Source organism: Mesorhizobium sp. WSM4819 (assembly GCF_055811215.1).
The window spans coordinates 1-111493 of record NZ_JBVVQO010000018.1 but is presented as its reverse complement, the minus strand read 5'-3'; the positions used below and the strand labels follow the sequence as shown (position 1 = coordinate 111493).

General features: G+C 62.6%; 112 protein-coding genes, 2 tRNA genes and 2 pseudogenes (1 of these 116 cut by a window edge). 46 read left to right on the top strand and 70 right to left on the bottom strand.

Going from position 1 to position 111493, the window contains the following annotated elements; genetic code table 11:
- Window positions 1-175, top strand: the end of a protein-coding gene (locus AC0L18_RS18065; protein ID WP_473493590.1) for a cytochrome P450. 1079 nt of this gene lie to the left of the window's left edge; the window shows 175 of its 1254 coding nt (coding positions 1080-1254); its start codon lies off the left edge, out of view; it ends in the stop codon at window positions 173-175.
- Here the strand turns inward: AC0L18_RS18065 and AC0L18_RS18060 are convergent, their stop codons facing one another.
- The 5 genes from AC0L18_RS18060 to AC0L18_RS18040 form a co-directional block, all read right to left on the bottom strand.
- A complete protein-coding gene (locus AC0L18_RS18060) occupies window positions 176-526 on the bottom strand; it encodes a cupin domain-containing protein (protein ID WP_091591484.1) in 351 nt (116 codons plus the stop codon).
- A gap of 21 nt (window positions 527-547) precedes the next feature.
- Window positions 548-1828: an O-acetylhomoserine aminocarboxypropyltransferase gene (locus AC0L18_RS18055; RefSeq protein ID WP_473493589.1), complete on the bottom strand. Its 1281-nt coding sequence runs from the start codon at window positions 1826-1828 to the stop codon at window positions 548-550.
- Between the two features lie 221 nt (window positions 1829-2049).
- Window positions 2050-2571 (bottom strand): CoA-binding protein, encoded by a 522-nt coding sequence (locus AC0L18_RS18050; RefSeq protein ID WP_287120401.1) that lies wholly within the window; start codon window positions 2569-2571, stop codon window positions 2050-2052.
- A 107-nt stretch (window positions 2572-2678) separates the two neighbouring features.
- On the bottom strand, window positions 2679-3101 hold the full coding sequence (locus AC0L18_RS18045) for a VOC family protein (protein ID WP_473493603.1): 423 nt from the start codon (window positions 3099-3101) through the stop codon (window positions 2679-2681).
- Window positions 3102-3103: 2 nt separating this feature from the next.
- Window positions 3104-3925 carry an enoyl-CoA hydratase gene (locus tag AC0L18_RS18040; protein WP_473493588.1) on the bottom strand — a complete coding sequence of 274 codons (822 nt, stop codon included), beginning with the start codon at window positions 3923-3925 and terminating at the stop codon, window positions 3104-3106.
- Window positions 3926-4107: 182 nt separating this feature from the next.
- Between AC0L18_RS18040 and AC0L18_RS18035 the strand changes: the two genes are divergently transcribed.
- The 4 genes from AC0L18_RS18035 (at window position 4108) to rpsI (ending at window position 6525) form a co-directional block, all read left to right on the top strand.
- Window positions 4108-4572 (top strand): PaaI family thioesterase, encoded by a 465-nt coding sequence (locus tag AC0L18_RS18035; protein ID WP_473493587.1) that lies wholly within the window; start codon window positions 4108-4110, stop codon window positions 4570-4572.
- An 88-nt stretch (window positions 4573-4660) separates the two neighbouring features.
- Window positions 4661-5311 carry a LysE family translocator gene (locus AC0L18_RS18030; protein ID WP_473493586.1) on the top strand — a complete coding sequence of 217 codons (651 nt, stop codon included), beginning with the start codon at window positions 4661-4663 and terminating at the stop codon, window positions 5309-5311.
- Between the two features lie 265 nt (window positions 5312-5576).
- Complete coding sequence (gene rplM, locus AC0L18_RS18025) at window positions 5577-6041, top strand: 50S ribosomal protein L13 (RefSeq protein ID WP_287120404.1); 465 nt, start codon at window positions 5577-5579, stop codon at window positions 6039-6041.
- 1 nt (window position 6042) lies between these two features.
- Window positions 6043-6525, top strand: a complete 483-nt coding sequence (gene rpsI, locus AC0L18_RS18020) for a 30S ribosomal protein S9 (protein WP_027155304.1) — start codon at window positions 6043-6045, stop codon at window positions 6523-6525.
- A gap of 72 nt (window positions 6526-6597) precedes the next feature.
- Here rpsI and AC0L18_RS18015 read toward each other — a convergent pair whose 3' ends face one another.
- Window positions 6598-7506 carry a LysR family transcriptional regulator gene (locus AC0L18_RS18015; RefSeq protein WP_473493585.1) on the bottom strand — a complete coding sequence of 303 codons (909 nt, stop codon included), beginning with the start codon at window positions 7504-7506 and terminating at the stop codon, window positions 6598-6600.
- Between the two features lie 88 nt (window positions 7507-7594).
- On the opposite strand from AC0L18_RS18015, the gene AC0L18_RS18010 reads away from it, so the two are divergent.
- Entirely contained in the window at window positions 7595-8467 is an 873-nt protein-coding gene (locus AC0L18_RS18010) for an aldo/keto reductase family oxidoreductase (RefSeq protein ID WP_473493584.1), read from the top strand.
- A gap of 440 nt (window positions 8468-8907) precedes the next feature.
- On the opposite strand, the gene AC0L18_RS18005 is transcribed toward AC0L18_RS18010, so the two are convergent.
- Window positions 8908-9966, bottom strand: a complete 1059-nt coding sequence (locus AC0L18_RS18005) for a glycerophosphodiester phosphodiesterase family protein (RefSeq protein WP_473493583.1) — start codon at window positions 9964-9966, stop codon at window positions 8908-8910.
- Between the two features lie 405 nt (window positions 9967-10371).
- Between AC0L18_RS18005 and speB the strand changes: the two genes are divergently transcribed.
- Genes speB through AC0L18_RS17990 form a run of 3 tightly spaced genes read left to right on the top strand, consistent with a single transcriptional unit; the run spans window position 10372 to window position 13183 of the window.
- Window positions 10372-11379, top strand: coding sequence for an agmatinase (gene speB, locus AC0L18_RS18000; protein WP_473493582.1), 1008 nt, complete (start codon window positions 10372-10374; stop codon window positions 11377-11379).
- Between the two features lie 31 nt (window positions 11380-11410).
- Window positions 11411-12343, top strand: a complete 933-nt coding sequence (argC, locus tag AC0L18_RS17995; protein WP_473493581.1) for an N-acetyl-gamma-glutamyl-phosphate reductase — start codon at window positions 11411-11413, stop codon at window positions 12341-12343.
- Entirely contained in the window at window positions 12344-13183 is an 840-nt protein-coding gene (locus tag AC0L18_RS17990; protein WP_473493580.1) for an aminoglycoside phosphotransferase family protein, read from the top strand.
- On the opposite strand, the gene AC0L18_RS17985 is transcribed toward AC0L18_RS17990, so the two are convergent.
- Window positions 13173-14264, bottom strand: coding sequence for a COX15/CtaA family protein (locus tag AC0L18_RS17985; protein ID WP_473493579.1), 1092 nt, complete (start codon window positions 14262-14264; stop codon window positions 13173-13175). The genes AC0L18_RS17990 and AC0L18_RS17985 overlap by 11 nt on opposite strands.
- 152 nt (window positions 14265-14416) lie before the next feature.
- Here AC0L18_RS17985 and AC0L18_RS17980 point away from each other — a divergent pair, with 152 nt between their 5' ends.
- Window positions 14417-14635 carry a DUF2842 domain-containing protein gene (locus AC0L18_RS17980; RefSeq protein WP_023798362.1) on the top strand — a complete coding sequence of 73 codons (219 nt, stop codon included), beginning with the start codon at window positions 14417-14419 and terminating at the stop codon, window positions 14633-14635.
- Between the two features lie 210 nt (window positions 14636-14845).
- On the opposite strand, the gene AC0L18_RS17975 is transcribed toward AC0L18_RS17980, so the two are convergent.
- The 3 genes from AC0L18_RS17975 to AC0L18_RS17965 form a co-directional block, all read right to left on the bottom strand.
- On the bottom strand, window positions 14846-16495 hold the full coding sequence (locus tag AC0L18_RS17975; RefSeq protein ID WP_473493578.1) for an ABC transporter substrate-binding protein: 1650 nt from the start codon (window positions 16493-16495) through the stop codon (window positions 14846-14848).
- A 29-nt stretch (window positions 16496-16524) separates the two neighbouring features.
- Entirely contained in the window at window positions 16525-19905 is a 3381-nt protein-coding gene (locus AC0L18_RS17970; protein WP_473493577.1) for an adenylate/guanylate cyclase domain-containing protein, read from the bottom strand.
- Between the two features lie 401 nt (window positions 19906-20306).
- Window positions 20307-21362: a polysaccharide deacetylase family protein gene (locus tag AC0L18_RS17965; protein ID WP_473493576.1), complete on the bottom strand. Its 1056-nt coding sequence runs from the start codon at window positions 21360-21362 to the stop codon at window positions 20307-20309.
- 91 nt (window positions 21363-21453) lie between these two features.
- On the opposite strand from AC0L18_RS17965, the gene AC0L18_RS17960 reads away from it, so the two are divergent.
- Window positions 21454-22683, top strand: a complete 1230-nt coding sequence (locus AC0L18_RS17960; protein WP_473493575.1) for a GNAT family N-acetyltransferase — start codon at window positions 21454-21456, stop codon at window positions 22681-22683.
- A gap of 331 nt (window positions 22684-23014) precedes the next feature.
- Here AC0L18_RS17960 and AC0L18_RS17955 read toward each other — a convergent pair whose 3' ends face one another.
- A complete protein-coding gene (locus tag AC0L18_RS17955; protein WP_473493574.1) occupies window positions 23015-25249 on the bottom strand; it encodes a GumC family protein in 2235 nt (744 codons plus the stop codon).
- Between the two features lie 259 nt (window positions 25250-25508).
- Here AC0L18_RS17955 and AC0L18_RS17950 point away from each other — a divergent pair, with 259 nt between their 5' ends.
- From AC0L18_RS17950 to AC0L18_RS17935, 4 genes are all read left to right on the top strand, one after another.
- A complete protein-coding gene (locus tag AC0L18_RS17950; protein WP_091591533.1) occupies window positions 25509-26072 on the top strand; it encodes a polysaccharide biosynthesis/export family protein in 564 nt (187 codons plus the stop codon).
- A 5-nt stretch (window positions 26073-26077) separates the two neighbouring features.
- Window positions 26078-27208: a glycosyltransferase family 4 protein gene (locus AC0L18_RS17945; RefSeq protein WP_473493573.1), complete on the top strand. Its 1131-nt coding sequence runs from the start codon at window positions 26078-26080 to the stop codon at window positions 27206-27208.
- A gap of 124 nt (window positions 27209-27332) precedes the next feature.
- Entirely contained in the window at window positions 27333-28868 is a 1536-nt protein-coding gene (locus AC0L18_RS17940; RefSeq protein ID WP_473493572.1) for an undecaprenyl-phosphate glucose phosphotransferase, read from the top strand.
- A complete protein-coding gene (locus AC0L18_RS17935; RefSeq protein ID WP_473493571.1) occupies window positions 28865-30124 on the top strand; it encodes an O-antigen ligase family protein in 1260 nt (419 codons plus the stop codon). The genes AC0L18_RS17940 and AC0L18_RS17935 overlap by 4 nt, the downstream gene beginning before the upstream one ends.
- 508 nt (window positions 30125-30632) lie before the next feature.
- Here the strand turns inward: AC0L18_RS17935 and AC0L18_RS17930 are convergent.
- The 3 genes from AC0L18_RS17930 to AC0L18_RS17920 form a co-directional block, all read right to left on the bottom strand.
- Window positions 30633-30869, bottom strand: coding sequence for a hypothetical protein (locus AC0L18_RS17930; protein WP_473493570.1), 237 nt, complete (start codon window positions 30867-30869; stop codon window positions 30633-30635).
- A gap of 202 nt (window positions 30870-31071) precedes the next feature.
- Window positions 31072-31148, bottom strand: a tRNA-Pro gene (locus tag AC0L18_RS17925).
- A 175-nt stretch (window positions 31149-31323) separates the two neighbouring features.
- Window positions 31324-31611 carry a helix-turn-helix domain-containing protein gene (locus AC0L18_RS17920; RefSeq protein ID WP_023798383.1) on the bottom strand — a complete coding sequence of 96 codons (288 nt, stop codon included), beginning with the start codon at window positions 31609-31611 and terminating at the stop codon, window positions 31324-31326.
- A gap of 433 nt (window positions 31612-32044) precedes the next feature.
- On the opposite strand from AC0L18_RS17920, the gene AC0L18_RS17915 reads away from it, so the two are divergent.
- The gene (locus AC0L18_RS17915) at window positions 32045-32320 is read left to right on the top strand and encodes a hypothetical protein (RefSeq protein WP_023798384.1); all 276 of its coding nucleotides are present in this window, start codon (window positions 32045-32047) and stop codon (window positions 32318-32320) included.
- A gap of 53 nt (window positions 32321-32373) precedes the next feature.
- Here the strand turns inward: AC0L18_RS17915 and AC0L18_RS17910 are convergent, their stop codons facing one another.
- The 8 genes and pseudogenes from AC0L18_RS17910 to AC0L18_RS17875 all read right to left on the bottom strand — a co-directional run bounded on the left by AC0L18_RS17910 (window position 32374) and on the right by AC0L18_RS17875 (window position 38149).
- The gene (locus AC0L18_RS17910; protein WP_023798385.1) at window positions 32374-32712 is read right to left on the bottom strand and encodes a hypothetical protein; all 339 of its coding nucleotides are present in this window, start codon (window positions 32710-32712) and stop codon (window positions 32374-32376) included.
- 439 nt (window positions 32713-33151) lie between these two features.
- Window positions 33152-33440, bottom strand: a pseudogene (locus AC0L18_RS17905) (GIY-YIG nuclease family protein).
- Window positions 33441-33667: 227 nt separating this feature from the next.
- Window positions 33668-34210, bottom strand: a complete 543-nt coding sequence (locus tag AC0L18_RS17900; RefSeq protein WP_023798386.1) for a MerR family transcriptional regulator — start codon at window positions 34208-34210, stop codon at window positions 33668-33670.
- A 195-nt stretch (window positions 34211-34405) separates the two neighbouring features.
- Window positions 34406-34729, bottom strand: coding sequence for an integration host factor subunit alpha (locus AC0L18_RS17895; protein ID WP_023798387.1), 324 nt, complete (start codon window positions 34727-34729; stop codon window positions 34406-34408).
- A gap of 105 nt (window positions 34730-34834) precedes the next feature.
- Window positions 34835-35806, bottom strand: coding sequence for a beta-ketoacyl-ACP synthase III (locus tag AC0L18_RS17890; RefSeq protein ID WP_023798388.1), 972 nt, complete (start codon window positions 35804-35806; stop codon window positions 34835-34837).
- Between the two features lie 9 nt (window positions 35807-35815).
- On the bottom strand, window positions 35816-36886 hold the full coding sequence (gene plsX / locus AC0L18_RS17885) for a phosphate acyltransferase PlsX (RefSeq protein WP_473493569.1): 1071 nt from the start codon (window positions 36884-36886) through the stop codon (window positions 35816-35818).
- Between the two features lie 131 nt (window positions 36887-37017).
- Entirely contained in the window at window positions 37018-37581 is a 564-nt protein-coding gene (locus AC0L18_RS17880; RefSeq protein WP_473493568.1) for a YceD family protein, read from the bottom strand.
- Window positions 37582-37606: 25 nt separating this feature from the next.
- Complete coding sequence (locus AC0L18_RS17875) at window positions 37607-38149, bottom strand: ubiquinol-cytochrome C chaperone family protein (protein WP_027154625.1); 543 nt, start codon at window positions 38147-38149, stop codon at window positions 37607-37609.
- A gap of 114 nt (window positions 38150-38263) precedes the next feature.
- Here AC0L18_RS17875 and AC0L18_RS17870 point away from each other — a divergent pair, with 114 nt between their 5' ends.
- Complete coding sequence (locus tag AC0L18_RS17870; RefSeq protein WP_473493566.1) at window positions 38264-38806, top strand: outer membrane protein assembly factor BamE; 543 nt, start codon at window positions 38264-38266, stop codon at window positions 38804-38806.
- Between the two features lie 293 nt (window positions 38807-39099).
- Here AC0L18_RS17870 and AC0L18_RS17865 read toward each other — a convergent pair whose 3' ends face one another.
- A complete protein-coding gene (locus tag AC0L18_RS17865; RefSeq protein ID WP_473493564.1) occupies window positions 39100-41241 on the bottom strand; it encodes a sodium-translocating pyrophosphatase in 2142 nt (713 codons plus the stop codon).
- Window positions 41242-41373: 132 nt separating this feature from the next.
- Here AC0L18_RS17865 and AC0L18_RS17860 point away from each other — a divergent pair, with 132 nt between their 5' ends.
- The gene (locus AC0L18_RS17860) at window positions 41374-41682 is read left to right on the top strand and encodes a type II toxin-antitoxin system HicA family toxin (RefSeq protein ID WP_473493563.1); all 309 of its coding nucleotides are present in this window, start codon (window positions 41374-41376) and stop codon (window positions 41680-41682) included.
- A 10-nt stretch (window positions 41683-41692) separates the two neighbouring features.
- Here AC0L18_RS17860 and AC0L18_RS17855 read toward each other — a convergent pair whose 3' ends face one another.
- The 16 genes and pseudogenes from AC0L18_RS17855 to AC0L18_RS17780 form a co-directional block, all read right to left on the bottom strand.
- On the bottom strand, window positions 41693-42457 hold the full coding sequence (locus AC0L18_RS17855; RefSeq protein WP_473493562.1) for an ABC transporter permease: 765 nt from the start codon (window positions 42455-42457) through the stop codon (window positions 41693-41695).
- Window positions 42454-43391 (bottom strand): annotated as a pseudogene (locus AC0L18_RS17850) (ABC transporter ATP-binding protein). Before AC0L18_RS17850 ends, AC0L18_RS17855 begins: the two are co-directional and overlap by 4 nt.
- The gene (locus tag AC0L18_RS17845; protein ID WP_473493561.1) at window positions 43388-44551 is read right to left on the bottom strand and encodes an ABC transporter permease; all 1164 of its coding nucleotides are present in this window, start codon (window positions 44549-44551) and stop codon (window positions 43388-43390) included. The pseudogene AC0L18_RS17850 and the gene AC0L18_RS17845 overlap by 4 nt, the downstream one beginning before the upstream one ends.
- A gap of 38 nt (window positions 44552-44589) precedes the next feature.
- Window positions 44590-45501, bottom strand: a complete 912-nt coding sequence (gene osmF / locus AC0L18_RS17840) for a glycine betaine ABC transporter substrate-binding protein OsmF (protein WP_473493560.1) — start codon at window positions 45499-45501, stop codon at window positions 44590-44592.
- A gap of 251 nt (window positions 45502-45752) precedes the next feature.
- Window positions 45753-46970, bottom strand: a complete 1218-nt coding sequence (locus AC0L18_RS17835) for an MFS transporter (protein WP_473493559.1) — start codon at window positions 46968-46970, stop codon at window positions 45753-45755.
- Window positions 46967-47467 (bottom strand): transcription antitermination factor NusB, encoded by a 501-nt coding sequence (gene nusB / locus AC0L18_RS17830; protein ID WP_023798402.1) that lies wholly within the window; start codon window positions 47465-47467, stop codon window positions 46967-46969. Before nusB ends, AC0L18_RS17835 begins: the two co-directional genes overlap by 4 nt.
- A complete protein-coding gene (gene ribH / locus AC0L18_RS17825) occupies window positions 47464-47958 on the bottom strand; it encodes a 6,7-dimethyl-8-ribityllumazine synthase (protein ID WP_473493558.1) in 495 nt (164 codons plus the stop codon). The genes nusB and ribH overlap by 4 nt, the downstream gene beginning before the upstream one ends.
- A 380-nt stretch (window positions 47959-48338) precedes the next feature.
- Entirely contained in the window at window positions 48339-48956 is a 618-nt protein-coding gene (locus tag AC0L18_RS17820; protein ID WP_473493557.1) for a riboflavin synthase, read from the bottom strand.
- 61 nt (window positions 48957-49017) lie between these two features.
- Entirely contained in the window at window positions 49018-50139 is a 1122-nt protein-coding gene (ribD, locus tag AC0L18_RS17815) for a bifunctional diaminohydroxyphosphoribosylaminopyrimidine deaminase/5-amino-6-(5-phosphoribosylamino)uracil reductase RibD (RefSeq protein ID WP_473493556.1), read from the bottom strand.
- 2 nt (window positions 50140-50141) lie between these two features.
- Window positions 50142-50618 (bottom strand): transcriptional regulator NrdR, encoded by a 477-nt coding sequence (gene nrdR / locus AC0L18_RS17810; RefSeq protein ID WP_023798407.1) that lies wholly within the window; start codon window positions 50616-50618, stop codon window positions 50142-50144.
- Between the two features lie 134 nt (window positions 50619-50752).
- Window positions 50753-51340: an invasion associated locus B family protein gene (locus AC0L18_RS17805; RefSeq protein WP_473493555.1), complete on the bottom strand. Its 588-nt coding sequence runs from the start codon at window positions 51338-51340 to the stop codon at window positions 50753-50755.
- Between the two features lie 81 nt (window positions 51341-51421).
- Entirely contained in the window at window positions 51422-52735 is a 1314-nt protein-coding gene (gene glyA / locus AC0L18_RS17800) for a serine hydroxymethyltransferase (RefSeq protein WP_473493554.1), read from the bottom strand.
- 312 nt (window positions 52736-53047) lie between these two features.
- Window positions 53048-54301 (bottom strand): L,D-transpeptidase family protein, encoded by a 1254-nt coding sequence (locus AC0L18_RS17795; protein ID WP_287237385.1) that lies wholly within the window; start codon window positions 54299-54301, stop codon window positions 53048-53050.
- Between the two features lie 360 nt (window positions 54302-54661).
- Window positions 54662-55177 carry a transcriptional regulator LdtR gene (gene ldtR, locus AC0L18_RS17790; RefSeq protein WP_027154640.1) on the bottom strand — a complete coding sequence of 172 codons (516 nt, stop codon included), beginning with the start codon at window positions 55175-55177 and terminating at the stop codon, window positions 54662-54664.
- A gap of 255 nt (window positions 55178-55432) precedes the next feature.
- Window positions 55433-55855 carry a DUF6163 family protein gene (locus AC0L18_RS17785; protein ID WP_128175993.1) on the bottom strand — a complete coding sequence of 141 codons (423 nt, stop codon included), beginning with the start codon at window positions 55853-55855 and terminating at the stop codon, window positions 55433-55435.
- A complete protein-coding gene (locus tag AC0L18_RS17780) occupies window positions 55852-56895 on the bottom strand; it encodes an enoyl-CoA hydratase/isomerase family protein (protein ID WP_473493553.1) in 1044 nt (347 codons plus the stop codon). The genes AC0L18_RS17785 and AC0L18_RS17780 overlap by 4 nt, the downstream gene beginning before the upstream one ends.
- A 205-nt stretch (window positions 56896-57100) precedes the next feature.
- Here AC0L18_RS17780 and hemB point away from each other — a divergent pair, with 205 nt between their 5' ends.
- From hemB to AC0L18_RS17755, 5 genes are all read left to right on the top strand, one after another.
- Window positions 57101-58132 (top strand): porphobilinogen synthase, encoded by a 1032-nt coding sequence (hemB, locus tag AC0L18_RS17775; protein WP_287237380.1) that lies wholly within the window; start codon window positions 57101-57103, stop codon window positions 58130-58132.
- A 42-nt stretch (window positions 58133-58174) separates the two neighbouring features.
- Window positions 58175-58471 carry a nucleotidyltransferase family protein gene (locus AC0L18_RS17770; RefSeq protein WP_473493552.1) on the top strand — a complete coding sequence of 99 codons (297 nt, stop codon included), beginning with the start codon at window positions 58175-58177 and terminating at the stop codon, window positions 58469-58471.
- A complete protein-coding gene (locus AC0L18_RS17765) occupies window positions 58471-58821 on the top strand; it encodes a HepT-like ribonuclease domain-containing protein (protein ID WP_091591583.1) in 351 nt (116 codons plus the stop codon). The genes AC0L18_RS17770 and AC0L18_RS17765 overlap by 1 nt, the downstream gene beginning before the upstream one ends.
- Window positions 58822-58956: 135 nt before the next feature.
- The gene (locus AC0L18_RS17760) at window positions 58957-59601 is read left to right on the top strand and encodes a dihydrofolate reductase family protein (RefSeq protein ID WP_473493551.1); all 645 of its coding nucleotides are present in this window, start codon (window positions 58957-58959) and stop codon (window positions 59599-59601) included.
- A 318-nt stretch (window positions 59602-59919) separates the two neighbouring features.
- Window positions 59920-61179 (top strand): IS110 family RNA-guided transposase, encoded by a 1260-nt coding sequence (locus tag AC0L18_RS17755; protein ID WP_473493550.1) that lies wholly within the window; start codon window positions 59920-59922, stop codon window positions 61177-61179.
- A 187-nt stretch (window positions 61180-61366) separates the two neighbouring features.
- On the opposite strand, the gene ppk2 is transcribed toward AC0L18_RS17755, so the two are convergent.
- On the bottom strand, window positions 61367-62287 hold the full coding sequence (gene ppk2, locus AC0L18_RS17750) for a polyphosphate kinase 2 (protein WP_473493549.1): 921 nt from the start codon (window positions 62285-62287) through the stop codon (window positions 61367-61369).
- A gap of 256 nt (window positions 62288-62543) precedes the next feature.
- Between ppk2 and AC0L18_RS17745 the strand changes: the two genes are divergently transcribed.
- Window positions 62544-63587, top strand: a complete 1044-nt coding sequence (locus AC0L18_RS17745; RefSeq protein WP_473493548.1) for an aldo/keto reductase — start codon at window positions 62544-62546, stop codon at window positions 63585-63587.
- Between the two features lie 34 nt (window positions 63588-63621).
- Here the strand turns inward: AC0L18_RS17745 and AC0L18_RS17740 are convergent, their stop codons facing one another.
- Window positions 63622-64593: a glycosyl transferase family 90 gene (locus tag AC0L18_RS17740; RefSeq protein WP_473493547.1), complete on the bottom strand. Its 972-nt coding sequence runs from the start codon at window positions 64591-64593 to the stop codon at window positions 63622-63624.
- Window positions 64594-64795: 202 nt separating this feature from the next.
- Here AC0L18_RS17740 and AC0L18_RS17735 point away from each other — a divergent pair, with 202 nt between their 5' ends.
- Window positions 64796-64954, top strand: coding sequence for a hypothetical protein (locus AC0L18_RS17735; protein ID WP_023798419.1), 159 nt, complete (start codon window positions 64796-64798; stop codon window positions 64952-64954).
- Between the two features lie 258 nt (window positions 64955-65212).
- Here the strand turns inward: AC0L18_RS17735 and AC0L18_RS17730 are convergent, their stop codons facing one another.
- Complete coding sequence (locus tag AC0L18_RS17730; protein ID WP_023798420.1) at window positions 65213-65470, bottom strand: DUF982 domain-containing protein; 258 nt, start codon at window positions 65468-65470, stop codon at window positions 65213-65215.
- A gap of 148 nt (window positions 65471-65618) precedes the next feature.
- Between AC0L18_RS17730 and AC0L18_RS17725 the strand changes: the two genes are divergently transcribed.
- Both AC0L18_RS17725 and AC0L18_RS17720 read left to right on the top strand, forming a co-directional pair.
- Window positions 65619-66872 (top strand): multidrug efflux MFS transporter, encoded by a 1254-nt coding sequence (locus AC0L18_RS17725; protein ID WP_473493546.1) that lies wholly within the window; start codon window positions 65619-65621, stop codon window positions 66870-66872.
- Window positions 66873-66906: 34 nt separating this feature from the next.
- Window positions 66907-67281 carry a DUF423 domain-containing protein gene (locus tag AC0L18_RS17720; protein WP_473493545.1) on the top strand — a complete coding sequence of 125 codons (375 nt, stop codon included), beginning with the start codon at window positions 66907-66909 and terminating at the stop codon, window positions 67279-67281.
- Window positions 67282-67313: 32 nt separating this feature from the next.
- Here AC0L18_RS17720 and AC0L18_RS17715 read toward each other — a convergent pair whose 3' ends face one another.
- Window positions 67314-67478: a hypothetical protein gene (locus AC0L18_RS17715; RefSeq protein WP_473493544.1), complete on the bottom strand. Its 165-nt coding sequence runs from the start codon at window positions 67476-67478 to the stop codon at window positions 67314-67316.
- A 68-nt stretch (window positions 67479-67546) separates the two neighbouring features.
- Entirely contained in the window at window positions 67547-67690 is a 144-nt protein-coding gene (locus tag AC0L18_RS17710; RefSeq protein WP_473493543.1) for a hypothetical protein, read from the bottom strand.
- A 137-nt stretch (window positions 67691-67827) separates the two neighbouring features.
- Here AC0L18_RS17710 and AC0L18_RS17705 point away from each other — a divergent pair, with 137 nt between their 5' ends.
- Window positions 67828-68910 carry a LacI family DNA-binding transcriptional regulator gene (locus AC0L18_RS17705; protein WP_473493542.1) on the top strand — a complete coding sequence of 361 codons (1083 nt, stop codon included), beginning with the start codon at window positions 67828-67830 and terminating at the stop codon, window positions 68908-68910.
- Between the two features lie 319 nt (window positions 68911-69229).
- Here AC0L18_RS17705 and AC0L18_RS17700 read toward each other — a convergent pair whose 3' ends face one another.
- Window positions 69230-70423 carry an OpgC family protein gene (locus AC0L18_RS17700; RefSeq protein ID WP_473493541.1) on the bottom strand — a complete coding sequence of 398 codons (1194 nt, stop codon included), beginning with the start codon at window positions 70421-70423 and terminating at the stop codon, window positions 69230-69232.
- Window positions 70424-70626: 203 nt separating this feature from the next.
- Between AC0L18_RS17700 and AC0L18_RS17695 the strand changes: the two genes are divergently transcribed.
- Entirely contained in the window at window positions 70627-71298 is a 672-nt protein-coding gene (locus AC0L18_RS17695; protein ID WP_473493540.1) for an alpha/beta hydrolase, read from the top strand.
- Between the two features lie 13 nt (window positions 71299-71311).
- Here AC0L18_RS17695 and sthA read toward each other — a convergent pair whose 3' ends face one another.
- Window positions 71312-72700 (bottom strand): Si-specific NAD(P)(+) transhydrogenase, encoded by a 1389-nt coding sequence (gene sthA, locus AC0L18_RS17690; RefSeq protein ID WP_473493602.1) that lies wholly within the window; start codon window positions 72698-72700, stop codon window positions 71312-71314.
- A gap of 222 nt (window positions 72701-72922) precedes the next feature.
- On the opposite strand from sthA, the gene AC0L18_RS17685 reads away from it, so the two are divergent.
- The 3 genes from AC0L18_RS17685 to AC0L18_RS17675 all read left to right on the top strand — a co-directional run bounded on the left by AC0L18_RS17685 (window position 72923) and on the right by AC0L18_RS17675 (window position 75313).
- A complete protein-coding gene (locus tag AC0L18_RS17685; protein ID WP_473493539.1) occupies window positions 72923-73387 on the top strand; it encodes an RDD family protein in 465 nt (154 codons plus the stop codon).
- 137 nt (window positions 73388-73524) lie between these two features.
- Window positions 73525-74289 carry an arginyltransferase gene (locus AC0L18_RS17680; RefSeq protein WP_027154654.1) on the top strand — a complete coding sequence of 255 codons (765 nt, stop codon included), beginning with the start codon at window positions 73525-73527 and terminating at the stop codon, window positions 74287-74289.
- A 127-nt stretch (window positions 74290-74416) separates the two neighbouring features.
- Window positions 74417-75313, top strand: a complete 897-nt coding sequence (locus AC0L18_RS17675) for a DMT family transporter (RefSeq protein WP_473493538.1) — start codon at window positions 74417-74419, stop codon at window positions 75311-75313.
- Here AC0L18_RS17675 and AC0L18_RS17670 read toward each other — a convergent pair.
- Together AC0L18_RS17670 and parC are read right to left on the bottom strand one after the other, a co-directional pair.
- Complete coding sequence (locus tag AC0L18_RS17670) at window positions 75301-76509, bottom strand: AI-2E family transporter (protein WP_473493537.1); 1209 nt, start codon at window positions 76507-76509, stop codon at window positions 75301-75303. The two genes, AC0L18_RS17675 and AC0L18_RS17670, sit on opposite strands and share 13 nt — an antisense overlap.
- Window positions 76510-76758: 249 nt before the next feature.
- Entirely contained in the window at window positions 76759-79011 is a 2253-nt protein-coding gene (parC, locus tag AC0L18_RS17665; protein ID WP_473493536.1) for a DNA topoisomerase IV subunit A, read from the bottom strand.
- Window positions 79012-79263: 252 nt separating this feature from the next.
- Here parC and AC0L18_RS17660 point away from each other — a divergent pair, with 252 nt between their 5' ends.
- Entirely contained in the window at window positions 79264-80454 is a 1191-nt protein-coding gene (locus tag AC0L18_RS17660) for a hypothetical protein (protein WP_473493535.1), read from the top strand.
- A 233-nt stretch (window positions 80455-80687) separates the two neighbouring features.
- Here AC0L18_RS17660 and aspS read toward each other — a convergent pair whose 3' ends face one another.
- Window positions 80688-82478, bottom strand: a complete 1791-nt coding sequence (gene aspS, locus AC0L18_RS17655) for an aspartate--tRNA ligase (protein ID WP_473493601.1) — start codon at window positions 82476-82478, stop codon at window positions 80688-80690.
- 257 nt (window positions 82479-82735) lie between these two features.
- On the opposite strand from aspS, the gene AC0L18_RS17650 reads away from it, so the two are divergent.
- The 3 genes from AC0L18_RS17650 to rnd all read left to right on the top strand — a co-directional run bounded on the left by AC0L18_RS17650 (window position 82736) and on the right by rnd (window position 85894).
- On the top strand, window positions 82736-83239 hold the full coding sequence (locus AC0L18_RS17650; protein ID WP_473493534.1) for a DUF3280 domain-containing protein: 504 nt from the start codon (window positions 82736-82738) through the stop codon (window positions 83237-83239).
- 161 nt (window positions 83240-83400) lie between these two features.
- A complete protein-coding gene (locus tag AC0L18_RS17645; protein ID WP_023798438.1) occupies window positions 83401-84645 on the top strand; it encodes an MFS transporter in 1245 nt (414 codons plus the stop codon).
- A gap of 97 nt (window positions 84646-84742) precedes the next feature.
- The gene (gene rnd, locus AC0L18_RS17640) at window positions 84743-85894 is read left to right on the top strand and encodes a ribonuclease D (protein WP_023798439.1); all 1152 of its coding nucleotides are present in this window, start codon (window positions 84743-84745) and stop codon (window positions 85892-85894) included.
- 38 nt (window positions 85895-85932) lie between these two features.
- On the opposite strand, the gene AC0L18_RS17635 is transcribed toward rnd, so the two are convergent.
- Window positions 85933-86472 carry a hypothetical protein gene (locus AC0L18_RS17635; protein ID WP_473493533.1) on the bottom strand — a complete coding sequence of 180 codons (540 nt, stop codon included), beginning with the start codon at window positions 86470-86472 and terminating at the stop codon, window positions 85933-85935.
- Window positions 86473-86497: 25 nt separating this feature from the next.
- Window positions 86498-88000: an IMP dehydrogenase gene (gene guaB, locus AC0L18_RS17630; protein ID WP_027154663.1), complete on the bottom strand. Its 1503-nt coding sequence runs from the start codon at window positions 87998-88000 to the stop codon at window positions 86498-86500.
- Between the two features lie 637 nt (window positions 88001-88637).
- Between guaB and AC0L18_RS17625 the strand changes: the two genes are divergently transcribed.
- Complete coding sequence (locus AC0L18_RS17625) at window positions 88638-90059, top strand: MFS transporter (RefSeq protein WP_473493532.1); 1422 nt, start codon at window positions 88638-88640, stop codon at window positions 90057-90059.
- A 228-nt stretch (window positions 90060-90287) separates the two neighbouring features.
- Here the strand turns inward: AC0L18_RS17625 and AC0L18_RS17620 are convergent, their stop codons facing one another.
- Together AC0L18_RS17620 and AC0L18_RS17615 are read right to left on the bottom strand one after the other, a co-directional pair.
- The gene (locus AC0L18_RS17620; protein WP_236389620.1) at window positions 90288-90983 is read right to left on the bottom strand and encodes an RlmE family RNA methyltransferase; all 696 of its coding nucleotides are present in this window, start codon (window positions 90981-90983) and stop codon (window positions 90288-90290) included.
- Between the two features lie 136 nt (window positions 90984-91119).
- Window positions 91120-92490 (bottom strand): Ppx/GppA phosphatase family protein, encoded by a 1371-nt coding sequence (locus AC0L18_RS17615; protein ID WP_473493531.1) that lies wholly within the window; start codon window positions 92488-92490, stop codon window positions 91120-91122.
- Window positions 92491-93000: 510 nt separating this feature from the next.
- On the opposite strand from AC0L18_RS17615, the gene AC0L18_RS17610 reads away from it, so the two are divergent.
- The gene (locus AC0L18_RS17610; protein WP_473493530.1) at window positions 93001-93933 is read left to right on the top strand and encodes a lysylphosphatidylglycerol synthase domain-containing protein; all 933 of its coding nucleotides are present in this window, start codon (window positions 93001-93003) and stop codon (window positions 93931-93933) included.
- Between the two features lie 141 nt (window positions 93934-94074).
- Window positions 94075-94148: transfer RNA gene (locus AC0L18_RS17605), tRNA-Gln, on the top strand.
- Between the two features lie 630 nt (window positions 94149-94778).
- Here the strand turns inward: AC0L18_RS17605 and AC0L18_RS17600 are convergent.
- On the bottom strand, window positions 94779-95015 hold the full coding sequence (locus tag AC0L18_RS17600; protein WP_473493529.1) for a hypothetical protein: 237 nt from the start codon (window positions 95013-95015) through the stop codon (window positions 94779-94781).
- 424 nt (window positions 95016-95439) lie between these two features.
- Window positions 95440-95799 (bottom strand): hypothetical protein, encoded by a 360-nt coding sequence (locus AC0L18_RS17595; protein ID WP_473493528.1) that lies wholly within the window; start codon window positions 95797-95799, stop codon window positions 95440-95442.
- Between the two features lie 166 nt (window positions 95800-95965).
- On the opposite strand from AC0L18_RS17595, the gene AC0L18_RS17590 reads away from it, so the two are divergent.
- Window positions 95966-96340 carry a hypothetical protein gene (locus tag AC0L18_RS17590; protein WP_473493527.1) on the top strand — a complete coding sequence of 125 codons (375 nt, stop codon included), beginning with the start codon at window positions 95966-95968 and terminating at the stop codon, window positions 96338-96340.
- Between the two features lie 145 nt (window positions 96341-96485).
- Here AC0L18_RS17590 and AC0L18_RS17585 read toward each other — a convergent pair whose 3' ends face one another.
- From AC0L18_RS17585 to AC0L18_RS17560, 6 genes are all read right to left on the bottom strand, one after another.
- Window positions 96486-96680 (bottom strand): hypothetical protein, encoded by a 195-nt coding sequence (locus tag AC0L18_RS17585; RefSeq protein WP_236378816.1) that lies wholly within the window; start codon window positions 96678-96680, stop codon window positions 96486-96488.
- Window positions 96681-96888: 208 nt separating this feature from the next.
- Window positions 96889-97341: a KTSC domain-containing protein gene (locus AC0L18_RS17580; protein ID WP_473493526.1), complete on the bottom strand. Its 453-nt coding sequence runs from the start codon at window positions 97339-97341 to the stop codon at window positions 96889-96891.
- 231 nt (window positions 97342-97572) lie between these two features.
- Window positions 97573-97872, bottom strand: a complete 300-nt coding sequence (locus tag AC0L18_RS17575) for a DUF1236 domain-containing protein (RefSeq protein WP_473493525.1) — start codon at window positions 97870-97872, stop codon at window positions 97573-97575.
- 499 nt (window positions 97873-98371) lie between these two features.
- The gene (locus AC0L18_RS17570; protein ID WP_051505740.1) at window positions 98372-98656 is read right to left on the bottom strand and encodes a DUF982 domain-containing protein; all 285 of its coding nucleotides are present in this window, start codon (window positions 98654-98656) and stop codon (window positions 98372-98374) included.
- 9 nt (window positions 98657-98665) lie between these two features.
- The gene (locus AC0L18_RS17565; RefSeq protein ID WP_473493523.1) at window positions 98666-99355 is read right to left on the bottom strand and encodes a hypothetical protein; all 690 of its coding nucleotides are present in this window, start codon (window positions 99353-99355) and stop codon (window positions 98666-98668) included.
- Window positions 99356-99362: 7 nt separating this feature from the next.
- On the bottom strand, window positions 99363-99692 hold the full coding sequence (locus AC0L18_RS17560) for a hypothetical protein (protein WP_473493522.1): 330 nt from the start codon (window positions 99690-99692) through the stop codon (window positions 99363-99365).
- A gap of 28 nt (window positions 99693-99720) precedes the next feature.
- Between AC0L18_RS17560 and AC0L18_RS17555 the strand changes: the two genes are divergently transcribed.
- Entirely contained in the window at window positions 99721-99972 is a 252-nt protein-coding gene (locus AC0L18_RS17555) for a hypothetical protein (RefSeq protein WP_091591642.1), read from the top strand.
- A gap of 100 nt (window positions 99973-100072) precedes the next feature.
- Here AC0L18_RS17555 and AC0L18_RS17550 read toward each other — a convergent pair whose 3' ends face one another.
- The 4 genes from AC0L18_RS17550 to AC0L18_RS17535 form a co-directional block, all read right to left on the bottom strand.
- Window positions 100073-100336, bottom strand: a complete 264-nt coding sequence (locus AC0L18_RS17550; RefSeq protein WP_473493520.1) for a hypothetical protein — start codon at window positions 100334-100336, stop codon at window positions 100073-100075.
- A gap of 297 nt (window positions 100337-100633) precedes the next feature.
- Window positions 100634-100999 carry a low affinity iron permease family protein gene (locus AC0L18_RS17545; RefSeq protein WP_287066071.1) on the bottom strand — a complete coding sequence of 122 codons (366 nt, stop codon included), beginning with the start codon at window positions 100997-100999 and terminating at the stop codon, window positions 100634-100636.
- A complete protein-coding gene (locus AC0L18_RS17540; protein ID WP_473493518.1) occupies window positions 100996-101379 on the bottom strand; it encodes a hypothetical protein in 384 nt (127 codons plus the stop codon). The genes AC0L18_RS17545 and AC0L18_RS17540 overlap by 4 nt, the downstream gene beginning before the upstream one ends.
- Window positions 101380-101723: 344 nt before the next feature.
- On the bottom strand, window positions 101724-101963 hold the full coding sequence (locus tag AC0L18_RS17535; RefSeq protein WP_473493516.1) for a hypothetical protein: 240 nt from the start codon (window positions 101961-101963) through the stop codon (window positions 101724-101726).
- Window positions 101964-102836: 873 nt separating this feature from the next.
- Between AC0L18_RS17535 and katE the strand changes: the two genes are divergently transcribed.
- The 4 genes from katE (at window position 102837) to AC0L18_RS17515 (ending at window position 106865) form a co-directional block, all read left to right on the top strand.
- A complete protein-coding gene (gene katE / locus AC0L18_RS17530; RefSeq protein ID WP_473493514.1) occupies window positions 102837-104948 on the top strand; it encodes a catalase in 2112 nt (703 codons plus the stop codon).
- A 20-nt stretch (window positions 104949-104968) separates the two neighbouring features.
- The gene (locus AC0L18_RS17525; RefSeq protein WP_473493512.1) at window positions 104969-105478 is read left to right on the top strand and encodes a DUF6894 family protein; all 510 of its coding nucleotides are present in this window, start codon (window positions 104969-104971) and stop codon (window positions 105476-105478) included.
- Window positions 105479-105593: 115 nt separating this feature from the next.
- Window positions 105594-106202 (top strand): cysteine hydrolase family protein, encoded by a 609-nt coding sequence (locus tag AC0L18_RS17520; RefSeq protein ID WP_473493511.1) that lies wholly within the window; start codon window positions 105594-105596, stop codon window positions 106200-106202.
- A 24-nt stretch (window positions 106203-106226) separates the two neighbouring features.
- A complete protein-coding gene (locus AC0L18_RS17515; protein ID WP_473493510.1) occupies window positions 106227-106865 on the top strand; it encodes a DUF6766 family protein in 639 nt (212 codons plus the stop codon).
- 211 nt (window positions 106866-107076) lie between these two features.
- Here AC0L18_RS17515 and AC0L18_RS17510 read toward each other — a convergent pair whose 3' ends face one another.
- From AC0L18_RS17510 to AC0L18_RS17495, 4 genes are all read right to left on the bottom strand, one after another.
- Window positions 107077-107382 carry a hypothetical protein gene (locus tag AC0L18_RS17510; RefSeq protein ID WP_473493509.1) on the bottom strand — a complete coding sequence of 102 codons (306 nt, stop codon included), beginning with the start codon at window positions 107380-107382 and terminating at the stop codon, window positions 107077-107079.
- 120 nt (window positions 107383-107502) lie between these two features.
- Window positions 107503-108648: an extracellular catalytic domain type 1 short-chain-length polyhydroxyalkanoate depolymerase gene (locus tag AC0L18_RS17505; RefSeq protein WP_473493508.1), complete on the bottom strand. Its 1146-nt coding sequence runs from the start codon at window positions 108646-108648 to the stop codon at window positions 107503-107505.
- Between the two features lie 149 nt (window positions 108649-108797).
- Window positions 108798-109724 carry a hypothetical protein gene (locus tag AC0L18_RS17500; RefSeq protein WP_473493507.1) on the bottom strand — a complete coding sequence of 309 codons (927 nt, stop codon included), beginning with the start codon at window positions 109722-109724 and terminating at the stop codon, window positions 108798-108800.
- Window positions 109725-109886: 162 nt separating this feature from the next.
- Complete coding sequence (locus AC0L18_RS17495) at window positions 109887-110384, bottom strand: YciE/YciF ferroxidase family protein (RefSeq protein ID WP_473493506.1); 498 nt, start codon at window positions 110382-110384, stop codon at window positions 109887-109889.
- Between the two features lie 711 nt (window positions 110385-111095).
- On the opposite strand from AC0L18_RS17495, the gene AC0L18_RS17490 reads away from it, so the two are divergent.
- On the top strand, window positions 111096-111308 hold the full coding sequence (locus tag AC0L18_RS17490) for a hypothetical protein (protein WP_023803175.1): 213 nt from the start codon (window positions 111096-111098) through the stop codon (window positions 111306-111308).
- The last annotated feature ends 185 nt before the right edge of the window (window positions 111309-111493 follow it).

The following is a 111493-nucleotide window of genomic DNA, read 5'->3' as shown; positions in this document are numbered from 1 at the left end:
CGGCGCCGGCATTCATTTCTGCATCGGCGCGCCGCTCGCCCGGCTCGAATTGCAGGTATCGCTGAAAACCTTGTTCGACCGGCTGCCGCGGCTGCATCTGGCCGAACAGCAGCGTTTTCGCGACACCTATCATTTCCACGGGCTGGAAAGACTCGTCGTGCACACCGGGCAATGATCAAAGCTTGATTACATACTCCTTGCGTGTCGTTTCGAGCACTTCCCAGCTTCCCTTAAAGCCTGGCCTGAGCACGAAACTGTCGCCGGCCCTGACGGTGCGCGCCTCGCCGCCCTCCTCTGAAATCACCGAAACGCCCGACAGGATGTGGCAAAACTCCCACTCGTCGTATTCGATGCGCCATTTGCCCGGCGTCGCCTCCCAGATGCCGGCATAGAGGCCACCGTCGCGTTCCTCGACATTCCAGGTGCGGAACTTTGGATCGCCTGAAATCAGGCGATCCGGCGCCGGCGCGCCAGGTTCCGGCTCGACGCTTTCAATATCGACGGAGAGAAACTTCGGCGCGGTCATGGAAACTCCTTGCAGCAGGGGTCAGACCTTGGCGAGAGCCTGTTCCAGATCGGCGACGATGTCGTTGACATCCTCGATGCCGACCGACAGCCTGACCGTATCCGGCCCAGCGCCGGCCGCGACCTTCTGCTCGTCGGACAGTTGCCGATGCGTGGTCGATGCCGGATGGATGACCAGCGACTTGGTGTCGCCGACATTGGCGAGGTGCGAGAACAATTCGAGCGCCTCGACGAATTTGATGCCCGCCGCATAGCCGCCCTTCAGGCCGAAGGTGAACACGGCACCGGCGCCAAGCGGCGAGTACTTCTTCTGCAGCGCATTGTTGCTGTCGCTGGGCAGGCCGGGATAGGACACCCAGGCGATTTTTGGGTGGTTGGACAGCCACGCGGCGACGGTGACCGCATTGTCGCAATGGCGCTGCATCCTGAGCGGCAGGGTTTCCAGGCCGGTCAGGATCAAGAACGCATTGAAGGGCGAGATCGCCGGGCCCATGTCGCGCAGGCCGAGCACGCGCGCGGCAATGGCGAAAGCGAAATTGCCAAATGTTTCGTGCAGGACGAGGCCGCCATATTCGGGGCGCGGCTCAGACAGCATCGGATATTTGCCGGATTTCGACCAGTCGAAGGTGCCGCCGTCAACAATGGCGCCGCCGATGGAATTGCCGTGGCCGCCGATGAACTTGGTCAGCGAATGCACGACAATGTCGGCGCCATGCTCGATCGGCCGCACCAGATAGGGAGAGGCCAGCGTGTTGTCGACGATCAGCGGCAGGCCATGCTTGCGGGCGATGTCGCCGATCTTTTCGATGTCGACGAAGACACCGCCCGGATTGGCCAGGCTCTCGATGAAGATCGCCTTGGTCCTTTCGTCGATCTGGCTTTCGAAGGTCGAGATGTCGTTGGTGTCGGCCCAGCGCACCTGCCAGCCGAAATTCTTGAAGGCGTGGCCGAACTGGTTGATCGAGCCGCCGTAAAGCCTTGTCGCGGCAACAAAATTGTCGCCGGGTTGCATCAGGTTGTGGAACACGAGCACCTGCGCGGCATGGCCCGACGCGACGGCCAAACCCGCGGTGCCGCCTTCGAGTGCCGCGATACGCTCTTCCAGCACCGCCTGCGTCGGGTTCATGATCCGGGTGTAGATGTTGCCGAAGGCTTTTAGCCCGAACAGCGAAGCGGCATGGTCGGCATCATCGAAGACAAAGGAGGTCGTCTGGTAGATCGGCGTGGCACGCGCGCCGGTCGCCGGATCGGGCTTGGCGCCGGCATGGACGGCGAGCGTGTTGAAACCGGGCGTGCGGGTCATGGATTACCTCCCCTGAATGCTGGATGCTGAATGCTGAATGCTGAATGCTGAATGCTGAATGCTGAATGCTGAATGCTGAATGGTGAATGGTGAATGGTGAATGGTGAAGGCAAGGTCGGCCAGCCCCATCCTGATTGCAAGCGGCTCATATGCCGCTGTGGCCGCCTTCCGGAAAAGTCCTTCTATTCACCATTCACCATTCACTATTCACTATTCACCACCTACTTCCGGCGGACGCCAAAACTCTGGAATCCCGGCCGCATCAGCGGCTTCTTCGACGACAGCACGCCTGAGTTGACGCCGGTCCAGCCGATCTCGCCTGACAGCTTGCCATATTCGATCTTGGGGCAGCGGTTCATCACCACCTTGATGCCGGCGGCCTCGGCGCGTGCGGCTGCCTCGTCATGGCGCACGCCAAGCTGCATCCAGATGACGTTCGGCAACGGATCGAGCCGCAAGACCTCGTCGACAACGCCCGGCACCGCCGCCGAGCCGCGAAAGACGTCGACCATGTCGATCGGCTCGGGAACATCGGCGAGCCTGGCATAGGTCATCCGGCCAAGGATTTCCTTGCCGGCCTGGCCGGGGTTGATCGGGAACACGGAAAACCCCTTGCCCAGCAGGTATTTCAGCACGAAATAGCTCGGCCGCACATCGTTGGCGGACGCGCCGACCATGGCGATGGTCTTCACCGAATTGAGGATGCCGGCGATATAGGCATTGTCGTAGGCGTCATGGTTCATGCCTCGTCCTCATACAGAGCTTCGGCGAGAAAACCATCCGGATCGTTGCAGAAAACTGCGCATCATGCGGAAATGATCGGTATCGTCGGAAGCGGTGGGAAACGCGCTCAACCCGGCAGCGAGATGCTGCCGTCTTCCGCGATCGGAAAAGCCGGATTGTGCGCCACTTCCCAGACATGCCCTTCGGTGTCGGCGAAATAGCCATACCAGCCGCCCCAGAAGGCGCGGCCGGCCGGCTTGACGATGCTGCCGCCGGCCTTCTCGGCCATCGTCAGCACGTCATCGACCTCCGCGTCGGAGCGCGTGTTGTAGGCGAGGTAGATCGCCGACGGCGCCGTGCCGAAGGTGATGCCCGAATCCTCTTCGGCGCTTGCGCGCGGGAACAGGCCGAGAATGACGCCGCCCATCTGGAAGAAGGCGACGCCGTCGGTGATGCCGGCATGGCGGGTCAGGCCCATCGCCTCGTAGAAGCGTGTGGCGCGCTCGAGATCGTCGACGGCGATGGTGATGATGGAGATGCGGGCTTCCATATCTAGTCGTCCGTCCATTCGGGCTTGCGCTTGCCGATGAAGGCGCCGATGCCTTCTTCTGCGTCGCGCGCCAGCATGTTGTCGACCATGACGCGGCCGGTATAGGCGTAGGCCTCGGCCAGCCCCATCTCGGCCTGCGCGTAAAAGGCTTCCTTGCCGGTCTTGACCACCAAAGACGATTTGGCAGCAATGGTTTGCGCATATTTGGTGACAATCTGATTCAGATATTCGCGCGGCACCACGCGATTGATGAGACCGAATTCCTTGGCCGTCGCTGCATCGATGGTCTCGCCGGTCAACAGCATCTCCATCGCATGCTTGTGCGAGACGTTGCGTGACAGCGCCACCATCGGCGTCGAGCAGAACAGGCCGATATTGACGCCCGGCGTGCAGAAGGTCGCCTCGTGCGAGGCGATGGCGAGATCGCAGCTCGCCACCAGTTGCGCCCCGGCCGCCGTTGCCAGACCGTCGACCTCGGCGATGACCGGCCTCGGATGGCGCACGATCGCCTGCATCAGTGCCGCGCAAGCGGAAAACGTCTCCTCGAAGAATGCCTTGCCACGATCGGCGTCGGCGCGGCGCGCGGTCATTTCCTTGAGGTCGTGTCCGGCGCAAAACACCTTTCCGGCCGCAGCCAGAATGATGACGCGGACGGATCTGTCTGATTTCGCGCGGTCGAGTTCCGCCATCAGCGCCGCCATGACCGCCAGCGACAGCGCATTGGCCGGCGGATTGGCGAGCGTCAGGCGCAGGATGCCCTCGTCCAGTCTCGCGATAACAGGACCTTCGGCAGCAGCCGGCTTGATGGCGACGATTTCGGCCATGGTCTCCAACCTCTTCATCGGCCGGCGGCATCGGATTCGCCGGCCATGGAATACAAAAGAACTAGCACGCTGCCGATTGAAGAACAGCCTTAGGACGTGTTTTCTCGGCGGCGCAGCCTCGGCCAAGTGCCCTCGCCTTAAAAACCGCCGGCTATGCCGACGCCACAAACAGGAAACCGCTTATGCCTGCCCAAAACAATCTCAAGCCGGTGCTGACAGCAGAGCAAGTCAACGCGCTGATGGGGACCGTCTACCCGCAGCTCAACGACCAGTTCACCTTCTACGAGGCGATCGACGTGTTTCCCGGCGGCTGCACGGTTCGCCTGAATGCCGACGAGCGGCATTTGCGCCCTGGCGGAACCGTGTCGGGCCCGTCGCTGTTCACACTGGCCGATATCGGCGGCTATGTCTGCGTGCTTTCACATGCCGGGCCGGATGCGCTTTCGGTCACCACCAATCTCACCATCAATTTTGTCCGCAAGGCCGTGGCCGGACCGATCGACGGCCATTGCCGCATCCTGAAGCTTGGCAAGAGCCTGATGGTGTTCGAAATAGACATCGTCGCCGGACCGGACGGAAATACGGTAGCGCACGCGACGGGAACCTATTCGATCCCGCCGAAGAAGAGCTTTCAATCGCAGGCCTGATTTGCAGGACGGATACGTGTTTCCGCTCGTTCCAACGGAACGAAATGTCGGACAACACGTTCGCAGGTCCAATCAGGTCTGCAAAAACATGCCCGAACTTCCCACTTATTTGGCATTCCTGGTTGCTGTGCTCGGCTACCAACTGTCCGGTCCGGGGCCGGACATGCTTCTGGTGATCAGCCGCGGTATCGGACAGGGTTGGCGGGCAGCACTGGCAACGGCGACCGGCTGCGTTTTCGCGGGCGTGATCCAGATTCCGCTGTTGGCAATGGGACTTGCATCGCTGGTCACGTCCTCGCCTGTCGCGTATGGCCTGCTGCAACTGCTCGGAGCGGCGTACTTGATCGCAATCGGGACAAAGTTCTTGCTCACGCGCAAGGGAGCGGAAACAACCAACATCGTCGCAGCCAAGGAGGGAGGTTTGGCAGGTGCCTTTCGGCAAGGCATGATCTGCAACCTGACCAACCCTACCGCACTGGTTTTCATGCTCGCAGTACTGCCGCAGTTCGTTCATTCCTCCACAGGATCGCCGGCGATGCAATTTATCGTGCTCGGGGCCACCATGAAGGCTACGGGCCTTCTGGTCCTGGGAGCTGTAGCCTTGGCTTCAGGCGCGGTCGGCCACTGGCTGGCACGCTACGCCGGTTTTCTTGTCTGGCAAGAACGCCTGGCTGGTACGATCATGATCGCTGTCGGGATCAAACTGCTGCTGGCTGCGATTATTCCGGGACGGCGCTAGTCAAATTGTCGGAGTCAAACGCGGTATAATAATACCTCAAAGCTAACCTCTTGATTTAGCAAGGCAATCCTTCAGAGGTGGCCAGATATGCAACTTGACTGGCTAATTCCCCTCGCCTATAAGCCCTCACGGAACAGCGGCCCGCCAAAGGCCGCCGTTTTGTTATTGGCGGCGGGCGAGCGCCCGGCGTCAATTCAAGCAACAAGAAACGCCTTCCCTTTTCGTTCGTGAATGGGGGAAGGTCCGAACCGAAAGCAACAAATCCATGGTAACCTTTTCGCAGAAGCCTGCGGATGTGGTGAAGAAGTGGGTGCTGATCGACGCCGAGGGTCTCGTCGTCGGCCGTCTCGCCACTGTCATCGCCAACCATCTTCGCGGCAAACACAAGCCCACCTTCACCCCGCATGTCGACGACGGCGACAACGTCATCGTCATCAATGCCGACAAGGTGGTGTTCACCGGCAAGAAATTCACCGACAAGGTCTATTACTGGCACACCGGCCACCCCGGCGGCATCAAGGAGCGCACCGCGCGCCAGCTGCTCGAGGGCCGTTTCCCCGAGCGTGTCGTCGAGAAGGCCGTCGAACGCATGATCCCGCGTGGTCCGCTCGGCCGTCGCCAGATGAAGAATCTCCGCGTCTATGCAGGCACGGAACATCCGCATGTCGCCCAGCAGCCCGTCACGCTCGACGTGGCCAAGCTGAACGCCAAGAACAAGAAGGTTTCGTAAAATGGCTGAGCTTTCCTCGCTCGCAGAACTCGGAACTGCCACCGGTAACACCAACACGCAGCCGGCTGCACCCGTCCACGTCCAGAAGCTCGACAAGTCGGGCCGCGCCTATGCCACCGGCAAGCGCAAGAACGCCATCGCCCGTGTCTGGGTGAAGCCCGGCTCCGGCAAGATCGTCGTCAACGACAAGGTGTTCGCCGAATATTTCGCGCGCCCGGTCCTGCAGATGATCCTCAACCAGCCGATCATCGCCGCCAACCGCGCCGGCCAGTACGATATCGTCGCCACCGTCATCGGCGGCGGCCTTTCCGGCCAGGCCGGTGCCGTGCGCCACGGCATCTCCAAGGCGCTGACCTATTACGAGCCGGCGCTGCGCGGCGTGCTCAAGAAGGGCGGCTTCCTGACCCGCGACAGCCGCGTCGTCGAGCGCAAGAAGTACGGCAAGGCGAAGGCCCGCCGCTCGTTCCAGTTCTCGAAGCGCTAAGCACCGCGCAGCTTCAGACATTCGAAAAGGCCGCCTCCGGGCGGCCTTTTCTTTTGGTGACCTGGCCCAAATTTAGGAACGATCGGCCGGTACCTTGATGAAGTCGATAAACGCCCGCAACGGCGCCGGCACGAGACGCCGGCCGGGATAATAGAGGAACGGCCCGGGGAAGCTCTGCCACCAAGGTTCGAGGACGGGTTCGAGCGCACCGCTCTCAAAGTAAGGGCGAAGCCAATCCTCGAACAGGCTGACAATGCCGGTACCGGCGATGGCTGCATCGACGGCGAGATCGGCCGCTCCGCCCAGGGTCACGAGAAGCGGCCCCGTCGGATCGACCCGCACCACCTCGCCGTCGCGCTCGAATTCCCATGGCGGCATCGCCCCGCTGGCGAAGCGGCCGCGCAGGCAAGCGTGGCCGAGCAGATCGCGCGGGTGTTGCGGCCGGCCATGGCGATCAAGGTAGGCAGGGCTGGCGGCGGTGGCAAAGCACTGCAGGCGCGGTCCGATCGGCACCGCGATCATGTCCTGTTCCAGCCGCTCGTCGTAACGGATGCCGGCATCGCAGCCTGCCGCCAGGACGTCGACAAAGCTCTCCTCGGCGATCACCTCCAGCCGGATGCCGGGATAGGCAGCGAGAAAACCCGGGACGATGCTGGGCAGCACCAGCCGCGCCGCGCTGACCGGCACGTTGAGGCGCAACGTACCTGCAGGCCTGTCGCGGAAGCCATTCACAACGTCGAGGGCCGATTCCACCTCGGTCAAGGCAGGGCCGAGCCGAGCCAGCAAGCTCGCGCCCGCTTCGGTCAGGACGACGCTGCGGGTCGTCCGGTTGAGCAGCCTGACACCGAGCTGCGTCTCGAGGCGGCGCACCGCCTCGCTCAAGCCCGACGCACTGCCGCCGCTGGCGCGGGCGGCATCGCGAAAACCCTTGGCCCGCGCAACGGCGACGAAGGCGTTGAGGTCTCCGAGGTCGATCTTCATTGTTCGACATTCCGTACAGCCCGTGCGGAATGTACCCAATTATCGTGAGATCGGACAGCGCCTATCTCAACCTGAACGGAGATAGACCATGTCCAGCATTGACCTTTCCGGCACGTTCACTCTCGGCGACCGAACCGTGAAGCGGCTCGGCTACGGCGCCATGCAGCTCGCAGGACCCGGCGTCTTTGGTCCGCCCAAGGACCATGGCGCGGCATTGGCCGTGCTGCGCGAAGCTGTTGCGCGCGGGGTCAATCACATAGACACCAGCGATTTCTACGGCCCGCACGTTACCAATCTACTCATCCGTGAAGCGCTCGCGCCCTATTCCGACGACCTCGTCATTGTCACCAAGATCGGCGCCCGGCGCGGCGAAGACGGATCATGGCTGCCGGCCTTCTCGGCCGAAGAGCTGACCCGGGCGGTGCACGACAATCTGCGCAATCTCGGGCTCGACGTGCTCGACGTGGTCAATCTCAGGATCATGTTCGACGCGCATGGCCCGGCCGAAGGCTCGATCGAGGCGCCGCTCACTGTGCTGGCCGAGCTTCAGCGACAGGGCCTGGTGCGTCATATCGGGCTCAGCAATGTCACGTCTGCACAGATCGAAGAGGCGCGACGGATCGCCAGGATCGTCTGCGTGCAGAACCAATACAATCTGGCGCACCGGGGCGACGATGCCTTGATCGACCAACTCGCCCACGACGGTATCGCCTATGTGCCGTTCTTTCCGCTCGGCGGCTTCAACCCGCTGCAGTCGTTTACCCTGTCCGGCGTCGCTCAGCGCCTGGGCGCCACGCCGATGCAGGTCGCGCTCGCCTGGCTGCTCCGTCGCGCGCCAAACATCCTGCTCATCCCCGGCACGTCTTCCGTTGCGCATTTGCGGGAGAACCTCGCCGCGGCCGAACTCGATCTGCCGGAGGATGCCGTCAGGGAGCTGGACGGCGTGGCGATGGTTGCATGAGGATTGGCGAAAGCGGCAACGAGCCAATCTCGCCATGATCGACAGGCTGGCGGGACAGCGCCCCCCCTGTCCTGCCGGGCATCTCCCCCACAAGCGGGAGATTGGCAGCTTCGCGGACAGCGCCCTTTTTGCAAGGCTGGTAGTTGGCGAAATCAGTGATGAAGGCCAATCTCCCCCCAAGTGGGGGAGATGCCCGGCAGGGCAGAGGGAGGGCGCGAAGGATCGCTACAGAGCGCTTTTATTCTGAGCCGCTGCATTCTTCGGCGGATGTCACGGAATGGATCCCAGTGGTCTGCGGCGCGTCGCTTCGCTCCTCGCTCCGCCCTGGGATGACGAAGGCATGGTGGCCTGTGGCTAATCCCCAGCGTCAGAGATGGTGGCTGCAGGCCGGCCGGCAGCGCGACCGCCGGTCAAAGAACCAAATCCACGGTGCAGAGGAACTAGTTGATGCTCGCCGTATTCGCCGTATTCGCCGGGCGCGCCTCATCAGAATATGGCACGCGGTAGCCGTTTGCCGCCAGCCAGTCGATCGCCGCTTTCGGCTCGTCGGTCTGGATGATGGTGGCGCCGCGCTCGGCCCAGAAGCCGTAGGTCTCGCGCGGCAGGCTGGCGAACACCGCCAGTTCATCGCCGCGACCGCCGGCGAGGAAGCCGCCCGGCTTGTTGACGATGGCGTAGGTATTGGCCCAGATGTGCCAGTCGCCCCTTATCGCCGCGGCGCGCATGCGCGGGCTGAACAGCGGACCGCCGGTCTCGGTCAGCGTCTCGGCGCCGTCCCGCCAGTTGATCATCTCGACCGCGCGCGGCGAAAAGGCGCCGCTGACCTTCTCGGCAAAACCGGCGTCGCGAACCGCGTCGTCGGCAATGATCGGCATGAATTGGAAACCGCTGCCGATCGCGCCCATGGCTGCCTTGACAGTGGTGATCCTGGCCGGGTTCCACAGGTTCTCCTTGACGATCACCTGTTCGGCCATGCCAAGGTCACGCGCCACCGCGATCATGCCGGCCAGGCTGTCGACGTCGAGCTTGTTGTCGATGTTGACGAGGATTCTGTCCCTGGTCGCCATCAGCATCTCGCGCAGCGTAGAAACCGGCTCGTCGGTGACGGCGCCGGTGCCTTCGATCACCAGCCTGCAGGTTTTTAGTTCGGCCAGCCTGCGCTTGACCACCTCGCCCTTGCAGTTCGTCGTGCGGTCGAGCCAGCTGTCATGCATGACGACGAACTGGCCGTCCTTCGAGCGCCTGACATCGACCTCGACGATTTCGGCGCCAAGCGCGATCGATGCCTCGAGGGCGGCGATCGAGTTCTCCGCAAACAGCGTCTTGCGGGCCTGCAGGCTGCCGGCGCGGTGTGCCGCCACCATGACATGGTCGCGCCATTGGTTGGCGTGTTCGAAACGGTCAAGAATCTGCCTGGCGCGTGTTTCGCCAGCCAATGCCGAGCCAGTGAACAGCACCGAGGCGGCGGCAAGCACAAGTTTCAGCCAGGTCGTTCGCATGAGAATCGCTCCTACCGGATGCAAACCCGGATAAGCGACGCGCGTGACAGCCCAGTGAACGAAGCCGGCTTCGCAAATGCCGGAAAGTCAGGTCAATGCCGGCTGAAGCGGCTGTTCTTCAATCTCGACTTGCCGAGATCGATGCCGCCGTCCTGGCGGTCGGTGGCCGGCTTGGCGTGCTGAAATCTGCTGCGTTCCCCGGCTGACAACCATCCCGCGTAAGGACGGCTGGCTACCTTCGGTTGTATTCATGCATATCTACGCAAATTCCGGGTTGGCCATGCGGGCTCACCTGGCAAGCAAGAAGTTGTGACCGAGTTCGAACGGCCATGGCCCTCGGAAGGGGTCGCATTTGTTGGAATTATATCCAATAAGGTTGCGGCTCGACGCACAGGAGATCGCTTCATGCCGAACACCAACATCGACCACGCCTTCACCTCCCGGGCCAGGACGGGTGCGTCCTTCGAGCCGACCTATGCCGGCGCGCTGTCGTTCATGCGACGCAAATACACCAAGGACGTGAAGGGCGCGGACGCGGTGGTGTGGGGCATCCCCTTCGACGCCGCCGTCACCAACCGGCCGGGCGCGCGTTTCGGACCGCAGGCGATACGCCGCGCCTCGACCATTCTCGACAACGACCCGCAATACCCGTTCTCGCGCGATCTGTTCGAACATCTCGCCGTGGTCGACTATGGCGATTGCCTGCTCGATAGCGGAAACCACCAGAAGACGCCGGGGACGATCGAGCGCGAGGCGGCAAAGATCCTGAAATCCGGCGCCTTCCTGCTAACGCTCGGCGGCGACCATTTCGTCACCTGGCCGCTGCTCAAGGCGCATGCCGCCATCCACGGTCCGCTGGCCCTGGTGCAGTTCGACGCCCACCAGGACACCTGGCCGGACGACGGCAAGCGCATCGATCACGGCTCCTTCGTCGGCCGTGCGGTCAAGGAGGGGATTATCGATCCCGACCGTTCGATCCAGATCGGCATCCGCACCCATGCGCCCGACAGCTTCGGCATCAAGATCCTGTACGGCCACGAAATCGAGGACATGCGCGCGTCCGATATCGCCTATGCCATCGTCGACCGCACCGGCGGCAAGAAGGCCTACGTCACCTTCGACATCGATTGCCTCGACCCGGCCTTCGCGCCCGGCACCGGCACACCGGTCGCCGGCGGGCCGTCCTCGGCAAAGATCCTGTCGGTGCTGCGCCAGATCAATCAGCTCGATATCGTCGGCGCCGATGTCGTGGAGGTTGCGCCGGCCTATGATCACGCCGATATAACGGCAATTGCCGGGTCGACGGTGGCCATGCACTATCTCGGGCTGCTGGCGGAACGAAAGGCCCGGCTCGAAGAGATGAACAACGGCAATCACATTGTTGCCGGATTGAACCAGGCAAGTGGCATATAACTTCGAAGTATCAGGGGATTCAGGCAGGCAAATGAAACCGAAAATCTTCATCGACGGCGAGCACGGCACCACCGGTCTCCAGATCAGGGCGCTGCTTGCCGAGCGCGGCGACCTGGAGATCATCTCGATTCCGACCGAGCGCCGCAAGGAACCGGCAGCCAGGGCCGAGTTCCTCAACGCCGCCGATGTCGCGATCCTGTGCCTGCCGGACGCAGCCGCGAAAGAAAGCGTCTCGCTAATCAGCAACGACACGACAAGGGTTATCGACGCCTCGACCGCGCATCGCGTGGCAGAAGGTTGGGAATATGGTTTTGCCGAAATGGACAAGGCTCAGGCGCGCAAGATCGCTTCGGCGAAGCGCGTCACCAATCCGGGCTGCTGGCCGCAAGGGCCGATCGCGACACTGAGGCCGCTGGTGGCGGCCGGGCTGTTGCCGGCGGATTTTCCGGTCACCGTCAACGGCATTACGGGCTATTCGGGCGGCGGCCGGCCGATGATCGAGGACTATGTCGCCAAGGGCGAGGAAGCGTCGGAATTCCTGCCCTACGGGCTGACCCTGCAGCACAAGCATGTGCCGGAGCTCAGGACCTATGCCAAGCTGTCGCATGATCCGATCATGCAGCCGGCGGTCGGCAATTTCGCGCAAGGCATGATCACCGTGGTGCCGTTGCAGCTCGGCGGCCTCGACTATGTGCCGACCGGCGCCGAGCTTCATGCGGCGATCGCCGACCATTTCGCCGCCATCGATGGCGGCGTGGTCGAGGTGGCGCCCTATGCGCATCTGGAGCGCGTGCCGGAGATCGATCCCGAAGTCTACAACGGCACCAACCGGATGATGCTCCATGTCTTCGCCAACGACGACAGGGCCCAGGCGCTGCTGTTCGCCGTCTACGACAATCTCGGCAAGGGCGCCTCGGGTGCTGCCGTGCAGAACATGGATCTGATGCTCGGCCTCAAGCACTGAATGGACGCTCCGGCATTCCCAAGCCGCTGGAAGGTCAGCACGCCAGAACTGATTGCCGAGACGTTCAGCAGCCGCATCTGGAAGGTTGTTCGCGAGGACGGTTCGCCGGCGGTCGTCAAGGCCCTCAAGGCTTTCGACGACGTCGAAGACGAGTTGCGCGGCGAGCATTTCCTCGCCTGGCGGCGCGGCGAAGGCGCGGTACGGCTGCTCGGCCGCGACGGCCACTGCATGCTGCTCGAATATGCCGGTGAAACCTTGCTGTCACAGGTTCTCGCCGAGCAGGGCGACAATGCCGCTACAGCAATCGCGGCCGAAGTGATGGCAAGACTGTTCTCGCCATCCGACCACCCTGCCCCACCAGACCTTCAGCCGCTGCGGGTGCGGTTTTCCAGTCTGTTCAACAAGGCGAAGATCGATCGCGACGCCGGCGAAAAGAGCTTTTACGTCGAAGCGGCTGCGACCGCGGAACGGCTGTTGGCCAATCCTGTCGAGGTGCTGCCGCTCCATGGCGACCTGCATCACGACAACATTATGCTGGGAGCGCGCGGCTGGCTGGCGATCGACCCGAAGGGCGTTCTCGGCGATCCCGGCTTCGACGCGGCGAACATGTTCTACAATCCGCTCGACCGCGACGACCTTTGCCGTGATCCCCGGCGGATTGCCGACATGGCCGAGATTTTCGCCAGAACGCTCGGCCAGACGCCGCCAGCCATCCTGGATCACGCCATCGCCTATGGCTGCCTGTCGGCGTCATGGCATCATGAAGACGGCAATGTGATCGACGAAAGCCGCGAATTGTCCATTGCCACTGATATCAGGGCGGTGCGGCTCAGCCTCTGACGGCGATCTGGTTGGGCATGGGATAAGCGCCCTTGGTGCCGCGCCAATGCGCTGCGGCAAAACCCAGCAGGACAAGCGCGAATGCCTGATGCGTCAGCGCCATGTGCAGCGGCACCTGCATCAGCAGCGTGCCGATGCCGATCAGGGCCTGCAGCAGCACCAGCAGAAACAGCAGCGTCGCGCGGCGCGCATGGGTGGTGCCGGGCTGGCGGCGATGGGTCGCGATCATGTGCCAAAGTGCTGCGACTGACATCGCGTAGGCGCCGAGCCGGTGGATGAACTGGACCGTCTTCGGGCTCTCGAAGAAATTGCGCCACGCCGGCTCGAGGATCAACAGGTCGCCTGGGATGAGTTTGCCGTCCATCAGCGGCCAGGTGTTGTAGCTCAGGCCGGCATCGAGCCCGGCGACCAGCCCGCCGAGATAGATCTGGATCAGCGCCAGCAGCACCAGAAAGCCGGCCAGACGCTGCGTCGAACGGTCAGCGGCGGGCTCGGAATGCGGGGCCAACCCACGCGCGACCACCATGGTCGCGGTGAAGATCAGTGCGGCCAGCGTCAGATGCGTCGCCAGCCGGTACTGGCTGACGGAGACCCGGTCGACCAGCCCGGACGCCACCATCCACCAGCCGATCGCGCCCTGCAGGCCGCCGAGAAGAAGAATGCCCAATAATTTCGGACCAAGACCGCGTTCGATGCGGCGCGTCGCCCAGAAAAATACCAGCGGCACGGCAAAAACCAAGCCGACACCGCGCGCCAGGATCCTGTGCAGCCATTCCCACCAGAAGATCGACTTGAACGCTTCGATGCTCATGCCCTTGTTGAGCTCGGCATATTGCGGGATCTGCTGGTATCGCTGGAATTCCTCCTGCCATTCGGCGTCGTTGAGCGGCGGGATGACGCCGTGGATCGGCTTCCATTCGGTGATCGAAAGTCCGGATTCGGTGAGCCTGGTAGCGCCGCCGACCAGCACCAGCACAAACAGCACCAGGAGCACGACGTAGAGCCAGCCGCGCACCAGCGCCCGGTTGCGCAGGTCGCGGTCGCGGGCCACGAAAGGCGCGGCAGCTGATATGGCAGCCATGGTCTTGTCCCGGCAGGTTGCAGTCGCGGATTGGTGAACCATCGCAATCCAACTGGCAAGACCGGACAGCGCGGCACGCCGTCGCGCCGCTTCTTGGCTGTTGCGTGCCACTTCCGTTGGGCCTAAGCGATAGGGATCAACCGGATCGCGAAATGCCCATTCGCCTGAAAAAGCTGATCGGAACAATCCTGCTGGTGGCGCTGGTCATCGTCTATGCGCTGGTCGCATCGATCGTGGCGGTTGCGCAACTGGCGGAATCGGGACCGTGGGCGCATTTCCTGTTCTTCCTGCTCAGCGGCATGCTCTGGGTGCTGCCGGCCATGGGCATCATCAAATGGCTGATCCTGGAGCCGCCGCGGCCGAAGAACTGAGGCTCGCTCGCCGCCGCGGTGACAGCCTGACGCTTGCTACCCGACGTGTAGGGCAGCTCAGGGTGGTTTTCTGCCTTCCGTGTCGCCAATCGGAACGCGCCGGCGGCGCCAGAAGCTGCCATTTGAACATGTGATTTTAAGGACTGAGTATGGCCGGAAAGCAGCCGTTGCCTCGGAAATCCGGACGAGCGCCTCCCAGTTCCTCCGGGCTCAAGCATCAAGCCAGACCTTGCCGAAGTCGTGCTCGAAGGTCGGGTGCATGCCGTGGTTCTTCACGGAAGCGGCGGAGTGGTTGTAGAGCTTGCGCCAGTAAGGCTGGATGATGATGCCCGAATCCTGCAGGATCTTCTCGATGTCGGCCATGATCACCTTGCGCTTCTCCGCATCCGCGATCGAGAGCGCCTCGCCGATCTTGGCGTCGAGGTCCGGATTGGAATAGGCGGCCTCGTTCCACGCCTCGCCGCTGCGGTAGGCGATCGAGATGACCTGGATGCCGAGCGGCCGCATGTTCCAGTTGGTCATGGAATACGGATACTTGGTCCAGTCGTTCCAGAAGGTCGACCCCGGCAGAACCGTGCGTTTGACCTTGATGCCAGCCTCGCGGAGCTGGGCGGCGATCGCGTCGCCAGTGTTCTTGAGCCAGTCCTCGTCAACCGTGATCAGCTCGTGCTCGAAGTCGATCTGCCCGGCTTCCGTCATCTGCGCCTTGGCCTTCTCTATGTCTCGCGCGATCTTGGGCATCTCGGCATATTCGGGATGAATCGGGCAGACATGGTGGTTTTCAGCCACTTCGCCGGCATTGCCGTAGCCGAGCTGGAGAACCACAGCGTTGTTGACCGCGAGCTGAAGAGCCCGGCGGACCTTCTGGTCGTCATAGGGCTTGTTGGTCACGTTGGTGCGCGCCACAATCGTCGACGCGGTCATCACCTCCGACTTGACCAGATCGAGCGCATCGAGGATCGGCACGTAGTCGGCGGTCGTCTCGTCGTTTGTGTGGACCTCACCGGTCTCGAAGGCCGAAACCATCGCCGAGGGGTCCGCGCCGTAATCGATGAACTCCACGCCGTCGAGATAGGCCTCGCCGCCCCACCACTTGCCGTTCGCGCGGCGCTTGTAGACGACCTTCTGGCCGACATCGTAGGAGACGAGCTCGAACGGTCCGGTGCCGATCGGGTTCTGCACGAAGTTGGCACCGGCCTCGTCAAAGGAGCGGTGGACGATCAGGCCGGGATAATCGCAAAGGTTCGGAATCAGCGCGATGTCCGACTTGGTTAGGCTGAGCTTGACCGTCGTGTCGCCGACCTTGGCAATTGAGCCTTCGCGCAGGTTGCCGGTGGCTTCGTCAACCAGCGTGCCGAGGCGGCCGGGCATGGAATTCCCCTCGGCGCTCTTGTCGGCCCAGCGGGTGAAGTTGAAGATCACGTCGTCGGCATTGAAGGTGTCGCCATTGTTCCACGTTACGCCCGGACGGACATGCAGGATATATTCCGTGGCGTCGTCGTTCACTTCCCAGCTTTCGAGCAGATAGGGCTCGAAGGTGAATTCACGGGTATATTTGACCAGCGGCTCGAGCGTCTGGCGCTGCGCGGTGGCGATCTGAGACCAGTCTGCCGTGCGCGGATCCTTCGGATCCTTGATGCGCATAGCAACTTTGAGGACACCGCCCTTCACGGGTTCCTGCGCCATGGCCTTGGTGGGCACTGCAAGAGAAATCATTCCGTAGGCGTAAGCGGTCGATGCGCCGAATACGCTGGCGAGAGCCAGGAACTCGCGCCGGTCCATCTTGCCGGCCTTGGTGGCCTCCGCCAGTTGGCTAATGTGATGGGGAACCCGGTCGCCGTTGCTTCTGTAGAGGGTCATGACTTCCTCCATTGTAACGTTGGCCGCGATCACGACGATGCACAGCTGTCCAGAAGCGCCTTCGCATCGATCAAGTCGCGCGTGTTGAAGCCTTCCGTGAACCAGGCGTAGGTCGGCGCGAGCAGGTCGTAGGCTTCATGCCGATCGCCGCGGTCGACCCACAGGCGAGCGAGCGAGGTCGACGCGCGCAGATCCAGTGATCGCGCCTGCTGTTCGCGAGCGATCTCGATGGCGCGGCGATAATGCGCCTCGCTCTGTTCGGAGTCACGGGGTTTTGCCAGGAGCAGGAGATTTCCAGTGAGTCGACTAAATTCCGACTCCCATAGGCGCGCGCCAGTAGCCTCCGCCGCGGATATTGCTGGCTGCAGCATGCTTAGGCCCGCCTCGACCTCGCCCGCCAGTTCGCACACGCATCCGAAAAGACAGAGAACAAGGCCCTTTCCTTCGACGTCATTCAGGATTTCGTTTGGCAGCGCCGGCGGGGCGGCGGTGACCGGGGCTGGAACCTGCTGTGCGCTCTCGAGGGCCTGGATCATGGCCAACTGCAGACTGATATGGGGGACCCAGGCCGGAAATCCCTCGTGCGCCAATTGAAGCCTCGCTTCGGCTGCTTCCCGAGCCGCCGTGGCATCGCGGCGGAAGTAGTGCAGCACGGTGGCATGATAGAAAGCGTGGTGCAAACTGGGCGGATGAGGCAGTTGGCGGGCCCGGATAATGGATTCTCGCGCCCGGGCCAACGCCTGATCCGGAAAGCCAAGCATCCACAGACTGACGCCCTGCTTGGCAGCTGCGCACACGCCGGAGTCGTGGCCGCTATAGACGAAGGCGTGCGAGAAGTGTTCTGGCCGATAGAGAAAGAGACCCTGGTCGGTGTGCTCGCACACCGACCGCCACTTACCGAGCGCGTATTGCGTCGTCCAATTGACGTGGTGGGCCTCCAGCAGCAGGGACGGGTCGCCCGATTGTCGGGCGATGCCGATCAGTTTATCAGCGAGGGCAGTGGCCGTGTGCATCTGCCCCCGGGCCCGGTGGCCGGTGCACAAGCCGCGCAGCGCGGGGAAGGATTTGGACGTCTCGCTGCCCAGTTCGGCACATAGCTCACAGGCTCGCGTATAGGCGGCGACGGCCCCGGCAGATCCATAGCCCTTGAGGGACGCCAAGGGTATGCCAAGCGCAAGCTGCAGATCGATCTCGAGATCGTCGCGGGCCCGGCTCTCTGGGAGTTGCGTGAGAAGCTCCAGGCCTTTTGACAGGTGCGCAATCGCTTCGTCGTCCGCCGAGCGACGATTGGCGCGAAGGCCCGCCTTGTACCAGGACGACACTGCATCATCGAACAGTCCGCCCTCGGTAGCATGGTGGGCGAGCACCTCCGGTTCCGCCTCGGCTCGTTCGGAGAAGCGATCGCGGAGGAGGGTGGCGATCCGGCAATGGAGTTGCTGGCGTCGGCTCTTCAGTAGCGACTGGTAGGCGGCATCCCGCATCAGCGCATGCTTGAAGGTGTAAATCGCGTCCGGAGGCTTGCCGCGGCAAAATGCCAGTTCTGCGTGAACAAGTTCGTCCAGAGCGGTCCTGACCTTCGGCTCGTCCATCTGCGCGGTCGCGGCGAGCAATTCGTAACTGAACGCGCGGCCGATAGCAGCGCCGATTTGCGCCACTTCCTTAACCGGCGACAACCGATCAAGGCGAGCCAGGAGCGAGTCCTGCAACGTCGAGGGGATGGCGAGCGGTGGCAGTGGGCCGGCAAGCTCATAGCGCTCACCGGCTTCGCGCAGCAGACCGGATTCGAGCACGGTCTTTGTAAGTTCCTCGACAAAGAGCGGCACGCCTTCGGTCTTGCGGAGAATATGCGCCTGCACTTCGCCGGGAAGCGGCCGGCCGCCAGTGAGATGGTCAATGAGTGCTGCGCTTTCGTTCAGTTGGAGATGACTGAGCGTCAGCAGCGTCACATACGGTCGGCCGGTCCAGCGTGGCGCGAACTCGGGCCGGAAGGTAACAACCAGCAGTACCGGCAACCGCTCAATCCGATCGACAATGCGATCGAACAGCTCAAGGCTGGTGGGATCGAACCAGTGAGCATCCTCGGCCGTCATGAGCACCGGCTGCTTGGCCGCGAGGCCCTCAAGCTGGGCTAGCAGCGCCTGAAACGTCTTCGCCCTTTTCTGTTCCGGGGCGACTTCGGGCACCGGGTAGCGGTCGCCTGTCGGGATCGCCAAATACTCAGCGATCAACGGGATCGGCGATTTCGGGTGAGGCTCAGCCGCGGGAAGCAATGCCTCCAGCTTGGCCAATTTCACCTCTGGCGCATCCTCGCGCTCGAAGCCGGCAGCCCGACGCAGCTGGTCCAGCACCGGGAACAGAGCGCTGTTGATGTGATAGGGCGAGCCGTCATAGCGCAGCGACAGGCTTTTCTCGCGGCGGAGGTGGTCGCGCAGGGCGATTGCGATGCGGGACTTGCCAATGCCCGGCTCGCCCGACAGAAGCACCACCTGGCCCCTACCGTCCTTGGCCTGCCGCCAGCGGTCGAGGAGCAAGGCTATTTCCTCATCGCGGCCGACGAGCGACGTGAGGCGCATCCCGTGCAGCGCCTCGAAGCGGCCCTCGGCTCGGCTCTCGCCCATGACCAGCCATGCGCGCACCGGCTGGGCGAACCCCTTCAGATCGTGGGTGCCGAGATCAACCAGCTCGAAGAGCTCGCCAAGCAGCAGCCGGGTCGTTCCGGCCACGACCACATTGCCAACCTGGGCAAGTGCTTGCAGGCGTGCCGCCAGGTTCGGCGTCGCGCCGACCACCGCCTCCTCCTGCGCTGCACCTTCGCCGATCAAATCGCCTACCACCACCAGACCCGTGGCAATGCCCACTCGCGCACCCAGCGGCACTTTCGCGGGCGTCGCCAGCTCGGCGACTGCAGCGGCAATGGCAAGCCCGGCCCGCACCGCTCGCTCGGCCTCGTCCTCATGCGCACGCGGCCAGCCAAAATAGGCCAGCACCCCGTCGCCCATGTACTTCGCCACATGCCCATTCAGACGCCTGATCTCCCCGGTAACCGCGTGCTGGTACTTCCGGATCACCTCCCCCATCTCTTCGGGGTCCAATTGACCTGACAATGCGGTCGATCCAACTAGATCGACAAACATCACCGTCAACTGGCGACGTTCAGCTTCCGGGCGAGGCGGTGGACCACTTCCAGCGATCGGTTCAATTCGGGCCGCTGTGGCGGGATCCTCCAAACTGCGCTTGCCAAGTTCCGCGATCGCGGCCAACACGAGCTTCCTCGGCCCCATCGGCAGCCCCAGCGCCTTGAGGTCCGCATCCGAGAGATGCGGGAGCACTTCGGGCGTGATCTCGTTCTTGGCGAAGGTTCTGCTATATTTGCCGAGCCCAAGGCTCGAAAGCCACCCGGCAATGTCCATGACACCCTCCGTTTGGTCTAAGGCAGGTTAGCACCACGCGGGCGCACGGCGAAGCCCGGATGTGTTTGTCCGAGGCATCAATGTCATGCGGAGCCAGCGCATGCTGAGGAGTGAGATCGGGATCCGCAGGGGACGGAACCCTGCCGCGTCAATCGGCGCGGAGGATGAAAGCATTCTACACCCAATTGAACCCGAGAGGCGGCCTGAGAGGATTGCGCAGCACAGGTCAATAGCAGCTTACTCCACCCTAGGAATGGAATGGCTAAAGTTCGAGCTCTTTGCGACAATACTCGGGAAGGTCTGAACGGGTCACGACGTTCCTTTGACCTCCCATCAGGGATGTCTCCGGTCCAAACAGGATGGTGCGCAAAGGGTTTGCCGTCCACCGGAGTGTCAGACCACTAGATGGTGACGAGCATCTTGCCGGCGTTGGCCAGCGGCGTCGTCACGCCCGACAGCATCGTGCGGATATGGGCAACGCTCTGATAGCGACCGTTGACCGAAATACGCGGCAGCGCGTGCAGGAAGCCGGCATGTTCGGCGCGCAGCACGCCGTGGCGTGTCGTCACCGCCGAGACATAGCCGGCGTCGCGGGCAAAGCCGACTTCGCGGTCACCAACGGCGCTGGCATAGCCATAGGGATAGGCGAAATGGCGCGGCGCCTCGCCAAGCTCGGCCTGCAATATGCGCCTGACGTCGTCGACCTCGTGCCGAGCATCGGCTTCGGAAAGCCGCTTCAGATTGCGATGATTGACGGTGTGCGCGCCGATCGTCACCAGCGGATGCCCTGCCATGGCGCGGATCTCGTCCCAGTTCATCAACAGGCTCTGGCGCGCGCCCAACTCGATACCGTTCGAACGCGCCAATTCGCGCAGCACCGCGCGCTGGTCCTCCTCGCGGACCTCCAGCGTCAGATAGTCGTGCAGGCGCGCAAAGGCCTGGATTTTCTTGCCCGCGGTCGAGCAGTCGATCGTCACCGGACCGTTCGGTGTCGTCAAAACCAGCCGGTTGCGCGCGCTGACGATGTCCTCGACCACCTCCCACCATAGATCGGCGGCGCCGTTTATCAGCCCCGGCGCGACATAGATGGTGATCGGCGCGCCGTGCTTTTCCAGCACCGGCAGCGCCTCGGTCATGTTGTCGCGATAGGCGTCGTCGGCGGTGATCGCCGCGAACTGGCCACCCTTGCCGCCGGCCTTGATGCGCTCGATCGCCTCGTCCAGGGTGACGAATGCATAGCCGTGCGCCTTCATGTCGGCGATGACAGCGTCGAGGAACTCAGGCGCGATGTTGAGATGCCGGTTGACGCTATCAGGCTTTTCCGGCGTGGCGGTGACCCGGTGCAGCATCAAGATGGCGCCGATGCCGCCGACGAACGGCTTGGCCAGCGGGGCAAGACCGGTATAGCGCACGACGTTGAGCGCCAGTTTCCGGATTGCCTCGCCCCCGTCGATCATTCATTCACCTTTTGCGCCTAGGCTCATCCAAGCACGGAATGCGCCTATGCGGGCCCCCAATCGCGGTGAATACGCCCTAAAGGATTGAGGTATGGTTGACGCCACCGCGTCATTTGACGGCAATCGGCTCGAGGCCATGCAGGCGGCGCCGCGCGCGGTACCTGCGGATCATGGCGGCCTGTCGGTGTCGGTCGCCGACGGTGCGGCACTTGCGGCCTATGCCGAGTTCTGCGGTTCGGCGCTGTTCGCGCCGGCGCAGAGCCCGGCCTGGATCCTGAACTGGGCCAGACATGCCGAAGCGGACACCGTCTTGGCGACGCTGAGCGCTGACGGCCGGCCGGTTTTTTGGTTGGCGCTGGAAGTCACCAGCCGCGGTCCGTTACGCGTCGCCCGTTTCATGGGCGGCCGCCATGCCAACGGCAATTTCGCCGCCGCCGACCCGTCCTGGCTGACCAGGGCGGATGGCGCGGCGATCCGCTCAATGCTGGCGGCGATCGCCAGGGCGCGGCCGGACATCGACCTCGTCTCGCTGGAACGGCTGCTGCCCGATCTCGACCGCGTTGCCAATCCGCTTCTGTCCCTCCCGCATTTTCCCAGCCCCAACCTGTCGCTGGCCGTCGACCTGGCGGGAGGTTTTGATGCCCTGCTCTCCCGCGCCAGCGGCAAGCGCAGGCGAAAGAGGCACCGCTCGCAGGCGCGCAAGTTTGGGGCCGTCGGCAGCCACCGCCGCATCGAGGCCCGGACGGCGGACGAGGTGAACAGGCTGCTCGATGCGTTTTTCGAGATGAAGGAGTTCCGCTTCCGCAAGATGGGCATCGCCAACGTCTTCGGCGAGCCACAGGTTCGTGCTTTCTTCCGCGCTTTGTTCGTCGAAGCGCTCTCCGACGACACGCCGTCCTTCGTGCTGCACGGGCTCGAAGTCGCCGGCAAGCTTCGCGCCGTCACCGGATCGAGCCGCTCGGGAAAACGCCTGATCTGCGAGTTCGGAGCGATCGCCGACGACGACCTCGCCCATGCGAGCCCCGGCGACTTCCTGTTCTTCGACAATATCGAGGAAGCCTGCGAGAAGGGGATCGATGTCTATGATTTCTCGGTCGGCGACGAACCCTACAAGCGGCTGTGGTGCGATATCGAAACCCGGCATTTCGAGGTCCTGGTTCCGCTGACGACAAAGGGCCGCGCGCTGGTGTTTGTCCTGCGGCAAGGCGCACGCCTGAAAGCCTTCGTCAAGAACAGCCCGACGATCTGGAAGCTGACCAAGATGCTGCGCCGCAAGACGGCCGGGCAGGCAGCACCTGCGGCGAGCGAAGACGACAGCTGAACGCTGAGCCGGCGATGCAGCTGGCACCACTTGAGATTAACTGTCGATGTCGGCGCCGCCCCTCATCTGCCTGCCGGCATCTTCTCCCCGTGAACGGGGAGAAGGGGCTGGCCCCACCCTCGGCGCGTTTTTTGCAGCGCCGGATATTGGCGAAATCCTTTGCGCAGGCGCCCTTCTCCCCGTCCCTATACGGGGAGAAGATGCCGGCAGGCAGATGAGGGGCGGCGCCAACCTGCGCGAATGCCTCACAGGGGGAGAAGGCAAGAGCGCGCTATTGCCGCCGCTGCTGCAAACTCTGGTCGACAACGTTCAAGAGAATTATCGAACTGTCTCAGGCGGCGGAGCGCCGTCCGGGTAGCGGCGTCCCTGGCGTCTGATGGCCGACCGGCGTCACCAGCGTCAGGTCGGGATAGCCGCTCTCGATCAGCTCGACCGCGGCCTGCGCCACCTCGTCGTTCGGCTCCAGCAGCGACAGGAAGACTTCTGTGCCCTCGCCGACAAGGCGGCTGATGCCTTGCGCGTCGGTGGGTCCGCATTCGACCACGACCAGATCGTAGGCGGTGGTCAGCGACTGCATGATGATCGGCAGCCGGTCGGCGGCGCGCATGGCGCGAACCGGATCGGCGTTGCCGACGGGAATGACGTGGCAGTCCGAATAGAGATCGGCATGGATCACGTCGCTGAACTGCGCTTCGGAGGCGAGCAGATCGGTGATGCCCGGGAAAAGCCTGCTGTCCAGCGTCGGCCGCGAAGCGGCGCCCGAAGCGGTGAGATCGAGCAGGAGCACGCGCAGGCCGGTGTCGGAAACCTCACGCGCCACCAGCACCGCCGAGGCGGCCGCCTCGTCGCCTTCCGGCGATACGAATATGGCGCGTGCCGCGCCGCTTGTGATCAGTTTCTCCACCGCCTTGTCGATTTCGACCTCGCCAAGGCTGCGGCGCGCCGGCCCGACGTCGTCACCAGTTGCCGGGCCAGTTGCTGGCGCCGCGGCAGCCGCTTGCGGCTCTGCCTGGACTTCCGCCGTCCGATCCCCAAGGTCTTCGATATCGGCCGGTTCCTGATTGGGTGGCTCGTGATCGGGCGGTTCGTGATCGGACGGTTCGTGATTGGGCGGTTCGTGGGCAACCGGCATCGCGACCTGTTCGATCCGCTCGAAGCGGGCGCCGGCGGCCGGCCGCATGGCGCGACCCGAAAACAGCTCTTGCAGAAGCGTCACGATCGCCATGACCAGCAGCGAGCCGACGAAGGCCGCACCGATGATCGGCAGGATTTTTGGATAGTAGGGTTGGGACGGCGCCACCGCGCGGGAAAAGACACGGGCGTCGACCGGCGGATAGTTGCTGTCCTTGCGCGAGGACGCCTCACGATAACGGGTGAGATAGGTTTCGAGCAGCTGGCGCTGGGCGGTCGCTTCGCGCTGCAGCGCGTCCAGTTCGACCTGCTGGTCGCCGGCGCGCGCCGATGCGGCCTTCAGCGTGTTGACGTCGGCGACAAGCTGGTTTTCGCGGGCCTGGGCGGTCTGCGCCTGCGTCATCAGCCCTGTCATGATCTTTTCCGCCTCGTTGCGGATCTGGCGGTCGAGATCGGCAAGCTGCGACCTCAGCGCCCGGATTCGCGGATGATTGTCGAGCAAGGAGGTGGAAAGGTCGGCGATGTTGGTCTTGAGCTCGACCTGCCGTTCGCGCAGCCGCTGGATCAGTCCGGACGACAGCACCTCCGGCACCGCATCCAGCGAGCCGCCATTCTGCAGCGCCCTGCGCACGCTGTCGGCAGTCGCTGCCGCCGAGGCGCGATTGGCCCGCACCCGCGACAATTCGCTGGACAGTTCGGAAAGCTGTTGCGTGGCGAGCACTGAATTGTTGCCGCCCATCAGAAGATCGGACTGGGCGCGGTAGCTTGCCACCTTGGCCTCGGCATCCTTCACCCGCTTCGACAGGTCGGCGATCTCCGGCGCAAGCCAGTCGGTTGCGGCGGAATTCGATTCGATATTGGCATTGCCCTGGACGGAGATGTAGGCGTCGGCGATGGCGTTCGGGATTGCGGCGGCGAGCCGAGGATCTTCCGAGGAGAATTCGATGACGATAACGCGAGATTTTTCAATGCGATAGACGTTGAGCTTCTCACGCATCTTCGTCAGCACGCGTTCTTCCGGCGGAATCTCGTTGGGGTCGCTTTTCAGGCCGGCGACGACAAGCAGACGGCTCAACGCCGGCATATCCGCCGTCTCGTCGAACTCGGGCAGCCGCGACAAATCAAGCTTCTGCGCCACCTGCTTGAGGATGTCGGTCGAGGAAATGACCTCGACCTGGCTGGTCACGCCTTCCTCGTCGAGTATAGGCTTGTCGTTGTCATTGGTGCCGTCGGGGCGCGTGTAGACCGATTCGCGCGTTTCGATCAAAAGCCGGGTTTCGGCCCGGTAATGCGGCGTGGCGAGCCAGGTGAGCGCGAACGCCAGGCCGGTTACGACAAGCGCGACGACAAGAATGCGCAGCCAATTCCTCGCAAGGCTGGCGAAGAGCTGCCTGAGATCGATGTCGACATCTGCGGCCGCGGATTGAACGGACATGCATCCTGCTCCGGTATTTTAGTCAGTATACACCGTAAACAAATATGGTAACTCAGCCGTTAATATTGCGGTAAGCACCTGTCAGGTTTTACGCGCACGCGGGCAGCTAAAAGCACCGGAACCGGCCGCCTCCCGTCGGTTGCCGTCGCTTCGGCCGCCCGCCTTTACCGGCCATTAACCCTAACCGGATGATAACGGGCCTCGATCTCCAGAGTTTGCCGCGGTGCAGCGGCGGCCAGTCGAAGGTACATGTCCGGTCATGAAAAGCACTGCTCCCCTGTTCCGTGCGCTGCTCGCCGTGTCATTGCTTGCCGGTTGCTCCAGCTACCGGCCGGCGCCGGCCGCCTTTCATAAAATGCTCGATCAGCCTTATCGCCTCGGCGCCGGCGACCGGGTCCGCGTCACCGTGTTCGAGCAGGAAGGTTTGACCAACGTCTACAGTGTCGACCAATCCGGCTATCTGTCCATCCCGCTCGTCGGCGCCGTGCCGGCGCGCGGCCACACCGCACAGCAACTCGAAGGCGAGATCGCCGACAAACTACGCCAGGGTTATCTCCGTGATCCGGACGTTTCGGTCGAGATCGACCGCTACCGGCCGATCTTCATCATGGGCGAAGTCGGTGCTGCGGGCCAGTACTCCTATGTTCCCGGCCTGACCGTGCAAAAGGCGATTGCCATCGCCGGCGGTTTCAGCCCGCGCGCCAACCAGGGAAGCGTCGACATCACCCGCGACATCAACGGCAAGGTCATGACCGGCCGCGTTGCCACCTCCGACCCGCTTCTGCCCGGCGACACGGTCTATGTTCGCGAACGCCTGTTCTAGACCACGTGGCGGACACACTCAGGATCGTCCACTGCTTTCGCTCACCTGTCGGAGGGATTTTTCGTCACGTGCGCGACCTGACCGAGGCGCAGGTCGCCGCCGGGCATGCCGTCGGCATCGTCTGCGATTCGACGACGGGCGGCGACTTCGAGGAACATCTGTTCGAACAGATGAAGGGCATAATGGCGCTCGGCATCCATCGCACGCCGATGCAGCGGCATGTCGGACCGGGCGACCTCGCCTCGGCCTGGCGCACATTTGGGATCATCAAGGAATTGCGGCCGGACGTGCTCCACGGGCACGGCGCCAAGGGTGGCGCCTATGCCCGCCTGTTCGGCTCATTGTTGCGGGTATCAAGGTTTCGCGTAGCCCGGCTTTATTCGCCGCACGGCGGCTCTCTTCACTATGACGAGACCACCGCCACGGGGAAGCTGTTCTTCGCGCTCGAGCGGTTCATGGCGCGCTTCACCGACTATCTTCTGTTTGTCTCCGACTATGAAAGGCGGACCTATCGCAGGAAGGTCGGCGAACCGCCGATCCCGAACAACCTTGTCTACAATGGACTGAGCGCCGCCGAGTTCGAGCCGGTGCGAACCGAACCGAATGCGGCCGATGCCCTCTATATCGGCATGATGCGCGACCTCAAGGGACCGGACATCTTCATCGATGCGCTGGTTCTTGCCGGAACGCGGCTCGGCCGCCCGGTGAATGCGGTGATGGTCGGCGACGGCGACGACCTGCCGCGCTACCATGCGCAAGTGAAGCGGCTCGGGCTCGAAGGCCATATGCGTTTCCTGCCGCCGATGCCGGCGCGCAAGGCCTTCGAGTTGGCCGAACTGGTTGTCGTGCCCTCGCGCGCGGAAGCCATGCCCTACATCGTGCTGGAGACGCTCGCCGCCGGCAAATCGATGATCGCCACCGGCGTCGGCGGCATCCCGGAAATTCTTGGCGCCGGCTCCCCCGCCCTGATCCGGCCCGATCCGCGCGAGCTCGCCGACAAGATGAGCGCGGCGCTGGCCGACCCCGATGCCTATGGCAGGCTGATGCCCGATACCGCCGACCTCAAGGCGCGATTCGGCGCCGACGTGATGGCCACCGCGATCGAGACGGCCTATTTCGCGGCGCTCAAGCGCTAACCCGAAATGGGCGCTAACCCCAAAACGGCGCTGACCTCAAAGCTTCTCCAAAACCTATTTGTTGTTTCAAGGGTTTCTTAGCTCTATTTCGCTATTCACTTGCGTGAAGCTTTGCGGATGCATCATGAGCGACTTCGATCCCAAGCGCCGCTTTTCGAAAGACGCGGTGCGCAATTTCAACGGCCCGGCCGCTGACGATAGCCCCGGGGGCATGAACGACGTCGCCCGTCAGGTCGCGTCGCAATACCGGCGCGACACCATGTCGCCGATCATGGTCAGCGGCGTCTTGCGGATGGTCGAATTCGCACTGCTGTTCCTGTCGGGCCTGTGCATCTATTTTTACTATGTCGGCTTCTTCAACCATCTCGCCTGGCAATATCCGCTGGCGATCGCCGCCGCTTCGTCCCTCGCCGTGGTGCTGCTCGACCTCACCGACTGCTACCAGATCGTCTCGTTTATGCGGCCGCTCGCCAATTTCGGCCGTCTGCTGACGGCCTGGGCCGGCACCTTCGCCTTGATGGCGCTGACGGCATTCGCCATGAAGATGTCGCAGGACTATTCGCGCCTGGTTTTCGGCACCTGGTTCGTCGTCGGCTTCATGCTGATCTTCGGCCTGAGACTGCTGATGTCGAAGCTGATCCGGCGCTGGGCGCGCGACGGGCGCATGGAGCGCCGCGCCGTCATCGTCGGCGGCGGCACGGCGGCGGAAGTCCTGATCCGCTCCGTCGAAAAGCAGCCCTACAACGACATCCGCATCTGCGGAATCTTCGACGACCGCGGCGACAAGCGCTCGCCGCCCATCGTCGCCGGCTACCCAAAGCTCGGCACCGTTTCCGAGCTCATCGAGTTCGCCCGCATCGCCCGTATCGACATGCTGATCGTATCGCTGCCGCTGACCGCCGAAACGCGCGTCCTGCAGCTTTTGAAGAAGCTGTGGGTGCTGCCTGTCGACATCCGGCTCTCGGCGCATTCGAACGCGCTGCAATTTCGGCCGCGCGCCTATTCCTACATCGGCTCGGTGCCGATGCTCGATATTTTCGACAGGCCGATCAACGACTGGGATTCGGTCGCCAAGCGCGCCTTCGACATCGTCTTCTCGATCATCGGCATCATCGTGTTCTCGCCGGTCATGCTGGCGACCGCGATCGCCATCAAGCTCGACAGCCAGGGACCGGTGCTGTTCCACCAGAAGCGGCATGGCTTCAACAACGAGATCATCGAGGTCTACAAGTTCCGCTCGATGTATACCGACAAGGCCGACCCGACCGCCAAGCAGACGGTGACCAGGAACGACCCGCGCGTCACCCGCGTCGGCCGCTTCATCCGCAAGACCTCGATCGACGAGTTGCCGCAGTTCTTCAATTCGCTTTTCGGTTCGCTGTCGCTGGTCGGCCCGCGCCCGCACGCCATTGCCGCCCAGTCGCACAACCTTCTCTACAATGAGGTGGTCGACGGCTATTTCGCACGCCATAAGGTTAAGCCCGGCGTCACCGGCTGGGCGCAGATCAATGGCTGGCGCGGCGAGATGGATACCAACGAGAAGATCCGCATGCGGACGGAGTACGACCTCTATTATATCGAGAACTGGTCGCTGCTGTTCGATCTGAGGATCCTGTTCCTGACACCGATCCGGCTGCTCAATACGGAAAATGCCTATTGAGCGCAGTCGCGCATGAACTGTCGCCGGCCGCGGTCAACGCCAAGCTGATCGCGCTGATTGCGTCGGGCGCGGTTTTCCTCGGCGTCTTCCTGTCCGGCTTCGTCATCGCCGAGCCGGCGCCATACGACCTCTATATGGTCGCGCTGATGGCAGTGTGGGCCCTGTTCGGCCTGCGCATATCGCGCGCGGCGGCGCCGCTGCTGGTGCTGCTGGTGGTCATGAACATCGGCGGCATGATCGCGATGACCCAGATGTCGGATATCGCCGGCACCCCGCTCTATCTCGCCGTGTCGCTGTTCCTGGCGTTTACCGCGGTGTTCTTCGCCTCGGTGACATCGGTCCAGCCAAATCTCTACCGGGTGATCTTCCGGGCCTATGTGATGTCGGCGGTGCTGACCTCGCTGCTCGGGATATCAGGCTATTTCCATGCCTTCCCGGGGGCGGAGATCTTCACCAGATACGACCGTGCCACCGGCGCCTTCCAGGATCCGAACGTGTTCGGGCCGTTCCTGGTGCTGCCCGGCATCTACCTGCTCCATCTCCTGCTGACCGGCCCCGTCTCACGCATGCCGTTGCTGGCGATGCCGCTGCTGATCATCACCGCCGGGATTTTCTTCTCGTTCTCGCGCGGCGCCTGGGGCATGTTCGGCGTTTCGGCGATCCTGCTCACCTGCGCCCTGTTCCTGCAGAGCGCCAGCGGAAAATTGCGGCTGCGTGTCGTCGTCATGACCATCGCCGCCATGTCGCTGCTGGTCATCGCGATGCTCGTCATCCTGCAGCTGCCGGGCGTCTCGGAAATGTTCTCCAGCCGCGCCCAGCTGGAACAAAGCTACGATACCGCCCGCCTCGGCCGTTTCGCCCGCTATATCTTCGGTTTCCAGATGGCGCTGGAGCATCCGCTCGGCATCGGCCCGCTCGTCTTCGGCACGATTTTCGGCGAAGACACACACAACATCTGGCTGAAAATGCTGATGGACTATGGCTGGCTCGGCTTCGTCTCGTTCCTGACGCTGACCTGCTGGACGATGGCAGCCGGCTTCCGCATTCTCCTGCGTGACAGGCCGTGGCAGCCCTACCTTCTGTGCGCCTATGTCGCCTTCATTGGCAATATCGCGCTGGGCACCTTCATCGACATCGATCACTGGCGCCACGTCTATCTGCTGCTCGGGCTGATCTGGGGCGCGATCGCGCTGGAATACCGCCATCAGCGGCAATTTCGGCCGGCGGCGCTGCCGTCGCCGGCGGCTGGGGCATGATGGACTTTCTGGGCAAGTCTAAGTCTTGAAAATGGTCGGAGTCCAGCATGTGAGCGTAGCGAGTGGTGGTCTTAGCCATTGCCGTCGAATATGGCGGGAACTCGCTGCAGGGCTGGTGATGGGCATAGGCATAGCCGTCGGCATGGCGCTGCCGGATGAACTTAGGCGAGCGTTGCGCAATCTAACGTATAGGCGGCAACGCCATCACTACGACCGCGGCAACGGCGGTATCCGGGGGCGAAACGTTGATCGTCATCTAAGCAACCCACCAACGATGGCTGCACACAGCAAAAACACGAGCGCGGCACACGCGATGAACATACCTCTTCGCGTTCGCCACCTTGGCGGCTCAGCCGGCACAAGCCTGAACCGCTGGGCATGCTCCGTTGCGATTTTCAGTAGGGCTGCAGCCGTTTCGCGCGGCGTCCACCCCTTCGCTTCCGAGGTAGTCACCAAGGCTGCAAATGCGGCTTCCAAGGCGACTTCACAGTTGACGTCCCGATCTGGGCTACCCTTTGGCAATATGGGTGGTTGCACGGCTTGGGACATGCAAACAAAGCGGCTCGCGGATGAAAGGTTCCCGCGTTTCGAGCCCTTCACTTTCGAAGGTCCGCTTCCAGGTGCAGTTCCGCTCTCGCTGCTGGCTTTTGTCGTCGGGAATGAACGTGAAGAACACCGGGCGGCGGTCGCGGCCTTCGGCCTTGCATTTTGAGCAGCCAAACAGCCCGACCAAATCCTGATGCATCGATCCGCGATCTGATCCGAGCCTGTCGATCAGCGCTTGGCCGCCGATCGTCGGCCCGTTCACGGCGCGATTCGGGCGACATGGCCCCAGACTGGCACGGCCCAGAAAAGGAAAAGGCCCAGAAAGGCCCCAATTTCTCGTTTTCGCGGCTCAGCTAGTTTCCCCGGATTTCAAATAAGCCCTAGGGTTCTAAGGGCTTATTTGGTCGGAGTGGCCGGATTCGAACCGACGACCCCTTGACCCCCAGTCAAGTGCGCTACCGGGCTGCGCTACACTCCGGACCGGTCGCGATGTATCGTGATAACGCGGTTCGGGTCAACCGAATTCGGCGGCCATCACGCCGATGCCCGGCATGGTGGATTTGAAGTTCCTGCTCTGGTGGATGTCGTCAGCATTCAGGAACTTCAAATCCAGAACACGCCTCGCTTGTTGGCTTGATCCTCTGGCGTCGCTGCTATGAGACGGGTCTTGGATTTTCCACGGATTGTGTCAGCGCTGCCGTATCGATCAGCGCGCTTTCCGGAAGCCGGAGCGCAGAGGCTATTCGCCTGAGCTTCGACAAATCGGCATTCCTGCCGTTCTCGATGTCGGCGATCTCATCGACCGACAGTCCGCACGTCAGGGACAGCTCTTCCATGCTGTATCCCCTGGTTTCTCGGATGGCCTTAAGGGCGCTGTGGTCGGGCGCAGCTTCGGTCGCCGACAGTTCGGAAAAAGCTTCGCTTGTTGCTATTTGGGGCATTTGGCAACTCCGTGGATTTAAAGAGTTTGATCAAATCAAGAAGTTGCCTGAGACGGCGCAGAGAATGCCCTCTCGATGGTGATTTGCCAAGCGCCAAAAACGCCGTCACGGCATCGTGATTCCGATCGGCGCAGCCCGGCACAGGCCTCGGCGGCACCGGCACGGGACCGTCATCCCGATCGGGGTCTTTGACTGGCCGATCGCCGAATTGTTCGACGGTTCTGAGCCGCTCCCTTGTCAAGCGGCTGTAGGATCGAATCTCAGCAGCGGGAGCCGGAGCACGCAGAACGCGTCAGGGCTGCGAATTTTCTTGAACCGACGCGTGAACCTTTTCTCTCCGGGCCGCACCAACACGGCATGGACGCCACAAAGGCGGTCCCAACCGGAAGGACGCCCTGACGGCGATCCTCGATCAAGAGAAGGAAATGCTCAAATGACCAATATCTCGAACTTCAAGCGCCTGTCGCTCGCCGCTGCCATCGTCGTCTCGGCCTTCGGCTCGATTTCACTGCCGGGCTCGGCCTTCGCCAACGGCACGCATCCGAGCGGCGGCGGCGCGGTTTGCAAGGGCGCGGGTCACTGCCTGGTGCTGCAGCTCGACTGCAAGGGTACTTATACGGACGCCACCGACTCCAACGGCACCGTCTACGGCAAATGCAGCCAGACCGCGCAGGTCAGCCCGAAGAACAAGCTCAAGCTCGCGCGCTGATCGACCTTTTGGTCAACGAAAATGGCGGCCGTCCGCGCCGCCATTTTCTTGTCTCAACGTGCCGATCTCGATCTCGTCCGCGACGTTTTCTGCTGGCGGCTGAGGAACAGGCTGGCGACGAGTCCGACCACAACCAGACCGACTGCGGCGGCTGTCGCGGGATGATCGCGGGCTGTCTTCTCTATCACTCTGCCATGCCTCCTGATCGCAGGCAGAGCGTCACTGAAACGCTCGGCGAGGTCCGAGTAATAGTCCGACGCGGTGTCACGCCCGTCCTCGTAATAGGCGCTGCCGCGCCTGGAAACGGCTTTCCTCAACGCCGCCAGTTCCCTGGAGAGAGCCGCGACCTGTTTTTCAAGATCGATGTCGGAGAGGGTCGAAAATGATACCATGACAGGGTTCCTTCTTTTGCGAAGGAACGCACGATCCCAAAACCGGTTCCGGTTTTTGCCGCGACCGATCGGGCCCGGAGCGCGTCGCGTCAGAAGCGATTCATGCGACCCGCGTGAAGTTCTATGCAGTCGCTATCCCAACATGCACTACAGCGCGGCGCGTCCTATCGGAGGCGCAAGGGACCTTGCGATGATCCTCTCCGAAAATCGACCCCGATTTTGGGGTCATGCGCTAGTTCGTCGACAGAGTGATTTTGACGGATCGGTAATCGGCAGCGTCGACAATTCCCGTCAGTGGCGATTCTCAAACCTTGGAGTTTAGCCGAAACACCCCTCCACTTCGTCATCCCAGGGCAAGCAAGGAGCGAAGCGACGCGCGCAGACCCTGGGATTTATGCCGTTACCTCAGCCGAGGAATGCAGCGGCCGGGAACCGAACGCTACCACCCGGTTCCGCGAAAAAGCTCGAACCATTCTGGATTGGCCTTCTCGATCAGTTCGATCTTCCACTGGCGCGCGGCCAGCGCTTCAGCGACTTCTCGCGCTGGATGGCGTCACGAATGTCGAATGTTCTTCGTACCAGACCAGGCGCTGCACGCCGTAGCGGCTGGTGAAGCGCGAGCCTTCGCCAGATTTGTGCTCTGGCATGCGGCGGCCAAGATCATTGGTGACACCGACGTAGATCGTGCCGCGCTTCCGGCTTGCGGTCATATAGGCATAGCCGGTCATGGTGGAAGGGTAACTGCCACCGTTGCGGATGCAAGCGCCGTTCTGGGCCGTTGCATTCTTCGGCTGATGTCACGGAATGGATCCCAGGGTCTGCGCGACGTCGCTTCGCTCCTGCTCCGCCCTGGGATGACGAAGGCATGGTGGCCTGTGGCCAGCGTCAGAGATGATCGCTGCAGGCCGGCCGGCAGTGACCGTCAGTCAAAGACCAAATCCCCTGTGCAGAGGGACTAGCGCACCTGATCGAGCAGGCGCTTGCATTCCAGAAGGTCGAACAGCGCCTCCTGCAGCAAAGCGCGATTGTCGCGCGAGAGTTTCGACGTGCCCGGCTGCACCGGGCCTTCTTCCTCGGTCTTGCCCAGGCCGAAAAAGCGCCGGCTGGGTTTCACCTTGGGCTCGCCGACCAGCATCTCGTCATCGGCGCCGCGCGGCTGGGCCGCCGGCGTCAACGGCACCGCATCGGCCTGCCGGCGCTGCGAAATCGCCTCGACGGCCGCCATGTCGCCATTGCCGATGGCGACCAGGAAATGATTGCCGTTCTCGCGCAACAGCTTCTGCACACCCTTGATCGTGTATCCCTGATCGTAGAGCATGTGGCGGATGCCCTTGATCAGTTCGACATCCTGCGGCCGGTAGTAGCGGCGGCCACCGCCGCGCTTCATCGGCTTGATCTGGTTGAAGCGCGTTTCCCAAAAACGCAGCACATGCTGCGGCAGGTCGAGGTCTTCTGCGACCTCGCTGATGGTGCGGAAAGCGTCGGGGCTCTTGTCCATGGGCGAAATCCTCACGCTGGAGCATGGTCCCGAAAAGTGGGAAACGGTTTTCGGCCAGGATCATGCTCAACAAAGAGTCATTCCGATCCGGCTTGTCCTGCCGAATCGAGCCTTATTTCAGCGGTTTATGAAACAATATTCAAGCCCGGCGTCAAAGCAGGCGACCGTTTTCAACCGGGCTTTGAAGCGCAGGCGCTATTTGCTGCCCTTGGCCTTGCTGATCTGGTGCGCGCGCAGGATGCGGTTCTTCAGCACATTCGACGATTTGAAGGTCATCACGCGGCGCGGCAGGATCGGCACTTCCTCGCCGGTTTTGGGGTTGCGCCCGATGCGCTCGTTCTTGGAGCGGACATGGAAGGTTGCGAACGACGACAATTTCACCGTCTCGCCGCGAACGATCGCCTCGCAGATCTCGTCCAGAACCGCTTCGACGAGCTCGGCCGATTCAGTACGCGACAGGCCAACCTTGCGATAAACGGCTTCAGCAAGATCGGCGCGCGTAAGTGTCTTTCCCCCCATGCGAACCGTCCCCATCAGCTCAAAAAACATAACTCTATATAAGCAAAGATAGAGCCTAAGTAATTGATCCGGCAAGGTCAAGGACCGAACCGGTCCGTTCGGCACTTACCAGCGAACCAGGACCGCGCCCCAGGTGAAGCCGCCGCCCATCGCCTCGATCAGCACCAGATCACCCTTCTTGATGCGGCCGTCGGCGACCGCCACCGACAGCGCCAGCGGCACCGAGGCAGCCGAGGTGTTACCGTGCAAATCGACGGTAACCACCACCTTTTGTTCTGCTATCCCGAGCTTCCTGGCGGAAGCGTCGATAATCCGCTTATTGGCCTGATGCGGCACGAACCAGTCGAGATCTTCAGCGGTGATCCCGGCAGCTGAGAACGTCGCCTCGATGACGTCGGTGATCATGCCGACCGCGTGCTTGAACACTTCGCGGCCTTCCATCCTGAGATGGCCCACCGTTCCGGTGGTCGACGCTCCACCGTCGACGAACAGCTTGTCCTTGTGAGCCCCGTCGGAGCGCAGGCTGGCAGCCAGCACGCCGTGGTCGGCAATGCCGCCCGCCCCCTCGCCTGCTTCCAGCACCATCGCGCCGGCGCCGTCGCCAAACAGCACGCAGGTCGAGCGATCGCTCCAGTCGAGGATGCGCGAAAAGGTTTCGGAGCCGATCACCAGCACACGTTTGGCGAGGCCGCCGCGGATATAGAGGTCGGCCGTCGTCACCGCGTAGACGAAGCCCGAGCACACCGCCTGCATGTCGAAGGCGAAGCCGTGATGCATGCCGAGCCGGTTCTGGATGTCGACGGCGGTCGCCGGAAAGGTGTTGTTGGGAGTCGAGGTCGCCAGCACGATCAGGTCGATATCGGCCGGCGTCAGGCCGGCATTGTCGAGGGCTGCGCGCGCCGCCGCCTCGCCGAGCGAAGCCGTCGTCTCGTCGTCGGCCGCGATATGGCGCTGGCGGATGCCGGTGCGCTGGGCAATCCATGCGTCTGACGTCTCGACCATGCCTTCGAAATCGGCATTCTTCATGATGCGGCGGGGCAGCGCGGAGCCTGTGCCGCGCACGACTGATCTGATCAAGGCTCTTTCCTATTCCTCTGCGTCGGCAACGACGTCGGATTTCCTGGATGTCTGGGCATGCGGATTGCGCGCATGGAACAGATCAAGATCGGCTTCGATGCGATCGAGCAGATTGTTGCGCACCATGTCGTAGCCAAGCTCGATCGCCGCCGCGAAGCCGTCCGAATCGGCGCCGCCATGGCTTTTCACCACGACGCCGTTCAGACCCAGGAAAACCCCGCCGTTGGAGCGGCCGACATCCATCTTTTCGCGCAGGCGATCGAAGGCGCCCTTGGCGAAGATATAGCCGATCCTGGCCATCAGCGTGCGGTCCATCGCGGCGCGCAGGTAACCGGCGATCTGCCGTACCGTGCCTTCCGCCGTTTTCAGCGCGATGTTGCCGGCAAATCCTTCGGTGACGACCACGTCGACCGTGCCCTTGCCGATGTCGTCGCCCTCGACGAAACCATGGTAGTTCATCGAGGCCATGTTGGCCTCGCGCAACATGCGGCCCGCCTCCTTGACCTCTTCCTGGCCCTTGATCTCCTCGACGCCGACATTGAGCAGACCGACGCTCGGCCGTTCGATGCCGAAAACCGAGCGCGCCATGCCAGTGCCCAGAATGGCAAAATCAACCAGTTGATGCGCATCCGCGCCGATGGTGGCGCCGACGTCCAGCACCACGCTTTCGCCACGCAATGTCGGCCACAGCGCCGCGATCGCCGGACGGTCGATGGTCGCCATGGTGCGGAGGCAGAATCGCGACATCGCCATCAGCGCGCCGGTGTTGCCGGCCGAGATGCAGGCGTCGGCAGTGCCTGCCTTGACCGCCTCGACCGCTTTCCACATCGACGACTTCCAGCGGCCATGGCGCAGCGCCTGGCTCGGCTTGTCGTCCATCCGGACTGCTATCTCGCAGTGGATGAACTCGCTCACTTCCGCCAGCTTGGGCAGCTTTGCGAGTTCGGGGCGCACTGCCTCCTCGCGACCATAGATGACGAAGCGGATGTCGGGACGCCGGGTCGCGACCGTCATGAGCGCCGGGATGACCACGCTTGGTCCGTGATCGCCGCCCATGGCATCGATGGAAATCCTGATCACGCGGTGTTCATCTCACAGTTTGCTTGAGCGAGCGCCTGGCGCCGGCAACGGGTTTGGGGCTCGCGAAGGTTCGGCGAAAATAGCGTTTTTGGGCTGCCGCACAACCGGCTTTCTCCGATTGGGTCGGGTTTTCAGGATTTCCCCAGCAGGGAACGCAGCTTTTGCTGAAATTCGCTTTCCGCAGTCCCGGCATCGTCGGCAGCCTCCATCGAAACGCCTTGCTTGCGCGGATAGGGATCGATCGCCAGTCCAAAGAACTGTTCGGCGAGCGCCCCGACATCGATTGAATTGCCGGAAAATATTTCCGGGCTGTCCGGCCCTTCGGCATCGAGCATTATCTCGCCACCGCCCTCGAAACCCTGCCGCCCGAGCTTCGACCGCTCCGGCAGGAACAGTGCGTCGACCGCCTCGTCGATATGCGCCTCGATCGGGTCCAGGGTGACGATGCAGGCCTGGGTGATATCGGCCTCGACGCGGCCGCTGACCTTGACGCCGTTGCGCTTCCATGGCGCCACCAGCAGTTCGGCGCGATAGTTCTCGACCGACAGCAACTCGTGCTCGCCTGCCAGCGCGGCGCGCTGCGCGGCGTCGGCCTCGATCAGCACCGGCAGTCCCTTTTGCGGCAGCCGGGCGACGTTGGCCACGAAGGACACGGGGCTCTGGCGATCGGGGCTCTGGGAGTCGGCGTGTTTCATATTTTCCTTTAAATAGGCTGTTTTCTTAAATAGGTTTGGCCGCGGGGAATGCTACAGTGCCGGAAACAATCGATTCGGTCGGCTGTTCCGCGAGTCGCCTGGAGACATCGGCGACGTAGCCGGCCAGATGCGTCGCCTGCGGCCAGGTGCCGGCATCGGGCCTGACATTGCGGGCAAGCGCCGCGACGAGTGCGTCATGGTCGTTTCGTTCCAGCGCATCGTCATAGGCGGCGGTGCGGCCATAAAACATCTTCGCCAGTTTCTTCATGCGCTTCGGCACGCCAACGTCGCCGATGCCGAGTTCGCGCAGCGAATGCTCGACATCCATGAAGAACTCGTCGATCAGCACCTGCGCGACCTCCCCGGCAACACCACCCTCGCCGCGCAGCCGGTGCTGGAACAGGAACATGTGCAGGGACAGCATCTCGAAGCGGCCAAGCGGCGTGTCCGGGACATCCCAGTCGGAATAAAACACGGTTTGCCGCGCCGCTGCCACGATTTGTGCGTAAAGCGCCTCGGTGATAGCGCGGTTGGCGTGACGTTCGCGACCAAAAAGGCGCTGGAACATTGAGGGTGGTCTCCCGGGGACCGTTTGTTGAATTGGCCTTGTTGCATCGGCGAGCAAGCTGGTTTACCGGTTTTGCGGCCCAGCGCAAGTTGCGGCCAGCTAATGGAGTTGTAGTTGCGCGCGCTGAAAATCAAGTCGACTTTTCTGCCCAGGTCCGCTTTTCCGAGATCCGCCGGCGCGATCTCGCTGCTGGTGGCAGCTTCGGCGCTTTGCGGCTGCAACTCGTCGAAGATGATCGGTGATCTCAATCCGAGCGAGACGCTGACGCAGGGTTACGTGATCGACCAGCAGGCGATCGACCTGGTGCCGGTCGGCTCGAGCCGCGAACAGGTGCTTCTGGCGCTCGGCACCCCGTCGACCAAGGCGACTTTCGACAACGAGGCCTTCTACTACATCTCACAGACGCGCAAGCGTTACGTCGCCTTCGACAAGCCGAGGCTGGTCGACCAGAAGGTGCTGGCCGTCTATTTCGGCGAGGACGGGCGCGTTAGCCAGATCGCCAATTACGGCCTGAAGGACGGCAAGGTGTTCGACTTCATCTCGCGGACCACGCCGACCGGCGGCAAGGACCAGAACTTCCTCAGCCAGATCATGGGTGGCGCCAGCAAGCTGGCGCCCGGCCTCCCCGGCGGCGGCGGCGCCTCGCCCGGCACCTGATCAATCCCGGCAGAATCGGCTTCTCATCCCTTTTTTTGCTTCCCTTCTTTTAACTTCGAGGGGAAGCAGCAACATCTCAGGCGACCGAAAACCCGCGGGAGCGATCCTGCGGGTTTTTGTCTTGGGCTAGAAAGCCATTGTCGCAGGCTGCGGGCCGCAGACGACTTGAACGCGAGCTTTTGGAACTGTCACGGGCGTCAATTCCCTGATGCTGGACGTCCAAAATAGACGAACCCGCGGGATCGCTCCCGCGGGTTCGGTTGTGGATCTCGGCCTCGGAAGGCCAAGCCGCCTCAGCCGTGCGCGAGCACGGCCAGCAGCAGCAGGGCGACGATGTTGGTGATTTTGATCGCCGGGTTGACTGCCGGACCGGCGGTGTCCTTGTAGGGATCGCCGACCGTATCGCCGGTCACCGAGGCCTTGTGCGCCTCGGAGCCCTTGAGATGCTTGACGCCGTCCTTGTCGGTAAAGCCGTCCTCGAACGATTTTTTTGCATTATCCCAGGCGCCGCCGCCAGAGGTCATCGAGATGGCGACGAACAGGCCGTTGACGATGACGCCGAGCAGCGAGGCGCCAAGTGCTGCAAAGGCGGACGCCTTCGAGCCCGAGATCAGCAGCACGCCGAAATAGACGACCAGCGGCGCCAGCACCGGCAGCAGCGACGGAATGATCATTTCCCGGATCGCCGCCTTGGTCAGAAGATCGACCGCACGCGCATAGTTCGGCTTCGAGGTGCCGGCCATGATGCCCGGATCCTCGCGGAACTGCTTGCGCACCTCCTCGACGATGGCGCCCGCCGCACGGCCGACAGCCGTCATGGCGATGCCGCCGAACAGATACGGAATCAGGCCGCCGAAGATCAGACCGGCAACGACGTAAGGGTTGGAGAGGTCGAAAGAGACGTCGCCCATGCCCTGGAAGTAAGGGTATTTGTCGCCATTGGCGGCAAAGAACTTCAGGTCGTTGGAGTAAGCCGCAAACAGCACCAGCGCGCCGAGACCGGCCGAACCGATGGCGTAACCCTTGGTCACCGCCTTGGTGGTGTTGCCGACGGCATCAAGCGCATCGGTCGACTGGCGCACTTCCTTGGGCAAGCCGGCCATTTCGGCAATGCCGCCGGCATTGTCGGTGACCGGGCCGAAGGCGTCGAGCGCAACGATCATGCCGGCAAGACCGAGCATCGTGGTGACTGCGATCGCCGTGCCGTAGAGGCCGGCGAGCTGGTAGGTCGATATGATGCCGCCGACGATGATGATCGCAGGAAGTGCCGTCGATTCCAGCGAGACCGCAAGGCCCTGGATGACGTTGGTGCCGTGACCGGTGACCGAGGCCTGGGCGATGGAGTTCACCGGGCGCTTGTCGGTGCCGGTGTAGTATTCGGTGATCACCACGATGAGGCCGGTCACCAGAAGTCCGATCAGGCCGCAGATGAACAGGTTGGTGCCGGTGATGGCCATGCCGGCGACCGTGCCGATTTCGCCCCAGCCTAGGGTTGCCGAGGTGGCGATGCCGAGGCCGACGATCGACAGCAGGCCCGTGACGATCAGGCCCTTATAGAGCGCGCCCATGATCGAGCCGTTGGAGCCGAGCTTGACGAAGAAGGTGCCGACGATGGAGGTCAGGATGCAGGCGCCGCAGATGGCCAGCGGATAGAGCATCGTGGCGCTGAGAACGGCGGTGCCGCCGAAGAAGATGGCGGCGAGGACCATGGTGGCGACCACGGTCACCGCATAGGTCTCGAACAGGTCGGCGGCCATGCCGGCGCAGTCGCCGACATTGTCGCCGACATTATCGGCGATGGTGGCCGGGTTGCGCGGATCGTCTTCGGGAATGCCGGCTTCGACCTTGCCGACGAGATCGCCGCCGACGTCGGCGCCCTTGGTGAAGATGCCGCCGCCGAGACGGGCGAAGATCGAGATCAGCGAGGCGCCGAAGCCGAGCGAAACCAGCGAGTCGATAACGACGCGGTCGTTGGGCTGGAGGCCGATGAATTGGGTGAGGATCAGGTAATAGATCGAGACGCCGAGCAGGGCCAGGCCAGCGACCAGCATGCCGGTGATGGCGCCCGACTTGAAGGCGATCTCGAGGCCGGCTGCGAGGCTGTTGGAAGCCGCTTGCGCGGTGCGCACATTGGCGCGCACCGAGACGTGCATGCCGATGAAGCCGGCGGCGCCCGACAGAACGGCGCCGATCAGGAAGCCGATGGCGGCGGTGATTGAAAGCAGCCACCAGGCGAGCAGCAGGACCACGACGCCGACGATGGCGATTGTGGTGTACTGGCGCGCCAGATAGGCCTGCGCGCCTTCGCGGATGGCCGCGGAAATTTCCTGCATGCGTGCATTGCCCTGATCGGCCGCGAGGACCGATTTTGTCGCCCAAATGGCGTAAAGGACTGAAAGCAGACCGCAGGCGATGACAGCTAAAATTATGGTCATTGCCGTATTTTCCTCGATTGATGACCCAAAAGAACCCCTCCCTGGGCCGTTGAGACGGGGAGCGGATTCCGCGCGCCGAATCCGCTCCCCTCGCATCGGCTTATGCGAAACAGGGCTGCGAACGTCAAGATATTGTTCGGTTTTTGCCCGGCTTTCGCCCAAAAGCCCGGCCTTCGCCCAAAAGCAATGGGGCGGCAACACGCTCGCAAGTGCCGCCACCCGATCAGATCGATTGAAATCGGCTGGCGGTTGTCAGCCTTTGCGCAGGTCGCAGTCCAGCCTGACGGCGAAGATCAGCACCGCCAGCATGATCATCACATTTACGGCACGGAAGGCAGCATCGTGCGCCTTTCGATCCCGATTCACGGCAACAGGCCGCTCAAAACAGGACTCTTGCGACATCTCTTGGCGCTGGCCGAGATCAGCGAAGGCGATATCTGAGTTTTGCTAATTACGCCGTCTCCTGCCCCATGCGGCGTGCGGTGTAGCGCTCGATCGCCGACAGCCCGTCATAGATCAGCACGGCAAGCGCGGCGACGATCAGCCCGCCCTGCAGGACGAAGGCGAGATTGTTGGACAACAGACCGGCGATGATCACCTCGCCGAGCGTCCTGGCCGCCACGGTCGAGCCGATCGTCGCAGTGGCGAGGCTGATGACCACCGAAAGCCGGATACCGCCCAGAATGATCGGCGCGCTGAGCGGCAGCTCGACCTTGACCAACCTTTGCCAGCCGGTCATGCCGGCGCCGCGCGCCGCCTCGACCACATTGGCCGGCAGCGTCGTCAGCCCGGTCAGCGCGTTCTCGAAGATCGGCAGCAGGCCGTAGAGAAACAGCGCGATCAGTGTCGGCTTCTCGCCAAAGCCGACGGCCGGCACGGCCAGCGCCAGCACCGCCACCGGCGGAAAGGTCTGGCCGATATTGACCAGGCTGCGCGACAGCGGCAGGAATTCGACGCCGGCCGGCCGGGTGACCAGGATGGCGAGCGCCACGGCAACGATGATTGCCGCCGCCGTCGCGATCAGCACGGTCCTCAGGTGCAGCAGCATCAGCGTCAACAGGCTGCCCTGGTTGTAGATTGCCGGCGCGTTGCTCTCGGTCAGCGGCTTCAGCAGCGGCTCGAACCAACCCGGATTGGTCACGAACGCAATGAGCAGCACCACCAGGGCAAGCCTGAGCAGTGACGGAAGCCAGGCTTTTACACCGGCCTCTTTCATGCCGGCCTCGCCGCGCGTTTCACCAGCCCATCCACAGTCACGCGGCCGAGCGGCTTGCCATCCGCGCCTGTCACCGGCAACGCCGGGCGTCCCGACCACAACAGTTCGGCCAGCGCATCGCGCTGACTGGCGTCGGCGGGGATCGCCTCGCCTTCGGCTGTGCCCGTCTCCACGGCGTCGCGCACCCGGCCGAGCACAGCAGCCTGAACGGTTTTTCGCTGGCGCCGACCAGGGTCTCGACGAAGGCGCTGGCCGGCTTCGCCAGGATCTCGGCGGGCCTGGCATATTGCACCAGCTTGCCGGCATCCATCACCGCGATCTTGTCGCCCATACGCACCGCCTCCTCCATGTCATGGGTGACGAGGATGATCGTGGTGCCGAAGCGCTTCTGGATCGCCCGAAGGTCCTCCTGCGCCTTGTTGCGGATGATCGGGTCGAGCGCGCCGAACGGCTCGTCCATCAACAGCACGTTCGGCTCCGCGGCAAGTGCCCTGGCGACGCCGACGCGCTGCTGCTGGCCGCCGGAGAGCTCGTGCGGATAGCGTGGCCCGAACGCCTGGGGATCGAGCTGGTAGAGCGTCATCAACTCGTCGACACGGCGCTTGGTGCGGGCCGCGTCCCAGCCGAGCAGCACCGGCACGGTGGCGATGTTCTGCGCCACGGTGCGATGCGGAAACAGCCCATGGCCCTGGATGGCGTAGCCGATGCTGCGGCGCAGTTCGTAGCCGGGCAGCGAGCGGTTGTCGGCGCCGTCGAGCCTGATCACGCCGGCGGTCGGCTCGACCAGCCGGTTGATCATGCGCAGCAGCGTCGTCTTGCCGGAGCCGGAGGTGCCGACGATGACGGCGATGGTGCGCGGCTCGATCACCATCGACACGTCGTCGACGACGGTCGTCGCGTCATAGCGCTTGGTAATGCCTTCGATCTCGATCATGCCGGTTGTGCCTCGCGTCGCCTGGTGGAGGTCATTTCGATCAATGCGTCGAGGATGATGGCGGCAGCAAAGGCCATAGCCACCGTCGGAACGGCGCCGAGCAGCACCAGGTCCATCGCCGTCTGGCCAACGCCCTGGAACACGAACACGCCGAAGCCGCCGCCGCCGATCAGCGCGGCAATGGTAGCAAGGCCGATGTTCTGGACCAGCACGATGCGGATGCCGGTGAGGATCACCGGGAAGGCCAGTGGAAATTCGACGCCGAACAGGCGCTGGCGCTCGGTCATGCCCATGCCGCGTGCGGCATCGTTGGCGGCGCGCGGCACGCCGGCAAGACCGACCACGGTGTTGGCCACTACCGGCAGCAGCGAATAGAGGAACAGGGCGACGAAGGCGGGCGCGGTGCCGATGCCGCGAATGCCGAGGGAGGCCGCGCCGGGCACATGCGTGGCGACCCAGCCGAGCGGCGCGATCAACAGGCCGAACAGCGCGATCGAGGGAATGGTCTGGATGATGTTCAGCACGTTGAGCACGCCGGCCCGCAATTTTTCGACGCGGTGGCAGAGGATGCCAAGCGGCAAGCCTGCTATCACCGCCGCCGCCAGCGAGCCCAGCGCCAGCGTCACATGCTTGGAGCCTTCGGCCCAAAAACTGTCGGCACGGTTGGCGTATTCCTTGAGAATCGACAGACTGTTCCAGCTGCCCGAGACCAGCAGCAGGCCGATTGCCGCTGCCGCGACGACGAGCACGCCGATCCGCGCCGATGGCGACAGGTTCAGCCTCGTCAGCCCATCGGCGAGCAACAGCGTAAAGGCGAAAATGAGCAGCCAGAAACCCGAAGCCGGCGAGATGCGGGCAAAGCTGTTGCCCTCAGGCGTCAGGAAGCTGCCGGCGACGCCGATCAGCAGCGCCAGTGCGGCAAGCGCGACCACGCTGGCGGCCAGGCGCGGTACCAGCGGCGTTTTCAGCAAGGCGACGACCGCCGCAACGACGACGACTGCAAGCAGCAGCGGCCCCAGCGTCGGCGGCAGCGCTTCAAGAATCGAGCGCGCCTCGCCCGGCACGATGCGATTGGCGCGCAAGGTGGCAAAGGGCGCGGCGAAGGCGGCATAGGCAACGATCGCGGCGATGACCACGCCGAGCTTGTCGAAGCGGGTCATGGCGCGCCTCGCACCGGCGTCATTTTCAAACGGGCTGACTACTTCAAAAACCCGTTCTTCTTCAAAAAGTCTTCGGCGACGCCTTTGACCGGCTCGCCGCCGACCTGAACGCGGCCGTTCAGTTCCTGCAGGGTGACGAGGTCGAGGTTGGCGAAGACCGGCTTCAGCAGCGTCTCGATTTCGGGATGCTCCTTCAGCACCGCCTCGCGGATGATCGGCGCCGGCTGGTAGACCGGCTGCACGCCCTTGTCGTCTTCGAGCACGACCAGGCCGGACGGCGCGATGCCGCCGTCGGTGCCGTAGACCATGGCGGCGTTGGCGCCGTTGGTCTGGTTCGCCGCGGCGGCGATGGTCGCCGCCGTATCGCCGCCGGAGAGCGTGATCAGCTGGTCCGGCTTAAGCGTGAAGCCATAGGTGGTCTGGAAAGCCGGCAGCGCGGCAGCCGAATTGACGAATTCGGCCGAGGCCGCCAGCACCACCTGGCCGCCGCCGGAGACATATTTGCCGAAGTCGGACAGCGTCGCCAGCTTGTTGGTCTCGGCGACATCCTTGCGCAGCGCAATCGCCCAGGTGTTGTTGGCCGGCGACGGCGACAGCCAGACGATCTTGTTGGCGTCGTAGTCGAGCTTCTTGGCCGTTTCATAGCCCTTGGCGGCATCCTTCCACACCGGATCGTCGGCCTTTTCGAAGAAGAAGGCGGCATTGCCGGTGTATTCCGGATAGATGTCGATCTCGCCGGCGGTGATCGCCTTACGCACCACAGGGGTGCCGCCGAGCTGGATGCGGTCGGTGGTCTGGATGTTGTTGGCGTTCAGCACCAGCTGGATGATGTTGCCGAGCACGCCGCCTTCGGTGTCTATCTTCGACGACACGACTACCTGAGCGCTCGCCGAGGCTGCGGTGATGCCGAGCGCCAGTGCCGCGCCGGCCAGAACCTTGACTGAAAACATTTCACAAATCCCTTGCTGAGAACCGGACTGCGGCTGCCGCATATGAGCATGGCTTCAATGCCCCGTCGGGGCACACGGTTTCATAAGAAGGGGGATGGGGGCAATAATTTTGTTCGGATGCGGGTGAATCCGCTGCTGTCTGATCCCGACAGCGTCATGTCACTACAGCGCGTCGCGTCCGTTTGGACGCGCAAAGAACGCTGTAGCACTTTTGATTTGCGCATGATCCTTTCCGAACCTTTGGTTCGGGGTCATGAGCTGGTCGGCCGCGCGGTCATCTTCAGCACGCCCAGCGCCACGAAGCACAGCACCGTCACCGGGAAGATGATCCAGTTCAGCATCTCCCAGCCCCAGGCGTTGTAGACCGCGCCCGACATCAGCGAGGCGAAGGCGACGGAGCCGAACAGGACGAAGTCGTGAAAACCCTGGACCTTGGCCTTTTCCGATGGCCGGTAGCTGTCGGCGACCATGGCGGTGGCGCCGATGAAGCCGAAATTCCAGCCAAGGCCGAGCAGGATCAGCGCCGTCCAGAACTGCCACAGCGCCAGGCCCGACAGCGCCACCACGGCGCAGCCAATCAGCAGCACAAGGCCGGTTGCGACAATCCGTTCGGCGCCGAAGCGATAGATCAGCGAGCCGGTGAAGAAGCTCGGCGCGAACATCGCCATGACATGCCAGGAAATGCCGAGCGTGGCGTCGTCCGTCGACAGGCCGCAGCCGACCATGGCGAGCGGCGCGCCGGTCATGACGAAGCTCATCAGCGCATAGCTGCCGACAGCGCAAAACAGCGCCGCAACGAAACGCGGCCTGGTGACGATCTCGGCGAGCGGCCGCGCGTCGCTGTCGGCGATTTCCGCTTTGCCCGTCGCCTTGGCCGGGATGCGCAGCAACGACAGGATGGCGGCGCCGACCGCCGCCAGCACCAGGATGGAGGCAAACGAGCCGGCAAACATCACAGGAGCAAACAATTCGCGGGTGAAGATGACGATCTGCGGCCCAAGGATGGCGGTGACGATGCCGCCGGCCAGCACGAAGGAGATGGCGCGCGCCTTGAATTCAGCCGGCGCATTGTCGGCGGCGGCGAAGCGGAATTGCTGGACGAAGGCGCCGCCGATGCCGATCACCAGCAGGCCGAAGGCGAACAGCCAGAAGCTGGCCTGGAACAGCGCCAGCGTGGCGACCAGACCGCCGATCGCAGTGACGATCGTCCCGGTCATGAAGCCGTCGCGCTGGCCGAGCCGGCGGATGATGGCGGCGGCCGGCAATGCGCCGAGCGCCACGCCGACGTTGAAGCCGGTGATCGGCGCCGTCGCCAGTGACTTGTCGGTTCCGAGCAGATAGTGCCCGGCCAACCCACCCACGGAAATGGCGATGGGTGCAGCCGAACCGATGATCGCCTGCGAAGCGGCAAGGATGAGCGCCGTGCGGCGCGCTTCCCTGCCGGCCTCGGCGATAGCGACGGCGGTCATGAAGCGTCCTTGCCACGCCCTTCGCCGCGCACCCGGCGCGACACGCGATCGAGCACCGCGTTGACCAGCTTCGGCTCGTCTTCTTCGTAAAACGCCTTGGCGATATCGACATATTCCGAGACGATGACAGCCACCGGCACGTCCTCGCGCTTCATCAGCTCGTAGACGCCGGCGCGCAATATGGCGCGCAGCGTCGAATCGAGCCTGGACAACGGCCAGTCCTCGGTCAGCGCCTGGCGGATGATCGGATCGATGGTCTTCTGGTTCTCGACGACGCCGGCGAGGATGGCGCGAAACCATTGCGCGTCGGCCTCGCGATAGAGCGCGCCGTCGACTTCCTTGCCGAGCCTGAACGCCTCGTATTCGGCGGTGATCTCGAAGACGCCGCTGCCGGCCACATCCATCTGGTAGAGCGCCTGCACGGCGGCCAGACGGGCTGCACCGCGCTTGTTGGCGTGGCGCACCGCGGGCTGGCCGGGCGATGCGGGTTCGCTCACGACCGCTCTCCCAACTGTTGCTTGAGGGCAATCATGGTCAGCGCCGCACGCGCGGCAAAGCCACCCTTGTCGCCTTCCGAACGCCTGGCCCGCGTCCAGGCCTGCTCGTCATTTTCGGTGGTCAGGATGCCGTTGCCGATGCAGACCGATTCCTGGATGGACAGGTCCATCAGGGCACGACTCGATTCATTGGCGACGATGTCGAAATGATAGGTGTCGCCGCGCACGATGGTGCCGAGGGCGACAAAGCCGTCATAGCTCGGCCCGCCTTCGGCGGCGCCGTCGAGGGCGAAGGAAATCACCGCGGGAATTTCGAGGGAGCCCGGAACGGTGACGACGTCGTATGTCGCGCCCGCTTCCTCGAGCGCGCTTGTCGCGCCTTCGAGCAGCGCGTCGGCAAGGTCGTCATGGAAGCGTGCCTCGATGACAAGAAGGTGGGCCTTCTTCTTCGGGCGAATGAACGCTTTGCCGTGTTGGGATGTGCCAGCCATAGATGTCTCCGGGATCGCCGGTGACTTAGGCCGAAGCCGGTTTGATCGCAAGCAGAAGATTGGTGGAGATGCGGACGTGCCTGATTATTGGTTTCCTCCGAAGCCGGCGCTGCCCCTCGTTGCCCTGCCGGGCATTTCTCCCCGTAAACGGAGCGAAAGACCCTGGCCGCATCGCCGGCGCCCTTCTTGCAACGCTGGTGATTGGCGAAACAATCGATCACAGCGCCCCTCGCCCCGTTTACGGGCCGTTTACGGGGAGAGGTCGCCGGCAGGCGGGTGAGGGGCAGCGCCAACGGAACGGAACAAGGCGCCAATCAGATCCGAGGTGCTCGTCCTGTTCGGATAACCGTATGAATCCACGCCGCTCTCCGGCAGGACCATCAAAGCCCCTCTTTCGCGGCCTCCGCCAAACGCGCCGCGTAGCGGGCCATGGTGTCGATCTCCAGATTGACGCGGTCGCCGACCTGACGTTCGCCCCAGGTGGTCACGTTCAGCGAGTGATGGATCAAGAGCACGTCGAAGCGCGTGCCGTCGACCTTGTTGACGGTGAGCGAGGTGCCGTCGAGCGCGACGGAACCCTTGGGTGCGATGAATCTGGCCAGGTCGCGCGGCGCTTCCAGCGTAAAGCGCACGGCATCGCCCTCCTCCTTGCGCGCAACGATCTCGGCCATGCCGTCGACATGGCCTGAAACGATGTGGCCACCGAGTTCGTCGCCGATCTTCAGCGGCCGCTCCAGATTGATTCTGGTGCCGGATTTCCAGCCCATCGCCGTCGTCAGCTTGAGTGCCTCTTCCCAGGCCTCGACCTCGAACCAGCGCGCGTTGGCGCCGCTTTCCGGCAGCGCCGTCACCGTCAGGCAGACGCCGCCGCAGGAAATCGAAGCCCCAATGGCGATCGTCTGCGGGTCATAGGCGGTGTCGATGCGCAAGCCGACGCCCTCTCTCAGCGGCTTGACGGCAGCGACGGTGCCGACATCGGTGACAATCCCGGTAAACATCAGACTCTGGCTTCTTGGTTGGCCATGATCTTTTCCGAAAACCGGTTCCCACTTTTCGGGATCATGGTCTTATCCACTCGGCGTAGCTGTCTTCGCCGAAACGCATGTCGCGCAATTTGCGAAATCCTGCCGGGATATGGTCGGCGTCGATGGGCGATACAATGCCGCTCCTGCCGATCGGCTCCTGCCCCTGGAACAGCACGATGCGGTCGACCAGCCCTTCGGCGAGGAAGGCCTTGGCCACCTTGGCGCCGCCCTCGACCAGCACGCTCGCCATGCCGAGTGCGGCAAGATCCTCAAGCAGTTCCGGCAGCGCAATATCGCCTTCATACGTCTCGGTGCCGATGAAGCGCACGCCGGCTCGTTCGAGCGCGGCGCGCCGGTGCGGATCGGCTTCGGCACAGGCGGCGACATAGAGCGGAACCCGGTCGAGGCCGGCGACCAGTTTCGACGTCTCCGGCAGCCTGATCTGGCGGTCGAGCACGATGCGCGCCGGCGAGCGGTTCTCCAGCCCCGGCAACCGCACCGTCAGCGCGGGATCATCCTCCAGCGCCGTGCCGATGCCGATCAACACGCCGTCGGCTTCGGCGCGCATCAGATAGACTTCGCGCCGGGCGATGTCGCCGGTTATCGAGACCTGCCCCGCGCCTTCCATGCCGATCTTGCCATCGCTTGAAATCGCAAGTTTCAGGATCACTTCCGGACGTTTTTTCAGAGATCGAATGAGATAGCCGGCCATCTGCTCGGCGGCTTCTGCCACGAGCACCTTTTCGACCACTTCGACACCGGCGACACGCAGGATCGCATAGCCGTTGCCGGACACGCGTGGATCGGGGTCGCTCGCAGCTCCAACCACCCGCGCGACGCCGGCATTGACCAGTGCGCTGGCGCAAGGCGGGGTGCGGCCATGGTGGGCGCAGGGCTCCAGTGTGACATAGGCGGTGGCGCCGCGTGCGAGTTCGCCGGCCTCGGCCAGCGCCTCGGTCTCGGCATGCGGCCGACCGCCGACAGCGGTGACGCCGGTGCCGACGATCATCGGCCCGGCGCCGTCGTCGCGCACGATCAGCGTGCCGACGGAAGGGTTGGTCGAGGTCCGCCCGGCGTTTTTCCGCGACAGCCTCAGTGCCGCCGCCATGAAGCGGCGATCAAGAACCTCTTGCTCGGCTTGGCTGCGCCTTGCCATGCTCAGCCGGCGTCCTCTTCCTTGAGCTCGTCACCTTTAAGCTCACCCAGCACGTCGTGAAAATCCTTGGCCTCGCGGAAATTGCGATAGACCGAGGCAAAGCGCACATAGGCGACGTCGTCGAGCGACTTCAGCGCCTCCATGACCAGGCGGCCGACCTCGCCCGAGGCGACCTCGGTCTCGCCGGAGCTTTCGAGCTGGCGCACGATGCCGGTCACCGCGCGGTCGATGCGCTCCGGATCGACATTGCGCTTGCGCACCGCGATCTCGACCGAGCGCAGCAGCTTGTCGCGGTCGAACGGCACTTTGCGTCCGGACTTCTTCACCACAACGAGGTCGCGCAACTGCACCCGTTCGAAGGTGGTGAAGCGGCCGCCGCAATCGGGGCAGACGCGCCGCCTGCGGATCGCCGCGCCGTCTTCGGCGGGGCGCGAATCCTTCACCTGCGTATCTTCGGACTGGCAGTAGGGACAGCGCATGGGCAGCCTTGTGTTCGCGAATCTCGTGGAGCGAAAGGCTTAGAGGTTTTTGCCGCGATGGCAAAGTATCGGTCGCGCCTCAGAGATAGCGAGGCGCGAGGAAAATTGCCAGCATCAACGGCAATACCGGCCGATTACGGCGCGACGTCAGCAGTCGGGAACCCACATGACACGCCGAGGCTGCGATAGGCCTTGGTGAAGCCGTCCATCGATACGGTCGCGACCGGCGTGTCGGCGAATATGACGTCGAGCGCGCTGGCGCGGCGCATGACACGCAGCAGCGCCAGGCTGATCTCGGGCTTGTTGTTCAACATCCATTTTCCGCCGGCACCGGCCATGGCATCGACGGTCGCCTTGACCTTGCCGTTGCCATCGCCGAACACCGCCGGAATGTTCTCGCCAGTCGGCAAGTCCTTGTTCTTCATGGCGATGACGAGGGTCGGATAGCCATTGGGCGGCAGTGCATCACCATTCGAGATGGCAAGCGTGAGCGTGCCGCTGGTACCGCTCGCGTCGAGAAAGGCGGTCGAGGCGACGCAGGTTTTGCGCAGATCCTCACCGGTATCGATCTCGTCCACGGTGGTGGACCAGTTGCCGAAGGTTTCGGTCTTCGGTGCGGCCGGGGTGGGCGCAGACTGTGCCAGGGCGGCGGACGGCAAGCTGGTCAATGTGACCAGCACGCCAAGCGCGCCCAAGCCAGCGGCACTGAAAATCTGCATCATCGTCAACGCTCCTGTCCGGACTCCGTCCCCGCTGAAAAAGTGCTTCTCGTCCGCCGATAAAGGACGACACTTTGCGTGAGCTCAACCGAGATAGGGATAGAGCGGAAAACGATCCGTCAACGCGGCCACCTTCGCCTTCACCGCTGCTTCGACGGCTGCATTGCCCTCATCGGAATTCGCGGCCTTGAGCCCGTCCAGCACCTCGGCGATCAGCTTGCCGATCTCGCGGAACTCGGCCTGGCCGAAACCGCGCGTGGTGCCAGCCGGCGTGCCGAGGCGCACGCCCGAGGTGACGAACGGCTTTTCGGGATCGAAAGGAATGCCGTTCTTGTTGCAGGTGATGTTGGCACGGCCAAGCGCTGCCTCGGCACGCTTGCCGGTGGAGTTCTTCGGCCTGAGGTCAACGAGCATAAGATGGTTGTCGGTGCCGCCGGAGACGATGTCGAGGCCGGTTTCCTGCAGGCTGGAGGCCAGCGCCTTGGCGTTGGCGGCAACGCTCTCGGCATAGATCTTGAAGCTTGGCTTCAGCGCTTCGCCCAGGGCCACCGCCTTGGCGGCGATGACATGCATCAGCGGACCACCCTGCAGGCCTGGAAACACCGCCGAGTTCATCTTCTTGGCGATGTCCTCGTCATTGCACAGGATCATGCCGCCGCGCGGGCCACGCAGCGACTTGTGCGTGGTGGTGGTGACCACATGGGCGTATGGCAGCGGCGACGGATGCACGCCGCCGGCGACCAGGCCGGCGATGTGGGCCATGTCGACCATCAGATAGGCGCCGATCGAGTCGGCGATCTCGCGAAAACGCTTCCAGTCCCAGACGCGCGAATAGGCGGTGCCGCCGGCCAGGATCAGCTTCGGCCTGGTCTCGTGGGCGGTCTTCTCGATCGCGTCCATGTCGAGCAGGTGATCGTCCCTGCGAACGCCGTAGGAAACGACCTTGAACCATTTGCCACTCATGTTGACCGGCGAACCGTGCGTCAGGTGGCCACCAGAATTCAGGTCGAGCCCCATGAAGGTGTCGCCGGGCTGCAGCAGCGCCAAAAAGACCGCCTGGTTCATCTGGCTGCCGGAATTCGGCTGAACGTTGGCGAAGTTGCAGCCGAACAGTTTTTTGGCGCGCTCGATGGCCAGGTCCTCGGCCACGTCGACGAACTGGCACCCCCCATAGTAGCGCTTGCCTGGATAGCCCTCGGCGTATTTGTTGGTCATGACCGACCCCTGCGCTTCCAGAACGGCGCGGGAGACGATGTTTTCCGAAGCGATCAGCTCGATCTCGTGGCGCTGGCGGCCGAGTTCGTTGCGGATCGCGCCGAAAATCTCCGGATCGGCATCGGCAAGGGTGGTTTCGAAGAAGGATTCGAATTTGTTCGACACTGCCGCTGCTGTTGCCATGCTTGAGATCCTTGTCGTCCGGGGGGTCTGCCGCGCCATTAACACAGTTGCTTTCGCCCCGCCACGTTTGCGGCGCGAAATTTGCTGGTCGGATTGCGGCAGCGTGGCCAAAGAGCCACCTATTTCCTCGCCTGCCGGCCGTTCAGCAAGGCTTCGCGACGCCACCTGGGCCAGCAGAGGACTTTCACCTCCAAGTCATTGACCGGCTACCATCCCGGCCAAACGGTGCTTGCGCACCACGCGCGATGCCTGGCGCACATCAAAAAGGCCGCCTCGATGGCGGCCTTTCATCAATTCAATAACATCAATGGCTTAGAGCGCAGAGGTGATCTGCAGCTCGTTGGCTCCGTCGAGCCCGTAGATGTCGTCGCGGAACTGCACGACGCCAGTCCCCGTCGACCAGGCCGAGATGTAGAGGAAAAAGACCGGCACCGGATTGGTGACCTGCACCGGGATGTTCTCGCCGCTCTTGATCGACGCCTCGAAATGCTGGCGGCTCCAGCCCGGCGTGTCGCGCAGGATCCAGGTGACGAGGTCGCGCACGTTCTGGACGCGCACGCAGCCCGAGGAATCGAAGCGCATCATTTTGCCGAACAGGCTCTGCTGCGGCGTGTCGTGCATGTAGACGCCGTCCGGACTCGGGAAATTGATCTTGACCGAGGCCATCGCATTGCCGGCGCCCGGATCCTGGCGAAAGCGGTATTTCTCCGCGTCGTCGGTCGACCAGTCGACAGTCAGTGGATCGACCTCGCTGCCATCCGGTGCGAACAGCCGGATCTTGCTGTCCTTGAGATAGTTGGGGTCCTTCCGCATCAGCGGAATGATGTCCTTGCGCACGATCGAGACCGGCGCGTTCCAGTAAGGATTGACGATGATCTCGTTGATCTTGGAATCGACGATCGGCGTCTGGCGATCGATCTTGCCGACGACGGCGGTGTGGCGCAGCACGACGCGGTCGTTCTCGACCGCTTCGATCTGGGCGCCAGGGATATCGACCAATACATAGCGGTTGCCCAGCGTACCGGCGCGTTCGTTCAGCCGCTGCAGATTGGTCTGCAGTTGGCCAAGCCGGACCTGCGCCGAGACATTCATCGCCGCATAGCTATATTGGCCCAGGGTGCCGTCGGAAGGCAGTCCATGACGCGCCTGGAAGCGCTTGACCGCCGCATCGACATAGGAATCGAAGGCCTCTGAAAGGCCGGCGCTCTGCGCCAGGTCGCCCGAAACCATCAAGCGCCTGCGCAATGGCACCACGTCGGGATCGATGACGCCGAGTTGCAATTTCTTGGTGTCCGGGACCTGCTCCCAGCCTCCCTGCGCGACAATGTTCTGATACTGCGCGATAGCCTGCTCGGTGTACGCAACGGTCTGCAGGCTGACGATCGGCAGCGTCGAGGCCACCTTGCCGCCCTCGCTGGCGCGGGCGTCGAACTGGTCGTTCCAGTTGCCGCGGCCCGAGGATTTCAGGATGTCCGCGATCACGTCCTGCGCGCTGGCGCCACCGGCAACCATCGTTGCGGCCAACGCGGAGGCTCCGGAAAGGAAGAAACGGCGACTGGTTCTCATGTACGCTCCAGATAGTCCTGTAACAGTTTTTTCACCGGGCGATCCGCCCGCATGCTAGGCTTGGCCCACTCTAAGGTTGGCGCCCTTAACAATTAGCCAACCATGCCCCAATCGCTTCTGTGCGAGAACGCGCCGGGCGCGACGCGCCTTCACTGAGGCGGTTGGCGGGCAGACGAATTGGCTCGCGCCGCAACATCACCCGCATTCTCGCTTCCACCGGGAATATGGCGGCAACGTGACCCTGACCGCGATTTGGATCGGCTGGCCTCACGAAACGCAAAGACCGATGCTTTTCGGCACCGGTCTTTTGGATCGCTCCCCGACCGCGCCTGTGGCGCGGTTGCATGCGATGGACATGCTTTACATGCGATAGGCGATGGTGTCGTTCCAGAAGCGGTCGAGGCGCTGCAGGGCGCGGTTCATTTGCTTGAATTCTTCCGTGTTGATGCCGCCGACCTGCTCGATCGAGCCGACATGGCGCTCGTAGAGGCCGGCGACGACTTCCGCCACCTCACTGCCCTTCGGCGTCAGCGAGACCCGCACCGAACGGCGGTCGATGCGCGAGCGCTGGTGGTTGATGAAACCGAGATCGACCAGCTTCTTCAGATTGTAGGAGACGTTCGAGCCGAGATAATAGCCGCGCGAGCGCAACTCGCCGGCGGTCAGTTCCGAATTGCCGATATTGAAGAGCAGCAGCGCCTGGATGGCGTTGATATCGGAACGGCCGTTGCGGTCGAATTCGTCCTTGATCACGTCAAGCAGGCGGCGGTGCAGCCGTTCCACCAGCTGCAGCGATTCCATGTACAGCGAACGGATCGCCTCGCGGCGGTCATCGGATACGTTGGCGGTCTTCGCCGCCGGACGGGAATTGATCATTGTCTTTGCCTCTCGTTTGTCGCCTGGTGATTTTTTGTTTTTCACCTTGATCGCGACACTATCGAATACTCATAAAATTCGACTTAAACGCTAGGGCTAACAAGAGCTTACCGGTAATAGGTTTCGAAAGAGGCTTAACGAAGGGTCACCCGAACAAGGACGATTAACCTAAAGATTTAGCCAATGAATCCGGGCGGTAATTTGCCCGTCCAACCGGACGCGTAGGTTATTCTTGTTGAGCATCGATCCGATGCTCTATTGCCGGCTCCGGCGCTTCTGCATCCAGATCACCACGCGAAAGACGATGTAGAGCAGCGCCACCGCCGCATGCGAGGCGAGGATCAGCGGCCGGTGGCCGAAGAGCTCGGGAAAGCCGGCATGCATGACGGTCTCGGTCGCCGCGCAGATGAACCAGATCACCGGCCCCCAGGAGGCCAGCATCCACAGACCGGCTGCGGCGAAGGGAAAGAACACGGCGAGCGTCACCGCCGCCACCTGCCAATGCACCGGCATCAAGTCGAAGCGCCACAACGAGCCGGGATAGAAGCCGATCAGCCGGATCCAGTACAAAATCCCGAACAACAGACAGTAGGCTGAGATGACGCGCTGAAACCAGGCGAAGATGACCTCGACCGTCGAGGGCTGGAGCACGACGCGTCTCGACGTGACCTCGCTCACAGCTTGAGTTCCCGTTCGCCGAGCGGAGCGAAATAGGCATCGACGTCGGCAGCACCGACGTCGTCGATGCCTGCCGGCCGCCATTGCGGCGACGAGCCCTTGTCGATGATGGCGGCGCGGATGCCTTCGTAGAAATCGTGGCCGGCAAGCATGCGGTTGAGGATGCGGAACTCCATCCGCATGCACTCGTCCATCGACAGCGTCAGCCCGGCGCTGATCTCGCGCCAGGCAACATGCAGGCTGGTCGGCGAGCGGGTGCGGATCGTCGCCAGCGTCCTTGCCGCGAACGCGTCTGCGGGTGCGGCGCGCTCCAGGCTGCCGATGATGTCGCTCAGCGACGGCTGCGCGAAATGGCGAGCGATGGCTTCCAGTGTCGGACTGTCCGTTTCGCGCCGGGCCGGGACGGAAAAGCCGCGCAGCGCCGCTTCCGTGTCGCCTGTCGCAACCAGCCGGTCGAGAAAGCCGGCCTGGTCCTGCGCCTTGATCGCGTGCGTCGCCAGGCCCGACCACAAAGCGTCGCCATAGCGGATGCGGTTTCCGGTCAGGGCCAGATACATGCCGAAGCTGCCGCCGAGGCCCGGCAGCAGATGACTGGCGCCGACATCCGGGAAGAAGCCGATGCCGACTTCCGGCATGGCGAACTGGGCGTTCTCGGTCAGCAGCCGATACGAGCCATGGAAGGAGATGCCGACACCGCCGCCCATGACGATGCCATCGATCAGCGCGACATAGGGTTTTTCGAACCGCGCGATGCGGGCGTTCAGCCGGTATTCGTCGGCGAAGAAATCGACCGGCGGCTTTCCCGCCCGGCCGGCCTCGTAGATGTGGAGGATGTCGCCGCCGGCCGAAAACGCCCTGCCCTCGGCCTTGACGACGACAACATCGACGCCGTCGTCGCGCTCCCAGGCGCGCAGCGCCTTGTCGAGCGCCTTGACCATGCGATGGGTGACGGCATTGAGCGCCTGCGGCCGCGTCAGCGTGACGACGCCGGCGCTGCCCAGTCGTTCGAAGCGGATCTCGTTGCCGCCGCCAAAATCCATCGCCTGAAGAATCCCTCGCCCAATGCCGCCGGGACTGAAGTGCTAAAGCGTGGCGCATGGCTGCGTCAATGCCAAGGCGCAATCCTGTCGGGCAACAACGGTCGAGAACTCGTATACCGGTATCCAGCTTGTGCCTGGCACTATCGTGCCGCATTGGTCAGCGGCGGAGGCTCGTGTTAAAAGCCGCCAATCCGGAGTTTTGGCGATGAACAAATTCACCCCAGCAAAGCCTGCCGGCGCGCGCAGCGTCGACGAGATCACCGGCAGTCGCCGTTTGCGCCGCATGCGCAAGGCCGACTGGTCGCGCCGCCTCGTGCAGGAGAACCGGCTCTCCGTCGACGATCTGATCTGGCCGATCTTCGTCGTCGATGGGAACAATATCCGCGAACCGATCGCCGCCATGCCTGGTGTCTTCCGCCTGTCGCTCGACCTTGCCGTCAAGGAGGCCGAGCGCGCGGCAAAGCTCGGCATTCCGGCGATCGCCACCTTCCCCAATGTCGAGCTCGGCCTGCGCGACCAGACCGGCTCGCACATCCTCGATCCGGAAAACGTCATCAACCGCGCCACGCGCGCCATCAAGCGCGCAGTGCCCGAGATCGGCATCATCACCGATGCGGCGCTCGATCCCTTCACCTCGCACGGCCACGACGGCATCTTGCGTGACGGCATCATCGTCAACGACCAGACCGTGGAGCAGGTGACGGCGGCTGCCGTCATCCAGGCTTCTGCCGGCGCCGATATCATTGCCCCTTCCGACATGATGGACGGCCGCATCGGCGCGATCCGCGATGCGCTCGACGCCAATGGTTTTCAGGATGTGGCGATCATGTCCTACGCGACGAAATTCGCCTCCGCCTTCTACGGACCCTATCGCGAGGCGGTCGGCACCGCCGGCCTGCTCAAGGGCGATAAGAAGACCTACTATCTCGACCATGCCAATTCCGACGAGGCCGTGCGCGAGGCCGAGCAGGACCTCGCCGAGGGCGCCGACATGCTGATGGTCAAGCCCGGCCTGCCCTATCTCGACATCATCCGCAGGCTGAAGGACGAATTCCGGATGCCGACCTTCGCCTATCAGGTGTCGGGCGAATATTCGATGATCAAGGCGGCCGCCGCCAATGGCTGGATCGACGGCGACAAGGCGATGCTGGAATCGCTGCTCGCCTTCAAGCGCGCCGGCTGCGACGGCATTCTCACCTATTTCGCGCCTGAAGTGGCGGCGATGCTGAAGGGGTAAGCATCGTTTTGGGATTCTGCTGCAATCCGCTAGAATGGACCCATGAGCAGGGACGAGGTCATCGAACGGTTGCAGAGAAACGCAGATGCCATCAAAGGCATGGGCGCGACTTCGCTGTATCTGTTCGGGTCGGCAGCGCGGGACGATGCCCAGCCGGACAGCGATCTTGATCTGTTCATCGACTATGACCCGGCGCGGCGCTTTTCTCTGATGGACCTGGTCGGGATCAAGCAATTTCTGGAAGAGAAGATGTCAACGGAAATCGACATCACCACGCGTGACAGCCTTCATCCCATGTTGAAGGCCGAGATCGAACGATCGGCCGTGCGCGTATTCTGATGGCCGTCCGCCGGATCGAGCCTATCCTGGCCGAGATCATGGCGGCTTTGGATGGCATCAGCACTGCCACCGCCGGCAAGACTCTGGACGACTTTCGTGACGACTGGCTGCTTCGTCATGGCGTGGAGCGCGGCATCGAGATTATTTCCGAAGCCACCCGACACATCCCGGACGACTTGCTCGCTCTTGCTCCAGAAATTCCCTGGAAACAGATTCGTGGAATTGGCAACGTTTTGCGTCACGAATACCACAAGACTTCCGACGCCATCGTCTGGACCGTAGTGACAGACAGTCTGTCGCCGCTCCGCCTAGCTGTTGAGCGCATACTCGAGGCGTCGCGGCGCAAGTAGCTGCTGCAACTACCCCTTCTTTGCGAGCCAAACGAGCCGCTTTCTGCTCGGCAGCGAAATACTGCTTGCAAAACGCAATCGGTCTAGATAGAAACAACTGCTTGCATTTCACAACTGGATTAGAGGGAGGTCCTCATGTCAAAGCTTCGCGTCAACGCTTTCACCGTATCTATCGACGGCTTCGGCGCCGGTCCCGACCAGGACCTGAAAGAGCCGCTGGGCGTCGGCGGGGAAGCCCTGCACACATGGATGTTCGGCACCCGAAGCTTCCGCAACATGTCCGGCGAAGATGGCGGGACCACGGATACCGACGACGCGTTCGTAACGCGCAGCTTCGAAAACACCGGCGCGTGGATCATGGGCCGCAACATGTTCGGACCGATCCGCGGCGCTTGGCCCGATGACACCTGGAAGGGCTGGTGGGGAGACAATCCGCCCTACCATGTGCCGGTTTTCGTACTCACCCACCATCCGCAGGAACCTATCGTCATGGAGGGCGGCACGACTTTCCATTTCGTGACCAACGGCATTCACTCGGCGCTGGAAAAGGCAAAAGCCGCGGCTGACGGCAAGGATGTCCGGCTCGGCGGCGGCGTCGCCACGATCCGGCAATATCTGAGGGAAAAGCTCATCGACGACATGCATCTGGCGATATCGCCGATGCTGCTCGGCTCAGGCGAGAACCTTTTTGCCGGCATCGACATGGTCAAACTCGGCTACCGCTGCAGCGAGCAGGTGGGCACGCCGAATGCCATGCATGTCACCATCGAGCGGGCGTGAGCCTGGTTAAGTTCCCCCTTCTCCCCTTGTGGGAGAAGGGGGCCGAGCGAAGCTCGGTCGGATGAGACACATCGCCCGGCGCCGGGCGCCATCGTAGATGAAAGGTGCGCGGGCCGCTTCTCTGGTATATCGGCTTTGGACGCGCGAGCATCCGAGGCCGACACCCATTGTTGCTAGCGAGCACGCGATGAGACTGGCCCGCGCTGCTTTTAGGTATCATCGATTGTCGCCGCCGGGAACCCGGCGAGCACGTATGGCAGGCTCTGCTTTCCCGTCGCAGCGCAGCTCGCCCGTCCACCCGAACTGAGGAGAGGAAGCATGGTGGACGTTGTCATCGACTGTTGCGCGGGTCTTGATGTGCACCAGGGCACGATCGTGGCCTGCGTGTTGGGCGGCAAGAGCAACCGGGGGAGCAGAAGCCGCCCCGGCAAGACGATCAGGACCTTTGGCACGACGCGTGAGAAACTGCAGTCGCTTGTAGCATGGCTGAAGGCAGAAGAAGTCACCCATGCGTGCATGGAGGGGAGCGGGGTCTACTGGATGCCGGTCTTTGCCGCGCTGGAGGCGAGCGAGGCGGTCGCGCCGATCGTGGTGAACGCCAGCCACATTAAGAACGTGCCCGGCCGCAAGACCGACGTGAAGGATGCCGAGTGGCTTGCCCATCTGGTCCGCCTGGGCCTGGTGCGCAACAGCTTCGTGCCGGACAGGCCGTTCCGCGAGCTGCGCGAGCTCACGCGCTATCGGCGCAGCCTCGTCGAGACCCAGGCGTCGGAGCGGCAGCGGCTGATCAAGCTGCTGGAAGGCGCCGGCATCAAGCTGGCCGGCGTGCTCAGTGACGTGTTCGGTGTCAGCGGCCGGGCCATCGTGCGGGCGCTGATTGCCGGCACCCATACGCCGCAGCAAATGGCAGCGCTCGCCCGCGGCACAGCGCGCAAGAAGTATGCAGCCCTTGTTAAGGCCCTCGATGTGCGGCTCGAAGGTCATCAGCGCCTGATGCTGGAATGCCAGCTGCAGCGGGTCGAGAGGGCCGAGGCCGACATCGCCGCGCTTGACGTCGAGATCGATCGCCGCCTCGATCCCTATGCCGAGCACATGGCGGCCTTGCTGCGTGTGCCTGGCATCGACCGCGTGGTGGCCATCAGCGTGATCGCCGAGATCGGCATCGACGTCTCGATGTTCCCGACCGCTGCTCATCTTGCCGCCTGGGCCGGCGTCTGTCCGGGCAACCATCAGAGCGCCGGCAAGAGCAAGCCGACCAAAGCGCGCAAGGGCAATCGCCATCTCAAGACCGCCCTGTGCAATGCCGCCATCAGCGCCTCAAAGAAGACCGGCAGCTATTACAAGGCCAAATACCACAAGCTCAAGGCCCGCCGTGGCGGCGGCAAGGCCGCGCTTGCCCTCGCCCACAAGCTCCTGCTGGCCGTCTATCACGTGCTGCGCGGCTCACCCTTCCGCGATCTCGGCGAGACCTATCTCGACAAAATCAACGTCAAGCGATCCGCCGCCCGCCACGTCAAGTACCTCGAAAAGCTTGGTTTCTCCGTTAAAATCGAGCCCTTGGCCCAAGCCGCTATCTAATTGAAATGAAACAAAGTTTGAGGTTAGTTCATGGCAGGGTGTTCCAGCTTGGCGCACACCTACGTTCAAATCGGGCGCACAGCGCCAGGATCACCAGCGCCTCATTTCTTCCAACACCCCTCTTCCGTCTCGGCGCTGCGCGCCGATCCACCTTCTCCCACAAGGGGAGAAGGAAGAGGCGCGCTCCTCAATACTTCTCCGGAACATACAGCTCGCGCGGTAGCACCTGGCGCTCGTATTCTGGATTGAAGACGCGATCGGGCAGCGTGATCTCTTCGTGCGGCACTTCCTCATAAGGCATTTGCTTGAGGAGATGATCGATGCAGTTCAGCCGCGCCCGCTTCTTGTCGTTGCCCTCGACGATGAACCAGGGGGCTTCGGGAATGTTGGTGCGGGCGAAGGTCTCTTCCTTGGCCTTGGTATACTGTTCCCAGCGCACGCGCGACTGCAGGTCCATCGGCGACAGCTTCCACTGCTTCATCGGATCATGGATGCGCATCTGAAAGCGCATCTGCTGCTCCTCGTCGGTGATGGAGAACCAGTATTTGACCAGGGTGATGCCGGAGCGGACCAGCATGCGCTCGAACTCCGGCACGTCGCGAAAAAACTCCTCGACCTGGTCCGGCTCGGCGAAGCCCATCACACGTTCGACGCCGGAGCGGTTATACCAGGAGCGGTCGAACAGCACGATCTCGCCGCCTGCCGGCAGATGCGGCACGTAGCGCTGAAAATACCATTGCGATTTCTCGCGCTCGGTCGGCGCAGGAAGTGCGACGACGCGGCAGATGCGCGGATTGAGCCGCTGGGTGATGCGCTTGATGACGCCCCCCTTGCCGGCCGAATCGCGGCCCTCGAAAACCACCACCAGCTTCTTCCTGGTGTAAGCCACCCAGGACTGCAGCTTGATCAATTCGGATTGCAGCGTGATCAGGTCGCGAAAATATTGCGGGCGATCCATCGAGGGCGGATGCGCGTTCTTGTAGATCCTGGCGATTTCCAGCGACAGCGCCGGTTCCGACATCTCCAGCTCGTAGTCCTCGTCGAGCGTGTCGGCGAGTTCCGCTTCCAGCCAGTCCCTGGCGGGAGAATTCTGTTTTGCTTCGGTCATTTATGCTGCTCCGCGTGCACGCCCGCGTCGGCCTCGGCCTGCCGGCCGAGATCGGACACCTTGAGCCGACTTGCATATAGGCCGGCAATGACGGTTTTATTGCAGCCGGCCCGCACGCCGGTCGCCCAACTCCGCGAGATGTGATCGATCAGCCTGCCTGGCACGCACGACAAGCGGCTCGAATTGTCCTACAAATGCCAGGTTTCCCCGAGCAACCTTCAAAGCACCCTTTTCAACGCAATCGCGAGGATCTGACATGGAATACCGCACACTCGGCCGTTCCGGGCTGAAGGTTTCGACGCTGACCATGGGCACCATGACTTTTGGCGGCGCTGGCGCATTTTCGGCGGTCGGCAAGACCGATCTCGACGAGGCACGCCGGATGATCGACCTCTGCATCGATGCCGGCATCAATCTCATCGACACCGCCAATGTCTATTCGAACGGGCTTTCGGAAGAGATCATCGGCGAAGCGCTCGGCGGCAAACGCAAGGGCGATGTGCTGATCGCCTCCAAGGCGCGCATGCGGATCGGCGACGGTCCCAACGATGAGGGCCTGTCGCGCTATCATCTGATCCGCGAGTGCGAGAAGAGCCTGAAGCGCCTCAGGACCGACGTCATCGACATCTATTTCCTGCACGAATGGGACGGCACGACGCCGCTCGAAGAGACCATCGCCGCGCTCGACACGCTCGTCAGCCAGGGCAAGATCCGCTATGTCGGCTGCTCCAACTATTCCGGCTGGCAAGTGATGAAGGCGCTGGGGATCAGCGACCGCCAGCACCAGCCGCGCTTCGTCACCCAGCAAATCCACTACACGCTGGAAGCGCGCGAAGCCGAATATGAACTGCTGCCGATCTCGGTCGACCAGGGGCTTGGCGTGCTGGTATGGAGCCCGCTCGCCGGTGGACTGCTGTCCGGCAAATACCACCGCGACCAGGCCACCGCCCGCCAGATCAGCGGCTGGACCGAACCGCCGATCCGCGACGAGGACCGGCTGTGGCGGATCGTAGACGTGCTTTCCCATATTGGCGAGAACCATGGCGTTTCGGCGGCGCAGGTGGCGCTTGCCTGGCTGCTCGGCCGGCCCGCGGTCAGTTCGCTGGTGATCGGCGGACGGACCGAAGTGCAGTTCAAGGACAATATCGCCGCAGCCGGCCTGGTGCTGACCAGCGATGAGCGCGCACGCCTCGACGCTGTGAGCCGCCCGCCCGTTCTCTACCCCTATTGGCACCAGCAATTCACGGCAAAAGACCGGTTTGGTCCGGCCGATCTGGTTCTTGACCGGGAGGACATCTGACAACGATCCGGATCAGCTCGAAGTCGCCGCGGGCTTAGCCTGAAATAAAACGCCAGACCTCGGGATCAGGCTCGATCTGGCCGCTGAGCACGAAATATTTGTAGAGCACGAGCAAGCAGATCGCCTGCTCGGCCCGCTCGTCGGCGAACTTGCGGCAATAGGCGTTGGCGGCGGCAACGATGCGTTCGGCCTCAGTCGGATGCCGTTCGAGATATTGCACCCGCTCGGCAAGATCCGTGAAATCGGGTTCGAGCGGCACATAGTGAACACCAGCCACGAGTTCGCTTTCGGCGAACCATGTCTCATATGTCGGCGGTGGCATCAGGCACAGCGAATTCGAACTCATGACCCATTTCAAGTTGGTCGCCACATCGTTGCCTTCGAGCGAAATGATGTAGCGACAGCGCCGCTGCTGGTCGATGCTCAGATAAGACTTGCGATATTCCGGCGCTGCCGTCGGTTTGGGCGTTCCGACATCGCAAAAGGGCAGATCGCGCGCAACCTCCAGAAGCAAGGTCCTTATCGGGTTGTTGAGCTCGCCGCGCCACACCGCAACCGGAAGCTTGTCCGCGAAGGCTACATCGTCGGCGGGCATGTGAAAGTGGCGGAACTTGTTGAGCTTGAACAGCACCCCGTTGCTGTTGTCGCCGGCGATCGGCCGATCCTTGACGATCGACGGTATCGCAGGCACGTCGACGACGTCGCCGAATTCGAGATCGATGCGCAAATCGGGATCGAAGTAGCGGGTAAATTCCTTCAGATCGTAGTAATACATGCTCCGGCCTCTCGGTAGCCGGCTGACCGGCACGGCCCCGCCGCTCGGCGCGAAAGCGTCCTGCAATCTGTTGTAGCAGTTGAGACGCGCCCGGACCGATCCGTCCGAAAGCCTGGCCTGATCGAGCAACCCGGCGAGCCTGCGGCGGAACAGCGCCTGCGGTGCGATATCGCGCACGGCATTGCGCGCATAGTAGAATAGCTTCTGTGCGTTTCTTTGAAGGGTGGCCATCGGTCACTTGGTGAAAAATCGGCTTGTGATTTGCCCCCGGTCCCTCCTACACCATTGTGCCGGCTATCTTGCAAGCCACGGAACCGTGTTCAGCCGGCCTGCCTGGCTGTCCATGGAGCCGATCGCTCTTTGCGGTGTTGTGTTTGTAGCCCAATGCTCCTAGGCAGGGCTAAGAACCTTTGGGATTGTGAAAGGAAGAGATATGGCGCGAGCACCGAATTACGGCCAGGAACGCAAGGAACGCGACCGGCAGAAGGCTGCCAAGAAGGCGGAAAAGCAAGCGGCCAAGGTTGCAGCCAAGGAACGTTCGAAGCCGGAAGACGAGACCACGTCCGAGACCGAAACGGAAACCGCAGAGTAAACTGCAGGGCAATCGCTTCATAGTGACGGCGAGAAGGGAACTGGCCGCAACTTTGGCGCGCTTTCTGCAACGCCGGAGATTGGCGAAACCCTTGGTGCAGGCCGCTTTCTCCCGTCCGGTGAGAAATGCCCGGTCCACCCTCCGCAGCTGCTGCGGAGGACGGGCAGGGCAAGAGGGGCAGCGCAAGCTGAAGCGATTGCCCCTTAGTAAAAGCGCACCCGGCCCGCGAGGCGGATCAGATCAGATTTCGCTGCGTCTTCAGACCGGCGCCTTGTCGCTGACGAAAACGTTCACTTCGCGGGCGGCGGCGATGAAGGCACGCCTTGCGATCATTGCCGGTTTGTCGCCGGCCAGCGCATCATGGCAGGCCTGCAGCGCTTCGCGATGCTTTGGACTGCGCTTGCCGGGCCAGTTGTTGAGGAGGTAGTCGGAAGCCTCGCGGGCTGTGCGCAAGAGCTGAGTGGTTCCCGCCGCGCCCTTGACGGTCACGGGTGTTTCAAATCGGTTGTTTTCCATCGCCGCTCTTACGCCATCGCCGCTCGCGAAGCGAGCGCGAAAGTGGTTGCCACCGCAATCACGCCGCGAAGCTGCTAATCCCCTGGCAGGCAGGCCGCGCCAGTTCTTGTGCAATGATGCCGTCGAGAGGCTGCCGGACAGGACAGACATGCCGCAAGACCCTGCCACCCAAGGCGCCCACAATATCCATTGGCGCCGCAATCTCGCCGTGTGCTTTGCCGGCTCGTTCAGCACGCTTGTCGCCATGACTCTGCTGTTGCCCTTCCTGCCGCTTTACGTCGAGCAGCTGGGCGCCGAGGGCCACGCGGCTGTTGTGCAGTGGTCCGGCATCGCCTATGGCGCGACCTTCTTCGCCGCCGCGCTGGTCGCGCCGCTGTGGGGACGGCTTGGCGACCGCTACGGCCGCAAGCTGATGCTGGTGCGCGCCAGTTTCGGCATGGCCGTCTGCATGTCGCTGACCGGCATGGTGGAAACCGTCTGGCAATTGGTGCTGCTACGCCTGCTGATTGGTTTCGCCGGTGGCTATTCCTCGGGCTCGACCATTCTCGTCGCCATGCATACGCCGAAGGAACGGTCGGGCTGGGCGCTCGGCGTGCTGTCGGCCGGCATCACCGGCGGCGCTCTCGTCGGTCCCTTGCTCGGCGGCGCGCTGCCGCCCTTGATCGGCATCCGCGCCACCTTCCTGCTCGCCGGCGGCGTCATTTTCCTGGCGTTCCTGGCAACTACTTTTCTCATCAAGGAGGACCCTCGCCCGGCAGCCGACAAATCGGCATCGACTGAGAATCTGAAAGGCGGATGGTCGCAAATCCCGGACAAGCGCCCGGTCGTCGCGATGCTGGTGACCGGCATGCTGCTGAGCTTCGCCACCATGTCGATCGAGCCGATCATCGCGGTCTATGTGCAGCAGATCATCGAGGACCAAAGCCGGGTCACGCTGATGTCCGGCGTGGTCATGTCGGCGGCGGCACTTGGGGCCATCCTGTCGGCCTCGCGTCTCGGCAAGCTCGCCGACCGCGTTGGCCACTGGAACGTCATCGTTGCGGCGCTGGCCGTTTCGGCGCTGCTGCTGATCCCGCAGGCTTTCGTCACCCAGGGCTGGCAGCTCGTCGGCCTGCGTTTCCTGATGGGACTGGCGCTTGGCGGCCTCCTGCCATGCATCACCAGCGTCATCCGCCATAATGTTCCGGACGGCGTCGGCGGCAATGTGCTCGGTCTGTCGATCTCGGCGCAGTATGTCGGACAGGTTGCCGGGCCGCTGCTCGGCGGCTTCGTCGGCGGTCATTTCGGCATGCGCGCGGTGTTTCTCGGCACATCCGCGCTGATGGCGGGTGGAGCGGCGTATAATTGGCTGGTCCAGTCGCGCCGCGCACGCGACATGCTGGTGCAGGCGGGCAAATCCTGACACCGTTTGCGGGCCACTTCACGGAGTCCAAGAAATGAGCACAACCGACCACCCAGCAAGCGGCATCGGCCGCATCCTCGTTTTCGCCGGCGGCCTGTGCGGCGCGGCCGGTGTGGCGCTTTCTGCCGCGGCGGCACATCTGGGCGGCGCTTTCGTCGGCACGGTCGCGTCCTTCCTGCTCATGCATGCACCGGTCTTCCTTGCCGTCGGCCTCGTCGGCGCAAACCGGATCATGCGAACCGCAAGCCTTATTCTTCTCGTCGGGCTCGTCTTGTTCTGCGGCGATCTGCTTGCCCGCGACTTCCTCGGCTCGCGGCTTTTTTCGATGTCGGCGCCGATCGGCGGCACCTTGCTCATCGCCGGCTGGCTGGCGGTTGCGGCCTCGGCGCTGAAGCGCCCGCGCTCCTGAGGCGGCCGGATTCGGCTTCCGCCAAACGACGGTCAGTCAGACGATGGCCACTTTTGCCGGCGCTTTGGCCGGACCGGCAGGTCGCGATTGCGTGCCGCCGGCTTGGCCAGTCGCCGCCGCTCCGGCCTGTCGATGGCCGGCGAGATGCCCCAATAGTTGCGATAGATCTCTTCGAACAGATGATTGATCGGGTGCATGGCTTGGTTTCCTTTTCGATTTGAGATTTGAATCGATCCAATCGACAGGCATGAAAAAGTGCTGCCGATCAGTTCCGCCTGCGCTCCACAAGAAAGCGAAGATCGCGGATCCACGGGCCGGCGCTGCCGCGGCCTGTCCGGGTCGCCGGCTTCGAATTTATGCTCCAGTCGTTGCGATAGACGTCTTCGAACAGATAATTGACGGGGTGCATGGCTCGCTCCTTGCTGAATCGATCCAATGACGACACTCAATTGGATCGATTCAAAACTAGGCTTGGACCGCGCCGATGTCAAGCAAAATTTGAATCGATCCAACAAAGGTGCTAGATAGCAGGCTGGAGGCAGAAAAATGGCATCATCCAGCGAAAGCAATACCAGACCCATCCGGCTGGCCGACATCGCCAAGGCCGCCGGGGTGTCGCACGGCACCGCCTCCAACGTCTTCAGCCGTCCCGAGATCGTGCGCGAGGAAGTCCGCGAACGGGTCAAGGCGGCGGCCGAGGCGATGGGCTATGCCGGTCCCGACCCCAAGGGCCGGCTGCTGCGCGCCGGCAAGGTCAACGCGATCGGCGTCGCCACGACCGAGCCGCTGTCCTATTTCTTCGATGATCCCTTTGCCCGCGCGATGATGGCCGGCATTTCCGACGCCTGTGACGCCACCGGCGCGGGAATAGCGCTGGTATCGGCCGGCAACCAGGAAAAACTTGCCTGGAACATCCAGAGCGCGCTGGTCGACGGCTTCATCCTGTTCTGCATCGAGGGCGGCTCACGGCTTGTCGAACTGACGCGCGAACGCAAACTCCCCTTTGTCGCGCTTGAGCTCGGCTTCGACGACGACACCGTTTCGGCAATCGGCGTCGACAATGTCGCCGGCGCCCGCCTGGCGGCGCAGCATCTCGCCGAGCTTGGCCATCGGCGCTTTGCCGTGCTGGCGCTGCCCTTCGCCGACGGCAGCACCGGCCTTGTCTCGCCGGAGAAGGTCCGGACGGCCCTTTACACCGGCACGCGCGATCGCCTCGTCGGCTATTTCGAGGCGTTTTCCCGATATGGTGTCGATACCGCCGGGATACCGGTATACGAGACCGAAAACGACGAAGCCAGCACAAGGGCCGGCCTCGAAACGATCTTCGCCTCGGCAGCGCAGCCGACCGCCATCCTGGCGATGTCGGACCGGATCGCCATGGTCGCGATCGAATGGTTGGCCGCGCGTGGCATTGCGGTTCCCGGCGACGTCTCCGTAGTCGGCTTCGACGGCGTGCCTGACGCCGCACTTTGCGATCCTCCGCTGACCACGGTCGCGCAGCCAATCGCCGAGATCGGCCGCCGGGCAGCGCGAACGATCCTCGATTTCGACGGCACGGTGCGGCGCGAGACGCTTGGCGTCGAGCTTGTCGTCAGGGCATCTTCGGGACCGCCGCCCAAGGCAGCCTGAGCCCGGTCGTCAAATTAATTTAATACGTGGCGCGGTTTCCTGCGCCTGGCCAGTGTTCTTGCCCCGCCCGCAGGGAGCGCGAGGTGACCCCCCGCGTGTACAAGCCTCGGTCAGGGCCCGGACCTTTGGGCTCGTCACCCACAGCCAGCGCGACCGTAGCGCGACCGATCCGGCACCGCTGCCTCCCCGCCCTTTTTGTCCCGATTACTATCCGGACTAGGGCGGGATGCATTCGAATTGAACTTGGGATCCCGCTCTATCTATTTGTTTTAGCCGCATTTCTGAGACGCCAAGTGATTCCACTCGGCTGCAAAAATCTCTAGGGGTTGCTAGTTGCCATGCCGCCCACGCCGAAGGACGCATGGATCGGCGGCGCCTGGCTGCGGACCGGCTTGCTGTTGCCGCCAATAGAAGACAGCCATTCGAGATAATAGGCGAGCGCGAACTGCATGGCGATGCCGGCGGCGATCAGCAGGCTGTCATAGGCAAATCCGCCCGGGTTGATCAGCTTCATCACCTGCGCCGCCATGGCGATCAGCGTGCCGGCGATGAAAATCGGCAGCGATCGCTTGCCCAATATGGCGAGCGGATGATCGCGGCTGGTGCGGAAGAGGTTGGAGACAGAAGGAAACGCCACGATCAGATAGCTCACCGCCAGGATGTGCAGCAGCCTCGGCAGCGACAAGAAGGTCTTGTCGAAGCCGGTCAGCACTACGGGCAGGTTCAGCCACGACACGTGCCCCCATAGCGGGCTGTGCACCCAGACCAACGCCGTCGCGACATAGGCCGCCGACGCGCCGACCAGCCAGCGATTGACCGGAATGACGCCGCCGCGCCTGATGTGCAGCATGCTCGCCAGGCCGATGTTGAAGAGGAACTGCCACGACAGCGGATTGAGGAACCAGAAGCCGGGCTCCGGATAATTTGGCGGGGCGATTTGGTAAATCCCGGCAACCAGCCACAGAGTTCCGGACAGGGCGAGCGCCGTGAAAGGCCGGTAGCTGATGAACAGCAGGAAGGTTGGCGCCATCAGCAGCAGCACCGCATAGACCGGCAGGATATTGTTGTAGCCAAGCTGATGGCCAAGCATGACGATGCCGACCAGCACATGTTGCGGGTCCCTGATCAATGGCTCGATGTTGATCAGGGTCAGCATGTCCGGCCGCTTCGCGAACATCGCCGCCGCGCAGAAGATGGCCAGCACCGCCATCGTCGTGACGATGTGGGCGACATAGAGCACTCCGGCGCGGCGCCACAATTTCAGTGTCGCCAGGAGCCGGTCTCCGGACTGGAATTTTGCGCCGTAGGCGAGCGCGACGGACATGCCGGAGATCAGCACGAAGGCCTCGGCGGCATCCGAAAAACCGAAATTCTTGTAGGTCAGGGTTTCGAAAACCGTGCCCGGGACATGATCGACGAATATGATCAGCAGAGCGAGAGCGCGGAACACATCGATGCGCGTATCGCGCTCCGGGATACGCGGCCCGCGATCCGGTGAAATTGGCATGGTCATCGATAAAAGGCCTCAAAGCTGGTTGTTCATGCCGCGATCGATGCGACCGCCGGACGCACCGCTTCGATTCCTCCCGCAGGAGCGTATCGGCAAACAAACGGACTGAAATGCGCCCGGTTCAATCAACTTTGAAGGAGCTCGAAAATATTCCGTTTTGAAGCCGGCAAATGAATAAAAACCACACGAAATCAAAAGGATGCAATATGGCCGAAAAACCTCCGGAAGACGGCTTTTTGCGGCGCGAGCTGCCGTTTTTCTACCGACTTTACCGGCCCGTGGATGCAAGCGGCGAATGCCTTTTCCTGCTGCACGGATCCGGCGTCGACGAGACGACGCTGGTGGCGCTGGCGCGGCAAACCGCACCGCGCGCCGTGCTGGTGACGGTGCGTGGCCGTATCGCCCAGGAGGACGGTTTCCGCTGGTTCGCGCGGATCACGCCGACGCGCTTCGAACAGGACAGTATCCGCACCGAGGCCGACGCTTTCGCCGGCTTCATCACCGCGGCCGCGAAGCGCCATGGTCTCGATCTCGCTCGGACGAGTTTCCTCGGCTATTCAAACGGCGCCAATCTGGTTTCGAGCGTGATGCTTTTGCATTCCGGCCGCATCGAACGGGCAGCGTTGCTGCGCCCGATGGCGGTGCTCGACGACGTGCCCCCGGCCGATCTGTCCAAAGCGCGCGTGCTGATCATCGCCGGCGCAGATGACCTGACCTACGCGCCCTTCGCGCCGGCGTTGGTCGCATTGTTCGAATCGCATGGCGCCGCGGTCGAGGCCCACACCATCGGCTCCGGCCATGAAATCGGCGACCGGGATGCTGAAATCGTCAGGCAGTGGCTGGCGGGCCCGGCAGCCGCCATCGCGCAGGCGAATTGATGAGTCCGTCGCCCTATGCCCGCCCCATCCGGTTCCAGGCATCCAGCCCGGCGATCTTGTAGGCTTCGGCCAGCGTCGGATAGTTGAAGGTGTTGTTGACGAAGAAATCGACGGTGCCACCGAGATTGATCACCGCCTGGCCGATATGGATCAGTTCGGTTGCGCCCTCGCCGACGATATGCGCGCCGAGCAACCGGCGTGTTTCGATCGAGAACAGAAGCTTCAGGAAGCCGGTGTTGACGCCCATAATATGGCCGCGCGAGGTTTCGCGGAAGCGCGCCACGCCGACCTCATAGGCGCCGCCGCCCTCGCGCACCTGCTCCTCGGACTTGCCGACGGTCGAGATTTCCGGCACGGCGTAGATGCCGTAGGGAAAGGTTTCCGGCGGCGGTGGCAACGGCACGCCGAAGGCATGGCAGGCGGCCACCCTGCCCTGCTCCATCGAGGTCGAGGCGAGGCTCGGAAAGCCGATGACGTCACCGGCGGCATAGATGTTCGGCGCACTGGTCCGGAAGCTCTGCGGGTCGACCTTGATGCGGCCCCGGGAGTCGGCCTCGATGCCGACCACATCGAGGCCGAGCGCGCCGACATTGCCGGTGCGCCCCGCCGCATAAAGCACCATCTCCGAGCGTATGCTGCGGCCGTCGGCAAGCGTCACCTCGGCATAGTCGGGTTTCGAGGCGATCTCCTTGATCGCACTGCCGAGCCGGATCGTCATGCCGCGGTCGCGCATCTGATGGATGAAATCGTCGACGATCTCACGGTCGACGAAATCGAGGATGCTGTCGCGCGGCTCGACCAGCGTCACCGGCACGTCGAGCGCCGAAAAGATCGTCGCGTATTCGACGCCGATGACGCCGGCGCCGATCACCGTCAGCGTCCGCGGCAGGCGCTCGAGTTCCAGCATTTCGTCGCTGTCGAAGACACGGATCTTGTCGAAGGGCACGTCGCGCGGCCGGTGCGGGCGGGTGCCGACCGCGATCAGCGCATGCGCAAAACCGACCTCGCTGTAGTCGCCGGTGTCCGTCGTCAGGCTGGCTCTGTTGGGACCGAGAAACTTGACTGTGGCGCGCGCGCTCTTGACCGTGTTGCGCATGAACTGGTGCTGCAGCACCTCGACCTCGTGATCGAGCGTCTTGTGCAGGCGTTCGATCAGATCACCGACCGATATATCCTGCTTGACCCGGTAGCCGCGCCCGTAGAAGCCGCGCTCGCGCCAGCCCGAGAGGTTGAGCACGGTTTCCCGCAGGGTCTTCGACGGGATGGTGCCGGTATGCACGGACACGCCGCCAAGGCGCCGGCCCCTGTCGGCCACCAGCACGGATTTGCCGAGCTTGGCCGACTGCACCGCGGCGCGGCGCCCTGAGGGCCCGCTGCCGATGACCAGCATGTCGTAGTCCATATTGGCCCTGTCCCTCGCCCCTTGGGCGCATTTGCCGTATTTGTTGCGCTGCAGCAAACTAACGTCATCCGTGCTGCAAATTCAACCGATCCAGTCTACATTCGGCGTTGCCTCCGGTAGCAGGGACGAAAAAAGGCTCGATCTTGATTCCGCCGCAGGACTTCACCATTTCAACACCAGGCGGTCCGCACCCTATGCCGGGCCTGATTGCGAGGAAATGACATGAACGCGCGCGTTCTCGACGGCGAAATCAGCAGGCTCGATGATGTCAGGGCCTATGATGGCGTGCGCACGCGGCGTGTCCTCGCCTTCATCATCGATTATTGCATCGTCGCGCTGCTCACCATTCCGTTCGCGATCCTGGTGTTCTTCCTCGGGATTTTGACGCTTGGCCTTGGCTGGATGCTGTTTTCCATCCTCGTGCCGGTCGTCGCCATCCTCTACATCTGGAACACGCTCGGCAGCGCCGACCAGGCCACGACAGGCATGAAGATGATGGGGATCCGGCTCGACCGTCTGGACGGCACCCGCATCGACGGGCTGACGGCGGTGGTGCATTCGGTTCTGTTCTGGGCCGGCAACGTCATCCTGACGCCGCTGGTCCTTCTGGTGTCGCTGTTTGCCGACCGCAAGCGCACGCTGCACGACCTGCTGCTCGGCACGGTGGTCAGCCGCAGTGACCGCTGAAACAGCTTTTCACCAGTCCCAGCGAGCATTTATGTGCAAAGTGAAGGCGTCCGGTAGCCACACTTTCACAATCCTGTTGAATTTTTCGCCGTGCGCGCCAAAGGTATGATGATTCGCAGGAGTGTTTCCAAGGGTCGATGACGCAGCATCCAACCCAGTCGCCGCAGTTCTTCCTGACCGCGCCGTCGCCATGCCCGTATCTTGAGGGCCAGTTCGAGCGCAAGGTGTTCACGCATCTGGTCGGCGACAAGGCATCGGAGATGAACGACCTGTTGACGCAAGGCGGCTTCCGGCGATCGCAGAACATCGCTTACCGGCCGGCCTGCGAGACTTGCCGCGCCTGCGTTTCGGTGCGCATCCTGGCGCAGGAATTCACTGCCAGCCGCAATATGAAGCGGGTGATACAGCACAATTCAGACCTCATCGGCGCGATGCACGACGCGCAACCGTCGACCGAGCAGTATTCGCTGTTCCGCAGCTATCTCGATGCCCGCCATCGCCGCGGCGGCATGTCCGACATGACGGTGCTCGACTACGCCATGATGGTCGAGGACACGCATGTCGACACCAAGGTCATCGAATACCGGCGCCGCGGCCCCGACAGCTTTATCACCGGCAAGGGCCAGGGCGAGCTGATCGCAGTCGCACTCACCGACAAGATGGCCGATGGCCTGTCGATGGTCTATTCCTACTTCAACCCGGACTTCGAGGACCGCTCGCTCGGCACCTTCATGATCCTCGACCACATCGCTCGCGCCAGGGCGATGGGCTTGCCCCATGTCTATCTTGGCTACTGGGTCAACGGCTCGCGCAAGATGAACTATAAGATGCGCTTCATGCCGCAGGAGCATCTCGGCCCGAAGGGCTGGGAACGCTACGACCACGAAGCGGTTTCGCGCTGATCCGCTCTTTCGCCAACCATCCTTAAACTGCTTCAAGGAGGATGCTTCTGGTTTTCGGCTGCCTGGCTGAAACGCCAGACGCTGGGCCAATTTTGCGCCTGCCTCCAAATTCATTGCGGGAACTGCCATGTCGTCTCACAACGATCATCAAAAAGGCCTTCTCATCACCGCCATCGGCGGGCTGACGTTGACCATCGACATTCCATTGATCCGGCTCGCCGACGGCGGCGCATGGACGATCCTCCTGCTGCGCACCGGCACCACCCTGGTCGCGGCGCTGATCATCTGGGCTGTGTGGCGCTCGCTGAGCCGTAACGCGCCCCAGCTCATCCCCGGCTGGTCAGGGCTCGTCGTCGCCCTGTGCTACGGCCTGACCTCGGTTACCTTCGTCATCAGTATCTATCACACCACGACCGCCAATCTGGTCTTCATCCTGGCCTTCAACGCCGTGTTCGCGGCGCTGCTGTCCTGGCTGTTCCTGAAGGAGCAGCCGCGACTGGTCACCGTGATCGCGATGCTGGTCATGATCGTCGGCGTCGCGATCATCGTCGGCGATTCGATCGGCACCGGCCACCTGTTCGGTGATCTCATGGCGTTGTGCTCGGCTTTCTTCATTGCGCTGGCCATCACCATCTCGCGCGCCAGCGGCAAGGACATGGGGTTCACTTCGCTGATCGGCGTGATCCTGCCCCTGGCCGTCGCGGTGTTCATGGTTTCGGGCGAAGGGTTCCAGGTGAACGCGCCGTGGTGGATCATCTTCAACGGCGCCGTCATCATGCCGATCTCGTTCTTCTGCCTCGCCAACGGACCGAAATATATTTCGGGACCGGAAGTGGCGATGTTCTATCTGCTCGAAACCGTGCTGGCGCCGGTCTGGATGTGGATGATCTTTGCCGAGACGCCGTCGCGCAACAGCCTGATCGGCGGCGCGATCCTGATCGTCACGCTGGTTGTCCATTCGCTATGGCAGCTGCTTGAGGGGCGAAAACGCCGCGCCAGCCTTGCAGTCCGTCACCCGGCCTGAGACTTCTTCTCGGCAACGATTTCGATTTGCGGCGGCGCCCCTTCGAGTTCCGCCGGCGCTGCGGGGGCAAGCTCGTCCGCCAATTCCACCTCGCGCAGCCATTCGCGCCAGATCGCGACCAGCAACGCCATCAGCACCGGACCGATGAACAGGCCAAGAAAGCCCATCGTCTTGACGCCGCCGACCAGGCCGAAAAAGGTCGGCAGGAACGGCAGCTTTATCGGGCCGCCGACCAGCTTCGGCCGCAATGTCTTGTCGACGATGAACAGTTCGACGCTTCCCCAGATGAATAGCGCCAAACCGGCCATCGGCGAGCCGCTGGCGGCGAGATAGATCGAAACAAGCGTGAAGGACAGCGGTGCGCCGCCGGGGATCAGCGCCATGATGCCGGTCAGGGCGCCCAGCGTCACCGGCGACGGCACGCCGGCCAGCCAGTAGGCCACGCCCAGCACCACCCCCTCGCCGATGGCGATAATGGTCATGCCGGTCACCGTCGAGGAAATCGTCGCCGGCACGACGCGTGAAATCCGCTCCCACCTGGTCGGCAGGATGCGTTCGCCGAGACGGTCGACCTGGCCGGCGAAATGCTCGCCGTCGCGATAGGCAAAGAACAGCGCGATCATCATGAACAGCAGCGCCAGCAGAAGGCCGAAGGCGCTGCCGCCGGCGGCCAGCACGCCGCGGTAGATGCTGCCGATGTTGGCGCCGCTGATCAGCTGGATCAGTTCGCCGATGCCGCCGGGATGGCCGAGATTGCGCGTCCACTGCTCGTTCAGCCAGTCGCCGACCACCGGCAGCGTGGCGATCCAGTGCGGCGTCACCGCGCCATGGCGGTTGGTCTCGATCGCCCAGCCAACCCATTCGCGGACTTCGTTGCTGGCGTAGGCGCCGGCGAGCGCGATCGGAACCACCAGGAAGGTCAGGATGAACAGGATCGCCAATGTCGCGGCGACCGTGCGGTTGCCGCCGACGGCAGCAAGCAACCGCCGATAGAGCGGCCAGCTGGCAAAGGCGATGACCAGAGCAGCCAGCACCGGGACCAGGAAACCATGAAAGAAATAGACCCCGGCGGCAACGATCAGCACCAGCAGCCACCGCGCCGCCGACAGCGGCGGAATGACCGCGGATCTAACCGGCGTCGACAGGCCGAACAGGCGCTGCTGCCCTTCCGGCTTCCGAACCCTCGTTTCCTTCAAGTGCCCATTTCTCCCAAACGTGTCCGCGCTCTATGTAGCGATGCTTATGCACCATGATAGTGCAGCAATCGTGACGACATTCCAAATGCTGCTAATCTCCCCCCTCGAGGGGGAGACGTCGCCGAAGGCGACAGAGGGGGTCGGAACGTTCAGACGCGACCCCTTACCATGAACCGAGGAGGCTGGCGCTTCATGCGCGGGGCCCCCCTCTGGCCTGCCGGCCATCTCCCCCTCAAGGGGGGAGATTACCTACCCGAATTTCCCCGTCCTCGGGAATCCCTTCGGCACCATGCGTCCAGCCGAGGCTCGGGCGCCGATCCATTCGACTAGCTCTTCACGTGATTTGATGAAGGTGCGGTCGGCAGAATCCTGCCAGGAGAGACCGCTTGCGAGCGTGAAGGTCTTGAGGTCGAGGACGCCGCCATCCTTGTATTTCTGCAGGCGAACGCCCTTGCCGCGCCCCATCTCGGGGATTTCGGCGAGCGGGAAGACCAGCATCTTGCGGTTCTCGCCGACGATGGCGAGATGGTCGCCGCCGACCGGCATGCAGCGCTGGGCCTCGTCGGGCGCCTTGACGTTCATCACCTGCTTGCCCTTGCGGGTGTTGGCGACGACTTCCTCTTCCGGCACGATGAAGCCGTTACCGTCGTGCGACACCAGCAGCAGCTTGCGCCTGGGATCATGGACAAAGGCGGTGACGATGTCCTGGTCGTTGTCCATGTCGACGATGATGCGGATCGGTTCGCCATGGCCGCGCCCGCCCGGCAGCCGGTCGGCGCCGATCGTGTAGAACTTGCCGCCGGTGGTGAAGACCAGCACCTTGTCGGTGGTCTGGGCGTGGAAGGCGAGCTTGAGGCTGTCGCCCTCCTTGAAAGTCAGCAACGAATGGTCGGTCAGGTGACCTTTCATCGCCCTGAGCCAGCCCTTTTCCGAAACGACCACGGTGACCGGCTCGCGCTCGATCATGGCATGGGCGATGTCGGTCAGGTCATGTTCGGGGGCGTCGGCAAACTGGGTCCGGCGCTTGCCGAGCGCGGTCTCCGGTCCGAATTTCTCGCGGATGCTGGAGACTTCCCACTTGATCGTCGACCACTGCCTGGCATTGGACGCGAGTAGCGTCTCGATCTGCTTCTTCTCGGTGGTGAGACCGTCGAATTCCTTGCGGATCTCGAATTCCTCGAGCTTGCGCAGGGCGCGCAGCCGCATATTGAGGATGGCTTCGGCCTGGTTGTCGGTGAGCGACCAGCGCGCCATCATCACTTGCTTGGGCTCGTCCTCCTCGCGGATGATCCTGATCACCTCGTCGATGTTAAGATAGGCGATCAGATAGCCGGCGAGGATCTCCAGCCGCCTTTCGATCTCGCCCAGGCGGTGCCTGGAGCGGCGGATCAGCACCTCGCGGCGGTGCTCCAGCCATTCCTTGAGCACGCCTTTCAGCGACAGCACGTTGGGTATCTTGCCGCGCGACAGGACATTCATGTTGAGCGGAAAGCGGCTTTCGAGCTCGGTCAGCTTGAACAGCGATTCCATCAGGATGCCGGGATCGACCGAACGGCTCTTCGGCACCAGCACGACGCGGACGTCTTCGGCGCTCTCGTCGCGGATGTCCTCGAGCAGCGGCAATTTGCGCGCCATCAGCAGCTCGGCGATCTTTTCGATCAGCCGCGCCTTCTGGACGCCATAGGGGATTTCGGTGACGACGATGCTCCAGGTGCCCCTGCCCTGGTCCTCCTGGCTCCATTTCGCCCTGACGCGGAAACCACCGCGACCGGTCTCGTAGGCTTCGAGGATCGAAGCGCGGCTGTCGACGATGATGCCGCCGGTCGGGAAATCCGGGCCTTGGACGAAATCCATCAACGTCGTCACCGGCGCATCGGGGTGCTCGATCAGATGCAGGGCAGCGTCGCAGAGCTCGGCGGCATTGTGCGGCGGGATCGAGGTCGCCATGCCGACGGCAATGCCGGACGAGCCGTTGGCGAGCAGGTTGGGGAAGGCGCCGGGCAGCACGACCGGCTCCTCGTCCTCCTCATTGTAGGTTGGCCGGTAGTCGACCGCATCTTCGGTGATGCCGGACAGCAGCTCGGTCGCCACGTCGGTCATGCGCGCTTCGGTGTAGCGCATGGCGGCGGCGTTATCGCCGTCGATATTGCCGAAATTGCCCTGGCCGTCGACCAAGGGATAGCGCATCGAAAAATCCTGCGCCAGCCGCACCAGCGCGTCGTAGATCGACTGGTCGCCATGCGGATGGAACTTGCCCATCACCTCGCCGACGATGCGGGCGCATTTGGCGAAGCCCTGGTCGGGGTTGAGCCTGAGCAGCCGCATGGCATGCATGATGCGGCGATGGACCGGCTTCAGCCCGTCGCGCACATCCGGCAGCGCCCGGTGCATGATGGTCGACAGCGCATAGGCGAGATAGCGCTCTTCCAGCGCTTTCTTCAGATCGATCGGCTCGATATTGTCGCCACCGCCATCGCCAGGCGGCAAAAGCCTTTTTCCCATAGGCTGGGACTAGCCGAGCGGGTGATTCGCGGCAAGAGGCGCCTGAATGGGGCAGCCTCTTGCGCAATACGAACTGGACGCCAGCAACATCACTCGGTTACATCCCGCTTCTATGGCAATGGATCGGATTTGCCTTTCGCCGTGGTTTTCGACCATTGTGCGGCGGAAGCGCCTTTTTCCCGTCCAGTTCGTCACGGAAGGGTGACGGCGCAACAAATTGAAAAATCTTCAGCACACTCTCAGGGAACCGCGATGACGATCAGACGCTCGACACTCAACAAACTCGCTTTTTCGACCTTGCTGCTGACGCTGCCGCTGAATGCGGCCCTCGCGCAGGATGCGGCGGTCGCCGACCGGCTGAAGGCGGCTCTCGCCGCGCAGGGTGTCGACATCTCCTGGACCGGGGTGACGGGCGATGCCTCCAGCATGGTGCTGCAGGGCGTGGCCCTCAAACCGGCGGCCGAAAAGGAAGCGCTCAGGATCGGCGACATCAAGCTCGAAGGCGTGACCGAAGCCAATGGCGGTTATGAAATCGAAACCGTCTCGACTTCGGCATTCCAGCACAGCGAAAACGGCGTCACGCTCGACCTCAGCCCCTTCATCATCCACGACATGACGGTTCCGGCCGACGGCGCAACAGGCCCGCTCGGTTCAATGATGATGTATGAATCGGCCGAGCTCGACAACATGACGGTCAAGGTCGCCGACAAGACCGCCTTCTCGATGGACGGGCTCGCCATCGAAATCACCCCCCCAGCCGACGGCAAGGCGATGGCGTTTTCCGGCACCACGGAAAAGTTCAATGCCGACCTGACGCTGGTCGAGGACCCGAAGTCCAAGGACGTGATCAACGCGCTCGGCTACCAGAACATCACCGGAAACCTTGCCATGGAGGGCGCCTGGCAGCCTGCGGACGGCAAGATGGAGCTGTCGAAATACGACATCTCCGTCGACAATGCCGGAACGCTCGGCATGACCTTCGGTTTCGGCGGCTACACGCTCGACGTCATCAAGTCGCTGCAGGAGATGCAGAAGAAGATGGCGGCGCAGCCCGAAGGCGCCGACAATTCGGCGCAAGGCATGGCCATGCTTGGCGTTTTGCAGCAGCTTTCGTTCAACAGCGCTTCGATCCGCTTTGACGACGATTCTCTGACCAACAAGGTGCTGGACTATGTCGGCAAGCAGCAAGGCATGTCCGGCAAGGACGTCGCCAACCAGGCCAAGGCGGTCGTGCCTTTCGGCATGGCGCAGCTCAACAATCCGGAATTGACGGCGCAGGTGTCGGCTGCGGTCGGCAAATATCTCGACGATCCGCAGAGCATTGAGATCCTGGCCGAGCCACCGGCAGCGGTGCCGTTCGCGCTGATCATGGCAGGCGCCATGTCCAACCCGGCGGACCTGACGAAGACGCTTGGCGTGACGGTCAAGGCGAACGAAGACTGATTGGGGCGGGGCGTCAGCGCCGCCCCTCATCCGCCTGCCGGCACCTTCTCCCCGTATAGTGACGGGGAGAAGGGAGACGCCCGCGACGTTGGCGCCCATCTTGCAACGCTGGCAGTTGGCGAAATCATTCGTGACAGTGTCTTTCTCCCCGTCACTATACCGGGAGAAATGCCCTGCAAGGCAATGAGGGGCAGCGCAAAACGACAGCGTTTAGAGTCGGTTGCGGGAGGTTTTTAACCCTCTTTCTTGGTCACGGCGACGCGCAGCGACAATTCGCGAAGCTGTTGCGGGCTGGCTTCCGCCGGCGCGCTCATCAGCAGATCATAGGCCTGCTGGTTCATCGGGAACATCGTCACTTCACGCAGGTTCCTGGCGCCGACCAGCAGCATGACGACGCGGTCGATGCCGGCCGCCATGCCGCCATGCGGCGGTGCGCCGTACTGGAAGGCGCGGTAGAGGCCGCCGAAGCGCTCCTCGACCGTCTCGCGATTGAGCCCGACAGTCTCGAATGCCTTGACCATGGTTTCCGGCAGATGGTTGCGGATGCCTCCGCTAGCGATCTCGAAACCATTGCAGACCATGTCATACTGGAACGCTTTGATGCCGAGCAGATCCTCGCCGTTGAGCGCATCGATGCCGCCCTGCGGCATCGAGAACGGGTTGTGGGCGAAATCGATTTTTTTCTCGTCCTCGTTCCATTCGAAGAAGGGAAAGTCGACGATCCAGCATAGTTCGAAACGGTCGCGATCGACCAGGTTCAGCTCGTCGCCGGCGCGGGTGCGCGCCGCGCCCGCGAACGAGACGAACTTTTTCGGGTCGCCCGCGACGAAGAAGGCGGCGTCACCATCGGCAAGCCCGAGTTGGAGGCGGATTGCCTCGGTGCGCTCCTCGCCGATGTTCTTGGCGAGCGGACCGGCGCCTTCGAGCTTCTCGCCCTCCTTGCGCCAGAAGATATAGCCGAGGCCCGGCTGGCCCTCGCCTTGCGCCCAGGAATTCATGCGGTCGCAGAAAGCGCGGGAACCACCGGTCCTGGCCGGAATGGCCCAGACCTCGGCCTTCGGGTCGTTTGCAAGGATGTTGGCGAACACCTTGAAGCCGGACTCGCGGAAATGTTCGGAGACTGCCTGCATCTCGATCGGGTTGCGCAGGTCCGGCTTGTCAGTGCCGTATTTGCGCATGGCGACGTCATAGGCGATGCGCGGAAACTCCTGCGTCACCGGCTTGCCGGCGGCAAAGGTCTCGAACACGCCCCGCATCACCGGCTCCATGGTCGCCAGAATGTCGTCCTGCTCGACGAAGCTCATTTCCAGGTCGAGTTGGTAGAATTCGCCCGGCAGCCGGTCGGCGCGCGGGTCCTCGTCGCGGAAGCAAGGCGCTATCTGGAAGTAACGGTCGAAGCCCGACACCATGATCAATTGCTTGTATATCTGCGGCGCCTGCGGCAGCGCGTAAAAGGTGCCGGGATGGATACGTGACGGCACCAGGAAATCACGCGCGCCTTCGGGCGACGAAGCGGTCAGGATCGGCGTCGAGAATTCGGTGAAGCCGACCTCGCCCATGCGCTTGCGCATCTCGGCGATGATCTTCGTGCGCGCCACGATGTTCTTGTGCAGCGTGTCGCGGCGCAAATCGAGGAAGCGGTATTTGAGACGGATGTCCTCGGGATAGTCCGGCTCGCCGAACACCGGCAGCGGCAGTTCCTTGGCCGCCGACAGCACTTCGATCTCGCGCGCGAAAACCTCGATTTCGCCGGTCGGCAAATTGGCGTTCGCGGTCTCGGCCAGACGGGCCTTGACCTCGCCGTCGACGCGGACGACCCATTCGCCGCGCACGGTCTCGGCAATCTTGAAAGCCGGCGAATCCGGGTCGGCGACGATCTGCGTCAGGCCATAGTGGTCGCGCAAATCGATGAACAGCAGGCCGCCATGATCGCGTACGCGATGCACCCAGCCCGAAAGGCGAACGGAAGAGCCGACGTCGCTTTTCCTCAACTGGGCACAGGTATGGCTGCGGTAACGATGCATTGTCATGGGTAAGTCCGGATGTCTGATTGCGGCCAAGGCATGATGGCCCAGCCCGAAAATTTGCGCGAAAAGCACATGAGAGGCCGCCTTTGTCAAGGCAGGCGTCGCCCGGGCAGCATCTTGATTCGAACTTCGGCTTCGTCCGTGGCTGTGTGAAAACTCCGCACCACAGTCAAAGTGTAGAATTTCCTCCGCCTGATCGTGATCAGCGTGGCCGAGCCGTGTACAATGGCCGTCACATTGGCGGGAGGACTACCATGCGCATTCGCACATTGACTGTCCTGGTGATGCTGCTTGTCGGCACCTGCGCATTTGCACACGCACAGACAAAGCCGATGTCCATCGAGGTGTTTCCTTTCGAATTGGAAGACAAGAGCGCTGGCGCAGGCATAATTCCGCCGGATGAACATGATAGGCGCTATCTGTCCGAGTCGGCACAAATGGCGAAGGACATGCTCTCCCAGTCAGGGCGTTTTACAGTGCTTGATGTGCCAGCCGGGGATGAGCAGCCGGTGGCGCCGCACGGACTGCGCAATTGCGGCGGCTGTGAAAGCAAGATCGCCAAAGAGCACGGCGCGTCTCTTGCCTTGCTGGGCGTCGTAACGCGCGTCAGCCGAACAGAGCATACGATGTTCATTCGCATCCTCGACGCTGATACCGGGCAACCTGTTTCGCAGGGTTTTACCGATCTGCGGATGGGTGCGAATTATGCGTGGCCCCGCTCCGTCAAATGGCTGATGACAAACAGAATTCTTCGGTAGGGCGGCAAGCCACCCGAGTGCGCCATCGGCAGCGCGAAGGATTCCCAGCTAAAATCAAACTGATACGTTGATAGCCGGCGCTGGCCTGCTAACCGCCGGCAATTGCCGCTGGCATTGGCGTGGGCGATGGTTCAAGAAGGATCAACCACAGGCCCTCCTTCATGTCCTCCATGCGCCCGCTGATCCCGCTTCTTATTGCCGCCGGCATCCTGCTCGGCGGCAACGGCCTGCAGAGCACCTTGATCGCATTGCGCGGGGCGCAGGAGGGGTTTTCGGCCTCGACCATCGGCCTGATGGGGACGTTCTATTTCGCCGGCTTCCTGCTCGGCTGCCTCGCCGTCACCCACATCATGAAGGCCGTCGGCCATGTCCGCGCGTTTTCCGCGCTGGCGGCGATCGCTTCGGCCGGGACATTGCTTTTGGTGCTGGTCGTCGACCCGGTCATGTGGTGCGCGTTGCGTCTCGCCGGCGGCTTCTGCTTCGCCGGCCTGTTCACCATCATGGAAGCCTGGCTCAATTCCGGGGCCGCCAACAAGGACCGCGCGCGGGTGCTGGCCATCTACCGGATGGTCGACATCGGTTCGGTCACCGGCGCACAGTTCCTGATCCCGATCGTCGGCGCCGGCGGTTTCGCCATCTTCGCCGTCATGTCGATCATGATCACGCTCTCGCTGGTGCCGGTGTCGCTCGGCGATCGCTCCAATCCGACCCCGCCCGAAGACGTCAAGCTCGACCTCGCCCGCGTCTGGCGGATCTCGCCGCTCGGCTGCTTCGGCTGCATTGCCGTCGGCGTCACCAATAGCGCTTTTCGCACCTTGTCGCCGGTCTATGCCGAACAGATCGGCATGTCGGTCACCGACGTCGTCACCTTCGTCAGCGTCGGCATATTCGGCGGCGCCATCATCCAGTATCCGCTCGGCTATCTGTCCGACCGCTGGGACCGGCGTTCGGTGCTGCTGATAACGACGTGCTGCGCGCTGCTGGCGTCGCTGGCGCTGGTGTTCTGGGCGCGCAGCGATCCGTCCCTCAACTTCGTGATCGTCTTCATCTTCGGCTGCTTCGCCATGCCGCTCTATTCGCTGTCGGCGGCGCACTCCAACGACCGCGCCGACAAGGGCGAGTTCGTGCTGATCAACGCGGCGCTGATGCTGTTCTATTCCTTCGGCGCCATTGGCGGGCCGTTCGCCGCCTCGACGGCGATGCAGTATTTCGGGCCAAGCGCGCTGTTCGTGTTCACCGCCACCGTCTACGCCATCTTCGTCGTGGTCATCCTGTACCGGATGCAGGTGCGATCGGGCGTGCCGGCCGGCCATCGCAGCCGTTTCATCGGCCTTTTGCGCACATCGACGGTGTTCGCCCGGCTGGCCAAGCGCAACGATGATTCCGATGGGCCTGCCAGGCAATGATGACGGCCCGCCAGGTCTTGAAACCCGGACAGCGGCTTGACGAAAGCCCGCGCGGCTGAAATTGAAGGAGACCTTACACTTTGCCAAAAGCGATTTGATGCACGTCATCACTACCCAAAAAGAACTCGAGACCGCTCTCGCCGCGTTCGAAAAGTCGGATTTCGTCACCGTCGACACCGAATTCATTCGCGAGACGACCTTTTGGCCGATTCTCTGCCTGATCCAGATGGCAGCACCCGGGGTGACAGCGCTGATCGATCCGCTGTCACCCGATATCGACCTGAAGCCGTTCTTCAGGCTGATGGCCAACGAGGCGGTCGTCAAAGTCTTCCATGCGGCACGCCAGGACATCGAAATCATCGTTCATCTCGGCGATCTGGTGCCGCATCCGGTGTTCGACACCCAGGTGGCGGCGATGGTTTGCGGCTTCGGCGACAGCGTCTCCTATGACCAACTCGTCCAGAAGGTCACCGGCGCCCGGCTCGACAAGTCCTCACGTTTCACCGACTGGCGCCACCGGCCGCTTTCCGAAAAACAGCTCGACTACGCGCTTGCCGACGTCACCCATCTGATCGAGGTCTACCAGCACCTCAGCGCCGAGTTGGTGCGGGAAAACCGCGCCCACTGGCTGAACGAGGAGATGGACGTGCTGACCGCCCGCGAAACCTATGATCCGCATCCGGAGGACGCCTGGAAGCGGCTGAAGATGCGGCTGCGCAAGCCGCAGGAGCTGGCGATCGTGCAAGCGGTGGCGGCGTGGCGCGAGCGTGAGGCGCGCGAACGCGACGTGCCGCGCGGCCGGGTGCTCAAGGACGACGCCATCTACGAGGTGGCGCAGCAGGCGCCGCGCGATGCGGCAGCACTCGGCAAGCTGCGCACCACGCCGAAAGGCTGGGAACGCTCGGCGACGGCAACGGCGCTGCTTGGCGCGGTCAACAGCGCGCTTGCCTTGCCCAGGGAAGAGATGCCGAAGCTGCCGAAGAGTTTTCAGCCGCCCGAAGGCTCCAATGCCGCCGCTGAATTGCTGAAAGTGCTGTTGCGGATCGTCGCCGAAAAGGAGGGCGTCGCTTCGAAGGTGCTGGCCTCAAGCGACGACATCGACCGCATCGCCGCCGAGGGCGAGGACGCCGACGTGCCGGCCTTGCAAGGCTGGCGACGCGCCGTGTTCGGCGAGGCGGCGCTCAAACTGGTGCGCGGCGAGCTCGCCATCAAGTTCGACAAGCGCAAGATCGCGCTGTTCGATTTGTAGCATTCGCCAGACTTTCTCCCCTTGTGGGAGAAGGGCAGTCAGCGCTGTTTCTGAGCGGCCAGGTGGAAAACCGCGATGACGATCACCGGTATCGCCAGAAGCGCGAATTTGATGACGATCAGCGCCGAGGCGAAGGACAGCGAGTCCGGATTGGCCGACAGGAAATCGGAGAGCATGCGGGCCACCGCGATGTTCTGCGCATAATCGGCAAGCGTGTAGGGCAGCACCAGGACGAGCGCGAACAGCGACTGGAGCTGGGCGGACAGAGCCCGGAAGTTCTTCAGCCGTCGCCCGGCGGCAAGGATCAGGCTGACCAATGTCAGCGACAGCAGCGCCGGGAACAGCAGGTCGAAGGTCAGGTAGTGCCAGACCAGGATGATCTCGCTGCCGCGACGCCCGAGTGCCGTCAGCCAGGCCATGCCCTCGTCCGGGGTGAACCCGGCAAAGCGCAAATCGAGCGACGGCAGGCCGCCGCTCAGCTGGCGGAAATAGAGGAACTCCATCACCGTCATGGCGACGAAAACCCCCGCGCAGACAAAACAGAGCGCGGCAGCGTGGCGCGACAGCCGCAGCATCATTGCCGTCAGGCTTCGTGCGAACTGGTTAGGCTCCGCCGGGGTAATTCGGGCTTTCGCGGGTGATCGTGACGTCATGGGCGTGGCTTTCACGAAGTCCGGCGTTGGATATGCGTACAAAGGTGGCGCGGTCGCGGAAATCGGCAAGGTCGCGCCCGCCGACATAACCCATAGCGGCTTTCAGGCCGCCGGCAAGCTGGTGCAGCACGCCGGACACAGGTCCTTTGTAAGGCACCTGCCCTTCGATGCCTTCCGGCACCAGTTTCAGCGTGTCGCGAACCTCGGCCTGGAAATAGCGGTCGGCGGAGCCACGCGCCATGGCGCCGACCGAGCCCATGCCGCGATAGGCTTTGAACGAGCGGCCCTGGTGCAGATAGACTTCGCCCGGGCTCTCGTCGGTGCCGGCCAGCAGCGACCCGATCATGGCGGCACTGGCGCCGGCGGCGAGCGCCTTGGCGAGATCGCCGGAATATTTTATGCCGCCATCGGCGATGACCGAGACGCCCGATTTCTGCGCCGTCTCGACCGCCGACATGATCGCAGAAAGCTGCGGCATGCCGACGCCGGCGACGATGCGGGTGGTGCAGATGGAACCCGGCCCGATGCCGACCTTGACGGCATCGGCGCCGGCATCGATCAACGCCAGCGTGCCTTCTGAAGTGGCGACGTTGCCGGCCAGGATGCGGACCGAATTGGACAGTTTCTTGGCCCGCGTCACCGCATCGAGCACGCGTTGCGAGTGACCATGCGCGGTGTCGATCACCAAAAGGTCGACGCCGGCATCGATGAGCCGCTCGGCGCGCTCAAAACCGTCATCGCCGACGCTGGTGGCGGCCGCCGCGCGCAAGCGCCCCTGCACGTCCTTGGTGGCGTGCGGGTTGAGCTGCGACTTCTCGATGTCCTTGACGGTGATCAATCCGACGCAATTGCCGCCGCTATCGACCACGACCAGCTTCTCGATGCGATGCTGGTGCAGGAGCCGCTTGGCCTCGTCCTGATCGACGTTCTCCTTGACCGTGATCAGGTTCTCACGGGTCATCAGCTCGTAGACTTTCTGGGCCGGGTCGGAGGCGAAGCGCACGTCGCGATTGGTCAGGATGCCGACCAGCCGTCCGACCGTGTGCCCGCCAGCGCCGCCATTCTCGACCACCGGAATGCCCGAGATGCTATAGGTGCGCATCAGCCCCAGGGCGTCGGCGAGCGTCGCATCGGGGCCAATGGTGACGGGGTTCACCACCATGCCGGACTCGAATTTCTTGACTTGCCGCACCTGCTCGGCCTGTTCGGCCGGCGAGAAATTGCGGTGGATGACGCCAATGCCGCCGGCCTGGGCCATGGCGATGGCGAGACGCGCCTCGGTGACGGTATCCATGGCGGCGGACAGGATCGGCACGTTGAGGTCGATGTCGCCGGCAATGCGGGTGCGGATATCGGTTTCGCCGGGCATGACCTCGGAATGACCCGGCTGCAGCAGCACATCGTCAAAGGTCAGCGCCAATGCGCCCGTGGACGTTTCGATAATCTTTGCCATGGCCAGCCCTCGGAATGCATGAAAAGCGCTGGACCGGGTGGACAGCGCCGACTCGTCTTCTTCCCTTTCAGGATTGGCGCTGGCTCGTAACACGTCCCGTCGCCGTTGAAAAGCCGATTGCTTGTGCACGACCGGGCCGCGAACTCAGCTTAACGCCTTTCGCGGTGACGGATGGCGACCGGCATTCACCGCTGCTCTGCTCTGATTGACTGTTGCCTGGGCAGGCCGGCGGGCAATCGCTTCAGGTTTGCGCCGCCCCTCACCTGCCTGCCGGCATCCTCTCCCCGTATAGTGACGGGAAGAGGGACGCCTTCGCAAAGGATTTCGCCAATCTCCAGCGTCGCAGAAAGAACGCCGAGGTTCCGGACAGCCCCTTCTCCCCGTCACTATACGGGGAGAAGTGCCCGGCAGGGCGATGAGGGGCGGTGCCGACGTCGAGAATTGGCTGATTTGCGCCAGCGACCCGCCGCCGAGGCGGTTTTTTATTTGGGCGCCATTCTTTGCCGGCTTCGAGCATGCCCGCTGCGCGGTCGCACAAATGTGACAGCAAGTTAAGGCGACATCCAACGCAACCCGTGGTAACCGCCCTGCCTGTCGGCTTGCCCCGGTCGGCAACAATCGAATCCGGACGCGCTCCATGAACCGCACCATTCCGCTTATCCTGGCGGTCGCCCTTTTCATGGAAAACATGGATTCGACCGTTATCGCAACGTCGCTGCCGGCGATCGCCGTCGACCTCCAGACCAGCCCGGTGGCGCTCAAGCTGGCGCTGACCGCCTATCTGGTGTCGCTGGCGGTGTTCATTCCGATCAGCGGCTGGATGGCCGACCATTTTGGCGCCAAGGCCGTGTTTCGCGCCGCAATCGCCGTGTTCATCGTCGGTTCGGTCGCTTGCGCGGTGTCGAATTCGCTGCCGGCCTTCGTGGTCTCACGCTTCCTTCAAGGCATTGGCGGCGCCATGATGACGCCGGTGGGACGGCTGGTGCTGGTGCGCGCCACGCCGAAGAGCGAGCTCGTCGCCGCGATGTCGTGGCTGACCGTTCCGGCATTGCTCGGGCCGCTCGTCGGGCCGCCGGTCGGCGGTTTCATCACCACCTATTTCAGCTGGCACTGGATCTTCCTGATCAATGTGCCGATCGGGCTGATCGGCATCTGGCTGGCCACGCGCTTCCTGCCGGAGACCGAAGCGGCGCCGACGCCGCCGCTCGATTTCATCGGCTTCGTGCTCAGCGGGCTGGCAGCATCGGGCATCGTTTTCGGCCTGTCGGTGGTCAGCCTGCCGGCATTGCCGCCGATTGCCGGCTTCCTCACCGTGGCTGTCGGGCTGGTTTCAGCCGTGCTTTACCTCCTGCATGCGCGCCGCGCCAAAAATCCGCTGCTGGCGCTCGAACTGTTCCGCAACCAGGTGTTCCGCGCCTCGGTCCTCGGCGGCGGGCTGTTCCGCATCGGCATCGGCGCCGTACCCTTCCTTTTGCCGCTGATGTTCCAGATCGGCTTCGGGCTGACGCCGTTCCAGTCGGGAATGATCACCTTCGTGGCGGCGATCGGCGCCATCGGCATGAAATTCGTCACCGCGCTGATCTTCCGGGTCGCCGGCTTCCGCCGCGTGCTGATCTTCGGCTCGCTGATCGCGGCGGCGTCGATTGCCATCAACGGCCTGCTGACGCCCGAGACGCCCTATCTGCTGATCCTCGCCATCTTGCTCGCCGGCGGCTTCATCCGCTCGATGTTCTTCACCGGCATCAACGCGCTTGCCTATGCCGAGATTTCGACCGCCGACACCAGCAGGGCAACGCCGATCGCCGCAGTGTTCCAGCAGCTGTCGATCGCGCTCGGCGTGGCGCTGGCCGGCGGCGTCCTGGAAGTGTCGACGACAATCCATGGCGGGGCGCTGACGCTGAGCGACTTCCACGTCGCGTTCTTCATTGTCGCGGCGGTGTCGGCCGCTGCATCGCTGTCATTCATGCGGCTGGCGCCCGATGCCGGCAACGCCGTATCGGGACATGGCGGGCTGACGGCGCCGAAGACGCTGGGGGTGTCTGGTCCGCAGGGCGGTTGAGGGCGGGCGGTGCAGAACCTTTTGGTGCCGGCGGGACAGCGCCCCCCTCTGGCCTGCCGGCCATCTCCCCCTCAAGGAGGGAGATTGGCAGCTTCGCCGCTCCGCGTACTCTTGCACCGTTGAAGGTTTGCGAAGACCGCGATGACGTCCGATCTCCCCCTTGAGGGGGAGATGTCCGGCAGGACAGAGGGGGGTGCTGTCCCGCCAGCGTTAAAAAGCTGAGGCAGCTTAACCCTTGAAATCTTTCGCCAGCAGATAAAGCTCCACCGACTCATCGCGCGAGGCTGGCGGCTTGACGTGGTGGACCGAGCGGAAATTCTGCTTGAGCCTGGCGAGCAATTCGTTCTCGGCGCCGCCCTGGAAAGTCTTGGCGAGGAAATGGCCGCCCGGCTTCAGCACCGACAGGGCGAAATCGGCGGCCACCTCGCACAGATACATGGTGCGGATGTGATCGGTCCGGCGATGGCCGGTGGTGGGTGCGGCCATGTCGGACAAAACGATGTCCGGCTGGCCGCCAAGCGTTTCAGCGAGCTTTTCCGGCGCCTGCGGGTCGAGAAAATCCATCAACAGCACCGGCGCGCCGGGCACCGCGTCCATCTCCAGATAGTCGATGCCGACGACATGCGGGTGTTCGGCCGTCGATTTCGTGCGCGCGGCGGCGACCTGGCACCAGCCGCCGGGTGCCGCGCCAAGGTCGATGACTTTCATGCCGGGCTTGAGCAGATGGTGCTTGTCGTCGATCTCGATCAGCTTGTAGGCCGCGCGCGAGCGGTAGCCGTCGGCCTTGGAGCGCTGGACATAGGGGTCGTTGATGTGTCGCTGCAGCCAGCGGCGCGACGATTCCTTCAGGCCGCTTTTCTTCTTGATCCGCGTTTTCAGCACGCGAATGCCGGCAGAGCCTGGTTTTTCCGGTTTCCTGGTCATTGCCTGACTTCTTGTTTGAGCATGATATTTTCCGAAAACCGGCTGCCACTTTTCGCTGACGCGGTCCTGCGGTTCGGGATCATGCATTCTGGTCTGAGCATGATCTTTTCCGAAAACCGGCTGCCACTTTTCGGGATCATGCTCTGCCACGCCCATTGTTGCGCCAGACACCGTCGTCGGCCATCAATTCGCTCAATATGCCCTCGCGCAGGCCGCGGTCGGCGACGCGCAGCCGCTCCGACGGCCACACCGCTCGGATCGCTTCCAGGATGGCGCAGCCGGCCAGCACCAGATCGGCGCGATCGGCGCCGATGCAGGGATTGGCGACGCGCTGCTGAAAATCCCAGCCGACCAGTTTTTCGACCATGCGGTCGACGCTGTCGCGGTCCATCCACAGCCCGTCGACGCGGCGGCGGTCGTAGCGGTCCAGGTCGAGGTGGACGCCGGCCAGCGTCGTCACCGTGCCCGAGGTGCCGAGCAAGTGGAATTTCGGGCTGGCGAGCACATGGCTCAGCCGGTCGCGCCCGTCGAAGGCGTGCAGGCGCACAGCCACATCCTCGACCATGGCGGCAAAGATCTCACGGGTGACGGCGCGGCCGCCAAAACGCTCGGCCAGCGAGACCACGCCGACCGGCAGCGACGTCCAGGAGACGATGTGGTTGGCGAGCCTCGGCGAGCGGTGGCCGGTGAGATCGATCAGCGCGATTTCCGAGGAGCCGCCGCCGATATCGAACAGGACGACGCCTTGCGTGTCGCGGTCGACCAGCGAGCCGCAGCCCGACACCGCCAGCCGCGCCTCGGTCTGGCGGTCGATGATCTCGAGTTTCAACCCCGCCTCGCGCTCGACGCGGTCGAGGAACTCTGCGCCGTTGGCGGCCGTGCGGCAGGCTTCGGTGGCGATCAGCCGGGCCTTCCTGATCTTGCGGCCGCGCAATTTGTCACCGCAGATCTTCAGCGCCTCGACCGCACGGTCCATCGCCGGCTGCCCGAGCCGGCCATTGGCGGTGAGGCCCTCACCCAGCCTGACGATGCGCGAGAAAGCGTCGATGACGCGGAACTGGCCGTGGCGCGTCGGCACCGCCACCAGCAGCCGGCAATTGTTGGTGCCGAGATCGAGTGCCGCAAACACCGGCAGTTCCTGCAGCGGCGGGCGGCGAGCAGCCGGCTCCGGCCGGCCTGGCGCAACCAAAGGCAAGGGCGCGACGATCGCCGCGGGCGGGCGGCTGGCTGGAGCGCTGACAGCAGCCGCCACTCCGGCCGCAGCGAGGCGAGCGTCGTCGCGCGCGAAAACCTTGCGGCCGCGCCGGCGTTTGCGCCGCTTCCTGGTCTTGGCCTTCTGGCCATTCTGATGCTGGGACGCGTCGCCTGCCTGTCCGTGACCGGACCAAGGCTGCACCGGGCGGCCATTGTGCCGGCCGGCGGATGGGCTTGCCTGGCCCGAAGGCGGCGGCGAAGCCCTGGACACGCCCACTTCCGGCGCGCCGGCGCCGGTGTCGTGGTCTTCCACTTCAGTTCCTTCCGGCGCCGCGCGAACCGGAGACCGGACGCAGCAGGCGCTTTCATGTGTTCCAAGTTGCCACCAGACTAGCAGCGCCGGGCCGGATCACCAAGAGCGCAGGGGTCGAATTTGTCGGCGGCATTGCCTCGCCGCTCCGCTCGGCCCGATGATGGCGGGACAGCGCCCCCTCTGTCCTGCCCTCTTTGCCAAAACTTGGCATCTCCCCACTTGGGGGAGGTCGGCCGTCACCGCCGCTTTCGCCAATCCCTACCGTCGCAGAAACGGGCGGAGCGCCAAAGCTGCCAATCTCCCTCCTTGTGGGGGAGATGTCCGGCAGGACAGAGGGGGTCGCGAAGGATCGCCAGCCTTTCCTTCTCCCGCAGCAGCGCCTTGCCGGTTGAATAGCCGGCTTCGATAAGGCATTTCTGAAATGGCGGGTATGAAACATTCGAAATCGCGGGCAGTTTTCCTGACGCGAACCGAACGGGCAACGGGGCTGCAACGCATGATCGTCACGCCATGAACTGGAGGCGTTATTTCTGGCCGGTCGTCGGCGTTGCGGCGGTCGTCTTCTCGCTATGGCTGCTGCTGCACGAGCTGCGCGGCATCTCGCTCGACGACGTCTGGGACGGCATCGTCGCCATCCCTGCCCGCGGCTGGGTGCTCGCCGCGTTGAGCTCGGTCGTCGCCTATGCGTCGCTGGCCGGCTATGATCACATCGCGCTGCTGCATATCGGCAAGAAAGTGTCGTGGCTGTTCGTCACCCTGTGCTCCTTCACCACCTACGCGCTGTCGCACAATATCGGCGGCTCGGTATTTTCAGGCGCGGTGATCCGCTACCGCGCTTACGGAACCAGGGGGCTGACCGGACAGGACGTCGGCATTCTGGTGGCGATCTGCTGGATTACTTTCGTGCTGTCGACGATCCTCGTCTCCGGCTTCGTGCTGGTCTTCGAGCCCAAAATCATCGACCGGTTCTCCGGCATACCGCACCATGGCCTGACCATGGCCGCGGGCGTCGCAATGCTGCTCGTGGTGGCGGCCTATGTCTTCGGCAGCTGGCTGCATCTCAGGCCATTGAAGATCGGCAGTTTTCAGGTCCATTATCCGGCCCTGCCGATCGTCGCGCGGCAATTGCTGATCGGCCCGATCGAACTTTTGGCGGCGGCGGCGATCATTTTCTTCGCCCTGCCGGAGGCTGGCAATCCCGGCTATTTCGTCGTGCTCGGCGTCTTCCTGGTGTCGTTCTCGGTCGCCCAGATCTCGCATGCGCCGGGCGGGCTCGGCGTGTTCGAGGTCGTCTTCCTGGCCGGCCTGTCGCATATGGACCCGGTCGGTGTGCTGGCAGCACTGCTGGTGTTCCGGCTGTTCTACCTGATCATCCCGCTGGTGATGGCGCTCGGCGTCGTGCTGTATTTCGAGCACTCGCAGCTCGGGCGGAGGGAGAATTGAGGGGCGGCTTTGAACCACGCCCTTATGAAACGTGCCGATTGAAATGCCTTCGGCAGGCTTGACTATTTTCCGACGGCGGCTACAAGGCACGCGCGGCGCCATCGTCGCCCTGCCCGCGCGGTTTTCTTCAACCGCGCCTGCTGGGGAATAGGTTAACGGTAGACCCACGGACTCTGACTCCGTTAGTCCTGGTTCGAATCCAGGTTCCCCAGCCAACAGTTTCCGCAACTAAATCAGTCCTTTATGCAGAACAAATCGCGACCGAAACCTGTTGCATGGGTTTTCCTGCCCTGTGGCGCGCAAACCCTTGCATTCCGGGCATGTCCCGCCCCGTACCTTTCTGTCCGTGCAACACGATTGCAACACGGATCAGCCAATTTGTTCCCGCCATGTTCCTATAGAGAGCGCGCCTTCGCCGGTGCCATTGCGGTGCCGAGCCTTTTCCAGTCCGGGATACATCATCCCGATGAACTCACGTCCAAAATGAACACTGGCTACGAGGATTGGCTAGGCGAGATCGGCGCTACCGGTCCTTTCATACCGCCCAAACTATCGTCCGAGGACCGTCTAGTAGGTGACAATATCTTGCCAGGATCGGACCGCAGAGGCAGGCCAGCGGTCGGCATCACGGCTTAGCTGACTTCGCCATCCGACAGATGATCTGTTTTGCGTCTAGGAGGTGCGTCGGGTCCGCTGTCGACGGCTCCAAAGCGCGAACGTTGCGCAACTGGACACTTCCGGGAGACAGCGGACTCAAACTGGGGCCAAGAGGGAACAAGGCCCTTTATGATCCCTATGCGGGGATCATTGTGATAACACCGGGCGGGTAACAAACGACCCGCACCTTATCGCCGATCTCTCTCGGCCAGCGCCTTTGCCTTGTCCTTGGTGGTCAGCACCGTGCGCCAATGCGGTTTTCGAACACGCTTACGATGTAGGTTGTCGTCGCCGGCATCTGCGGCGGAACTTTCCTTTTGATGGATGCGGCGCAAAAGATTTTGGGATCGAGCGAGAATGCGCCGGCTCTCCTCCATGACGGATCGCATCTCCGCAATCGTGGCCCGCGTGGCATCAAGCTGCAACCGCGACCTCTCTACGTACACGTTATCGATTTGCCACGGGTTCATTGCCGTAACTCACTGCGACTAGCGTTTTCGAGTTAGAAATCTGGCTTCCCGCATAAGTGACGGCCAGTCGGACCCGAGAAGAGCGATAAGCTCGCGAGCCTGCTCTTCGGTTATATTCGCCTCTTTAACCAAGCGCTGAACGATAGAGTCGTCAGGGGTCCCGCTGGGTGTTCTGTCCCTATCGTCAGCCATCGGAAAAAATCCTTAGGTAGCATAACGCGACCATTTGGACTGAGTTCCTCCACAATGACTTCCGCGATCACGGGATTACTCGGATCTCCCCAAGCTCGGTAGTATCAAGGCGGCGGACCCCAATCCGCTAGGCCGGCGCCCGACAAGGCAAACTACCCCAACGCCCCCCAAGTGGCGCCGGCCACTTTCAGCCCCCTCGTTCGAGAGTTGACTTCCAGTCGCGATTGCGCGCCCGATGCTGGCCTTCGTAGTCAGGAATGCATGTGAAGAACACCTGCCGTCGATCACGACCGGCAGCCTCGCAGTTTGAGCAGATAAAGAGCCCGACCAGGTCGTCATGCATCGAGCCGTGGTCACGGCCGAGCCTGTCAATCAGCGCCTGGATGTCGAGCTTCGTCGATTTGCAGCACATCGGGTGCGCACAATTGACATAGATGGTCTCGCGGGCGGCCAGGGTGTCGGCGGGGGTCTTTTGGGCATAGCGATCTCCGTTGAGGCTCGCCGCAACGGGGGAGGAATATAATCCTGAAAACGAGGGCGTCGGCAATAGGGGACGCCCACTCTTTGACATTGGGTTGATACTAGCTCAGGGGCCCCATTTCTTTCGGCCGGACTCTTTGCAACCTTCTCGCTATCGAGTGCGGCAACGGCGCGGCGTCTTGAAGCATCCGCTTCATCGGCTCGTTGCGTTTTTCGTCAGTGTGAGCACGAAAATGGAACGTCCAAAATCCGTATCGGAGATGATCGAGCGCTACGACAGCGATTTTTACGAGCCGATAGGGCGCTTGATAATGCAGTTTGGATTTCTGGAATTCCAGCTGTCCGCGCTTCGCGCCGACCAACCGAAGCAGCGGAAAGCGAACAACTTGAATAACAAAATCACTCTGTATGGTCAGATCATCGACCAACACACCACCGAACCGAATGACCTTGCCGAGCGCGGTCGCCTCGTCCAGCAGATGCGCGAACTCAACACGTTCGCAATCGTGTCGTTCACGGTCCGTGGAGCGTATACCTCGGAGAAAAGAAGGCTTGGCAGAAACTCTCAGTCAACCGGCAAAATGCAACACACCAATTCTTTGAGGTGACTGCCGATGTAATTCGGGCGGCTGCTAGCGACCTCGCGAAAATCCAGGTAGAGGCGTCTCACTTTGCCTTTGGCTTTCTAGTACCCAAAAAGGCATAGCAACGAGCGTGGCAGGCGACAAAAGACTAACGGCTGGGTAGCTCTGGCTACTTGCGCACGATCCATTCCAGCAAGTCAGGATCGACGTCATCGCTCCCGGTAAAGTCGCTGATCAAAAGCGCGGCAACCGACCGCCATTTGTCTTCAGGGATATTCTCTTCGATCACGGTTTTTATGAAGGCGCTGCGCAGGATATCGCAGTCAAAAACCGATACCTGGGCGTCTGCCTGGGCTTTCGCCATCTCAGCCCTCCTGCCTCTAGGGCGGAAGCACTGCCAGCTCCCAAGCGTCCGCGATGCCTCTATTCGGTACGGACGACGTTGGGATTGTACGCTTTATTGCGAATTTCGCGAGTCCGGCCTCGCTCAATCTGGCGCGGCCTTCAATCCTCTTCCCGGAAATCCGGAGGACACGCCCACACCCCGCCGGTTGGGCCCGACGGTCGGTTGCCTACTCCGCAGCGGCTGTCGGGCCGTCCCTGTCACAGTTCGGGACAATCAACGTGGGCCGAGAGAGAACCAACAACCCCGCAACCGGGATCAAGGCAAGCGCCACGGGCCGCTTGCGAAGGACGAAGCAGAGCATTTCGAGTTCTGCCCAGTGTGTGGCCAAACGTTCGACAAGCGAAACCTTGGCGAGGTGCTGCATCATTATCTTCCCGACCATGAGCCGTTGAAGCTCGATGGATAGGTGAGTTGGCTTTCGCATACGGCTGGGGTCATCCAGAATTGTTGAGGTCCCGACCAGGCGGTGCCGGAATCGATTGCGGATGCGCTCGTTGAAGAAGCGGCCCTTGGCGAATGCGGCTCGGCACTCGGCGAAGGTCTCCGGCGGCACATCCTCAAACAGGTAGCATTTGCCGCTCAGCATATCGCCAATCGCCTGCAATCCGGTCGGGTTCATAAGAGCACCCTCAATAATGGCCTGCTGGCTTAGTCTTATCTAAAGGTGTCTTCTCTGCGTCGTAGCGCTGGGGCAATCGGACCAACAACGAAGGCACGGGCTTGTCCTCATCCGGCGATACGGCGCCTTGTTGGCAACCCGAACCATTGTCCCCAGATCGCGTTCCTCCAGAAAAGAGAAAAGCCCGCCGCACCCTTTCGGCACGGCGGGCTGTCCTCCCAGTCGCTTACGTCATTCGATGATCTTGATGATCTTGCGTGTGCCTGGGTCAACGAGAACGGTCCGGTTGTCGACGACAACGGTGCGGTATTTGGTGTTGGGGACTTCATGAAGTTCGACAGTCTCGGGCAGGGTTGAGCCGATATTGAGCTCCACTCCAGGGATTTTGACCGATGCGAGCGGCTGCTTTTTCACGTATTCCCTAATGACCGTCTCCTGTTCAGGCTCGATGACTACGTCCTGAGCGGCAGCAGCACCGAGGCCCGCCAGCAGCAGAAATCCCGCGGCTGCAGTGGAAAGATGCATTCTCATAAGTGCCTCCTTCGTGAGGGCTGATGCGCTGAACGCGTCTTCGCGCCAGACTTAACAAACCCCAGCCAGCTGCATTTGTTCCCCAAAAGCCCCTCAAGGCTGATGCGCGACAGGACCTAGGTCTCGCCTGTTTTGGCATAATAGGCCGGACATAGCGCCACCCGGAGCCGCCGCTGCGCATAGCCGTTGATCCCTGCAAGTTCACGGGAAGGAGCCCATGGAAAATAGTGTCCACCAAGCTCGCTGGTTACTCGCTCCGGTCTTCGCAGTTTCGACCACATTCCTTGCGATTGGAATAATCGTTAGTTAGGGATCGTTCTAGGAACGACCGGACTTGACGATTGGACGGAGCGACGAATTGACCTCTGCGCAGCTAAGTCCCTTCCTGCGCTGATAAAGGACCACCCGCCACTCCTCGATTTGGCGGGTGGTCCATGCGGCTGACCAAGTCCGCTCAGGAGGCCTGTCAGCGGTTTAAGGTCGCGCGGGCGGCATCACCTCACAGCAGGTCTTCGGCAACCCCGTCGAATTTCCTGAGGCCTATGCTTGGAGGCTTTCGCTTAAGAAGGCCCTGTTCACTTGCGGCCGCCTTGAAGGCATCGAACGCGGCTTGTTGGGTGCAGTGTCCAGCCAGGCATTCCTCGATCATTCGAATTGCTTCAAGTCGGGATGGCTTGTCCATGAATGGCCATGGTTGCTGAAGCGCCGTCTCAGCATCGGGGATCGACGCAATCAGCATCGATCTGTCATTCAGGTAGATTGTAATCGGAATAAACGCCGGCATCTTTGTCGCTCACCAGGATTGAAGGCGGCTAAACGCGAAGACAAGGCAGTGGTTGCATCGTTGTAAATTCAGAGCGCCGCTTTCCGATACGGGGGGACGATGGCGGACGAAGACGATGACTATGAACCGGTCCAAGCGAGAATTATCGGCATCGACCACCCTCTGAACGCGAGGATGATCCTGCGGCGTGTGTTTCCAGCCCTTCGTGATGGCTTCCGCCCTCACCGCGCCCTTGGCGATCGCCTGCTGAAATGCGATGTCTTTCGAAGCTCCAAGCGCGGCAAACGTCTCGTGCAGTCCAATCGTGTCGGCGCGGAGCTTCAAAAGGCTGTCGAAATATCGGCTAATGATCCGCGCCACCAGGTTGGTAGGGATTGGTTTACCATCTCGAATCGCAGCTGTGATCGTGCGGTCGAAACGTTTGTCGCGTCGCTTCCGATTCAGATAGGCCCGCAACTGGTCGGGCTCGCCGGAAAGCAGTTCATCGCGGGCTCGGGCAACATAGTCGCTCTGAACTGTGGTGAGCCCGATCACCCCACCTTCTCCGCGGCCAGTTACCCTGTTGACGCGGCCTACTACCTCCAATGCGGCCCTCGTTGGATTGGCGCCACGGGCAAGGCCCTTAGAAAAAGCGGCACGGATCGCAACTTGTTGATCAGCAACAATGTTGGTGACCAGTTGCGCCGAGTGCTCGCGCAATTAGGTCTCAGCCATAAAGATTGCGCGCATCCCAACGAAGAACGACCTGAAGGCCGCTCGGATCGCGCAGCGCCGGCATCTGTTCGACCGTGGCGACACCGCCGCCGTTGTAGGCCTGCCGGATGCCTTCTTCCAGCGGCCGAAACGCGGCCTCGTCGAGGTTCATGGCTACAATGGCGCCGTTGACGTCGCCGCGCTCCAAGCGCTCCACCACACGGCGCAGAACGATGTTGGAGCGGATGTCGTCGATCGCCTCGATAAACGCGGTCCGCAGCATCGGCTCATAGGTCGAGACAAGCTGTTCGAAACGATCACGGGGGGATAGGCGTTTGAGCATTCGTTCCTGACCTTAAAAGGAGACTGGTATGGATGTCTTGGCCCATCATTCGACGGAGCTTGTGGTGCTTCGCATCGCACTCATGGCAATTGCATCAATGGTTGCTGAGCAATCGGATGACCCAGATCGGGCATTGGCTGACATGGAAGAGCAGGCACTGTCCACGTTCGATCATATGGAGATCGATTTTTCCGGTTTCGAAGGGGACATCGCTGTTGCCAAGTCTCACATGCGGTCGTCGCTGGCGTCGCTCTTTTCTGGGATATCGCTCGGCGGCTAACCCGCCACGAAAGCGATATACGCGACCGACGTCCCGGCCGGCGGGACCGGCCGTAGGTCCTTCATGACCAACTCGACGCCGTCGATGACGAGTGTGTCGGTCATGGCGGGGACGATCGAGGGTACTGCGAAAGTGATCTGTTGTCGGTCGCCACAGTGAGGGTGCCGTCGACGTATTTCTGAGACACGCGGCGCATCACCGCATCGGGTGGATAGACCGTCGTCACTGGCTCGCCCGGTATCCATGGCGTCGACGGATCTGGCGGCGCTGTGACCGTGCGGGTTAGCATGACAACGCCCTGCTTGAACTCGCCGAGCATCTCGCTCGCGAACTCCTGATGCATCTCGTCATAAAAACCGGCCATCAGACGACCAGAATATCGGGCAGGCCATACATCGCGCCGATCAGCGGCGCCAACAGCCCGTCTATGATGGTCGAGACGCATCCGGGGCAAAAATGTTGCCGCTGTCGCCGGGGTCAAAGAACCCCCGCTCGATGCCCTCAATACCTTCAGAGCCGAAGCGGTGTGCTTGCGGACTCTGACGCGCTAAGGCTTTCGTACTCCAGCAGCCATTCTACTTCAGCTTTGATCTCAGCTCGGGTCATGCGGCCTTCCGCTTCTGCGCTTCCCGCGGCCAGTGCTTGGCAGCCGCTGGCGTAATTAGGCGCCACGGACTCCCTCGTGCTTAGCTTCTTGATCAGCCGCCGCTGCTTCCAATTCAAGCCGCGCCAAATGGGCTTTGATCTCCTCAGGCTCGGCGTGCTCCAGCCCGACGACATTGTTCCTCGTTTCCTTCAATGCAACGATGATCTCGTCGAGCTTCGCATGGATGGCAGCGGTGTCGCGGTAACCCTGGATCAGTACGACCCCGGTAATCACTATCGCAGCTACAGAAAGCGCATAGGTGATTACGTTTGTTAGCCCAAACGGAACCATCGCAGTGCAGGCTATCATCGCGGCGAGCAGCACATAGAAGCCGGGCGGACGGGACAGAAAGTCGGCGATCACAAAGAGAAATCGGTTCATGCGAATCCCCAATAAGCCACATAATCCCGATTGGGGCGGCATTTCGGGTGCTCGTCAATGGCGCAAATCACACAGCTTGATTGCGCCGCCTCGCCTCTTTGCTGGCATCGGCGCTCATTGCGCTCGGCAGCCCAAGAGAAGTCGTCATGTTCCGATGAAAGGATCTTGGCGAACGCGCCGTCGGCGATCCACGAATTCCGGCGGTCCCGTTCCCCCGCATCTTCCGTGATCGTAGCCGAAACACCCCTGATTTCATGATGCAACAGCCTGATTTCGGCGCTTTCGCTATTCTGCGAGGCCCTGCGGGCGAGAATGATCGCGATTTGCTGCAAAGCCCGGTTTTTTCTATCCCGTCCGGTGTTCGGGTGGATGCCCTCCACCTTGAATCACCGGCTGCGGAATGACTTGTCGCCGACCTTGGATCTGGCCCGGGCGAGGACGCTCGGCGTTCCTTCTCATTGCCAACGGCGAGCAGCCATTCGTTGCAGCGCCTCGAGCTCGCTGATCTCTTGTCTCGACGGCAGGGTGCCGATCCGGTTCCAGAACGCCCTTCGCTCCTACGCTAGCGGGTCTGCCTTAGGGTCGAGCTTGTCGCCCACCTCTTTGCACCACCCGAGCTTATCGGTGTATGTGTGAACATAGGGCAGCTGCTGGGCCGGCCGGCCCGACATGTTCATGGCTGGCGCGCTCGATCTCGGCCGCGCGGATGAAGCGCTCCGCGATTTCACCGATGTTCATGGCGCGCCTCTTTTTCCTGGCTGTTCTGCTCCTCGCCGCCGTCCGTCCGGTTGATTGTCACCGTGCACGTAATCAGGGTGTCCCAGTCCGGGCCGTGTTCAATGACGTTATGGAACTCGGAAATTTCTTCCAAAAAGTGCTCGATCGTGATGGGGCCGTTCTGGTGGTCGTAGACGAGAACAGCTTTCCAGCGCTTGTCGCCATGAAGCGATACGACGTTACTCATGCCGAATTTCTCCTGCGGTCATCGAACAAATCTGGCTGGATTGAACAGCAACCCTATCTGCCTAGGCAAGCTCGCCTTCAGCACCATCACGGCGCACATGGCCGCGTCTCGCGTTGCCACGATACTATACTGACGCGACGGTCCTCTCATCTCGGCATACGTGCAGCCGTGCATGGCATACGTGCAGCCGTGCATGCGGGCCACGAGGTCGATGACATGCCGAGCCGTCACCAGCTTGACCACCGTTGCAAATCTCAGGCGTGGCCCCTGGAGCGGGTTCTGGCTTCGGCGGCTTGGGAAACGGCGCAGACCTTCATGCCCGCACCTTCCTGCGCTCGATCCACCTGCTTACCTTTGACAATGTCGGAGAACGCTTAAAAAGGACGCACACAACGGAACACGAATCCGCCGCAACCCGGGTGGGTAATTAGTTGTTGCCTTGTCGGTTTTTCTTCGGTTTCGCTACCAATGCAGCAGGAGGAGCGGTTTCAGCCTTAAGTCGTTGCTCTCGCAGCCGAGCAGTCTTTGCATCTCGTGCTGCGCGCTCAATGTCTGTTAATGCCCTTGCAGCATCCGACGTGCGCTCCTGCCTATCGTATTTTTCTTGATGGGTTAAGCCTAGTATTTCCCGTATTTCCTGTCCTCGATCTGACGGTATGGCGCTCTGTTGGCGACCCGAACGATCGTCGCGAGATCGTGTTCCCCCAGACAACGAAAAAGCCCGCGCCTCTGGCGGAGCGCGGGCCCGATGTTCCGGCAGCCGAGTGCTATTCTTCGAAATGCGGGCCACGTGACACCCACCAGGAACTTAGGTGGGTGTCCCAGCATTGAGGGAGACCTGCAGCCGCCCCCTCCTTTTCAAGGAATTCAAGCATGGCCAAGACAACCAGACAGTCGTCGGGCAAGCCCGCGACGATCCATGATCAAAAGCTCGTGCGGGGGAACGGAGGCGAGCTTCATCAGATCGCCGAAGCCGACAGCGAGATCCTGACGACCGCCCAAGGCGGCCCAGTGGCCGATGACCAGAATACTTTAAGGATTGGCCAGCGCGGACCGTCACTGATCGAAGACTTCCACTTCCGTGAGAAGATTTTTCATTTCGATCACGAGCGCATTCCCGAGCGCGTCGTGCATGCACGCGGCTATGGCGCGCACGGCTTCTTCGAGACCTATGAATCGCTAGCGGCTTACACCCGCGCGGATATCTTCCAGCGTGCCGGCGAGAAGACGCCGGCCTTCGTGCGGTTCTCCACGGTGGCCGGTTCGAAAGGCTCGTTCGACCTGGCGCGGGACGTGCGTGGGTTCGCCGTCAAATTCTACACCAACGAAGGCAATTGGGATCTCGTCGGCAACAACATCCCAGTTTTCTTTATTCAGGACGCAATCAAGTTTCCCGACGTCATTCATTCAGTGAAGCCGGAGCCTGATCGTGCCTTCCCGCAGGCGCAATCGGCACACGACAATTTCTGGGACTTCATCAGCCTGACGCCCGAATCGATGCATATGGTCATGTGGGTCATGTCGGATCGGGCGATACCTCGGTCCTTCCGGTTCATGCAGGGATTCGGCGTTCACACGTTCCGGCTGGTCAATGCGAAGGACGAATCCACCTTCGTCAAATTCATCTGGAAGCCGAAGCTCGGCATGCAGTCGGTCGTTTGGAACGAAGCGGTCAAGATCAACGGCGCTGACCCCGATTTTCATCGACGCGACCTCTGGAATGCCATCCAGTCTGGTGATTTCCCGGAATGGGAGCTCAACCTCCAGCTCTTCGATCAGGACTTCGCGGACAGTTTTGACTTCGACGTTCTGGATCCGACCAAGATCATTCCGGAAGAACTCCTCGCGCCGGTCCCGGTCGGCCGCTTGGTGCTCGATCGTATGCCCGACAATTTCTTCGCCGAGACCGAGCAGGTCGCGTTCATGACGCAGAACGTACCGCCCGGCGTCGACTTTTCCAACGATCCCCTGCTGCAGGGTCGAAACTTCTCCTACCTGGACACGCAACTGAAGCGTCTCGGCAGCCCCAATTTCACCCATATCCCGATCAATGCACCCAAATGCCCGTTCCACCACTTCCAGCAGGATGGCCACATGGCGATGCGCAATCCGGTCGGCCGCGTGAACTACCAGCCGAATTCATTCGGCGAAGGCCCGCGGGAATCGCCGCAGCACGGTTTCCGGTCGTTCGCCGAGGCGGAGGAAGGCCAGAAAGTCCGTTTGCGCGCAGAGAGCTTCGCCGACCATTACAGCCAGGCGCGACAATTCTTCAACAGTCAGACCGCGCCTGAGCAGAAGCATATCGCCATGGCGCTGTCCTTCGAGCTCTCCAAGGTCGAGACAACGGTTATCCGCGAGCGCATGGTGTCGCATCTCCTCAACATTGATGAAGGCTTGGCAGAAACTGTCGCTGACAAGCTTGGCATGAAGCAATTGCCCAAGCCCGCGGATGCGGCGGTCGCGCCGAGGGACGATCTCGAACCATCGCCGGCGCTCAGCATCATCCGGAACGGGCCTGACAGTTTTGCTGGCCGCAAGGTCGGTGTGCTTGTCAGTCCCGGCGCCGATGCAGCGCTGCTGAAGAACCTCCAGGCAGCGATCGAGAAGGAAGGCGCAGTGATGGAGGTCATAGCGCCCAAGGTGGGCGGCGTCGAGGCGGCGGATGGAAGTCTCATCGCTGCAAAGCACATGATCGACGGCGGGCCATCGGTCCTGTTCGACGCAGTAGCGCTGATTCTCTCCGAGGAAGGAGCGGAGCGCCTGACGGGCGAGGCCGCCGCGCGCGATTTCGTTGCCGACGCTTTTGCTCATTGCAAATTCATCGGCTTCACGTCGGGCGCCGTCCCACTGCTGCAGAAGGCCGGCGTCGATCCGGAAGCCGATGAAGGCATGATTGGTCTCGATGATCCCAAGGCGCTTATCGGTTTTATCGAGGGCTGCCGCAAGCTGCGTCTCTGGAGCCGGGAAATGGCCGTCAAATTGTAGCGATGGTGACGGAGTTTCTCATGCAGATCCTTCGAACCGAAGTTACCCAGGCAACCGCCCCGACCGGACAGCCCATCCTGCGCGTGATCTTCTGCGGCGAAGGCGGTGACTGCGTTACCGGCGACCTGGCACGCATTGACGGCGGAAACAACGAGGCCGCTATCAATCGAGCGAAGGCGGTCCTGGTCCAGATCGCGACCTTCGATTTGGCTGTGAACGACTATGGTGCCCGAAGCAATGGCAATTTTGACGAAGTCGCCGTCACAGCGGAGAATGACGAAAACGGCGGGCTCTACATCTTCGAGTATCGCGACGGCGGACGCGGCCGTCAGGTTCCTCCGTCCAGGATGCCAAGATTAGAGGCTGCGCGGGAGGAAGCAGTTCGATGCGCTATCGATCTTCTGGTCGACTTTCAGCCGGGCACGGACGATCTTTCAGGTTGGCTCGTGCGCCTGCGCGACGGGAACGGCGAACTGCTGTACGCCATCGACGTGCAGGAGGCGCAAGCGGCCCGCCTGACAAGACCATGAACCGGCAACGGCTAAAGGCGGATTGGCAGAGATGCGAGGCTACGGCGGGGCCTCCCGGGCTATGCCCGCGTTCAGATAGTGGCTATGCATCACCCGACCGCGGCCGCGGCTGATCATGGCCGCCCTAGGCCTGGTACACGGTCCGCTTGGTGAGAATTCCCTACATCTTTGCGTTGACATGCAGCGCCTGTTCGCGCCGGGCGGCCCTTGGGCCGTGCCGTGGGCGCAAAACGTGCTGCCGGTCATCGAGGAATTGACCGCAAGACATCCGCAGCAAACGCTGTTCACACGTTTTGTTCCGGCCGCTCGGCCCGGCGAAGGACCGGGCATGTGGGCGCGGTATTATCGGCGTTGGGCCGAGGTCACCCTTGCCAACATCGATGCCGGCCTCGTCGATCTGATGCCTTCTCTGGCGCGGTTCGTGCCGCCGGCAAGAACGCTCGACAAGCATGTCTATTCGCCGTGGACTGAAGGCCGGCTCGACGCGATGCTCAATGGGTCAGGGATCGACACTCTGGTCATTACCGGCGGCGAAACCGATGTCTGCGTGCTTGCCACGGTCCTCGGCGCCATCGACCGTGGTTTTCGCGTCGTCCTTGCGACCGATGCCATCTGCAGTTCGGTTGACCAGACGCATGACGCACTGTTGGAGCTCTACCGCTCTCGCTTCAGCGAGCAAGTCGAGGCGGTGATGATCGAAGAGGTTCTGGAGAACTGGCGTTAGCCGGAGCTGCCGAGGGAGATGACCATGAAAAGCTTTTTCCGGGACAATGGACTGACGATCGCCCTGGTGGCGATGTTCTTGTTCAGTGCGATTGGCATGATCTGGTCGGGTCATGCGGCCTACAATGAAGAGCTTCAGAACCACGGATCGGCATCGATTGGGCTGCTCTCCTATCTTGCGAGCGGCGACTTCCTCTCGGCGCTGTTCGAGAACTGGGAAAGCGAATTCCTGCAGATGTCGGCCTATGTCATGCTGACTGCAATGCTGTTCCAGCGCGGTTCCGCCGAGTCTCGTGATCCCGATGATCCCAACCGGCCCAAGGACGAACTTCCGACCGCCACCCGCAGGCGCAACCCGATCCTGTCGTGGCTCTATTCATACTCGCTGGGCTTGGCGCTGGCCCTGCTGTTCATCATCTCATTTGCCTTGCATTGGTGGGCGAGCCTGGCGGCCGCGAACGAGGAGGCGCTTCGGCACGGCGGCGAGGTTCAATCCCTGGGAGACTATCTTCTCGACGCCCAGCTATGGTTCGAGTCCTTTCAGAACTGGCAGTCGGAATTCATGTCGACGGCCGTCCTGGTCCTGCTGTCGATTTTCCTACGCCACAAGGGCTCCCCGGAATCAAAGCCAGCCGGCGCGTCAAACTCCGAAACCGGCGCATGAGTCTCCGCGTGCAGGCAACGATCGCTATGCTTCGGCAATCGGGCGGTGCCGGCAACGGTCGCGAAAGTGGTCGTTGAAGAACCGGCCCTTTTACGAAGGCAGCCTCGTAGTCATAACGCGTGCCGCTCGCGACGAACCACACCGAGAGACCCCTTGTCTCCGGATCGTACTCGGTCTTGCGGATTGACGTTGATGGCAGGATATCGGCGCTCTATACGAGCGCCATTGGCATGTAGCGGATGATCACCGTGTCCTGCCGGAACCGCCGTTCTAGCTCGGCGCGCCGTTTGCGCCAGTCCGGCAGATCGACATCATCCACCATCACTTCGAAGATGACGATATCATCTTTGCTGGACTGCTCGCCATCCTGCCACTGACCTTCCGCGGGCGCCTGCAGGTAGGCTGTGACGCCGTCGAAACGGCTGGCCAGGTCTTCCTTCACACGGTCGAAATCTTCCCGGCCAAATGGGCCACCGGTGTTGTCCGCGCGGGGAAGCAGGATCTGGACGAGGTGCATGGCGACTGCTCGCTGAAAGCGGTCACCGATTCCAAAGAACGACTCGTTCCCTTGCCTGGTCGGAGCCGCTTGATCTTCGCGGGCCGGCGAGACAGTCGGCGAGCGATTTGCGCCGCCCGCCTAGCGCATCAGGCCCGCTGCCCGTAGGGCATCCTCGATGATCTTCTTCACGCCGGGCTGGCCCGATTGATGGATGGCAGTCGGCTGCGGGGGCTTCATCTTCGCGTTTTGTATACCTGGCGCCGGTGACTGGGGTAGTTGCCGTTGGCTGGCGGGCACTTGCGGCCTCGATCTCCGGGAGGCGCTTTCCTCCGATGCCGCGATCCCCCAGAACTGCGCGATCTCGCGTGTGGAGGAGATGCCGACATCAAGCATATAAGGTCCCGGAGCACCCACGCCGTTGCCGAGCGGCGTGCCATGGCCCATCCCGGCGATCATGTTGATTTCGATCAAGGCCTCTCCCGCGCCGTTACGCCAAACCTGCTTTGCGTGCGGTCCGGCAACTTCGCGATGCGTCGGCTCTTTCTCAAGCCGGTGGACCCCCCGCCATTGGCCTGCGATCGCTTCCGCGTTGGAAGGCGAAACCGTGTGGTCAGCGGCACCGTGCCAAATCGAAATCCTCGGCCACGGTCCCTGATGATCCGATGCGCCGCGGAGGGCCCGTTGCAGATCCTGTTCCGAAGGACCACCGTGACCGCGCATGCGATCGAAGGCCTCCGGGATTGTCGTTGCGCTGCCGTAGGGCAGGCCGGCAATAAACACACCGCCGGCAAACACTTCCGGATAGGTCGCCAGCATGGCCGCCGCCATTGCGCCTCCGGCCGAGAGGCCGGTGATGAAGATTCGCCTTCGGTCGAGACCGTGGGTGACGACCATCGTCTCGATCATCTGGCGAATCGACAGCGCCTCGCCCGAACCACGCTTGGTGTCGCCAGGCTGGAACCAGTTGAAACAGAGGTTCGGATTGTTGCCGCGTTGCTGTTCGGGAAAGAGCAGCGCGAGGCCAGCCTCGTCGGCGAGTTGGGACCAGCCGGAATGATGGTTATAGCCGGCCGCGTTCTGTGTGCAGCCATGCAGCACGACGACGAGCGGGGCGCGCCTGGATAGGTCATTGGGAATGTAGAACTTCACTCCCAACCCGCCGGGATTGGTACCGAAGTCGGCCAGCGTCCGGAGATGGACTGACGCACCGAGGTCGGCGGGATGTGCGGCATGTCGCGCCCGCAGCGCGGCGAGGCGGGCGATGGTATCGGAGATTTTTCGCAATGGAGCCGTCCCTGTTGTGACGTCCGGAATGGACGGCCATCTGTGCAACGCACGTGCAGCAATATCGTTGCTGCGTTGCACAAAAACAAAGGAGCGCGGCGGGAGATGAAGTCCGGCCGATCCTCTCGGTCGGCCGGGAGTAGACGTCTTCAGCTTCGACTGGCTGTGAGATGGAGCGCGTCTTCTTCGTCGTCGCGCTGCTTGCCGCCTAACGCTGCCGCTGCGCTGGCGATGAACGCGCCGATCATGAGAGAAAGCGCGCCAACCAGCGCGAAGCTGGCGCCGGCTTTTCTAGCTGTGTCGGCTGCTTCCTGTGCTTGGACTTTGGCCGCCTCGACCTGAGCAAGCACCGCATCAACCCGGGCAGTAGCATCCGCTTGCGACAAGCCAGCGCGAGCGGCCACGAGTTGGCCCAGATAAGTCTTGTCGTCGGCCGAGAATTCGCCGGCCGCCGCACTCGTAATGAGGATGCGGGAGGCTTGTGCGGCTGCTGTCGCATCGCCCTCCGCGCCCGGCGCCGCCAGCCTGGAAGGATTGTTCGGGCGGAACAGCGCATCGACGAAATACGACGCCGCGCCGCTGCCTCCGTCGTTCCCGGCGTTTGCGGTCGCCCCTGCCGAGGCACCCATTGCTGCTCCCGAGGCCACTGTCGAGGCCGCCTTGACGCCGGTGCCGATTGCCGCGGACAGCGCCGAACCGAGCACGAACACGACCAGAAGCGTCGCCAGCGCCCAGGCCATGAATCCGTGCGCGGTATCCCGGAAGAACGTCTCGTCCGTGTGAATGCCGACCCATTTGGTGCGAAGGCGCCCGGTCAGGTAACCCCCGAACCCGGATGACAACCATTGCACGATGACCAGCCAGATTGCAGTGGACACAGCGAAGGTGGTGACGCTGGCGCTTTCGTTGGACCATGGAGACACCATCGTGAGCCCGAGGCCGGACCCGAGAAGCATCAGGATGAACGTCAGGGTCGAGGCAGCGAAGGCGCCGGCGATGATCGGTCCCCAGTTGACTGCGGATGACGAGGACTCGACCGGCGCGGCGACGTCGGTCGCCAGGATGGTTGATGCCATGGATTCCTCCTACGCCATGAACAGCGCGAGAAGGATGATGATCGGAATAGGAACTCCGAGCAGCCAGAGTAGAATGCCACGACCCATGATTGCCTCCTATCGAATGACGGATGTTGGAAGTAAAACAGCCACCCCAACACAGCTGGGGTGGCTGGTGTGTGATCAGGCGGCCTTGGCCATTTCGTTGGCCGAGGCGTCCGCCAATCCGGTGAGCGCCTCGTCTGTCATAGACTCTTCGCCGAGCGTCTGTTCGAGCAGCTTGGCGGCGTCGCTCATGCCCAAAACCTCGGCCCAGCGCTTCAGCGTGCCATAGCGGGTGATCTCGTAGTGCTCGACAGCCTGGGCAGCGGAGATCAGACCGGCGTCCAGTGCGGGAGTTCCCTTGAACTCCTCCATAATCTCCTCGCCCTCCTCGACGATGCCGTCGATCGCGGGACACGTCTTGCCCTGTGCCCGCTTGCCAAGGAGCTCGAAAACCTGCTGCAGGCGTTCGACATGACCGTCGGTTTCGTCCTTGTGCTTCTCGAAGGCTGCCTTCAGATCGGCCGATGAGGCGGCGCGCGCCATCTTGGGGAGCGCCTTCAGGATCTTCTTTTCCGCGTAATAGATATCTTTAAGCGTATCGAGGAAGAGATCGTCCAATGTCTTTTCTTTCGCCATGGCGGATTTCCTTTTGGTTCCAGCGTTTTTTTGTTGTCGTTCACGGGGTTGTGAAACGCATGCTCAACAAGCGCACAACGCCGGAAAGGTTCCCTTGAGAGGTCTCGCTGCACGTCACTCTGACTTCGTGGGGTCAACCCCGGTTCAATTCACTTCCCGCTCCGCCAGCCATTTCGCTATCGAGGGATCGGATGATGCTCTGATACTTGGCGTCTCTATGTATCGAGCTTCTTGAGAATATTTTTGTCGGCGCAGCCATGAACGAGCGCGCCTGACCTTGGGGATGCTGCTCGCCAAAGTCGCCGGCGGCGAGACCAGCCCTTCCACCTAAAAGAATTCTCTGCGAGAACGACGTCTCCCGCCAATCGTGACGCCGCCTGGCCTCCGATCCGGTTGCTCCAGGCGGCCAACAATGCCCCCGGCGAAATAGACGTCCGGTCGTTTTTCGAATTGGCGCGCTGGGGAAGACCAAGGAACAACGACCAGCGGTGATGCCTGCGGGTCAACCGCGCGGTGGGCGCTCGCCGTCGCTTTCGCACAGGTAGTTGTGAATGTCGGTTGCAGCGACCGCTGCGTGCCCGAATGCGACCGCGAGCTGGTTGAAAGACACAGGAGGCGAATGGTGCTTCGCTTTGGATAGTGAGGGCGCATAGCCTGGCTTGATCCGGCGACGCGAGTCCGACGGCGAGGGATATCTATGAGGAAGCCTGGATGATCAGACCGCCAAGACGACAGGGCGAATACGCGGATCGGGAGATCGATTGCCAAGAGGCCATGGAGCCCGGCTTTCAGGCTATCGTCGGTTGCATGCTGGAGCGGCTGGACGCCAAGAGGCACCAGCTCCCGACCGCCCACGCCCAGAATCCCCGCCGGCCGGCCGCGCCAAAGTTAAAACGCAATCAGCCGACCACCACGATTGGCTGAGATGGTAGAAAGCTGGTTATTCTCATTGGTCGCTCCAACAAGCCACTGAGGTCCTGGGCAGGGCAGTATCGCTATCACATCGACTCGTCGCATGGGGATGTCGCAGTATTTCTGCAGGCGGCGGATGTTTGTTTGTGAGCGCAGGTCTGCCACCTGCATCCTTTGGCGCTTTCATACGTTTGCCC

Excerpts from the sequence above, each read along its gene's own strand:
- hemB (WP_287237380.1), top strand. The coding sequence starts at position 57,101 with ATGAACAAATTCACCCCAGCAAAGCCTGCCGGCGCGCGCAGCGTCGAC.
- AC0L18_RS17720 (WP_473493545.1), top strand. The coding sequence starts at position 66,907 with ATGAGCACAACCGACCACCCAGCAAGCGGCATCGGCCGCATCCTCGTT.
- AC0L18_RS17980 (WP_023798362.1), top strand. The coding sequence starts at position 14,417 with ATGCCCATTCGCCTGAAAAAGCTGATCGGAACAATCCTGCTGGTGGCG.
- AC0L18_RS17735 (WP_023798419.1), top strand. The coding sequence starts at position 64,796 with ATGGCGCGAGCACCGAATTACGGCCAGGAACGCAAGGAACGCGACCGG.
- AC0L18_RS17920 (WP_023798383.1), bottom strand. The coding sequence starts at position 31,611 with ATGCCCCAAATAGCAACAAGCGAAGCTTTTTCCGAACTGTCGGCGACC.
- ribH (WP_473493558.1), bottom strand. The coding sequence starts at position 47,958 with ATGGCTGGCACATCCCAACACGGCAAAGCGTTCATTCGCCCGAAGAAG.
- AC0L18_RS18010 (WP_473493584.1), top strand. The coding sequence starts at position 7,595 with ATGTCCAGCATTGACCTTTCCGGCACGTTCACTCTCGGCGACCGAACC.
- AC0L18_RS17940 (WP_473493572.1), top strand. The coding sequence starts at position 27,333 with ATGAGCGACTTCGATCCCAAGCGCCGCTTTTCGAAAGACGCGGTGCGC.
- AC0L18_RS17710 (WP_473493543.1), bottom strand. The coding sequence starts at position 67,690 with ATGCACCCCGTCAATTATCTGTTCGAAGACGTCTATCGCAACGACTGG.
- AC0L18_RS17770 (WP_473493552.1), top strand. The coding sequence starts at position 58,175 with ATGAGCAGGGACGAGGTCATCGAACGGTTGCAGAGAAACGCAGATGCC.
- osmF (WP_473493560.1), bottom strand. The coding sequence starts at position 45,501 with ATGTTTTCAGTCAAGGTTCTGGCCGGCGCGGCACTGGCGCTCGGCATC.
- speB (WP_473493582.1), top strand. The coding sequence starts at position 10,372 with ATGCCGAACACCAACATCGACCACGCCTTCACCTCCCGGGCCAGGACG.
- glyA (WP_473493554.1), bottom strand. The coding sequence starts at position 52,735 with ATGGCAACAGCAGCGGCAGTGTCGAACAAATTCGAATCCTTCTTCGAA.
- AC0L18_RS17625 (WP_473493532.1), top strand. The coding sequence starts at position 88,638 with ATGAACCGCACCATTCCGCTTATCCTGGCGGTCGCCCTTTTCATGGAA.
- AC0L18_RS17990 (WP_473493580.1), top strand. The coding sequence starts at position 12,344 with ATGGACGCTCCGGCATTCCCAAGCCGCTGGAAGGTCAGCACGCCAGAA.
- AC0L18_RS17855 (WP_473493562.1), bottom strand. The coding sequence starts at position 42,457 with ATGAAAGAGGCCGGTGTAAAAGCCTGGCTTCCGTCACTGCTCAGGCTT.
- AC0L18_RS17965 (WP_473493576.1), bottom strand. The coding sequence starts at position 21,362 with ATGATCGACGGGGGCGAGGCAATCCGGAAACTGGCGCTCAACGTCGTG.
- AC0L18_RS17955 (WP_473493574.1), bottom strand. The coding sequence starts at position 25,249 with ATGTCCGTTCAATCCGCGGCCGCAGATGTCGACATCGATCTCAGGCAG.
- ldtR (WP_027154640.1), bottom strand. The coding sequence starts at position 55,177 with ATGATCAATTCCCGTCCGGCGGCGAAGACCGCCAACGTATCCGATGAC.
- rpsI (WP_027155304.1), top strand. The coding sequence starts at position 6,043 with ATGGCTGAGCTTTCCTCGCTCGCAGAACTCGGAACTGCCACCGGTAAC.
- AC0L18_RS17680 (WP_027154654.1), top strand. The coding sequence starts at position 73,525 with ATGACGCAGCATCCAACCCAGTCGCCGCAGTTCTTCCTGACCGCGCCG.
- AC0L18_RS17725 (WP_473493546.1), top strand. The coding sequence starts at position 65,619 with ATGCCGCAAGACCCTGCCACCCAAGGCGCCCACAATATCCATTGGCGC.
- AC0L18_RS17730 (WP_023798420.1), bottom strand. The coding sequence starts at position 65,470 with ATGGAAAACAACCGATTTGAAACACCCGTGACCGTCAAGGGCGCGGCG.
- AC0L18_RS18015 (WP_473493585.1), bottom strand. The coding sequence starts at position 7,506 with ATGAAGATCGACCTCGGAGACCTCAACGCCTTCGTCGCCGTTGCGCGG.
- AC0L18_RS17660 (WP_473493535.1), top strand. The coding sequence starts at position 79,264 with ATGACGATCAGACGCTCGACACTCAACAAACTCGCTTTTTCGACCTTG.
- AC0L18_RS17755 (WP_473493550.1), top strand. The coding sequence starts at position 59,920 with ATGGTGGACGTTGTCATCGACTGTTGCGCGGGTCTTGATGTGCACCAG.
- AC0L18_RS17550 (WP_473493520.1), bottom strand. The coding sequence starts at position 100,336 with ATGGCCGGTTTTTATGACGAGATGCATCAGGAGTTCGCGAGCGAGATG.
- AC0L18_RS17865 (WP_473493564.1), bottom strand. The coding sequence starts at position 41,241 with ATGACCATAATTTTAGCTGTCATCGCCTGCGGTCTGCTTTCAGTCCTT.
- AC0L18_RS17610 (WP_473493530.1), top strand. The coding sequence starts at position 93,001 with ATGAACTGGAGGCGTTATTTCTGGCCGGTCGTCGGCGTTGCGGCGGTC.
- nrdR (WP_023798407.1), bottom strand. The coding sequence starts at position 50,618 with ATGCGCTGTCCCTACTGCCAGTCCGAAGATACGCAGGTGAAGGATTCG.
- AC0L18_RS18060 (WP_091591484.1), bottom strand. The coding sequence starts at position 526 with ATGACCGCGCCGAAGTTTCTCTCCGTCGATATTGAAAGCGTCGAGCCG.
- argC (WP_473493581.1), top strand. The coding sequence starts at position 11,411 with ATGAAACCGAAAATCTTCATCGACGGCGAGCACGGCACCACCGGTCTC.
- AC0L18_RS17745 (WP_473493548.1), top strand. The coding sequence starts at position 62,544 with ATGGAATACCGCACACTCGGCCGTTCCGGGCTGAAGGTTTCGACGCTG.
- AC0L18_RS17590 (WP_473493527.1), top strand. The coding sequence starts at position 95,966 with ATGGAACGTCCAAAATCCGTATCGGAGATGATCGAGCGCTACGACAGC.
- AC0L18_RS17525 (WP_473493512.1), top strand. The coding sequence starts at position 104,969 with ATGCAGATCCTTCGAACCGAAGTTACCCAGGCAACCGCCCCGACCGGA.
- parC (WP_473493536.1), bottom strand. The coding sequence starts at position 79,011 with ATGGGAAAAAGGCTTTTGCCGCCTGGCGATGGCGGTGGCGACAATATC.
- AC0L18_RS17740 (WP_473493547.1), bottom strand. The coding sequence starts at position 64,593 with ATGGCCACCCTTCAAAGAAACGCACAGAAGCTATTCTACTATGCGCGC.
- AC0L18_RS17620 (WP_236389620.1), bottom strand. The coding sequence starts at position 90,983 with ATGACCAGGAAACCGGAAAAACCAGGCTCTGCCGGCATTCGCGTGCTG.
- AC0L18_RS17545 (WP_287066071.1), bottom strand. The coding sequence starts at position 100,999 with ATGAACCGATTTCTCTTTGTGATCGCCGACTTTCTGTCCCGTCCGCCC.
- AC0L18_RS17910 (WP_023798385.1), bottom strand. The coding sequence starts at position 32,712 with ATGGTATCATTTTCGACCCTCTCCGACATCGATCTTGAAAAACAGGTC.
- AC0L18_RS17490 (WP_023803175.1), top strand. The coding sequence starts at position 111,096 with ATGATCAGACCGCCAAGACGACAGGGCGAATACGCGGATCGGGAGATC.
- AC0L18_RS17765 (WP_091591583.1), top strand. The coding sequence starts at position 58,471 with ATGGCCGTCCGCCGGATCGAGCCTATCCTGGCCGAGATCATGGCGGCT.
- AC0L18_RS17635 (WP_473493533.1), bottom strand. The coding sequence starts at position 86,472 with ATGATGCTGCGGCTGTCGCGCCACGCTGCCGCGCTCTGTTTTGTCTGC.
- ppk2 (WP_473493549.1), bottom strand. The coding sequence starts at position 62,287 with ATGACCGAAGCAAAACAGAATTCTCCCGCCAGGGACTGGCTGGAAGCG.
- AC0L18_RS17900 (WP_023798386.1), bottom strand. The coding sequence starts at position 34,210 with ATGGACAAGAGCCCCGACGCTTTCCGCACCATCAGCGAGGTCGCAGAA.
- AC0L18_RS17985 (WP_473493579.1), bottom strand. The coding sequence starts at position 14,264 with ATGGCTGCCATATCAGCTGCCGCGCCTTTCGTGGCCCGCGACCGCGAC.
- ribD (WP_473493556.1), bottom strand. The coding sequence starts at position 50,139 with ATGGCAAGGCGCAGCCAAGCCGAGCAAGAGGTTCTTGATCGCCGCTTC.
- AC0L18_RS17650 (WP_473493534.1), top strand. The coding sequence starts at position 82,736 with ATGCGCATTCGCACATTGACTGTCCTGGTGATGCTGCTTGTCGGCACC.
- AC0L18_RS18005 (WP_473493583.1), bottom strand. The coding sequence starts at position 9,966 with ATGCGAACGACCTGGCTGAAACTTGTGCTTGCCGCCGCCTCGGTGCTG.
- rplM (WP_287120404.1), top strand. The coding sequence starts at position 5,577 with ATGGTAACCTTTTCGCAGAAGCCTGCGGATGTGGTGAAGAAGTGGGTG.
- AC0L18_RS17495 (WP_473493506.1), bottom strand. The coding sequence starts at position 110,384 with ATGGCGAAAGAAAAGACATTGGACGATCTCTTCCTCGATACGCTTAAA.
- rnd (WP_023798439.1), top strand. The coding sequence starts at position 84,743 with ATGCACGTCATCACTACCCAAAAAGAACTCGAGACCGCTCTCGCCGCG.
- AC0L18_RS17515 (WP_473493510.1), top strand. The coding sequence starts at position 106,227 with ATGAAAAGCTTTTTCCGGGACAATGGACTGACGATCGCCCTGGTGGCG.
- AC0L18_RS17975 (WP_473493578.1), bottom strand. The coding sequence starts at position 16,495 with ATGACCCTCTACAGAAGCAACGGCGACCGGGTTCCCCATCACATTAGC.
- AC0L18_RS18035 (WP_473493587.1), top strand. The coding sequence starts at position 4,108 with ATGCCTGCCCAAAACAATCTCAAGCCGGTGCTGACAGCAGAGCAAGTC.
- AC0L18_RS17675 (WP_473493538.1), top strand. The coding sequence starts at position 74,417 with ATGTCGTCTCACAACGATCATCAAAAAGGCCTTCTCATCACCGCCATC.
- AC0L18_RS17950 (WP_091591533.1), top strand. The coding sequence starts at position 25,509 with ATGAAAAGCACTGCTCCCCTGTTCCGTGCGCTGCTCGCCGTGTCATTG.
- AC0L18_RS18040 (WP_473493588.1), bottom strand. The coding sequence starts at position 3,925 with ATGGCCGAAATCGTCGCCATCAAGCCGGCTGCTGCCGAAGGTCCTGTT.
- AC0L18_RS17715 (WP_473493544.1), bottom strand. The coding sequence starts at position 67,478 with ATGCACCCGATCAATCATCTGTTCGAAGAGATCTATCGCAACTATTGG.
- AC0L18_RS17500 (WP_473493507.1), bottom strand. The coding sequence starts at position 109,724 with ATGGCATCAACCATCCTGGCGACCGACGTCGCCGCGCCGGTCGAGTCC.
- aspS (WP_473493601.1), bottom strand. The coding sequence starts at position 82,478 with ATGCATCGTTACCGCAGCCATACCTGTGCCCAGTTGAGGAAAAGCGAC.
- AC0L18_RS17845 (WP_473493561.1), bottom strand. The coding sequence starts at position 44,551 with ATGACCCGCTTCGACAAGCTCGGCGTGGTCATCGCCGCGATCGTTGCC.
- AC0L18_RS17780 (WP_473493553.1), bottom strand. The coding sequence starts at position 56,895 with ATGGATTTTGGCGGCGGCAACGAGATCCGCTTCGAACGACTGGGCAGC.
- AC0L18_RS17805 (WP_473493555.1), bottom strand. The coding sequence starts at position 51,340 with ATGATGCAGATTTTCAGTGCCGCTGGCTTGGGCGCGCTTGGCGTGCTG.
- AC0L18_RS17820 (WP_473493557.1), bottom strand. The coding sequence starts at position 48,956 with ATGTTTACCGGGATTGTCACCGATGTCGGCACCGTCGCTGCCGTCAAG.
- AC0L18_RS17685 (WP_473493539.1), top strand. The coding sequence starts at position 72,923 with ATGAACGCGCGCGTTCTCGACGGCGAAATCAGCAGGCTCGATGATGTC.
- AC0L18_RS17535 (WP_473493516.1), bottom strand. The coding sequence starts at position 101,963 with ATGAGTAACGTCGTATCGCTTCATGGCGACAAGCGCTGGAAAGCTGTT.
- AC0L18_RS17960 (WP_473493575.1), top strand. The coding sequence starts at position 21,454 with ATGGTTGACGCCACCGCGTCATTTGACGGCAATCGGCTCGAGGCCATG.
- AC0L18_RS17510 (WP_473493509.1), bottom strand. The coding sequence starts at position 107,382 with ATGCACCTCGTCCAGATCCTGCTTCCCCGCGCGGACAACACCGGTGGC.
- AC0L18_RS17560 (WP_473493522.1), bottom strand. The coding sequence starts at position 99,692 with ATGCTCAAACGCCTATCCCCCCGTGATCGTTTCGAACAGCTTGTCTCG.
- AC0L18_RS17695 (WP_473493540.1), top strand. The coding sequence starts at position 70,627 with ATGGCCGAAAAACCTCCGGAAGACGGCTTTTTGCGGCGCGAGCTGCCG.
- AC0L18_RS17930 (WP_473493570.1), bottom strand. The coding sequence starts at position 30,869 with ATGCATCAGGATTTGGTCGGGCTGTTTGGCTGCTCAAAATGCAAGGCC.
- AC0L18_RS18055 (WP_473493589.1), bottom strand. The coding sequence starts at position 1,828 with ATGACCCGCACGCCCGGTTTCAACACGCTCGCCGTCCATGCCGGCGCC.
- AC0L18_RS17760 (WP_473493551.1), top strand. The coding sequence starts at position 58,957 with ATGTCAAAGCTTCGCGTCAACGCTTTCACCGTATCTATCGACGGCTTC.
- katE (WP_473493514.1), top strand. The coding sequence starts at position 102,837 with ATGGCCAAGACAACCAGACAGTCGTCGGGCAAGCCCGCGACGATCCAT.
- AC0L18_RS17555 (WP_091591642.1), top strand. The coding sequence starts at position 99,721 with ATGGATGTCTTGGCCCATCATTCGACGGAGCTTGTGGTGCTTCGCATC.
- AC0L18_RS17700 (WP_473493541.1), bottom strand. The coding sequence starts at position 70,423 with ATGACCATGCCAATTTCACCGGATCGCGGGCCGCGTATCCCGGAGCGC.
- AC0L18_RS17880 (WP_473493568.1), bottom strand. The coding sequence starts at position 37,581 with ATGAAACACGCCGACTCCCAGAGCCCCGATCGCCAGAGCCCCGTGTCC.
- AC0L18_RS17520 (WP_473493511.1), top strand. The coding sequence starts at position 105,594 with ATGGCCGCCCTAGGCCTGGTACACGGTCCGCTTGGTGAGAATTCCCTA.
- AC0L18_RS17915 (WP_023798384.1), top strand. The coding sequence starts at position 32,045 with ATGACCAATATCTCGAACTTCAAGCGCCTGTCGCTCGCCGCTGCCATC.
- guaB (WP_027154663.1), bottom strand. The coding sequence starts at position 88,000 with ATGGCAAAGATTATCGAAACGTCCACGGGCGCATTGGCGCTGACCTTT.
- AC0L18_RS17645 (WP_023798438.1), top strand. The coding sequence starts at position 83,401 with ATGTCCTCCATGCGCCCGCTGATCCCGCTTCTTATTGCCGCCGGCATC.
- AC0L18_RS18045 (WP_473493603.1), bottom strand. The coding sequence starts at position 3,101 with ATGGAAGCCCGCATCTCCATCATCACCATCGCCGTCGACGATCTCGAG.
- sthA (WP_473493602.1), bottom strand. The coding sequence starts at position 72,700 with ATGGACTACGACATGCTGGTCATCGGCAGCGGGCCCTCAGGGCGCCGC.
- AC0L18_RS17570 (WP_051505740.1), bottom strand. The coding sequence starts at position 98,656 with ATGCCGGCGTTTATTCCGATTACAATCTACCTGAATGACAGATCGATG.
- AC0L18_RS18030 (WP_473493586.1), top strand. The coding sequence starts at position 4,661 with ATGCCCGAACTTCCCACTTATTTGGCATTCCTGGTTGCTGTGCTCGGC.
- AC0L18_RS17835 (WP_473493559.1), bottom strand. The coding sequence starts at position 46,970 with ATGACCGCCGTCGCTATCGCCGAGGCCGGCAGGGAAGCGCGCCGCACG.
- AC0L18_RS17705 (WP_473493542.1), top strand. The coding sequence starts at position 67,828 with ATGGCATCATCCAGCGAAAGCAATACCAGACCCATCCGGCTGGCCGAC.
- AC0L18_RS17875 (WP_027154625.1), bottom strand. The coding sequence starts at position 38,149 with ATGTTCCAGCGCCTTTTTGGTCGCGAACGTCACGCCAACCGCGCTATC.
- AC0L18_RS17895 (WP_023798387.1), bottom strand. The coding sequence starts at position 34,729 with ATGGGGGGAAAGACACTTACGCGCGCCGATCTTGCTGAAGCCGTTTAT.
- AC0L18_RS17580 (WP_473493526.1), bottom strand. The coding sequence starts at position 97,341 with ATGAACCCGACCGGATTGCAGGCGATTGGCGATATGCTGAGCGGCAAA.
- AC0L18_RS17970 (WP_473493577.1), bottom strand. The coding sequence starts at position 19,905 with ATGGACATTGCCGGGTGGCTTTCGAGCCTTGGGCTCGGCAAATATAGC.
- AC0L18_RS18050 (WP_287120401.1), bottom strand. The coding sequence starts at position 2,571 with ATGAACCATGACGCCTACGACAATGCCTATATCGCCGGCATCCTCAAT.
- AC0L18_RS17585 (WP_236378816.1), bottom strand. The coding sequence starts at position 96,680 with ATGGCGAAAGCCCAGGCAGACGCCCAGGTATCGGTTTTTGACTGCGAT.
- AC0L18_RS17795 (WP_287237385.1), bottom strand. The coding sequence starts at position 54,301 with ATGAGAACCAGTCGCCGTTTCTTCCTTTCCGGAGCCTCCGCGTTGGCC.
- AC0L18_RS17575 (WP_473493525.1), bottom strand. The coding sequence starts at position 97,872 with ATGAGAATGCATCTTTCCACTGCAGCCGCGGGATTTCTGCTGCTGGCG.